Annotated in this window: 102 protein-coding genes, 3 tRNA genes and 1 pseudogene (2 of these 106 only partly in view); 78 read left to right on the top strand and 28 right to left on the bottom strand. The window is 60.4% G+C overall.

Annotated elements, in window-relative coordinates; all coding sequences use genetic code 11:
• The 9 genes from ispC to rnhB all read left to right on the top strand — a co-directional run.
• Positions 1–26, top strand: the final stretch of a protein-coding gene (gene ispC, locus DES49_RS04950; RefSeq protein ID WP_133735278.1) for a 1-deoxy-D-xylulose-5-phosphate reductoisomerase. Its footprint begins 1,180 nt before the window's first position; 26 of the gene's 1,206 nt are visible here — the last part of the coding sequence; its start codon lies off the left edge, out of view; it ends in the stop codon at positions 24–26.
• Positions 27–29: 3 nt separating this feature from the next.
• A complete protein-coding gene (gene rseP / locus DES49_RS04945; protein WP_133735277.1) occupies positions 30–1,379 on the top strand; it encodes an RIP metalloprotease RseP in 1,350 nt (449 codons plus the stop codon).
• A gap of 144 nt (positions 1,380–1,523) precedes the next feature.
• Complete coding sequence (bamA, locus tag DES49_RS04940; protein WP_133735276.1) at positions 1,524–3,842, top strand: outer membrane protein assembly factor BamA; 2,319 nt, start codon at positions 1,524–1,526, stop codon at positions 3,840–3,842.
• An 83-nt stretch (positions 3,843–3,925) separates the two neighbouring features.
• Positions 3,926–4,444, top strand: a complete 519-nt coding sequence (locus tag DES49_RS04935; protein WP_133735275.1) for an OmpH/Skp family outer membrane protein — start codon at positions 3,926–3,928, stop codon at positions 4,442–4,444.
• A 29-nt stretch (positions 4,445–4,473) separates the two neighbouring features.
• The gene (gene lpxD, locus DES49_RS04930) at positions 4,474–5,499 is read left to right on the top strand and encodes a UDP-3-O-(3-hydroxymyristoyl)glucosamine N-acyltransferase (protein WP_133735274.1); all 1,026 of its coding nucleotides are present in this window, start codon (positions 4,474–4,476) and stop codon (positions 5,497–5,499) included.
• Between the two features lie 15 nt (positions 5,500–5,514).
• Positions 5,515–5,949: a 3-hydroxyacyl-ACP dehydratase FabZ gene (fabZ, locus tag DES49_RS04925; RefSeq protein ID WP_133735273.1), complete on the top strand. Its 435-nt coding sequence runs from the start codon at positions 5,515–5,517 to the stop codon at positions 5,947–5,949.
• Entirely contained in the window at positions 5,949–6,740 is a 792-nt protein-coding gene (lpxA, locus tag DES49_RS04920; protein WP_133735272.1) for an acyl-ACP--UDP-N-acetylglucosamine O-acyltransferase, read from the top strand. The genes fabZ and lpxA overlap by 1 nt, the downstream gene beginning before the upstream one ends.
• Before the next feature lie 6 nt (positions 6,741–6,746).
• Entirely contained in the window at positions 6,747–7,970 is a 1,224-nt protein-coding gene (gene lpxB, locus DES49_RS04915; RefSeq protein ID WP_133735271.1) for a lipid-A-disaccharide synthase, read from the top strand.
• Entirely contained in the window at positions 7,963–8,559 is a 597-nt protein-coding gene (gene rnhB / locus DES49_RS04910; RefSeq protein ID WP_133735270.1) for a ribonuclease HII, read from the top strand. The genes lpxB and rnhB overlap by 8 nt, the downstream gene beginning before the upstream one ends.
• Here the strand turns inward: rnhB and DES49_RS04905 are convergent.
• On the bottom strand, positions 8,541–9,746 hold the full coding sequence (locus DES49_RS04905; protein WP_133735269.1) for a TraB/GumN family protein: 1,206 nt from the start codon (positions 9,744–9,746) through the stop codon (positions 8,541–8,543). The genes rnhB and DES49_RS04905 overlap by 19 nt on opposite strands.
• Positions 9,747–10,089: 343 nt before the next feature.
• Between DES49_RS04905 and glpD the strand changes: the two genes are divergently transcribed.
• Complete coding sequence (gene glpD, locus DES49_RS04900) at positions 10,090–11,616, top strand: glycerol-3-phosphate dehydrogenase (RefSeq protein WP_133735268.1); 1,527 nt, start codon at positions 10,090–10,092, stop codon at positions 11,614–11,616.
• 125 nt (positions 11,617–11,741) lie between these two features.
• Here the strand turns inward: glpD and DES49_RS04895 are convergent.
• From DES49_RS04895 to DES49_RS04885, 3 genes are all read right to left on the bottom strand, one after another.
• A tRNA-Met gene (locus DES49_RS04895) sits at positions 11,742–11,818 on the bottom strand.
• Positions 11,819–11,953: 135 nt separating this feature from the next.
• Positions 11,954–15,301, bottom strand: coding sequence for an Ig-like domain-containing domain (locus DES49_RS04890; RefSeq protein ID WP_133735267.1), 3,348 nt, complete (start codon positions 15,299–15,301; stop codon positions 11,954–11,956).
• A gap of 14 nt (positions 15,302–15,315) precedes the next feature.
• The gene (locus tag DES49_RS04885; RefSeq protein WP_133735266.1) at positions 15,316–16,662 is read right to left on the bottom strand and encodes an outer membrane protein transport protein; all 1,347 of its coding nucleotides are present in this window, start codon (positions 16,660–16,662) and stop codon (positions 15,316–15,318) included.
• A gap of 496 nt (positions 16,663–17,158) precedes the next feature.
• Between DES49_RS04885 and DES49_RS04880 the strand changes: the two genes are divergently transcribed.
• Complete coding sequence (locus tag DES49_RS04880; protein WP_133735265.1) at positions 17,159–18,247, top strand: GGDEF domain-containing protein; 1,089 nt, start codon at positions 17,159–17,161, stop codon at positions 18,245–18,247.
• Here DES49_RS04880 and DES49_RS04875 read toward each other — a convergent pair.
• Positions 18,195–19,199 carry an AraC family transcriptional regulator gene (locus tag DES49_RS04875; protein WP_133735264.1) on the bottom strand — a complete coding sequence of 335 codons (1,005 nt, stop codon included), beginning with the start codon at positions 19,197–19,199 and terminating at the stop codon, positions 18,195–18,197. The genes DES49_RS04880 and DES49_RS04875 overlap by 53 nt on opposite strands.
• A 115-nt stretch (positions 19,200–19,314) precedes the next feature.
• On the opposite strand from DES49_RS04875, the gene DES49_RS04870 reads away from it, so the two are divergent.
• The 6 genes from DES49_RS04870 to DES49_RS04845 all read left to right on the top strand — a co-directional run bounded on the left by DES49_RS04870 (position 19,315) and on the right by DES49_RS04845 (position 27,008).
• On the top strand, positions 19,315–20,445 hold the full coding sequence (locus DES49_RS04870) for a CaiB/BaiF CoA transferase family protein (RefSeq protein ID WP_133735263.1): 1,131 nt from the start codon (positions 19,315–19,317) through the stop codon (positions 20,443–20,445).
• Between the two features lie 105 nt (positions 20,446–20,550).
• Positions 20,551–21,885, top strand: a complete 1,335-nt coding sequence (locus tag DES49_RS04865) for a type II toxin-antitoxin system HipA family toxin (RefSeq protein WP_133735262.1) — start codon at positions 20,551–20,553, stop codon at positions 21,883–21,885.
• 13 nt (positions 21,886–21,898) lie between these two features.
• The gene (locus DES49_RS04860; RefSeq protein WP_133735261.1) at positions 21,899–22,174 is read left to right on the top strand and encodes a helix-turn-helix domain-containing protein; all 276 of its coding nucleotides are present in this window, start codon (positions 21,899–21,901) and stop codon (positions 22,172–22,174) included.
• 82 nt (positions 22,175–22,256) lie between these two features.
• Complete coding sequence (locus tag DES49_RS04855) at positions 22,257–23,882, top strand: FAD-binding oxidoreductase (RefSeq protein WP_133735260.1); 1,626 nt, start codon at positions 22,257–22,259, stop codon at positions 23,880–23,882.
• Positions 23,872–25,452, top strand: a complete 1,581-nt coding sequence (locus DES49_RS04850; protein ID WP_133735259.1) for a glycerol-3-phosphate dehydrogenase/oxidase — start codon at positions 23,872–23,874, stop codon at positions 25,450–25,452. Before DES49_RS04855 ends, DES49_RS04850 begins: the two co-directional genes overlap by 11 nt.
• On the top strand, positions 25,449–27,008 hold the full coding sequence (locus DES49_RS04845) for an FGGY-family carbohydrate kinase (RefSeq protein WP_133735258.1): 1,560 nt from the start codon (positions 25,449–25,451) through the stop codon (positions 27,006–27,008). The genes DES49_RS04850 and DES49_RS04845 overlap by 4 nt, the downstream gene beginning before the upstream one ends.
• Before the next feature lie 440 nt (positions 27,009–27,448).
• Here the strand turns inward: DES49_RS04845 and DES49_RS04840 are convergent, their stop codons facing one another.
• Positions 27,449–28,417 carry a GGDEF domain-containing response regulator gene (locus DES49_RS04840; protein ID WP_133735257.1) on the bottom strand — a complete coding sequence of 323 codons (969 nt, stop codon included), beginning with the start codon at positions 28,415–28,417 and terminating at the stop codon, positions 27,449–27,451.
• 119 nt (positions 28,418–28,536) lie between these two features.
• Positions 28,537–29,913 (bottom strand): AmpG family muropeptide MFS transporter, encoded by a 1,377-nt coding sequence (locus DES49_RS04835; RefSeq protein ID WP_133735256.1) that lies wholly within the window; start codon positions 29,911–29,913, stop codon positions 28,537–28,539.
• Between the two features lie 105 nt (positions 29,914–30,018).
• Here DES49_RS04835 and DES49_RS04830 point away from each other — a divergent pair, with 105 nt between their 5' ends.
• From DES49_RS04830 to DES49_RS04805, 6 genes are all read left to right on the top strand, one after another.
• Entirely contained in the window at positions 30,019–30,522 is a 504-nt protein-coding gene (locus DES49_RS04830) for an FxsA family protein (protein ID WP_133735255.1), read from the top strand.
• Positions 30,523–30,648: 126 nt separating this feature from the next.
• The gene (gene groES, locus DES49_RS04825; RefSeq protein ID WP_133735254.1) at positions 30,649–30,939 is read left to right on the top strand and encodes a co-chaperone GroES; all 291 of its coding nucleotides are present in this window, start codon (positions 30,649–30,651) and stop codon (positions 30,937–30,939) included.
• A gap of 52 nt (positions 30,940–30,991) precedes the next feature.
• Positions 30,992–32,641 (top strand): chaperonin GroEL, encoded by a 1,650-nt coding sequence (gene groL, locus DES49_RS04820; RefSeq protein ID WP_133735253.1) that lies wholly within the window; start codon positions 30,992–30,994, stop codon positions 32,639–32,641.
• Positions 32,642–32,783: 142 nt separating this feature from the next.
• Complete coding sequence (gene gspN / locus DES49_RS04815) at positions 32,784–33,605, top strand: type II secretion system protein N (RefSeq protein ID WP_133735252.1); 822 nt, start codon at positions 32,784–32,786, stop codon at positions 33,603–33,605.
• A gap of 15 nt (positions 33,606–33,620) precedes the next feature.
• A complete protein-coding gene (locus tag DES49_RS04810; RefSeq protein ID WP_133735251.1) occupies positions 33,621–34,427 on the top strand; it encodes a type II secretion system protein N in 807 nt (268 codons plus the stop codon).
• A 33-nt stretch (positions 34,428–34,460) separates the two neighbouring features.
• Complete coding sequence (locus DES49_RS04805; protein ID WP_133735250.1) at positions 34,461–36,395, top strand: secretin N-terminal domain-containing protein; 1,935 nt, start codon at positions 34,461–34,463, stop codon at positions 36,393–36,395.
• A gap of 4 nt (positions 36,396–36,399) precedes the next feature.
• Here DES49_RS04805 and DES49_RS04800 read toward each other — a convergent pair whose 3' ends face one another.
• From DES49_RS04800 to purE, 3 genes are all read right to left on the bottom strand, one after another.
• Positions 36,400–38,445, bottom strand: a complete 2,046-nt coding sequence (locus DES49_RS04800; protein WP_133735249.1) for a putative bifunctional diguanylate cyclase/phosphodiesterase — start codon at positions 38,443–38,445, stop codon at positions 36,400–36,402.
• 105 nt (positions 38,446–38,550) lie between these two features.
• Positions 38,551–39,657 (bottom strand): 5-(carboxyamino)imidazole ribonucleotide synthase, encoded by a 1,107-nt coding sequence (locus DES49_RS04795; RefSeq protein WP_133735248.1) that lies wholly within the window; start codon positions 39,655–39,657, stop codon positions 38,551–38,553.
• A gap of 58 nt (positions 39,658–39,715) precedes the next feature.
• On the bottom strand, positions 39,716–40,219 hold the full coding sequence (gene purE / locus DES49_RS04790) for a 5-(carboxyamino)imidazole ribonucleotide mutase (RefSeq protein WP_133735247.1): 504 nt from the start codon (positions 40,217–40,219) through the stop codon (positions 39,716–39,718).
• Between the two features lie 168 nt (positions 40,220–40,387).
• Between purE and DES49_RS04785 the strand changes: the two genes are divergently transcribed.
• The 4 genes from DES49_RS04785 (at position 40,388) to DES49_RS04770 (ending at position 41,758) form a co-directional block, all read left to right on the top strand.
• Complete coding sequence (locus tag DES49_RS04785; protein ID WP_133735246.1) at positions 40,388–41,227, top strand: hypothetical protein; 840 nt, start codon at positions 40,388–40,390, stop codon at positions 41,225–41,227.
• A 3-nt stretch (positions 41,228–41,230) separates the two neighbouring features.
• Positions 41,231–41,500 (top strand): hypothetical protein, encoded by a 270-nt coding sequence (locus tag DES49_RS04780; protein ID WP_133735245.1) that lies wholly within the window; start codon positions 41,231–41,233, stop codon positions 41,498–41,500.
• Between the two features lie 98 nt (positions 41,501–41,598).
• A tRNA-Asp gene (locus DES49_RS04775) sits at positions 41,599–41,675 on the top strand.
• 6 nt (positions 41,676–41,681) lie between these two features.
• A tRNA-Val gene (locus tag DES49_RS04770) sits at positions 41,682–41,758 on the top strand.
• 147 nt (positions 41,759–41,905) lie between these two features.
• Here DES49_RS04770 and DES49_RS04765 read toward each other — a convergent pair.
• Entirely contained in the window at positions 41,906–42,511 is a 606-nt protein-coding gene (locus DES49_RS04765; protein ID WP_133735244.1) for an outer membrane beta-barrel protein, read from the bottom strand.
• Positions 42,512–42,791: 280 nt separating this feature from the next.
• Here DES49_RS04765 and DES49_RS04760 point away from each other — a divergent pair.
• Positions 42,792–43,034: pseudogene (locus tag DES49_RS04760) on the top strand (type I restriction endonuclease subunit R); the annotation flags it as partial.
• 157 nt (positions 43,035–43,191) lie between these two features.
• On the top strand, positions 43,192–44,208 hold the full coding sequence (locus DES49_RS04755) for an Abi family protein (RefSeq protein WP_133735243.1): 1,017 nt from the start codon (positions 43,192–43,194) through the stop codon (positions 44,206–44,208).
• Positions 44,209–44,433: 225 nt separating this feature from the next.
• Here DES49_RS04755 and DES49_RS04750 read toward each other — a convergent pair whose 3' ends face one another.
• Positions 44,434–45,858: a 3-oxoacyl-ACP reductase gene (locus DES49_RS04750; protein WP_133735242.1), complete on the bottom strand. Its 1,425-nt coding sequence runs from the start codon at positions 45,856–45,858 to the stop codon at positions 44,434–44,436.
• Positions 45,859–46,123: 265 nt separating this feature from the next.
• Between DES49_RS04750 and DES49_RS04745 the strand changes: the two genes are divergently transcribed.
• A complete protein-coding gene (locus tag DES49_RS04745; RefSeq protein WP_133735241.1) occupies positions 46,124–47,455 on the top strand; it encodes an acetyl-CoA C-acetyltransferase in 1,332 nt (443 codons plus the stop codon).
• Here DES49_RS04745 and DES49_RS04740 read toward each other — a convergent pair.
• Together DES49_RS04740 and DES49_RS04735 are read right to left on the bottom strand one after the other, a co-directional pair.
• A complete protein-coding gene (locus DES49_RS04740; protein ID WP_133735240.1) occupies positions 47,439–48,911 on the bottom strand; it encodes an amidase family protein in 1,473 nt (490 codons plus the stop codon). The genes DES49_RS04745 and DES49_RS04740 overlap by 17 nt on opposite strands.
• The gene (locus tag DES49_RS04735; RefSeq protein WP_133735239.1) at positions 48,908–49,933 is read right to left on the bottom strand and encodes a hypothetical protein; all 1,026 of its coding nucleotides are present in this window, start codon (positions 49,931–49,933) and stop codon (positions 48,908–48,910) included. The genes DES49_RS04740 and DES49_RS04735 overlap by 4 nt, the downstream gene beginning before the upstream one ends.
• Before the next feature lie 112 nt (positions 49,934–50,045).
• Between DES49_RS04735 and DES49_RS04730 the strand changes: the two genes are divergently transcribed.
• The 12 genes from DES49_RS04730 (at position 50,046) to DES49_RS04675 (ending at position 63,031) form a co-directional block, all read left to right on the top strand.
• Positions 50,046–50,312: a hypothetical protein gene (locus DES49_RS04730; RefSeq protein ID WP_133735238.1), complete on the top strand. Its 267-nt coding sequence runs from the start codon at positions 50,046–50,048 to the stop codon at positions 50,310–50,312.
• Between the two features lie 151 nt (positions 50,313–50,463).
• Positions 50,464–51,855 (top strand): WS/DGAT/MGAT family O-acyltransferase, encoded by a 1,392-nt coding sequence (locus tag DES49_RS04725; RefSeq protein ID WP_133735237.1) that lies wholly within the window; start codon positions 50,464–50,466, stop codon positions 51,853–51,855.
• Positions 51,856–51,933: 78 nt separating this feature from the next.
• On the top strand, positions 51,934–52,614 hold the full coding sequence (gene trhA / locus DES49_RS04720; RefSeq protein ID WP_243864894.1) for a PAQR family membrane homeostasis protein TrhA: 681 nt from the start codon (positions 51,934–51,936) through the stop codon (positions 52,612–52,614).
• A 69-nt stretch (positions 52,615–52,683) separates the two neighbouring features.
• Positions 52,684–54,405: an autotransporter assembly complex protein TamA gene (locus DES49_RS04715; RefSeq protein WP_166646018.1), complete on the top strand. Its 1,722-nt coding sequence runs from the start codon at positions 52,684–52,686 to the stop codon at positions 54,403–54,405.
• Positions 54,402–58,160 carry a translocation/assembly module TamB domain-containing protein gene (locus tag DES49_RS04710; RefSeq protein WP_133735235.1) on the top strand — a complete coding sequence of 1,253 codons (3,759 nt, stop codon included), beginning with the start codon at positions 54,402–54,404 and terminating at the stop codon, positions 58,158–58,160. Before DES49_RS04715 ends, DES49_RS04710 begins: the two co-directional genes overlap by 4 nt.
• Before the next feature lie 4 nt (positions 58,161–58,164).
• On the top strand, positions 58,165–58,362 hold the full coding sequence (locus tag DES49_RS04705; protein WP_133735234.1) for a hypothetical protein: 198 nt from the start codon (positions 58,165–58,167) through the stop codon (positions 58,360–58,362).
• A 126-nt stretch (positions 58,363–58,488) separates the two neighbouring features.
• On the top strand, positions 58,489–58,665 hold the full coding sequence (locus tag DES49_RS04700) for a periplasmic nitrate reductase, NapE protein (RefSeq protein WP_133735233.1): 177 nt from the start codon (positions 58,489–58,491) through the stop codon (positions 58,663–58,665).
• A gap of 12 nt (positions 58,666–58,677) precedes the next feature.
• Complete coding sequence (gene napF / locus DES49_RS04695; RefSeq protein WP_133735232.1) at positions 58,678–59,157, top strand: ferredoxin-type protein NapF; 480 nt, start codon at positions 58,678–58,680, stop codon at positions 59,155–59,157.
• Complete coding sequence (locus DES49_RS04690) at positions 59,150–59,428, top strand: chaperone NapD (RefSeq protein ID WP_133735231.1); 279 nt, start codon at positions 59,150–59,152, stop codon at positions 59,426–59,428. Before napF ends, DES49_RS04690 begins: the two co-directional genes overlap by 8 nt.
• Entirely contained in the window at positions 59,425–61,929 is a 2,505-nt protein-coding gene (gene napA, locus DES49_RS04685; protein ID WP_133735230.1) for a nitrate reductase catalytic subunit NapA, read from the top strand. The genes DES49_RS04690 and napA overlap by 4 nt, the downstream gene beginning before the upstream one ends.
• Positions 61,930–61,954: 25 nt before the next feature.
• A complete protein-coding gene (locus DES49_RS04680) occupies positions 61,955–62,431 on the top strand; it encodes a nitrate reductase cytochrome c-type subunit (RefSeq protein WP_133735229.1) in 477 nt (158 codons plus the stop codon).
• Between the two features lie 12 nt (positions 62,432–62,443).
• The gene (locus DES49_RS04675; RefSeq protein WP_133735228.1) at positions 62,444–63,031 is read left to right on the top strand and encodes a NapC/NirT family cytochrome c; all 588 of its coding nucleotides are present in this window, start codon (positions 62,444–62,446) and stop codon (positions 63,029–63,031) included.
• Positions 63,032–63,091: 60 nt separating this feature from the next.
• On the opposite strand, the gene DES49_RS04670 is transcribed toward DES49_RS04675, so the two are convergent.
• The gene (locus tag DES49_RS04670; protein ID WP_166645989.1) at positions 63,092–64,378 is read right to left on the bottom strand and encodes an OmpP1/FadL family transporter; all 1,287 of its coding nucleotides are present in this window, start codon (positions 64,376–64,378) and stop codon (positions 63,092–63,094) included.
• Positions 64,379–64,592: 214 nt separating this feature from the next.
• On the opposite strand from DES49_RS04670, the gene smrA reads away from it, so the two are divergent.
• The 6 genes from smrA to DES49_RS04640 all read left to right on the top strand — a co-directional run bounded on the left by smrA (position 64,593) and on the right by DES49_RS04640 (position 71,535).
• Positions 64,593–65,174: a DNA endonuclease SmrA gene (smrA, locus tag DES49_RS04665; RefSeq protein ID WP_133735226.1), complete on the top strand. Its 582-nt coding sequence runs from the start codon at positions 64,593–64,595 to the stop codon at positions 65,172–65,174.
• Between the two features lie 30 nt (positions 65,175–65,204).
• Positions 65,205–65,666 carry a (2Fe-2S)-binding protein gene (locus tag DES49_RS04660; RefSeq protein ID WP_133735225.1) on the top strand — a complete coding sequence of 154 codons (462 nt, stop codon included), beginning with the start codon at positions 65,205–65,207 and terminating at the stop codon, positions 65,664–65,666.
• Positions 65,663–67,879, top strand: coding sequence for a xanthine dehydrogenase family protein molybdopterin-binding subunit (locus tag DES49_RS04655; protein ID WP_133735224.1), 2,217 nt, complete (start codon positions 65,663–65,665; stop codon positions 67,877–67,879). Before DES49_RS04660 ends, DES49_RS04655 begins: the two co-directional genes overlap by 4 nt.
• Entirely contained in the window at positions 67,872–68,867 is a 996-nt protein-coding gene (locus tag DES49_RS04650; protein WP_133735223.1) for an XdhC family protein, read from the top strand. Before DES49_RS04655 ends, DES49_RS04650 begins: the two co-directional genes overlap by 8 nt.
• Positions 68,868–68,897: 30 nt before the next feature.
• A complete protein-coding gene (locus DES49_RS04645) occupies positions 68,898–69,917 on the top strand; it encodes a DUF3080 family protein (protein WP_133735222.1) in 1,020 nt (339 codons plus the stop codon).
• A 112-nt stretch (positions 69,918–70,029) separates the two neighbouring features.
• Positions 70,030–71,535, top strand: coding sequence for a DUF4397 domain-containing protein (locus tag DES49_RS04640; protein ID WP_166645988.1), 1,506 nt, complete (start codon positions 70,030–70,032; stop codon positions 71,533–71,535).
• Here the strand turns inward: DES49_RS04640 and DES49_RS04635 are convergent.
• Together DES49_RS04635 and DES49_RS04630 are read right to left on the bottom strand one after the other, a co-directional pair.
• Complete coding sequence (locus tag DES49_RS04635; RefSeq protein WP_166645987.1) at positions 71,528–72,052, bottom strand: SixA phosphatase family protein; 525 nt, start codon at positions 72,050–72,052, stop codon at positions 71,528–71,530. The genes DES49_RS04640 and DES49_RS04635 overlap by 8 nt on opposite strands.
• A 90-nt stretch (positions 72,053–72,142) precedes the next feature.
• A complete protein-coding gene (locus DES49_RS04630; protein WP_133735682.1) occupies positions 72,143–72,940 on the bottom strand; it encodes an SDR family oxidoreductase in 798 nt (265 codons plus the stop codon).
• Positions 72,941–73,091: 151 nt separating this feature from the next.
• Between DES49_RS04630 and DES49_RS04625 the strand changes: the two genes are divergently transcribed.
• Positions 73,092–74,066, top strand: coding sequence for a calcium/sodium antiporter (locus DES49_RS04625; protein ID WP_208297017.1), 975 nt, complete (start codon positions 73,092–73,094; stop codon positions 74,064–74,066).
• Here DES49_RS04625 and DES49_RS04620 read toward each other — a convergent pair.
• From DES49_RS04620 to mntR, 3 genes are all read right to left on the bottom strand, one after another.
• Positions 74,055–74,585: a YgjV family protein gene (locus DES49_RS04620; protein WP_133735219.1), complete on the bottom strand. Its 531-nt coding sequence runs from the start codon at positions 74,583–74,585 to the stop codon at positions 74,055–74,057. The genes DES49_RS04625 and DES49_RS04620 overlap by 12 nt on opposite strands.
• A gap of 69 nt (positions 74,586–74,654) precedes the next feature.
• The gene (locus DES49_RS04615; RefSeq protein WP_133735218.1) at positions 74,655–75,863 is read right to left on the bottom strand and encodes a DEAD/DEAH box helicase; all 1,209 of its coding nucleotides are present in this window, start codon (positions 75,861–75,863) and stop codon (positions 74,655–74,657) included.
• Positions 75,864–76,059: 196 nt separating this feature from the next.
• Positions 76,060–76,545 (bottom strand): manganese-binding transcriptional regulator MntR, encoded by a 486-nt coding sequence (gene mntR / locus DES49_RS04610; RefSeq protein ID WP_133735217.1) that lies wholly within the window; start codon positions 76,543–76,545, stop codon positions 76,060–76,062.
• Positions 76,546–76,710: 165 nt separating this feature from the next.
• Between mntR and DES49_RS04605 the strand changes: the two genes are divergently transcribed.
• The 6 genes from DES49_RS04605 to DES49_RS04580 all read left to right on the top strand — a co-directional run bounded on the left by DES49_RS04605 (position 76,711) and on the right by DES49_RS04580 (position 82,725).
• Complete coding sequence (locus tag DES49_RS04605) at positions 76,711–77,670, top strand: metal ABC transporter solute-binding protein, Zn/Mn family (RefSeq protein ID WP_133735216.1); 960 nt, start codon at positions 76,711–76,713, stop codon at positions 77,668–77,670.
• A gap of 4 nt (positions 77,671–77,674) precedes the next feature.
• Positions 77,675–78,511, top strand: a complete 837-nt coding sequence (locus DES49_RS04600; RefSeq protein WP_133735215.1) for a metal ABC transporter ATP-binding protein — start codon at positions 77,675–77,677, stop codon at positions 78,509–78,511.
• Positions 78,511–79,644, top strand: a complete 1,134-nt coding sequence (locus tag DES49_RS04595) for a metal ABC transporter permease (protein WP_133735214.1) — start codon at positions 78,511–78,513, stop codon at positions 79,642–79,644. Before DES49_RS04600 ends, DES49_RS04595 begins: the two co-directional genes overlap by 1 nt.
• Positions 79,641–80,531: a metal ABC transporter permease gene (locus tag DES49_RS04590; RefSeq protein ID WP_133735213.1), complete on the top strand. Its 891-nt coding sequence runs from the start codon at positions 79,641–79,643 to the stop codon at positions 80,529–80,531. Before DES49_RS04595 ends, DES49_RS04590 begins: the two co-directional genes overlap by 4 nt.
• Before the next feature lie 87 nt (positions 80,532–80,618).
• Positions 80,619–81,629, top strand: a complete 1,011-nt coding sequence (locus tag DES49_RS04585) for a DUF2804 domain-containing protein (protein ID WP_133735212.1) — start codon at positions 80,619–80,621, stop codon at positions 81,627–81,629.
• Positions 81,616–82,725, top strand: coding sequence for a histone deacetylase family protein (locus tag DES49_RS04580; protein ID WP_133735211.1), 1,110 nt, complete (start codon positions 81,616–81,618; stop codon positions 82,723–82,725). Before DES49_RS04585 ends, DES49_RS04580 begins: the two co-directional genes overlap by 14 nt.
• Positions 82,726–82,744: 19 nt before the next feature.
• Here DES49_RS04580 and DES49_RS04575 read toward each other — a convergent pair whose 3' ends face one another.
• Positions 82,745–83,368, bottom strand: coding sequence for a TetR family transcriptional regulator (locus DES49_RS04575; protein WP_133735210.1), 624 nt, complete (start codon positions 83,366–83,368; stop codon positions 82,745–82,747).
• A gap of 145 nt (positions 83,369–83,513) precedes the next feature.
• Between DES49_RS04575 and DES49_RS04570 the strand changes: the two genes are divergently transcribed.
• Positions 83,514–84,620 (top strand): ferredoxin reductase, encoded by a 1,107-nt coding sequence (locus DES49_RS04570; protein ID WP_133735209.1) that lies wholly within the window; start codon positions 83,514–83,516, stop codon positions 84,618–84,620.
• 37 nt (positions 84,621–84,657) lie between these two features.
• Positions 84,658–85,830, top strand: a complete 1,173-nt coding sequence (locus tag DES49_RS04565; RefSeq protein ID WP_133735208.1) for a fatty acid desaturase family protein — start codon at positions 84,658–84,660, stop codon at positions 85,828–85,830.
• Position 85,831: 1 nt separating this feature from the next.
• Here the strand turns inward: DES49_RS04565 and DES49_RS04560 are convergent, their stop codons facing one another.
• Positions 85,832–86,425, bottom strand: coding sequence for a GNAT family N-acetyltransferase (locus DES49_RS04560; RefSeq protein ID WP_133735207.1), 594 nt, complete (start codon positions 86,423–86,425; stop codon positions 85,832–85,834).
• 59 nt (positions 86,426–86,484) lie between these two features.
• Positions 86,485–87,147, bottom strand: a complete 663-nt coding sequence (locus DES49_RS04555) for an AbiTii domain-containing protein (RefSeq protein ID WP_133735206.1) — start codon at positions 87,145–87,147, stop codon at positions 86,485–86,487.
• A gap of 329 nt (positions 87,148–87,476) precedes the next feature.
• On the opposite strand from DES49_RS04555, the gene DES49_RS04550 reads away from it, so the two are divergent.
• The 3 genes from DES49_RS04550 (at position 87,477) to DES49_RS04540 (ending at position 89,902) form a co-directional block, all read left to right on the top strand.
• Entirely contained in the window at positions 87,477–88,253 is a 777-nt protein-coding gene (locus tag DES49_RS04550) for a hypothetical protein (protein ID WP_243864892.1), read from the top strand.
• Between the two features lie 67 nt (positions 88,254–88,320).
• Positions 88,321–89,253 (top strand): aldo/keto reductase, encoded by a 933-nt coding sequence (locus DES49_RS04545; RefSeq protein ID WP_133735205.1) that lies wholly within the window; start codon positions 88,321–88,323, stop codon positions 89,251–89,253.
• Positions 89,254–89,257: 4 nt separating this feature from the next.
• Positions 89,258–89,902, top strand: coding sequence for a DUF6064 family protein (locus DES49_RS04540; RefSeq protein WP_133735204.1), 645 nt, complete (start codon positions 89,258–89,260; stop codon positions 89,900–89,902).
• A gap of 14 nt (positions 89,903–89,916) precedes the next feature.
• Here DES49_RS04540 and DES49_RS04535 read toward each other — a convergent pair whose 3' ends face one another.
• Together DES49_RS04535 and DES49_RS04530 are read right to left on the bottom strand one after the other, a co-directional pair.
• The gene (locus tag DES49_RS04535; RefSeq protein WP_133735203.1) at positions 89,917–91,578 is read right to left on the bottom strand and encodes a sensor domain-containing diguanylate cyclase; all 1,662 of its coding nucleotides are present in this window, start codon (positions 91,576–91,578) and stop codon (positions 89,917–89,919) included.
• Positions 91,579–91,669: 91 nt separating this feature from the next.
• Positions 91,670–92,665, bottom strand: a complete 996-nt coding sequence (locus DES49_RS04530) for an LLM class flavin-dependent oxidoreductase (RefSeq protein ID WP_133735202.1) — start codon at positions 92,663–92,665, stop codon at positions 91,670–91,672.
• Positions 92,666–92,832: 167 nt separating this feature from the next.
• On the opposite strand from DES49_RS04530, the gene DES49_RS04525 reads away from it, so the two are divergent.
• Positions 92,833–94,656 (top strand): monovalent cation:proton antiporter-2 (CPA2) family protein, encoded by a 1,824-nt coding sequence (locus DES49_RS04525; protein ID WP_166645986.1) that lies wholly within the window; start codon positions 92,833–92,835, stop codon positions 94,654–94,656.
• Positions 94,657–94,757: 101 nt separating this feature from the next.
• Entirely contained in the window at positions 94,758–96,416 is a 1,659-nt protein-coding gene (locus DES49_RS04520; RefSeq protein WP_133735200.1) for an FAD-binding dehydrogenase, read from the top strand.
• On the opposite strand, the gene DES49_RS04515 is transcribed toward DES49_RS04520, so the two are convergent.
• Both DES49_RS04515 and DES49_RS04510 read right to left on the bottom strand, forming a co-directional pair.
• The gene (locus tag DES49_RS04515; protein ID WP_133735199.1) at positions 96,409–96,594 is read right to left on the bottom strand and encodes a hypothetical protein; all 186 of its coding nucleotides are present in this window, start codon (positions 96,592–96,594) and stop codon (positions 96,409–96,411) included. The genes DES49_RS04520 and DES49_RS04515 overlap by 8 nt on opposite strands.
• Entirely contained in the window at positions 96,578–97,624 is a 1,047-nt protein-coding gene (locus DES49_RS04510) for an SO_0444 family Cu/Zn efflux transporter (protein WP_424955223.1), read from the bottom strand. The genes DES49_RS04515 and DES49_RS04510 overlap by 17 nt, the downstream gene beginning before the upstream one ends.
• A gap of 161 nt (positions 97,625–97,785) precedes the next feature.
• On the opposite strand from DES49_RS04510, the gene DES49_RS04505 reads away from it, so the two are divergent.
• The 12 genes from DES49_RS04505 (at position 97,786) to rpoS (ending at position 108,868) form a co-directional block, all read left to right on the top strand.
• The gene (locus tag DES49_RS04505) at positions 97,786–99,414 is read left to right on the top strand and encodes a CTP synthase (RefSeq protein ID WP_133735198.1); all 1,629 of its coding nucleotides are present in this window, start codon (positions 97,786–97,788) and stop codon (positions 99,412–99,414) included.
• Positions 99,415–99,444: 30 nt separating this feature from the next.
• Complete coding sequence (kdsA, locus tag DES49_RS04500; protein ID WP_133735197.1) at positions 99,445–100,290, top strand: 3-deoxy-8-phosphooctulonate synthase; 846 nt, start codon at positions 99,445–99,447, stop codon at positions 100,288–100,290.
• Positions 100,291–100,519: 229 nt separating this feature from the next.
• A complete protein-coding gene (gene eno, locus DES49_RS04495; protein WP_133735196.1) occupies positions 100,520–101,818 on the top strand; it encodes a phosphopyruvate hydratase in 1,299 nt (432 codons plus the stop codon).
• Positions 101,819–101,851: 33 nt separating this feature from the next.
• A complete protein-coding gene (ftsB, locus tag DES49_RS04490; protein WP_133735195.1) occupies positions 101,852–102,124 on the top strand; it encodes a cell division protein FtsB in 273 nt (90 codons plus the stop codon).
• Between the two features lie 23 nt (positions 102,125–102,147).
• Entirely contained in the window at positions 102,148–102,879 is a 732-nt protein-coding gene (ispD, locus tag DES49_RS04485) for a 2-C-methyl-D-erythritol 4-phosphate cytidylyltransferase (RefSeq protein WP_133735194.1), read from the top strand.
• A complete protein-coding gene (gene ispF, locus DES49_RS04480; RefSeq protein WP_133735678.1) occupies positions 102,879–103,373 on the top strand; it encodes a 2-C-methyl-D-erythritol 2,4-cyclodiphosphate synthase in 495 nt (164 codons plus the stop codon). The genes ispD and ispF overlap by 1 nt, the downstream gene beginning before the upstream one ends.
• On the top strand, positions 103,370–104,338 hold the full coding sequence (truD, locus tag DES49_RS04475; protein WP_133735193.1) for a tRNA pseudouridine(13) synthase TruD: 969 nt from the start codon (positions 103,370–103,372) through the stop codon (positions 104,336–104,338). Before ispF ends, truD begins: the two co-directional genes overlap by 4 nt.
• Positions 104,335–105,084 (top strand): 5'/3'-nucleotidase SurE, encoded by a 750-nt coding sequence (surE, locus tag DES49_RS04470; RefSeq protein WP_133735192.1) that lies wholly within the window; start codon positions 104,335–104,337, stop codon positions 105,082–105,084. The genes truD and surE overlap by 4 nt, the downstream gene beginning before the upstream one ends.
• Positions 105,085–105,741 (top strand): protein-L-isoaspartate(D-aspartate) O-methyltransferase, encoded by a 657-nt coding sequence (locus DES49_RS04465; RefSeq protein WP_133735191.1) that lies wholly within the window; start codon positions 105,085–105,087, stop codon positions 105,739–105,741.
• Positions 105,738–106,664 (top strand): DUF368 domain-containing protein, encoded by a 927-nt coding sequence (locus DES49_RS04460; RefSeq protein WP_133735190.1) that lies wholly within the window; start codon positions 105,738–105,740, stop codon positions 106,662–106,664. Before DES49_RS04465 ends, DES49_RS04460 begins: the two co-directional genes overlap by 4 nt.
• 294 nt (positions 106,665–106,958) lie before the next feature.
• Positions 106,959–107,795 carry a peptidoglycan DD-metalloendopeptidase family protein gene (locus tag DES49_RS04455; protein ID WP_133735189.1) on the top strand — a complete coding sequence of 279 codons (837 nt, stop codon included), beginning with the start codon at positions 106,959–106,961 and terminating at the stop codon, positions 107,793–107,795.
• A gap of 74 nt (positions 107,796–107,869) precedes the next feature.
• Complete coding sequence (gene rpoS / locus DES49_RS04450; protein ID WP_133735188.1) at positions 107,870–108,868, top strand: RNA polymerase sigma factor RpoS; 999 nt, start codon at positions 107,870–107,872, stop codon at positions 108,866–108,868.
• Positions 108,869–108,917: 49 nt separating this feature from the next.
• Here the strand turns inward: rpoS and DES49_RS04445 are convergent, their stop codons facing one another.
• The gene (locus tag DES49_RS04445; protein ID WP_133735187.1) at positions 108,918–109,304 is read right to left on the bottom strand and encodes a DUF302 domain-containing protein; all 387 of its coding nucleotides are present in this window, start codon (positions 109,302–109,304) and stop codon (positions 108,918–108,920) included.
• Between the two features lie 188 nt (positions 109,305–109,492).
• Here DES49_RS04445 and DES49_RS04440 point away from each other — a divergent pair, with 188 nt between their 5' ends.
• From DES49_RS04440 to DES49_RS04425, 4 genes are all read left to right on the top strand, one after another.
• Entirely contained in the window at positions 109,493–109,852 is a 360-nt protein-coding gene (locus DES49_RS04440; protein ID WP_208297015.1) for a hypothetical protein, read from the top strand.
• Between the two features lie 67 nt (positions 109,853–109,919).
• Entirely contained in the window at positions 109,920–111,197 is a 1,278-nt protein-coding gene (locus tag DES49_RS04435) for a TolC family protein (protein WP_166645985.1), read from the top strand.
• The gene (locus tag DES49_RS04430) at positions 111,194–112,474 is read left to right on the top strand and encodes an efflux RND transporter periplasmic adaptor subunit (protein ID WP_133735184.1); all 1,281 of its coding nucleotides are present in this window, start codon (positions 111,194–111,196) and stop codon (positions 112,472–112,474) included. The genes DES49_RS04435 and DES49_RS04430 overlap by 4 nt, the downstream gene beginning before the upstream one ends.
• 28 nt (positions 112,475–112,502) lie before the next feature.
• A protein-coding gene (locus DES49_RS04425) for an efflux RND transporter permease subunit (protein WP_243864890.1) crosses the window boundary here: on the top strand, positions 112,503–115,343 show its 5' portion. It continues 327 nt past the right edge of the window; 2,841 of the gene's 3,168 nt are visible here — the first part of the coding sequence; its start codon is at positions 112,503–112,505; its stop codon lies off the right edge, out of view.

The raw sequence follows: 115,343 nt of genomic DNA, 5'->3' as shown, positions 1-115,343 counted from the left end.
TGCAACGCGAATGGGAGAAGAATTAGACCATGGCTGTGATTCAGACCGTTCTCGCCCTGATCGTTACCCTCGGGATCCTTGTTACCGTCCATGAGTTCGGCCATTTCTGGGTGGCCCGCCGGGCCGGCATCCGGGTTTTGCGTTTTTCGGTCGGCTTTGGAAAGCCGCTGCTGCTCTGGAAAGACCGCTACGGAACCGAATTCGCTGTTGCGGCCATTCCTCTCGGCGGCTATGTCCGCATGCTTGATGAGCGGGAAGGGGATGTTCCGGAGGAAGAGCGTCATCTGGCGTTCAATCGCCAGACCCCGGCACGACGCATCGCGGTGGCGTCTGCGGGCCCTATCGCCAACTTCATTTTTGCGATATTCGCCTACTGGCTGTTGAGTGTAATCGGCTTCACGACCATTGCCCCGGTTGTCGGCAGTGTTGAGCCCGAGTCGCCGGCTGCCCGCATGGAGCTTGCCGAGGGTATGGAGGTGGTTGCCGTTGATGGGCGTGAGACGCCGTCCTGGCGTCATGTGGGCATGGCACTGCTGCAGCGCGCCGGTGAACAGGGCCAGGTTACCATGTCACTGCAGGATCAGGGCAGGGAGGTTACGCGCTCGGCGATGCTCAACGGCTGGCTTTCCGGTGCCCGTGATCCGGACCCCGTCCGAGAATTCGGCATTGAGCCCTGGCGGCCGGACATCCCGTCCGTCCTGGGTCAGATCAGGCCTGATAGCCCGGCCGAGGACGCGGGACTGCGCAGCGGCGATGAAATCATTGAAGCGGGTGGTAAACCGGTGGCGGACTGGTTTGAGCTGGTTGATATCATCCGCGCTTCCCCCGGCAGCGAACTGACCCTGCGTATTCGTCGGGAGGGTGAAGAGCGCACACTGGCCGTGACGCCGGAGGAGACTCAGCTGGAGGATGGCGAAACGGTTGGCCGGATCGGAGCCGGTGTTCAGTCCGTCTCCTGGCCGGAGGAAATGCAGCGAGCTACCCGTTTCGGCCCCGTAGAAGCGGTGCCTGAAGCGTTCGGCCAGTTCTGGAATGATACCCGAACCACCCTGGTGGCGGTCGGCAAGATGGCCAGCGGGCTGCTCTCGGTCCGCAATATCAGCGGCCCCATCACCATCGCCCGGGTGGCGGAAACCACGGTCAGCTCCGGTTTCGAGTCCTTTATGCGCTTTCTCGCCTACCTCAGCATCAGTCTCGGCATCATAAACCTGCTTCCCATACCGATTCTGGATGGCGGGCATATCCTTTTTTATGCCTGGGAATGGATTCAGGGAAAGCCTTTGCCCGAGGCCGTTCAGGCGATATGGCTGCGTGTTGGACTCGTGTTGATCGGTACGTTGATGGTCCTGGCACTTTACAATGACGTGCTGCGGTTGTGAGAATTAGCCGGCTTTGCCGGCATTGGCACCATGGTCAGGCATAAAATCCGTGATAGCGCAGAATGTATTCTGGCACAGCCGGTTCGTTACCCTTGTTATGCGCTATTACCAAGTCACTATTGCAATCAGGCGACTATTAATTACATGAAAGGCTTCTTGCGGAATGTGTTGCCGGCGATGGTGCTGGCGTTATGGGTGCCGACAGCAGCGCCGGAATCCTTCACCGTCTCCGATATTGAGGTCGAGGGCCTGCAGCGGGTTTCCGCCGGTAACGTCTTCGGGGCACTTCCAGTCGAGATCGGGGACCGGGTCAATAACAACCTTCTATCCGAATCCATCCGCACGCTGTTCCGTACAGGTCTTTTCTCGGATGTATCGCTCGCACGGGATGGTGACATCCTGATCGTGGAGGTAGAGGAGCGTCCATCCATCAGTGATATAGAAGTCGAAGGCAACGAGAATATTGAAACGGAACAGCTCATGGAGGGCATGCGCCAGGCCGGCGTCGAGGAAGGACAGATCTTCCAGCGGGCTACCCTTGAACGTCTCGAGCTTGAAATTCTCCGTTCCTATGTTGCCCAGGGGCGTTACAACGCGGATGTCCAGGCAGAGGTTGAGGAACTCCCCCGAAATCGTGTGGCCATCAACTTCAATATCAACGAAGGTGACGTGGCCGCTATCCAGCACATCAATATCATCGGCAATGAGGAATACAGCGACAGTGACCTCATCAGCCGGATGGCGCTTCGCGAGACCGGCTGGTGGAGCTCCATCACCAACAAGGACAAATACGCGCGGGAGAAGCTCTCTGGGGACCTGGAAACCCTGCGCTCCCACTACCTGAACAATGGTTTCGTGGACTTCACGGTGGAATCGAGCAATGTCTCACTTGCACCGGATAAACAGAAGGTGTTTGTGACCCTGGCGATTGATGAGGGGCCCCAGTACAGTGTTCGCGAGGTCAAGCTGGAAGGTAACCTCATTGTTCCGAAGGAAGAACTTGAGAAGCTGATTGTGCTTGAGCAGGGAGAAACCTTCTCCCAGCAGCGGATGACAATGACCAGTAACCTGATTACCCGGCGGCTGGGGCGGGAGGGCTACAGCTTCGCCAATGTTGAAGGCGTTCCCCAGGTTCACGAGGATGGGACCACGACCGTGGTGTTTGAGGTGCAGCCGGGCAAACGAACCTATGTGCGCCGCATCCATTTCCGGGGCAATACCGCGACCCATGACGAGGTGCTGCGCCAGGAGATGCGGCAGATGGAAGGCGGCGTTGCCTCCAGCGACCGCATCGAGTCGTCCCGCACGCAGCTTGAACGGACTGGCTTTTTCCAGCAGGTCAACGTGGATACCTCACCTGTTGCCGGCACCGACGACCAGGTGGACGTAACCTACACGGTGGAAGAACAGCCCACCGGGAGTCTTTCGGCGAACATCGGTTTCTCCCAGGTTTCAGGCTTGATCTTCGGCGCCGACATTTCCGAGAAGAACTTCTTCGGGACAGGGCGTCGCGCCTCTTTCGGGGTCAATTCCAGTCAATCCGTGAACAGCGCCAATATTTCCTATACCAATCCGTTCTACACGGTGGATGGGGTCAGCCGGGGCTTCAGCCTTCAGGCCCGGGAAACGGATTTTGAAGAGGAGGACATTTCCTCCTTCGTCCTGGATACCATCACGGCACGTATGACCTTTGGCTATCCGATCAGCAATAACACCCGGCTGAACTTCGGGCCGGGGTACAGCTACAATCGGGTCAAAGCAGGTCGCTTCCCGGCTGTTGAGATCTCCAATTTCATCGATGAGGAGGGAGACTCTCAGAGTGCTTTCCTGCTGAGTGGTTCCATCGTTCGCAATACCCACAACCGGGGCCGGATGCCGACGTCGGGCTCACGCAACAGCCTCAGTATTGAGTCTGCCGTTCCGGGCAGTGCTCTGACTTATTTCAAGATCCGGCACAAAACGGATTCCTTCTTTCCCATAGACAGCCGGCACCGCTGGGTTGGACGGCTGAGAACGGAAGTCGGGTATAGCGACGGGTATGGTGATGTAAACGCCACCCCTTTCTATGAGCATTTCTTTGCAGGTGGTTATGGCTCGGTGCGCGGTTATGAGGCCAACTCGCTTGGTAATGAATCCACGCCAGCAGATGACGCGATGTTCCAGAGGGAGCGTCCCTTCGGTGGTAACGTACTGGTTGAAACCAGTGCCCAGCTCATCTTTCCCGTGCCCTTCGCCGCGGACAGTCGCAGCATGCGGACGGCGGTATTCGTGGATGGCGGAAACGTGTTTGATACCACACGCGGCTTTGACCCCGCCGCGGATGAGATCCGCTATGCGGCCGGGATCAGTTTTGAGTGGATCACGGCAATCGGTCCGCTTGGGTTCAGTCTTGCCGAGCCCCTCAACAGCCAGGCCGAGGACGATACCCGACGATTCCAGTTCTCCCTCGGCCAGCAATTCTGAGCGGGTGGTCTGGAAGATTTAATGATTGGGCGGCAGAATGGGGGCCCACTACAATTGACCACAATCAATCAAGGAGCGTGGTGATGCATGGAATAAAACAGGTAACAGCGGTAATGATGCTGTTGTTGGCGGCGATGCCGGTACTGGCGGAAAACAGGATTGGCGTGGTCAATCTGCGTGAAGCCGTGTTCTCGTCCGATGCAGGCAGCGAGTTTGGCGATGTGATTCAGGGTGAGCTCAAGAAGGAGCAGGAGTCGATCAGGGCCCTGGAGGAGGAGGCGAAAGAGCTGCAGGAGCGGCTGAAAACCGATGGATCCATGATGAATGAATCGGAGCGCGGCGACCTCGAAAGCGAATTTGAGCAGAAGGCGCGTGAATACCAGCAGCGCCGCGCCAGGTTCGAACAGGCGGTGAGCCAGCGCCAGCAACAGTTCCTCCAGCAGTCGCGTCCGGCCGTGGACGCGGCCATGGAGAAGCTGCTGGATCAGCATGACCTCGATCTGATTATCCCCGGCGAAGCAGTGATCTATGTTAAGCCGGATCTGGACCTGACTGACGAGATGATCGAGTTGCTGGATGCACAGGCCGAATCCGGGTCCTGATGATGGGCGATTGAGTAGCTGGAGTGTGGATGAGCGGTTTGCGGAAAACACTGGCTGAAGTGGCACAGCTTCTGGGTGCGGAGCTTCGCGGTGAGGAATCAGCCGAGGTTACCGGCCTGGGAACGGTGCATAATGCCCGGCCGGGCCAGGTGACCTTCCTTGCCAATGAGAAATATACCCGCCACCTGCCGGAAACAAAGGCCACGGCTGTGCTGATCCGGCCTGAATTGGCCGATCAGTGCCCGGTCAACGCGCTTCTGTTGGACGATCCCTACCTTGGCTTTGCCCGCCTCAGCCACCTGTTTGACCCACAGCCATCGCCGGAAGCCGGTATCCATCCGTCAGCCAGCGTGTCGCCCTCTGCTCATGTGGCCAGTACCGCCTTTATTGGGGCTGGCGTCGTTGTCGAGTCCGAGGCGCGAATCGAGGACGGCGCCCGTATTGGGCCCGGTTCCGTGATTGGCGTGCGCAGCCATGTCGGTGAGGGGACAGTTCTGGCGGCGAATGTCACCCTTTACCACGACGTTGTCCTGGGCCAGCGTTGCCGTATCAGCAGTGGCGCGGTGATCGGATCGGATGGATTTGGTTACGCCCATGCCAGCGACCACTGGGAACGCATTGCCCAGATTGGCGGCGTTCGTATTGGCAATGATGTCGATGTTGGCGCCAATACGAGCATTGACCGTGGTGCCCTGGATGACACCGTGATCGGTGATGGGGTGAAGATCGATAATAATGTCCAGATCGGCCATAACGTCGAGATAGGTGAACACTCAGCCATGGCTGCGCTTGTCGGCATTGCCGGCAGTACCCACATTGGCCGGCACTGTATTTTTGGTGGCGCCTCAGCCATAGCGGGCCACCTTAAGATTGCCGATCACGTTCACTTAACCGGCATGACCATGGTCACGAAGAATCTGAATGAACCTGGTGTCTATTCCTCCGGAACCGGTGTGGAATCAAACCGCGACTGGCGTCGCAGTGTGGCCCGTTTCCGTCAGCTTGACGACATGGCCCGGCGGCTGCGCCAACTTGAAAAGAAACTCAACGACTGAATCCGAGGCTTCGGCATGAATATTGAAGAAATCATGGAATTCCTGCCTCACCGTTATCCCTTTCTGCTTGTGGATCGGGTAACCGATGTGGAGAAGGGTGAGTATATTGTTGGTCTCAAGAACGTCTCGATCAATGAACATTACTTTGAGGGGCATTTCCCACAGAAACGCATTATGCCGGGTGTGATGATCATTGAATCCATGGCCCAGCTGTCGGGGGTACTCGGCTTTGTAACCGTGGGCCGCAGCCCGGCTGACGGGTTCACCCATTATTTTGCCGGTTGCAATAAGGCCCGCTTCAAGCGCCAGGTCGTGCCTGGCGATCAGCTCGTCATCCGGTCTACACTGCTCGCAGACAAGCACAACATCTGGAAATTCGACTGTAAGGCCTGGGTTGGCGATGACCTGGCCTGCGCGGCCGAAATCATCACGGCCGAAGGAGCAATCTGATGACAGCGGGTTCGGACCAGGCGATCCATCCCCAGGCAATTGTCGATCCCTCGGCGAAGCTGGGTCAGGGAGTGACGGTTGGTCCATGGACCTGGATCGGTCCGGATGTGGAAATCGGTGATAACACCGAAATCCTGTCCCATGTGGTCATCAAGGGCCCCACGACGATTGGCGCGAACAACCGGATATTCCAGTTCTCCAGTGTTGGTGAAGCCTGTCAGGACATGAAATACCAGGGCGAGCCCACGACCCTGGTCATTGGCGATAACAACATCATCCGCGAGAGTTGCACCATCCACCGGGGCACTGTCCAGGATCGCGGGGAAACCCGCATCGGTGATAACAACCTGCTTATGGCCTATGTCCATGTTGCTCACGACTGCGTGATCGGCAACCAGGCGATCCTGGCTAACTGCGCCACCCTGGCCGGCCACGTGGATGTGGACGATTATGTGATTCTGGGGGGTGGAACCATGGTGCATCAGTTCTGCCATCTGGGGGCGTACTCCATGAGCGCTGGCGGGAGCATTGTCCTCAAGGATATCCCGGCCTACGTGATGGCCAGTGGTCAGTCGGCCCAGGCCCACGGTCTCAACGTGGAAGGTCTCAAGCGTCGTGGCTTTGCCCGGGATGTCATTCATGACCTGCGTCGCGCCTACCGGATTCTTTACCGCGAGGGCAACACACTGGAACAGGCCATCGGACAGCTGGAAAGTGAGTTTGTCGGCCATGATGAAGTCGCCCTGCTGGTGAAGACCCTCAGGCGTGCCGAACGGGGCATCGTGCGCTAACGCCCCATGCAACCCGTACTCTCCCATGCTGCCTCGCCCCCACCTGGTCCCGTCATCGTCATGGTTGCCGGGGAAGTCTCCGGAGACCTCCTCGGTGCGGACCTGATTCAGAGCCTCAGGAAACGTTATCCACGCGCTCATTTTGTAGGCATTGGTGGCGAGCGCATGCGGGCGGCTGGATTCCAGTCCATCGTGCCCATGGAACGTCTCTCGGTGATGGGGCTGGTCGAGATTGTCGGTCGCCTCCGTGAACTTTTTCAGATTCGTGCCCGGATCCGGGACTACTGCCTCCAGAATCGTCCGGCCGTGATGATTGGTATTGATTCCCCGGACTTCACTCTCGGCCTTGAACGGCAGGTGAGGGAAGCGGGCATCCCCACGGTTCACTATGTCAGTCCTTCCGTCTGGGCCTGGCGGCGGGGGCGGATCAAGGGTATAGCAAAGTCCGTTGACCTGATGCTGACGCTGCTTCCATTCGAGGCCCGGTTCTATGAGGAGCATGGCGTACCGGTACGCTTTGTGGGCCACCCCATGGCCGACCAGATTCCCCATGAGCCGGATCGGGCGGGCGCCCGGCAGGCCCTGGATCTCCCTGAGGAAGGGCCTGTGGTGGCCATGCTGCCCGGAAGCCGGCGAAGTGAGGTTGCCCATCTGGGGCCGGTTTTTCTGGATGCGGCGCTCTGGCTCAAGCGTGAGAGCCAACTGTCACCCATCTATGTGATTCCCTGTATTAACCGTGCACGTCGGGAACAGATCGAGGGCTTTCTGGCGGAGAAGGCTGATTATGACGAGCTTGATGTCCGGCTTGTGGATGGTCGCTCCCGTGAGGTGATGACGGCCGCGGATGCGGTCCTGATGTTTTCGGGAACGGCAACCCTGGAAGCGGCCCTGCTGAAATGCCCCATGGTGGTTGCCAATCAGATCAACCCGGTGACCTTCTGGATTGTCTCCCGCATGGTTTACATCGAACACGTGGCCCTGCCCAATCTGCTGGCGCCCGAGCCCATACTGCCGGAATTCCTGCAGGAGGACGCCAACCCGGAGGCGCTCGGTCAGGCCCTGCTCCAGCGCCTGACCTCGACGGACACCATTGAGCGTGAGCGCCTGGAGTTCGAGAAAATCCATCATCAACTCCAGCGCAACGCCAGCGAGCGCGCTGCCGAGGCCATAGCAGCACTGATCGAAGGGCAGCCCCTGCCCACGGATACGGAGGAGCAGGACCATGGATGAACCGGTTATTCCCTATCAGGGTACCCTGCTGGCCGGTGTGGACGAGGTGGGAAGAGGGCCCCTGGCCGGGCCGGTGGTAACCGCCGCCGTTATCCTGGATCCCAACAACCCCGTGGAGGGCCTGCGCGACTCCAAGAAGCTCAGTGAGCGCAAGCGCGAGGGGCTTTACGAGCAGATCCGGGAGCGGGCCCTGGCCTGGTGTCTGGGGCGCTGTGAGGTGGCGGAGATCGATCGGCTCAATATCCATGGCGCCACCATGCTTGCGATGGAGCGGGCAGTGTCGGGCCTGATGCCGGCGCCCGAGTTCGTGGTGGTGGACGGGCACCGGTGCCCCGAATGGCAGTGGCCGTCACTGGCCGTAGTCAAGGGAGATGACCGGATGGACGCCATTGCGGCCGCCAGCATCCTCGCCAAGGTTACGCGGGATCGGGAAATGGTGGCCATGGACAGGGACTATCCAGGCTATGGCCTTGCGGGCCATAAGGGCTATCCCACCAAGGCCCATATTGAGGCGCTGAAAGCCCAGGGCGCGAGCCCCATGCACCGGCGTTCGTTTGCGCCGGTTCGGGATTACCCGCCGACCAGCTGATCGAAGATCCGGAACCCGGCAATGTAGGTGCCGGCCGCCGAGCCCACAGATGCCAGAATAAAGATCATGAGGGTGCGCGATACCCGGTTGTGCCACCAGCCTTTTACGTTTGCGACGTCGTGTTTGAGGTTTGAGAAATCCTCGACCTTGGGGCGGCGAACCAGCAGCTCCACGCCGGCAGCAACAAAACCGGCCCCGATTGTCGGGTTGAGCGAGGTGAGTGGCGCGGCAAGAAAGGTTGCGATAATCGTCAGGGGGTGGGCCAGGGCAATCGCCGAGCCCAATGCGGAAAGCACGCCATTGATCAGGAACCATTCGGTGACCAGTTGAATGCCCAGTTCCGTATCCCGGCTGAAGCCGATGGCAAACCCGGCGATTACCAATGCCGCCACAATCCAGGGAAGGTACTGGAAAAAGCGGCTCCCCGGTGGAATGGTATCAAGCGCTTCGCGCTCTGCCGCCGGGTTTGTGGCGTTTTCGCCTTCCAGATGGGCGCGCAGGCCTTTCAGGTGCCCGGCACCGATAACCACCAGCACGTTTCGGTAGCCCTTGTCGGCCATGTCCTCCATGAGCCTCAGGGCCATGTAGCGGTCGCGCTCGGTGATGAGCGGCTCATAGAGTTTTTCGGACTGTTCCGCGAACTCGGCGAAGGTGGATTCGAGGACGTCGCCTTCCTTCAGCTGTTCAATGCTCTCGGGGCTGACTGTCTCGCGTGTGATCAGGCTCGCAAAGAGGCCGCTGCCCAGCTGCATTCGCTGCCACCAGGAGACATTGCGCCAGACCCGTTTCAGGGTAGTGCCGATATCCCGATCCACCATGCTCACCGGCAGGCCCGCCACCTCAGCTTCGTGCAGGGCGGCGCGCATCTCCGCGCCCGGTTCGATGCCGGACTGTTCGGCAACGCGCTGCTGGAAGGCGCTCATGGCCAGGTTGGCGGCCACCATACCGGCCCGGCCCTCGCGGATCACCTGGAAAAGATCCATGGAGGCCATGCGGTCCGGGTTGGAGAGGTTCTCGTAACGGGAGTCGCAGAGTTCCAGGGCGACGGCATCGTACTCACCGGAACGGATCAGTTCCGAGACCTCATCGGCAGAAGCCTTGGACACATGGGCCGTTCCTACGAGGGTAAAGGTGGTGCCGTGATGCTCAACAACTGCCCGGGGGCCGGTCTGTTCGGTGCCTGCCATGGATGAGACTCTTGCGCGCAAAAGCGGGATTGTCGCCCAGTCAGTGAGTCGAGACAAGGTAACTTCCTGGTGAGCCGCATAAGTTTCTGAAAATGGGGATGTCAAAGGTAGACTGTTGCTGAATAGCCGCCTGTCGCCCCGCGCGTCCTGTGACATCCTGGTGTCGGCGAGCCTCACATTCATAGCAATATTTCGTCGGGAACTGTCGAGTGCATTCGAAATACGCCTTTACGAACATAAGGGGCTTTCACATACTGACGCCGAATCAATCCCGGGACCGGAAAGCGGAAAGTGAGCACGAGAGAAGCCGTGTTCTTTTGAATTGCGCCAGGAGAAGACAAGGATGATTACGGACCGTGAAACCTTTGACGTCGTTGTCGTTGGTGGAGGCGTCAACGGCGCCGGTATCGCCATGGATGCGGCGGGCAGGGGACTGCGGGTTCTGTTGTGTGAAATGAATGACCTGGCATCCGCAACGTCTTCCAGCAGCAGCAAGCTGATTCATGGTGGGCTTCGCTATCTGGAGCACTATGAATTCCGGCTCGTCAGGGAAGCCCTGGGAGAGCGCGAGTCACTGCTGCGCAACGCGCCGCACATCATGTGGCCTTTGCGCTTTCATCTACCGCACCGCTCGCATCTGCGCCCGGCATGGTTGATCCGCTCTGGCTTGTTTCTTTATGACCATCTGGCCAAGCGGGAAATGTTGCCGGGTTCGCGCTCAATAACATTTGGAAGCTCGGACCCACTGAAGCCGGATATCGTTAAGGGGTTTGAATACTCTGATGGCTGGGCTGACGACGCGCGACTGGTGGTGCTCGCCGCGAAAAAAGCCCAACAGTGCGGGGCAACGATTATGACCCGCACCAAGTGTGTACAGGCAGAGCGGGGCGAGCGTGAGTGGCAGGTCAGGCTGCGTGATAGGTGCAGCAATGATGAATGGGTGGTTTCAAGCAAAGTGGTCATCAATGCCGCAGGACCCTGGGTGAGCAGCCTGTTCGGGGATTCCCTGGGGATGAAGGCGCCGAAAACGATCCGGATGGTGAAGGGCAGTCACATCGTTGTGCCCCGACTCAACAAGGATCAGGAAGCCTATATTCTTCAGAATGAAGATGAACGTATCGTGTTCGTCATCCCTTACGAGGATGAATTTTCGCTGATCGGTACGACGGATGTTGAATACGAGGGCGATCCCAACAATGCCAGGATTTCACCGGAAGAAATCGAGTACCTGCTCGATATCGTCAATGATCATTTCAAGCGCCAGCTGAAGCCCGAAGAAGTCATCTGGTCCTACTCCGGCGTCCGTCCATTGATGGATGACGAAGGAGGTGATGCTAAGAAAGCCTCCCGGGATTACAGCTTTGAGGTCAGCCAGGATCAGGCTCCTTTGATCTCCGTGTTTGGCGGCAAGCTTACGACTTACAGAAAGCTTGCCGAGGCGGCAACCAATAAGCTGTGTCAGTTTTTCCCGAAAGCGGGAGAGGCATGGACAAAGAACGCCGCATTGCCGGGGGGTGATTTCAGTGGCCATGAAGCGCTCGAAAAGCAACTCAGGGAGGATTTCCCCTGGCTGGACAATGGGTTGGTCAAGCGCTTTGTGCGAACCTACGGCACGCTTTCCTACGGTATCCTGACAGGCTGCGAGTGCATGGAGGACCTGGGGCACTGTTTTGGCGGCAACCTGTATGCAGCCGAAGTGGACTACCTGGTTGAGCAGGAGTGGGCGATGACTGCGGAGGACGTCCTCTGGCGTCGCACCAAGCAGGGCCTGTATGTCTCCGAGCAGAATGTTGTCAGCCTGGAGCGGTACCTGGGAAACCGCGACTGTGTAGAGGTGAGGGGCGAGGCATCCCCGCGGCGCAGCGCCTGAATCGATCCCGTGCGTTCTCGCTCCAGCGCGTCACGGTTTTGTCACAACTGTGTCACAGAGCTTTGAAGAAGCCCTGAACGCAAAAAAGGCAGACCAGTAACGAACTGATCTGCCTTTTTGAAATCTGGTAGCGGGGGCAGGATTCGAACCTACGACCTTCGGGTTATGAGCCCGACGAGCTACCTGACTGCTCCACCCCGCATCAATGTATCGCTGCTGTAGGGCTTCGTGCCCTGCCTGCGATGTGGTGCGAATAATAAGGATTGGTGAGGGTTTCGTCAAGCGGTTTTGTGCGGGAGTTCAATGAAAAGGCCAGCTCGGAGGCTGGCCTGATCGGTTACTGCTCGGATGTTGTCTGTCTCAGCTCTCCAGGTAAATCCTTCACTGGATTGGAAATGAAGTTGAGATAAGCACCATCTTTTGGAATCTCAAGTGGAAGCTCTAAGGTAACCAGTCCACCTGCGTTAGCAGTTACCAATAGCTCATCATTCTCTCCAACTAGATTTGTATTCCACTGCTCGACTTGCATTCGCCCATCGTCGAAGAAAGTGATATCTCCTTTAAGCTCCAGAGTAAATGGGCGCCCGTAAAGGTCATGACTCCCACTTAAGGGGATCAGCATGTCCGGAGCATCAAGCAACAGTTCAACCCGAGTCCTGAACACCGGCTGACCATCATCTCCTGTCGTTATGACTCCGGGAATCAGCGAGCTTCTTTCACAGTCACTACTACAGGTCGGGTCATCCTTCGCATACCGCATTCTGAGAACCTGGGTATTGGTTACAGACTCCTGTTCACCTATACCTAAACTTGTAGCGTCCACAAAAACACTAATCGAGGATGTCGCAAGCGCGGTTGGATAAAGGTGGACTCGAATTCCTTCTACTTCGTCACCACTATTCGGATCAGCAGGAGTAGGATCATAAGTCCCTGGCCCTTTGACCTCAGTATTCAGGGCGTAAGTCTGATGAATAAATTTATCGCGGGGGCAGGTTTCTCGTGTAGGGCACCCAACACGCGCAGGACTTCCGCCTTTTGTTTCATTCCCTCTGATACGGAGTTTTGTTGAATTCGCTGCAGGTTCCCATCCGCCCTCATCACTTCCTTGATGAGATGCTTCAAAAGGCTCTAGGCAGTCGTTGTTGTCGTTATCAAATTCACGATTCCCATCGCTGTTTTCCGAGGGGTTACAATCTATCAGGAAGTTCGAGTTTGTATCACGTATCGGCAGATTGCGCAGGGGCGTAAAGACCGTCTCTTTGGGCTCGGCCCCCTCGAAATAGATCACCAGAGGGTCCTCACCGTTAGCGCCATCGCCATCATCGAGTCCCTCAAGGAGATCTGTTTTCAAAGCGAGATCGTTGGCACCGCACACCGCCTTTGGGGGATTTTCCGTACAGGTGTCCGGGTTAGGGTCCGCATTGGACGCCATGGTGTAGCGATAGAAGCTTCCCTCCTCCCAGGATTCGTCAGGATAGAAGCGAATACGCTGGTTGTTCTTCTCCAGACGACCGGATACGAGCTCGCCCTCACCGACTTCCGTCACCGGTTTGCCATCAGCATTGGCTTCTACTTTTTCCACAATGAACGTTTCACCGAGCCGAATTGACTCCAGATTCATCGATTGCGAAAAAACAACTGTGATAGGCCGATCCGCTGGCATGGTGCTCACCGGCAACATATCCCTCACAATCTCAGTATTCGTGTCGTAAGCTTCATCGCTATCATCGAAGCATTGCCCAAGAACGCCTTCAGTCAGGTTCATATTCGAGTGGTCAGTTTCACAGGGAAACCCCGGATAGGTTGTCAGGGCCAGAGGCGGACGTTCCGGAATCAGATCAGAGTTTGACTCGGGTGTTGAGGGCAGGGAGAACATAAGCGGTTCTATCCCGGTTCCATTGCCGGCCAGGTCTGTCAATTGATTATTGATGTTGAGCTTGTAATCAACATTGTGCTTCAAACCATCTTCCGGGTTAATGGTGACTGTCGTGCCATCGACCTTGGTATTGAGAGCTTCAATTGCTGAGCCATCCGCAAACAGCGTGATCCCTTCCTCAACCGAATCCCCATCAATAGGCTCGTTGAAGTTCAGGGTCACCGGATCGCCAGGCCGCTGCATATCCTGCCTTGTATCGGGTACAGCATCTTCCGGGCCAGGAGTCCAGCTGATCAACTCCGGAGGCTCGTTGTCTTCCGGGCGCAGCTCTGCAGCATCCGTAGGTGCGTCCTCAGAGAGGTCCGCTTCAAGATTGAAGGCGATGGTGGAATCCGTGTATTCCTGCCCCAGTAGTTCCGGCTCCACCACACCAATCGCATCAATGGTGAGCACGCCATCACGAACCAGGGCAATACCACGCAGCTCCACGCCCATCAGATCCTGGGAAAGGGCGGCGTTGGGTTGTTCGCTTTCGGTGTTCATGGCGATGTCCATGAACAGGGTGACGTGCCGTGGGGCGGAATCATTGTCCGTATAGGGGTTGGGGCTGAGATAGCCGGTTGCATCCGAGATCATTGTGACCTTGATGTCACCGGTCGTTTCCTGCTCGCCAAACTCACCGTCAGGTAGAGCTTTGAGGATGGGCACCTTGCCGCCAACCTTCACGTCAATGCTGGTACTGCGCAGTACGCTGTTACGCGGAATGCGCAGCGGCAGCGGTTCGTCCGAACCAAACGAGGGCGCGTAGCCAAGCTCTGCAAACAGGGAGCCGGTCTGCTGGGAGGTGTCAGTCACGCCCTGCAGCACTGAGTTCAGGGTTACCCCGTTGATGATCTGGCCGTTCAGGACGGATCTGGTGGCCTGCTCCTGGCTTTCGCCGCTTGCCAGCCCGGAATCCACATTAACCTGTTCCGCAACCACGGTCGGAGCGGTGTCGCGGGGCGTGTACTTGAACTCCTGGCTTAGCGTCTGATCACCATTGGTCTTACTTGGCAGGTTATCAAGGCTCAGCGTGTAGGTTTCGCCCGCCTCAAGCACGTCCTCTTTGCTGCCGCATCCGGCAAGTGTCTCCGTGACACAGGGATCAACCGTAATGCTGTTGCCCCGGATGATTACCTTCGCATCAACCGGCTCACCGCTGCTGTCCGTCAGCTCAACGCTGCCACCCTGGTCTTGCCACTGCGGGTGCACAGGGTGGGTGGTTTTCAGCCGGAAGGTGGAGAAGTTCATTGTGCCAAAGTCACCGGGCTGGTTCTTCTGGCTGTCCGGCAGTGGCACGGTGGAAGCGACTTCAAAGGAATCACTCGCCTCCACCTGGTTGTTCGGTCCGTCAAACAGCGTCCGGGTTGCGAACTGGATGCCCGGCTCACCTTCCGCGTTGGGGGTATCAAAGGAGACGCCATCCGCGCCGGAAAGCGGGTCGGCAAAGGTTACGGTGTACTCAGCTTTGGCTTCCAGCCCGTCGTCCGGGCTCAATACCAGGCTGCGGTCGCCATCCACTTTTTTCAGCGAATAGCCCACTTCCTGGCCATCCTTCATGAGCTGGATCTTGCTGTCGGCCTCCTCATCCGTAATGGCATGGGAGAACCGCATCACCACGTCGGCTTCGGGGCTCACACCACTCTGGCCATCGGTGGGGTAGGAGTAGCTCAGATAGCCGCTGCTCGTGCTTTCAACGGACTGCTCTTCGCCGTTGCAGCCCGCAAGAATCAGCAATGGAAGCAGAGCCAGGGAATATTGTTGTTTCATGGCATGATCTCCGCTTAGAACTTCAGTGTGATGGAGCCACTGACGACGTGGATATCGCCATCTGCAGTGACTGGCTGTGTGTTGCCGTTACCATCTTCGATTGTGAAGTCACGCTCCTGCAGTTGCTGATACTGGTAACCGATATCAAACCTGACGGGGTACCGGAAGAAACGCGTCCGCTTATAGGTGCCACTGAGGCCCAGCCCGGCAATGATCCGGTCATTGTCGATGTAGTTGAGCTTCGGGGTGCGCGTGCTCTCAAGCGGTGATTCCTCGTAGGCGAGGCCGCCCAGCAGGCTGAAGTGGCCAAAAAGATCCATCTCACCACCAATCCGGGGAACCACGGTATCCTGGAATTCCGCTGTCAGTGGTGTGCTGCCGGAGGCGTCCTGCTGGTCCTTGATGGTGTCGGACTCAAGCTCGTCTTCGAGGCCGGACCAGTTGCGTTGCTCCACGGTGAAACCGGCGCGCCAGCCGTCCCCCTTATACTGGGTTCCGAAGGCATAGATCTCCGGTTGATAGGAATCAATCGTGGATACCCCAAGGCTCAGACCCGGGTCAGGAATCGTCTGCTTCACGATGATGTTCGACTGCACGGAGGTGGAGGATGCGGAGCTGTTCCGGAAGCTGAGCGCGCTCTCAAAGCCACTGAGGAAGCAGCCGTTGTCCGGGCAGAAGGTATCTTCCCAGTTGAGGGTCAGCCCAACGATGGAGCGGATGTTGGGTTCCGCTTCCACGGTGAGTTCTTCTTGCTCAGTCTCTCCGCCGAGCGTGGAGGTGGCGTTCAGGGAGGCTGCGGCATCCAGGGTGATGCGTGATGCAGCGCCTGCGCTTATGCCGCGCCAGATCCGGGTACCCGCTCCCAGGGAAAGGAACAGCGGCTCACGCCCGTAGCGCATGTACTGCCCGGTCTCTGAAGACTCGGAGCCAAAAGCAAGCATTTCCTTGCCGTATTTTTCAACACCGGCGACGAAGCCAAGATGAATCGGATGGCCGGACTGGAGCAGAGAGCCAACATTGGTCTTCATGCCAATCAGGACGCTCTGGCTGGGGTCATCGGACATCACGTCGCTGTCAGCGTCAGCTCGCTCGGCTCTCAGTTCCTGTTCCGCGTGCAGAATCGCCTGGGTCAGCTCCCCCCGCTCGTCCTTCACCAGGGCAGCCGGGTTGTAATAGGTTGCTGAGACCTGGGAGTTGAACATGGAAAGAGCCTGGGCGGTTGCCAGGTCTTCCGGAAAGAGGCCGTAACTGGTGCCAAGGTTGCCCATGCTTGCGGATGCCGCCGCTGGTAGCCCGAGACTGGCTGCAAGGATGGTTTTGGCGAGAGCGCTGCCACAACGGGTATTTGAACTGCTGGACATTCTGGCTCCTTGAAAGGATTTGTTAGTGAGCCGAGTGAAAGAGGTCTGCGTATGGAGAAACCAGAGCGCTGGTGTGTGACGTCTCTCACTCATTACAGATTGTTACAGTTTCAATTGTACAAAGCCTTTCGATAATTAATTTGGCCCTGCTGACAGCATCCCGATGTCAGTAATGGCAAAAGAGGTGACTGATTTTGTTAAAAATCGCCAAACCACTCTGAATCTTTTCCGGTATTCAGCTACTTATTTTTTGACATATATCAAAGATTGAGTCTGTTACCGGCGGGTTGGGTTTTGTATACAGTGCTTTACATGTGACGCGTGTCACATTTTGGGGTGGTGGAGCGGCATAGCAGCCTTGGTGCTGAACTGGATTGCCGGGTCTGTGATCCTGTTGGATGGTGGGAGCGCTGACGGTTCTGTGGAGACATGGTATTGTCTCTACCAAACGATCTGTGACCGGATGGGTCAATAATAAAAAAGGATCAGACGGACCATGCCGGAAGCCTTTCAGCAGTACCCGGACCACATCTCATTGGACGCGCTCCTCGAACATGCCCGTCACAACGAACGGATTGCCCGCACCCTGTTTGAGATTGAAACCGAGATCATGCGACTCCGCGACTGCGCCACTTTTGTGGACTGCCTCGTGGATCGCGTGCGGGAGCGCTTCCATCTGGAAGAAGTATGGCTGGTTCTGACGGATATTGAAGCCAATGACAATCTGCTCGAGCTGCTGAGCGAGAACGGGGCGCTCAGCTTGATTCTGCGTGGCGAGACCAGGGATTACCTGCACCTGACGCAGGGAAGTCACAAGCCTGTGCTGGTTAAGGACGCGCAGCCTTACCGGCGGCTGATTCCGTCCGCCTGGCGTGAAACCATCAAGTCCATGGCGATACTGCCGCTGGTCATGGATGACCGCCTGGTGGGTGGTCTGATCCTGGGGACCAGCAAGGCGGGGCGCTATCAACCGGATATGGATGCGTTCTTCCTGGAGCAGTTGGCGGTCAAGGCCTCCATAGGCCTGGATTCTGTCCATGCCCGTGAGCAGCTCAAGCGCCTTGCCACCCGGGACGCGCTGACGGGGCTTCGCAACCGCCGTGAGATGGAAACCGTCCTCCGGAAGGAACTCAGCCGCTCCCGGCGATACCACATGCCTCTGTCGCTGCTGTTCATCGACTGTGATGGATTCAAGCAGGTGAATGACCATTACGGTCACGAATGCGGCGATGCCTATCTCTGTTTGCTTGCTGACTCCCTCCAGCACCTGCTCCGCGCTGATGACAGCGTTTTCCGGTTTGCGGGGGATGAGTTCGTCGTGGTGCTGCCCAATCAGACGGTCGCGGATGCCACCTACATCGGCGAACGCCTTCAGGAGCATATCGAGGTTCAACACCTTGAGTGGGGAAACGCCAGTATCCCGGTTGCGTTCAGCCTGGGCGCGGCGGGCAATGAGCAGCCGGGCATGAACGATTCCCGCAGCCTGTTGCGCCACGCTGAGCAGAACCTTTATGAGCAGAAGCGACGCCGCGCTAACGCAGACCTTCCCGATAGGCACCAGGCGTCAGCCCCGTCCACTTCTTGAAGGCCCTGTGGAAGGTGGACGTCTCCGTAAAACCCGCCCGGTGGGCGATCTCGTTGATCGAGAGGTTGTCGCGCATCAGGTGAAAGATGGCAATATCCCGGCGCAGGTTGTCCTTGATCTCCTGGAAGGACGTATTCTCCGCCTTGAGGCGTCGCCTCAGCGTCTGGGGGCTGGTGTTCAGCTGATCCGCAATCCACTCGAAATCCGGCAGGGGTTGGGTGAAGTCGCGCCCGATCAGCGCCCGGATGCGGGCTGTGTAGCTGTTGCGGTCGTCCGGGCGGGCCAACAGGTCCGCCGGTGAGGTTTTCAGGAATTCCCGCATTTCCAGCTCATCGCGGATCACCGGGCGATCCAGGAAGCGCGCCGGGAAGGCCAGTCCCGTGGCCGGTTGCTTGAAGGCCAGCGGGCAATGGAAGAGGCCCCGATATTCCTGGACGTGGGGTGGTTCCGGATAGCGGAAAAAGACTCGGCTCAGGGGAATCCCCTGTCCGATAAGCCAGGAACTCAGCCGGTGCCAGATCACCAGTAATGATTCCTGCAGGAAATGGTGGCTGTCCCGGAGCGGTCCTTCGTGAGTGAGCTCGATGATGGCCTCATCGCCCTCGACCCTCAGTGGCAGGGTCACGCCAGTCTCGAACAGTGCGTAGAAGTGGCTGGCGCGGCGCAGCACGCAGTCCAGATTGTCACAGTGGATCACCAGTTGGCAGAGGGTGGCAAAGGTGCCAGGGCGACTGCGCCCCGGGGCAAACCCCATGAATTCGTCCTGCATCCGGTCCCAGATCACCTGCATCAGCTGGGTATACTGGATGTCCGTCACCCGGGCCTGCTCATCATGGATCAGCGTCGGATCAATGCCCGCGTCAAGCAGCATCGCGTCCGTATCGAAGCCATCCCGGGCTGCACCGGCAAGCGCCGCCGTAACGAAGTGAGCTGAGACCGTGAGTCTAGTCATGAAGTTCCGTCTGTCCGCTGAGCGAATCCGCCAATGGATCTGAGCACTGGTGCCGGTGGACACCCCCAATCACTGGGGTATGGTAGTGGCAACCAGCCAAAAGGGGAAAGTGTTGATGCCCGGACCACTGACATCACTGAAAGTGCTTGATTTTTCCACCCTGCTCCCGGGGCCCTACGCCACCATGATGCTGGCGGATATGGGCGCGGAGGTGCTGCGGGTGGAATCCCCGGACCGCATGGACCTGACCCGGCTGACCCCGCCCCATGACGAGGGCGTGGCCACGGCTCATGCCTACCTGAACCGGGGCAAGCAGAGTATCACGCTCAACCTCAAGGAACCCGAGGCGGTCGAGACCATCAGGTCCCTGGTGGCCGATTACGACGTGGTGGTGGAACAGTTCCGACCCGGCGTGATGGCGCGCTTCGGGCTCGGCTATGAAAGCCTCAGCGCCATCAATCCCGGCCTGGTCTACTGCAGCATCACCGGTTACGGTCAGACCGGGCCCTATAAGGACCGGGCCGGCCACGACATCAACTACCTGGCGCTCTCTGGAGTTGCCAGCTACAGCGGTCGCGCGGATACGGGACCGCCGCCGCTGGGCATCCAGGTGGCGGACGTGGCCGGCGGTTCCCATCATGCCGTAATGGGCATCCTCGCGGCGGTGACCCACCAGCGCCAGACCGGCGAGGGCCAGCACGTGGACATCAGCATGACCGACGCCGCCTTCGCCATGAACGCCATGGCCGGCGCCGCCTGCCTGGCCGCTGGCGAAGAGCCCGCCCCGGAAACCGGCATGCTCAACGGCGGCGCCTTCTACGATTACTACCAGACCGCCGACGGCCGCTGGCTTTCGGTGGGCAGTCTGGAACCGCCGTTCGCCAAGCAGCTGTTCACTGTGATCGGCCGGCCCGAACTCGCCGCCAAGGGGCTGAACCCCAAACCCGAGGACCAGCGCCAGCTTAAGAAGGCTCTAAGGGAGGCGATTGGGGAGAGAACACTCGCGGAATGGCAGGCCATCTTTGATGAACAGGATGCCTGCGTTGAACCCGTCCTGACCCTGCGTGAGGCTACCCAGCATCCCCAGATCCAGGGTCGCCACATGGTCATTGAGGTGGATCGTGGCGATGGCCGCACCCAGAAGCAGATTGGCCATCCGTTGAAGTTCAGTGCCACACCCTGTGAGAGCGCCTTTATCGGCAAGTCGCCGGGGGCGGATAACGAGCGCTACCTGAATCGTGGGTAGCGATGCGTTCGGAGTTTGTTCAGCTTTCTTGTAATCAATATATTGAAAATCTGCTTCTCGTGTCAGATACTTGTAACCAATATATTGAAAATTTGAGCTGACACGATGGAGAAAGAACTCACTCTACAGGCCTTCTGGGGAGGTGTATGGCACGATGCCGGTGTGCTCTCCTTCCCGGAGCCAGGCCAGGGGCTGCTCAGTAAGGAAGTCGGTTTTGCTTACAATGCTGGCTATGTGCTTGCGGCCTACGACCACCGCGAATCAGGTGATGGTGAAGCCCTTTCGTTCTCCGATGAGCGTGCGTTCTCCATGGATCTTCCTGCAACTATATCCGGCGATTATCGCGGCCATACGGTAACCTGCGCGCTTCGAGACATCATTCCACAGGGTGCAGGCCGCCGTGTTCTATTGCGTGCCCTCGGTTACGACATGACGGCGGAACAATCAGCGGATATCGAACTTCTTGAAAACGGCTGTATTGCGCCTGTCGGAAATCTTCGAATCCGGGAGGCGTTCGAACGCTTTTCCTATCGGCTTGAGCAGACGCCAATCCGTGGGTATACGACCCAGGAAATCAGCAACCGCGCAGATCCTCTGATTGAGCAGGCACGAGAGCTGAATATCGCGATCGGTGGCACCACGGGCGTGGGCGGTGATGCCCCGAAGGTGATGGTCTCGGAAGCTGACGATGGGCTCTACTACATCGAGGGTACCTGCGATGAGCGGCGAGTCGTTCGGCACTGGATTATCAAGTTTGCACGCGGTCGCCGGACCAGAATCGATCAGGATGTGTTGCGCGCTGAGGCCGCAGTCTACAGAGCGCTGGAGCCAACCCCCGTACGATCGATAGATGACACCTACCTGATTGAAGGCAACAACGGCCCTGCGTTGTGGCTCCCGAGATTCGATCGGCGTGTGAACGCGTCGGACGGTGTCGAACGTCTAGGAATGCAGTCGATTTACTGCCTTATGGGCATGCATGGTGACGGGGCGGCTCTATCCCATAACGAGGTGGTCCAAATGCTGATGCGTCGCTTTCATGACGACGATATTCTGGTGGACTACCTCGTTAACGACATCATCAACGAGACCATTGCCAATCGCGACAACCACGGCCGGAATACTGCAATCCTCACGGACGCCGGCCACCGCCAGCTGGCGCCGGCGTTTGATCTTGCGCCGATGGTCATGGACCCGGAAGGTATCAGCCGAAGCAGCGCCTGGCGGGGAGAATGGCAGCATGGCCAGCGTGGCGAATACGCAAAAATACTCGAGGAGGCTGCTCTCGCGCCGTCGGTTGCTTGCCGACGACTCAAGGGCATTCTGGAAAGGGTGGAAGATCTCCGTGCTCGCCTCGAGACCCAGGGCGCGCCCGAAGCAATGCTGGATCATCAGGCGATGCGCTTCAACCTGATCCAGCAGATCATCGCTGAGTTGTGAGGACCTGAAAGTCATGCCGACACTCAGACCCATCAAGCCGACAGAACGTTCAGCCCAGCGCGAACACCTTGAGCAGGCGCTGGCGAATGGTGACGTCACCATTGGGCAGGCGATCAAAACCATCCGCCGCGACTGGATGGGGATACCTCAGAAACGGATGGCCGAGATTGCCGGCATCTCGGTTGGTACCCTGTCGAGCATTGAGCGCGACAGCGGTAACGTAACCGTGGCCAACATCAACCGGGTGCTGCGGGTCTTTGGGGGGTATCTCAATATTCGGTTGAAATGATGTGACCGAAACTGGACAAAAACACTCTTAGTGGTGTATCGAGGGCATCTTAATAAGAAACGCCTGACATGGAGTACACCGCATGCGACGCTGGAATGGCTGGGGCGATGACAGTTTCCACCTGGAACTACCCGACAACGGCATCGATTTCCTGAGGGAACGCCTCGGTACGGCCGAACCCCTGCCTGAAGCCACACTGGAAGCGGTCTGCAAACAGGTCCCGAAATCCCGAATCCCGGCCCACGACCATGTGTACACAGATTCCGAGACCCGCATTCGCCATGCCCGGGGCCAGAGCCTGCCGGACTGGCTGGCCATGCGCAGTGGCGAATTCGGGGTATTCCCGGATGCGGTAGCCCTGCCGGAAACCAGCGAGCAGGTGGCCGAACTGCTGCAGTGGGCTCGGAAGCAGGACCTGGTGGTGATTCCCTACGGGGGCGGCACCAGCGTCGCGGGTCACATCAACCCGGCGGACAGTGGCAAACCGGTGTTGACCCTTTCGCTGGCACGGATGAACCGCATGGTGGACCTGGACCCGGAAAGCCAGATCGCCACCTTCGGCGCGGGCACGCCGGGGCCGCTCGTGGAGTCCCAGCTGCTGGCCCAGGGCTACACGCTGGGCCACTTCCCCCAGTCCTTTGAGTTGTCCACCATCGGGGGCTGGGTGGCCAGCCGCTCCAGTGGCCAGCAGTCGCTGCGGTATGGCCGCATCGAGCAGTTGTTTGCCGGTGGCCGCATTCAAACCTTTGATGGCACCTGGGACATCCCGACCTTTCCCGCCTCCGCGGCGGGTCCGGACCCACGTGAGATCGTGCTGGGCTCGGAAGGCCGGTTCGGGATCATTACCGAGGTGAAGGTACGGGTAATGCCCGTGCCGGACCGGGAATCCTTCCACGTCCTCTTTTTCCCGAACTGGGAGCAGGCCCGCTCCTGCGCCCGTCGCCTGGTGCAGAATCGCACCTTTCTGTCCATGCTGCGGTTGAGCAACGTGGTTGAAACGGAAACCCAGCTGGCCCTTGCCGGGCACCCGCGCATGATTGGTGGCCTGGAAAAATTCCTGAAATGGCGCGGGGCCGGGGAGGGCAAGTGCATGATGACCGTGGGGCTGACGGGAACGCCCCTGCAGTGCCGCACTGGACTCGGAGAGCTCAAACAGATCGCCCGTGACTACGACGGAGTCTATGCCGGCACTTACCTAGGCAGGAAGTGGGAAGCCAAGCGCTTCACCATGCCCTATCTGCGGGAGGCACTCTGGCAGGGTGGCTATGTGGTGGATACCCTGGAAACCGCCACGGACTGGGACAACGTGGACACGCTCATGGCGCGTATCGAGCAGACACTGCGACAGGGGCTGGAGGCCGACGGGGAGCCGGTGCATGTCTTCACCCACCTGTCCCACGTCTACAGCCAGGGCTGCAGCATCTACACCACGTACGTCTTCCGCTGCGCGGATTCCTACAGCGAGACCCAGGCCCGCTGGGCGCGCCTCAAGCACGCCGCCTCGGAGGTGATTGTCCGGAACCGGGGTACCATCAGCCACCAGCACGGCGTCGGCCGGGATCATGCGCCCTATCTGCCCATCGAGAAGGGCCCGGTCACCATGATGGTGCTGCGTTCGCTCAGCCGGACCCTGGACCCGGATCAGCGCCTGGCACCCGGGGTGCTTCTGGACGACCAAACGGCCTCGGAGGTCAGCAATGACTCATGAAGATTCCGAGCGGGAGCGGCTGCTGGCGGAGAACCAGGTCTGGGACCTGGTGATCATCGGCGGCGGCATTACCGGGGCCGGCGTCCTCAGGGAGGCGGCTCGCGAAGGCTACAATGCTCTGTTGGTGGAGCAGCAGGATTTTGCCTGGGGCACCTCCAGTCGTTCCTCCAAGATGGTCCACGGCGGGCTACGCTACCTGGCCAGTGGCGACTTCCGCCTCACCCGTGATGCGGTGAGCGAGCGGGAGCGGATGATGCGCGAGGCCCCCGGCCTGGTGGACAACCTCTACTACATCATGCCCCACTACCGGCGCCAGTTCCCCGGACCCCGGCTCTTCGGCCTGCTGCTTCGCATCTACGATTTCATGGCCCGGCGTCGGACGCGGCGTTATTTTCCGGGCGAATCCGTCCTGCGCTGGCTGCCGGGGCTGAGGCGGGAAAAGCTGGTCGGTGGCACCCGCTTCTCCGATGCGGTCACCGATGATGCCCGGCTGGTACTGCGCATCCTGCAGGAAGCCAGGGCGGCGGGCGGCCGGACCCTGAATTACACCCAGGCGGAAAGCGTCACCCCCGGTCATGGCGGCCACGCCACAGTCACGCTTCGGGATACCGGCGGTGACGGCGGGGAGACCCGTGTCCATGCCTGTCGTGTGGTGCATGCCACCGGCGCCTGGACCGACCGGCTACGCAGCCAGCTGGGCGGCGACCAGCGGATCCGCCCATTGCGGGGCAGCCATCTGGTGTTCCCGTTCTGGCGACTGCCGGTGGCGGTCAGCCTCTCGCTGATTCATCCGAGGGATAAACGCCCCGTCTTCATCTACCCCTGGGAAGGGGTAACCGTGGTTGGCACCACAGACCTGGATCACGACGGTGACCTGCAGAAGGAAGCCGTGCTCAACCAACAGGAAATGGACTACCTGCTGGAGGCGGTGCACTACGCCTTCCCGAGCTCGGGCGCGAGTGAGGAGGACCTGATCAGCACCTGGTCCGGCGTGCGGCCAGTGGTTTCGGATGCCAGCGCGGGTAAGAGCAAGGACCCATCCAAGGAAAAACGCGAACATGTGATCTGGGACGATCAGGGCGTGATCAGCGTGGCGGGCGGCAAGCTCACCACCTTCCGCCTCATCGCCCGGGAGGTGCTGGACCGGGTCCGGGGCGATATGCCGAAGCGCGAAAACCAGGAGGGTGATGCCAGAAATGTCTTCGCTCCGGCACCGGACATTGGCCGCCCGGCCGGCATTACCGCCCGCCAATGGCACCGCCTCTGTGGCCATTATGGGTCTCGTGTGGAGGAAGTGCTGGGCGAGGGTCAACTGACTCCCATCGGACATACGGATACCCTGATGGCGGAACTGGTCTGGTCCTGCCGTCATGAGCAGGTGCACCATCTGGATGACCTGCTGCTGCGCCGCACCCGTCTGGGACTGCTGCTCCCCGAAGGCGGCCGGGCCTGGCTGGAGTCCATCCGCACGCACTGCCAGCCGGTACTGGGCTGGAGCAACGAAGAGTGGCAGGCCGAAGTCGAGCGCTACCAGCGCATCTGGCACCAGTACTATTGGTTGCCGCGATGAGTGACGCCCCCCTGATCCTCGCCATTGATAACGGCACCCAGAGTACCCGGGCGCTGCTGTTCAACACCCGGGGCGATTTGGTTGCCAAGGGGCGGGAGGAAATCGAACCCTACGTGTCCCCGGAACCGGGCTGGGCGGAACAGGACCCGGACTATTACTGGCAGAGCATCGGCCACGCCTGCCGGGCCCTGTGGGCCAACACAGACGCGCGCCCCGAACAGGTGAAGGGCGTCACCGTCACTGCCCAACGCGGCACTGTCGTGAATCTGGACGCCAACGGCGATGTGCTGCGCCCGGCGATTATCTGGCTGGACCAACGCCGCTCGCCGGGCCCCGTGACTGTGGGCCCTTTCTGGCAGCTGACATTCCGCCTACTGGGCCTGACCGAAACCATCCGCCGCCTGGGCGAACAGACCCAGGCCAACTGGGTTGCCGCCCACCAGCCGGACATCTGGGCCCGCACGCGGCACTACCTGCTGCTCTCCGGCTACCTGAACTGGCGCCTGACCGGCCGTTTCGTGGACTCCATTGGCAGCCAGGTCGGCTATCTCCCTTTCGATTACAAACGTCACGACTGGTGCAGAGAAGGGGACCTGAAGTGGCAGCTCATGGCCGTCAAACGCGACATGCTCCCGGAACTCGTCCAACCCGGTGCCACCATGGGCCACCTGACCCCCGAAGCCGCCGCCCACCTGGGGCTCGCCGAAGAGATCCCCGTTCTCGCCTCCGCCTCCGACAAGGCCTGCGAAATCCTCGGCTCCGGCGGCCTCTCCCCGGATATCGGCTGCATGAGCTATGGCACCACCGCCACCATCAACACCACCAACGCCCGCTACGTCGAACCGACCCGCTTCCTGCCCCCATACCCCTCGGCACTGCCAGGCCATTACTCCAGCGAAGTGATGATCTACCGGGGCTTCTGGATGGTCAGCTGGTTCAAGCGCCAGTTCGGCCAGCGGGAACAGGCCATTGCCGAGGAAAGGGGAATCACCCCCGAACAGCTCTTCGACGAACTCATCAGCGACGTCCCCCCGGGCTCCATGGGCCTCATGCTCCAACCCTACTGGTCCCCCGGCGTCCGACAGCCCGGCCCGGAAGCCAAGGGCGCCATCATCGGCTTCGGCGACGTCCACACCCGTGCCCACATCTACAGGGCCATCCTCGAAGGCCTCGCCTACGCCCTGCGCGAAGGCATGGAACGCCTCCAGAAACGCAACGGCCAACGCATCACCCGCCTGCGCGTCGCCGGCGGCGGCTCCCAGAGCGACTTAGCCATGCAACTCACCGCCGACATCTTCGGCCTCCCCGCCGAACGCCCCCACACCTACGAAACCTCCGGCCTGGGCGCGGCCATCAACGCAGCGGTAGGCCTCGGCCTGCACCCGGATTACGAAACGGCAGTGGGGGCGATGACGCGGGTGGGGGACCGCTTTGAACCGGAGCCGGAACGGCAGCATCTCTACGAGCGCCTGTATTCGGAGGTGTACCAGCGGATGTACAAACGGCTTTCACCGCTCTACCACCGAATCCGTGATATTACGGGTTATCCGGAATAGACAGACAGGGAAAGACTAGGGAAGAGGTGGCAGGGCTGGGGGTGGCTTTTCGGGAAGCTCCGGAGCCATGGATGGCGGAGGGCAGCGTACATGGATGTATTCATAGCGATTCCCGAAAAGCCACCCCCAGCCCTGCCACCTCTTCCCGGTCCCGAATACACCCAAAAACCCATAAAAAAAGGCGAGCAATAAGCCCGCCTTAAAAGTCGTAAGGGAAGAATGAAAAGCCTGAAAATTCATAATCCCAATGGAAGAGAGTGACCCGGATTGCGGCGAAAGTACTACTACCTCTTTCGCCCCGGGGGATACTGCTCAAATCCACAATTACAAGGTACCGCCACGCCGCCCCCAAGTCTGTTGGCGACCAGTGAGCACCCGTAACAGGAGTATAGCGCAGCGTTACGGAATGTGAACGGGGTCACAGATTTTTCGGGTGCGCCTTAACCAGCGGATGCCGTATTCAGGCGGGAACGGGTCAGGGTACGGGTCTCATAGGCCGATTTCAGGCCATCAACAACCGCTTCCTCCATCGCCTCCACCGTCGGCAACGGCTCCCGCTCCGTCGCAATGCAGAGCGTCGTGGCCGCTTCCAGAGAAACGAAACCCCTGCTGGTCTTGAACGCCTTGTGATTGATGCCCTCGTGCAGCCGCCGGAAAGCCGCTGGCCGGCAACTCTGCTCATCCAGAAAATGCGCGATGATGGCAAACTGATCGTCGCCGACCCGGCAGAGCGCATCCAGGGGCCGAATCAGCCCCGTCAGCCGGCGGGCAATCCCTGACAGCAGCTCGGAAACAACCGCATCGGGATTTTCTGAACGATGGCGTTCCCAGTTGTGGATGCCCATCAGAAGGAAACCAGCTGCGCCGCCACGGGACTCGGTGTAATCAAGCGCCTGCTGCAGCCGCTTTCGCGCATAGTGGTGATTCCCTAGGCCCGTCTCGGGGTCCACGAAACTGTGCGCCGCCAGCTGGCGATTCTCCTCCATGAGAAGTTCGTTCGCATCGAGCAGTGTATTGTGACGGTTCGCCAGCCGATCAGCGGCAAAGACGCGGGGCAGGAGCTGCTTGGTCATGTCCGACTTGTAGATGAAGTCATCCACGCTCCGGTCAAAGGCGCTGGCCAGCGCTTCCACACTCTCCTTGGCGGTCAGCAGGATCACATAGGTGTAGTGGTTGTTCTGCTCGTCCTGCTGACGTACTGAGTCCGTCAGCTCGAGCCCGTCCATCTCCGGCATCAGCCAGTCGGCAATCAGCACGCTGACCGGGCGCTCCTCCAGGCTCTTCAGCGCTTCCGGCGCGGCATTGACCACCCGCACATCGCGATAACCGGCCTGCTTGAGCGTACGACTGACAACAGCACTGCTGAAGCGGGCATCATCAACAACAAGAATGGGAAGCTCTGGATTCATTGGGGGTCCGTCTGTTGTGAACACATTGAGGCCCGGCACGGGCAACCAGTCCGCTAACAGTATAGACATTTCAGGTCAGCTCGCCTGCGGCAATTTGCAAAAGTTTTCAGAGGGTTGAATTAATTGTGAGCTGTATCACTCGAACCTGTCGGCTTGGGCGTGTCCGGATGGGCAAAGCGAAGCAGCATCACGGCCAGGATGATGGCGGGAAGGCCGAGCATGGCGGTAATCAGGAAAAAACCCACCCAGCCCGTGCGTTCGGCCACAACACCGGTAAAACCGCCGGCAAACTGGCCGGGAAGCGTCATCAGCGAACTGAAGAGCGCATACTGTGTTGCCGTGTAGGCAGTGTTGGTCAGGCTTGAAAGGTAGGCGATGAACACCGAGATGGAGAGCCCCCCCGTTACGTTATCCGCAATGATGGCGGCAACCAGACCATAGGTCTCCGGACCCAGGTTGGCCAGCCAGGCAAAGGTCAGATTGGTGGCCGGGGCCATGAAGGCTGTGAAAATCAGCATGGCGGCAATGCCGAATCGGGCGACCAGGAGACCGCCGAGAGCAGCACCGAAAAGCGTCATGGCAAGGCCGAAAGCTGCCGCAATATTGGCGATCTCCTCCTTGCTGAAACCGAGATCGAGGTAGAAGGGGTTCGCCATGACGCCCATGAAGATATCGCTGATCCGGAAGGTGGAGACGAAGAACAGGATGATGATGGCGGCCTTGCCATAGCGCTGGAAGAAGTCGGTGAAGGGGCAGACCACCGCACCAATGAACCATGCCGTGAGGCGGCGTTGAAAGCCCGTATGAGCGGTGTCCGCAAGATAGCTGATAACACGCGCTTCGGACTCCGGGGCTACCCGGTCGGGGTTGGGTACCGGTTCACGGCTGATGAGCGTGGTGATCATGCCGACTACCATAAAGGCGCCCATCAGCGAGTAGGAAAGGGCCCAGCTGCCCACGGCGGCAATATGCAGCGCACCGGCCCCCGCGACCAGGATCGCGACCCGGTAGCCGGTTACATAGGTGGCCGCCATGGCCGCCTGGTAGGTCGAGGGCGCCGCTTCAACGCGATAGGCATCAATGGCGACATCCTGGGTTGCTGAGCCAAAGGCTGCGATAACCGCCCAGACCGCCACGAGCCATAACTGTTCCCTGGGATCCGTCAGGCCCATGCCCAGCAGGCTGACGGCAACGGCAACCTGGGCCGCCAGCATCCAGGCGCGCCGCCGTCCGAAAATGGCCGACAGGACCGGCAGTGGCAGCCTGTCCACAAAGGGCGCCCACAGGACCTTGATCGAGTGCGCCATGCCGACCCAGCTCAGGAAGCCAATGGCCGCAAGCTCAACGTTCAGGTCCCGCAGCCAGGCCGTGAACGTGCCCCCCACCAGCAGGAGGGGCAGGCCTGCGGAGAAGCCCAGGAACAGCATGCCCAGGACCCTGGGGTTCAGATAGACTCGCCAGCCCGGGTAAGCCGTTGATTCGGAAAATTCATTCATGATGCGCTGTTCTCCGGGGATTGAATTGTTGCCGCTTCATCCCGATATCCATCTGGTAGACTGACCAGATACATCCGACCCAACGCGCCCGACTCCGGAGATTTCATGCCTGTTTTCCTGATTGCCTTCATTATCATCCCCATTCTCGAGATGGTCGTCCTTATTGAGGTCGGAGGCATTATCGGTTCGCTCCCCACGGTTGGTCTGGTCCTGCTGACGGCCGTTATTGGCGCGGCCATGCTGCGCCAGCAGGGGGCGGCAACACTGCTGCGCGCCAACCAGCGCATGGCCAGTGGTGAATTGCCGGCCCAGGAAATGGCGGAGGGCATCCTGCTCGCCGTGGGTGGGGCGCTGTTGCTCACCCCGGGGTTTATTACCGACGCCGTGGGTTTCGCCTGCCTGATCCCCTTCACTCGCAAGTGGCTCACGCACTATGTGGTGAATCGTATGGTGGTCACGGGGCAAATGTCCATGGGCGGCGGAGGGTCCTATACCCAGGGCCCCCGTCGTGACCGTTACGGAAACATCATCATCGAAGGTGAATATGAGCGCGCTGGTGAGCCCCGCCATGACGACCCACAGGACCCGGACCGCCTGAATCGACCGTAAATTTTTTTGCGTCGGGGTATTGAAAACCACTCTGCCGTCCCCACTTTAAGGAACCACAAGGCCAACGTGCTTTGACGTCCCTTAACTCATTGCTTAACCGACAACTGAAACTGGAGATAAGCAGCAATGAAAATCCGTCCGTTACACGATCGCGTTGTCGTGCGTCGCAAGGAAGAAGAAGAGAAGACCGCTGGTGGCATCGTGCTGCCCGGAAATGCTCAGGAAAAGCCCTCCCAGGGTGAAGTGCTCGCGGTAGGCGAGGGCAAGACTCTGGACAACGGCGAAGTACGCAAGCCGGCCGTGAAGGTTGGCGACCAGGTCGTGTTTGGGCAGTTTGCCGGCAATACCGTCAAGGTTGACGGCGAGGAACTGCTGATCATGAGCGAGAACGACATTTACGGTGTGCTGGAAAAGTAAGTTTCCGGGCACCTGACAGGTTTCAACGGTCAACGAACAGGAACAGATAACTATGGCGAAAGAGATCAAGTTCTCCGATTACGCCCGCAAGCAGATGGTAAACGGTGTTAATACCCTGGCTGACGCGGTCAAGGTCACACTCGGCCCCAAAGGCCGTAACGTGGTGATCGACAAGTCCTTCGGTGCGCCCAACGTCACCAAGGACGGCGTGACGGTTGCCAAGGAAATCGACATTGAGGACAAGTTCGAGAACATGGGCGCGCAGATGGTCAAGGAAGTTGCTTCCCAGACCAACGATAACGCCGGCGATGGCACCACCACCGCGACCGTCCTGGCCCAGGCCATCGTGCGCGAAGGTGTGAAGGCGGTAACCGCCGGCATGAACCCCATGGACCTCAAGCGCGGTATCGATAAGGCCTGCGAGGCGGCCGTGGCGGAAATCCGCAAGCTGTCCACGCCCTGCAACGACTCCAAGACCATTGCACAGATCGGCACCATCTCGGCCAACAGCGACGAGACCGTTGGCCAATTGATCGCCGATGCAATGGAGAAGGTCGGGCAGGAAGGTGTTATCACCGTTGAGGAAGGTCGCGGCCTTGAGGATGAGCTCGAAGTGGTCGAAGGCATGCAGTTCGACCGTGGCTACCTCTCGCCCTACTTCATCAACAATAACGAGAGCATGAGCGTTGAGCTGGATGACCCCTACATCCTGCTGGTCGACAAGAAGATCTCGAACGTACGTGACCTGCTGCCGACACTGGAAGCCGTTTCCAAGTCGGGCAAGCCGCTTCTGATCATCGCTGAAGACGTTGAGAGTGAAGCGCTGGCGACCCTGGTAGTCAACAACATGCGCGGCATCGTCAAGGTCGCGGCTGTTAAGGCGCCCGGCTTCGGTGACCGTCGCAAGGAGATGATGCAGGACATCGCGGTACTGACCGGCGGTACTGTGATCTCCGAGGAAGTCGGCCTGACCCTCGAGAACGTCTCCCTGGATGATCTGGGCAGCGCCAAGCGCGTCAACATCACCAAGGAAGACAGCACCATCATCAACGGCAACGGCCAGCAGCAGGATATTGAAGCCCGCACCGGCCAGATCAAGAAGCAGATCGAGGAAAGCACCTCCGACTACGACAGGGAAAAGCTCCAGGAGCGCCTTGCCAAGCTTGCTGGTGGTGTTGCCGTGATCAAGGTGGGCGCTGGCTCCGAAGTGGAAATGAAGGAGAAGAAGGCCCGCGTTGAAGACGCGCTGCACTCCACCCGCGCTGCTGTTGAAGAAGGCATCGTGGCTGGTGGTGGCGTGACCCTGGTCCGCGCGCTGCAGGCGATTGAAAGCCTCAAGGGCGACAACGAAGAGCGTCAGATGGGCATCAACCTGCTGCGTCGCGCCATGGAAGCGCCGCTGAAGCAGATCGCCTACAACTCCGGTGACGAGCCTGCTGTTGTCGTTGCCAAGGTGCTCGAGTCCAAGGGCAACCATGGCTACAACGCGGCAACTGGCGAGTACGTGGACATGCTGGACGCCGGCATTATCGACCCGGCCAAGGTTACCCGTTCCGCACTGCAGGCAGCCGCTTCCGTTGCCGGTCTGATGATCACCACCGAGTGCATGATCGCCGACAAGCCGGAAGAGAATGACGGCGGCGGTGCCGGCGGTGGTATGCCGGACATGGGCGGCATGGGTGGTATGGGCGGCATGATGTAATGCCCAACCACGACGCCGCTTAGCCGGTTCGTTCTCAAACCCCCGAAGTGGTTCACGCTTCGGGGGTTTTCTTTTTCTGGCCCCCTGCCATATCTTGCAGTTATCCTGAGCCCCCTGTGTCATCAATGGACCACCCTGTACCATGAGCAGTACCGCCCAGGCATCGACATCCGCCCCGTCAGAAGACGCTGGGCGCTTTCGGGTTGGTCCCTTGAGGGGATTCCTGCTGGTTCTGCTGTTGGTGCTGACCTGGGTTGTGGCGCTGGCGGTCTACCTCCCCGCCGGCTGGGTCTGGTCTCAGGTCTCACGTGGTATCAATCTCCCCGAGCAGGTTGAAGTGGCCTCTGTAGGCGGCACGCTGTGGTCGGGCACGGCCATCGTTCGGGCCCTGGGCAAGCCGGTCAGTGTCAGCTGGCACCTGGAGCCGGCTTCCGCCATCTATGGGTTTGTTCCCCTTGAATGGGAGGCGAATACCGCCAATTCGCGGGCGGAAGGCAGTCTGACCGCCGTATTTGAGGGCCGGTTGAGATTCCTTGTGCGCGAGGCCGAGATTGATCTTGCGGAAATTACGGCCATGGGCGGTCCGCTGGAACGGGTCCGGGTGCCCGGCATCATGGAGCTGGAGAGCGTCTTTGTGGTCTGGGGCCCCGACGAGGGCCTGGTGGATGCCCGCGGCAGGGGGCAATGGCCGGGAGGCCCGGTCAGCTGGCCCATGGGCGGACGGATGCAGCAATCCAACCTGCCACCGCTGGAAGGTGTGGTGAAGCAGCGGGACCAGGGGGTCGTCCTGTCGATTACGGACCGGGATCAGGGGATCACAGGGGTTGAGGCCGCGCTGGATAACGATGGCTATGCCAGCCTGGAGCTGCGCAAGCACTGGATTGACCTTCTGGGACTCGACTTTGCAGCCAATGCGGAACCGGATGAGGTGGTGTTCAATGTTCGTCGGCGCATTCTGCAATGATTGGAGACTGAGCCCATGAGCGCGCGTTTGCCCAATCTCCTGGCTCACCTCCTGCTCCTCGTGCTGGTGATCCAGGCTGGCTGGTTTGGAGGGCAGTGGACCTGGCGGGTGATCTGGCCCCAGTCCATAGCCGCCGGGATGGCGCGGACCGCCCCGGAGCCGGGCTCCGGTGTGGCCAGGATTCGCCCCGATGAACTGACATTTTTCGGTCAGGTCGAAGGGCGTGAGGGCGATATTCCGGACGTGGTTCGTGAAACCGCACCGGAAACAGGTCTCACTTTGAAGTTACACGGCGTGTTTCTGGGGACCCAGGCGCAGGCGTCCAGTGCTATCCTCTCAGAGGATGGCGCGTCGGCCGAGCTGTACCAGGTGGGGGATGAATTGCCCGGCAACGCTGAACTCATTGCTGTCGAGCCCCGGCGCATTCTGCTCAAACGCAACGGCGAGGTTGAGTCACTGGGCTTCGAGGATGAGGGCATGGCGCTTGGCAGGGTTGCTAGCTCGGGGCAAAGATCCGAAGATAGCGAGGCGTTTCTGGAGCAGGCTTCGGACGCGCTTGAGAACAACCCGGAGGAGGCGATTGCTTCCGCCGGCTTCCGGCCTCGCGAGGACGGACCCGGTTATGTGTATGATGGCACCAATGAACGGCTGTCTGACATGAATCTGCAGCCTGGTGATGTGATCATTTCCATTAATGGTCGCGAACTCGGCAATGTGGAAGAGGATCGCGAGCGCCTGGAGCAGTGGATGTCGTCCGGGACGCTGCAGCTGGAAATCGAGCGTGGCGGAACACGCTTTTCATTCACGGTACCGGTTCCCTGAGGGAATCCCTTAAACAACAGGCGTATTATTCGAATGACCCGTATTCGACGAGTTTTCCTGGTGCTGATGCTGAGTCTCCTGCTGCCAATGCCGTTGGCCGCGCAGGAAGAGGTTAGTGAAGGTGAGACGGCGGACACCTGGACAGTCAACCTCAAAGAAGCCGACATCCGGGCGCTGGTGGATCAGGTTTCAGATATTACCGGCTACAGTTTTGTGGTCGATCCCCGGGTCAAGGGGAAGGTCACCGTGGTTTCGGAAACCCCCATGAAGAGCGAGGAAGTCTACGACCTCTTCCTGTCCGTGCTCCACGTTCATGGCTTTACGGCGGTACCGGGTGATGACGTCATCAAGGTGATCCAGCAGAGTGACGCCAAGCAGTCGGCTGAGAACATCAGTCGCTTTACGGACGTCCCCTCAGAGCAGCTGATGACCCGGGTGATCCGGGTGGAGAACATAAGCGCCATGCAGCTGGTGCCCATCCTGCGTCCCATGATTGCCAGTTACGGGCATCTGGCGGGCGTATCGTCCTCCAATGCGCTGATCATCAGTGACCACCAGGCGAACATCGAGCGCATGCGGAAGCTGATCGATGATCTGGACGAGCCCACGGATTACGAGATGGAGGTTATCCAGCTTGAGGAAGCCTGGGTGGGGGATATGGTCGAGATGCTGGAGGAACTGGGCCCGGATCAGCTTGCCCAGAGTGCCGGCGAGAGTGACAAGCGCAGCGCGAGCGTGGTCGCGGATGAGCGCAGTAACCGGTTGATCGTGCGGGGCACCGATCTGTTCCGGGAGAAAGTGCGCAGCCTGGTCGAAAAGCTGGATACGCCCAGCACCAGTCGTGGTACCACCAAGGTGCTGCGTCTGAATCACGCCGATGCCACCAAGCTCAGTGAGCTTCTGAGTAACCTGATGGGCGAGGTAACCGGTGAGGACACCGACGGCAAGACCGGTGTTTCCGTGTTTGCCGACGAGGGGCTCAATGCGCTGGTGGTGCGTGCTGAACCCTCGCGGATGAACGAGATTGAATTCATTGTTGAGCAGCTCGATGTGCGTCGTGCCCAGGTGCTGATTGAGGCGGCGATTGTGGAAATCAGTGACCAGGCCGGCCAGGACCTGGGGGTCCAGTGGGCCGCGGGTGATGAATCCGGCGGGTCCACCCCCGTTGCAGGCACCAATTTTGACAACGTGGGGGTGAGCCTGGGGCAGATCCTGGGCTCAATCCAGGCAGAGGAGGCGGTTTCACCCGGCTCCGGAGCCACCCTGGCCGCCGGCCAGGAGGATCGGTCGGGCATCTCCTGGGGGGTCCTGATCCAGGCTCTGGCCACCTCCAGCAAGGCGAATCTGCTCTCCACTCCGTCGATCATTACCCTGGATAATGAAGAGTCCGAGATCGTGGTGGGTCAGAACGTACCCTTCCGCACCGGTCAGACCACCAATACCAGCGATGGGTTGAGCAACCCCTTCACCACAATCGAGCGCCGCGACATTGGCCTGACCCTGAACGTCAAGCCCAGCATCAGCGCGGATGACGTGGTCAAGCTGGTGGTTGAGCAGACCACGGAGGACATCGGTCAGTCGTTGGAGAGTGCTGCCGATCTGATCACCGAGAAGCGGGAAATCAAGACGTCTGTCCTGGCGGATGATACGGAGACCATTGTTCTTGGTGGCCTCATGAACGAGGATTACCGTACGACAGAGAGCAAGGTGCCGCTGCTGGGCGACATTCCATTCCTCGGCGCCTTGTTCCGCAGTGAAACACGCACGCGGGAAAAGCGTAATCTGGTGGTCTTTCTGCGCCCGACCATTCTGCGCGAAGAAGGCGAGGGCTCGGGTGTAGCCAAGGAGCACTTCAACCGTCTCTGGAACGTAAACCTGGGCATTACGGAGAATGAAGAGGCGGAGGATGCGGAGCGCCCCGATGTTGATTCCGTGTTTGAGAGCAATCCTCTTCCGCGCATGGAATAAGGCGTTACTGGGGCGGACCAAACTGCTCGATAAAGGCGAGGAAGTCTTCGGGGGCCACCGGCTTACTGAAGTAGAACCCCTGGGCCATGATGCAGCCGCGATGCACCAAGTAGATACTCTGTTCCCTGGTCTCCACCCCTTCCGCGATGACATCGAGGTTGAGGCTCTTACCCAGATCGATGATGGTGTTGGCGATCTGGGTGTCTTCCTCGTTGGCCAGCAGGTCCCGGACGAACTGCTTGTCGATCTTGAGGTGGTGCACCGGCAACCGCTTCAGGTACGTCAGAGACGAGTACCCCGTGCCGAAGTCGTCCACGGCGATGCGCACACCCTCGTCTCTCAGGCGTGACAGCTTGCCAATGGCGTCGTCCAGGTACTGCATGAAGCTTGTTTCGGTAACCTCAAGCTCGAGACGCGACGGGGGCAGATCGTGCTGGCGCAGAACCCCCAGAATGACATCAACAATATTCTCCTGACGCAGTTGCACGGGGGAAAGGTTCACGGACATCCGCAGCTCCAGGCCCTGATCCATCCACTCCTTGGCCTGGCGGCAGGCTTCGTCCAGTACCCAGTACCCGATATCGATGATGGAGTGGTTGAGTTCGGCCAGCGGAATGAATTCATCCGGCGGGATAAAGCCCCGCTCCGGATGATTCCAGCGTATTAACGCCTCCGCGCCCAGTACCCGGTGGTTTTCCATGTCGATCTGGGGCTGGTAGAGCAGGTGGAACTGGCGCTGGGCGAGCGCGATATCGAGGTCGCGCTCCAGGTGTTTGCGGTCCCGGATGGCCTGGTCAACGCTGGCCACATAGAACTGGAACTGGTTGCGGCCTTCGGACTTGGCCAGGGTCATGGACTGTTCCGACTTCTGCAGCAGGCGATCGGACTGGAGGGCGTCGTCCGGATAGACGGCGACCCCTATGGTCGCCGTAACATTCAGCTCAGCACCGCCAACGCTCAGCGGTCGGCTGATCTCATGCAGCAGCCAGTCGGCCATGGCGGCGGCCTGGTAGGTTTCCGTGATGTTGCCCTGAATCACCGCGAACTGGTCCGCGCCCAGGCGGCCGCCGTTGACCAGGTTGTCCTGGTCGTTGCTCATGATGCGCTCGGCGATGATCTGCAGGAGGCGATCCCCGGACGAGAAACCGTACTGTTCATTCAGGCTCTTGAAGTCATCCAGGCCGATACAGAATATGGCAAGCATGTTGCGCTGGCGACGGGCCGTTTCCAGGGCGCTGTTGAGCAGTGTCAGGAACATTTCCCGGTTGGGCAGGCCGGTCAGGGTATCGTAGCGGGAAAGCCGTGTGATGCGGTCCTGGGCCGCCTGATGCTTCTGTTGGGTCTCCGAGATCGAGGACAGCAGTTCATTGGTGGCCTGCACCCAGGTATCCAGCTCGTCCCGGTCATGGCCCTTGGGGGTGCGGATAAGACGCTTGCCGGGATCGGCCGGATCCACTTCCGAAAGGTCATCCACGATCCGGAACAGTGGTCGCGTTACCAGGATGTGATAAACAACGTACAGCACCAGTCCCAGAAGCAGGGCGCGGGTAATACCCGATACCAGTATGATCGAGGCGCGCTCCAGCCACAGGCCGGCCGCATGGGCGGTGTCCACCCGGATACTGAGCGTGCCGTACTGGACTTCCTCCGGCTGGGAACGGATCAGGGCGACATCATAGGTGCGTTCTGCGCCGAAGATGGCATCCGTCAGTCCCCGGTAGGGCTTGTCACTGAGGTCACGGTCGCTCTTGGCAAGCGGTATGCCGTCGGGATGGGTGATGGTGGCACCGCGAATGGACTGCTGTTCAAACAGTCCGTCGATGACCTGTTGGGCCAGGTCCTCATCGATGCTGTAGACCGACTGGGTTGCCGCTTCGCGTACCAGGGCCAGGGTTTGCCGGGCACGCGTGTCCATTTCGTTGGAGACAGTGCGGAAGTCAATCAGGGTCTGGATGGTGCCGATGGCAATGCCCACCGTTAAAGCCGTGAGGAGCAGCCAGAGGAGGATTCTGTAACCAAGACGGCGTTCTGGTCTGAAAAGTTTTCTCATCCAATTAATCCGGAACCTGATTCGAGGTCGGGACAGCCAAGCGCCGGCCACCACCCAAGCGTAGCAGGCTTCGGGAAAAAGCTAAAAAATCAATGCCCGGGGACTTCAGGGCCGCCACTCAAAATCCGGGCAGCCGGGGAGCAGGCTGGCGGTGTTCATGGCGCGCCAGCGCAGCTCTTCAGGGGAATCGGCCCGGATGTTGATATGACCGATCTTGCGGCCCGGCTTGGGAGACTTGCCATAAAGATGAAGATGCGTGTAGGGCAGTTCCAGAAGTTTCTCGACGGGCCCGGTTTCGCCGATCACGTTGATCATGCAGGTTGGAGCAAAGGCCGAGGTGTCGCCCAGGGGCAGCCCGGAAACCGCCCGGATGTGGTTCTCGAACTGGCTGGTGGTGGCACCGTTCTGGGTCCAGTGGCCGGAGTTGTGAACCCGTGGCGCCATTTCGTTGGCCATGAGGCCATCACCGGTATCGAACAGCTCCAGCGCCAGAACGCCCACGTAACCAAGTTCATTCATCAGGGCCCGGATCATACGCTGGGCTTCCTCTTCCAGTCCGGGAGCAAGCTTCTGGGCGGGCGCGATCGAGAACCTCAGGATGCCTTCATGATGGATGTTTTCCGCCAGGGGGTAGAAGGCAATCTCGTCATCACTGCCACGCACGGCGACGATGGACACTTCCCGCTTGAAGTCCACGAACTGCTCCGCCACCACCTCGCTGTGTCCAATAGCGTCCCAGGCGCCTGCTGCGTCTTCGGGGGACTCAATGACGGCCTGTCCCTTGCCGTCGTATCCCTCCGTGACGGACTTGGCCACAACCGGCCCATCAAGACGCTCAACCGCCTCCCGCAATTCCTCGGCGGAGGTGGCGATATGGTATGCGGCCGTGGGAATGCCGAGTTCACTGAACAGTGCCTTCTCGTGACGACGGTTCTGGCAGACCTCGAGGGCGCGCGGTACGGGATGTACAGGTTTCTGGCGCGCGATCTGGTTGACCAGCTCCAGTGGAAGGTGCTCGAACTCATAGGTGATGGTGTCCACCTGGCGCAGAAAGATGTCCAGGACAAGTCCGTCGGGATCGTTGTAGATGGTTCCGACACCGGCGGATGCCTTGCCGTTGGGGTCATAAAGACTGAAATCATGGCCCAGCCGGAATCCATCAAGTGCCAGCATACGACCGAGCTGGCCGGCTCCCAGAATACCTATTTTCATAACGGCACCTGTTCTGAGGTGTGAATCTGCCATGCACTACTGTAGCGGAAAGCGGCGTTCATTCATGACCGGCGGAGGGATCGGGGTTGTCCAGTACGTCCTGGGTCTGCTTCTGGCGGAAGGCCTCAAGATTTCCCTGGATACCGCTGTCCTCCAGTCCCAGGATCTGGGCGGCCATGATGCCCGCATTACGCGCCCCTGCCTTGCCGATGGCCAGCGTGCCCACCGGAACACCGCCGGGCATCTGTACAATGGACAGAAGCGAGTCCAGTCCGTTGAGCGTGCGCGATTGCACGGGAACGCCCAGTACCGGCAGCAGGGTATGGGCGGCAATCATGCCGGGGAGGTGGGCTGCACCGCCGGCACCGGCGATAATGACCTTCAGCCCTCGGTCCGCCGCTTCACTGGCGTACTGCGTCAGCAACGCCGGCGTCCGGTGGGCCGAGACCACGCGTGTCTCATAGGGCACGCCCAGCTCGTCCAGCATTGTGGCGGCGCTTTCCATGGTGGGCCAGTCCGACCGCGACCCCATGATCAACCCAACACGTGCCTGTTCCGTCATGCGCTTCTCTGCATCACTCTGTTCTACCCGGGAAGCGCGCCATTCTATGCCGCTAGTCAACGCAGTGCAAATCGTGACCAGAGCATTTGCTTTCCGGCAGGGACATGCGGGGTTATGATGCCAATCCATGGATAATTCACGACCCGGTAAGCAATGAGGTAAGGCTGAATGGAACCGCTAAGACCCGACGAGGATGAACTGACCGAACACGAAGCGATCACTGGCACGCGGGATCGGCCCAATACCGCAGAAAAGAAGGAGACTGCGGGCGGTGTGCGTCAGACCACCCTGTGGCTGTTTCTGGTGCTGGCTCTGGTCATGGCGGGGACCGCGGGATGGACCTTCTGGCAGCAGCAACAGAAGCTCATCGAGCTGGAAAGGGAGCTTGCGGAAGCCGGCACAACGGCCCGGGAGAACAGGCTGCGTCTGGGGTCCGTGAATCGCGAGCGCTCAGAGACCGGCGAAGCCATTTCTGAGCAGCTTTCAACACTCGATAGTGAGATGCGCAAGCTCTGGGTTATTGCACACCAGCGCAACCAGCCGGCCATTGAAGGCCTCCAGGAGGAAGTGAAGTCCATCAAGGGCAGCGTATCCGGCCTGGAAGAGACAGTCACCGGCATGACGGAGACCTCGGATAACCTCGCATCCCGGATTGAGTCATTGCGGTCGGACCTGGACGCGCTCCCGGACATTGATGAGCGCTTTGCCGAGGCTGAATCGGCCAGAGATGCCCTGGCGGATAACCTGGAAACACAGATGAACAAGCTTGAGCAGGACCGTGGACTTGCCCTTGAGGAGATCACGGCGCGCATTGATGGATTGCGCGGTGATGTCGATTCGCTGGCCGATGCCGGTGACCTGAAAGGCGAGATTGAGTCCATCCGCGAGCAGGTGAGTGAGCTGCAATCGGTTGTGGACTCGATTGACAGTGCCCGTTCGCAGCTCACCCAGCGTTTCGTACAGCTGAAGAATCGTGTTGACAGCCTGTCCGCAAACGGGGAACAGTGAGGTATGAGTGATGACAAGGCGGTAAACCGCACCCAGAGATCCTGGCGCCGGCTCTCTGAGCGGTTGCTGGCGCGCAATCGCCACCGGCTGGATGAGGCGGGGGGCGTCCTGGCCCGTCAACTTGATTTCTGGAACCGGAAGCTGGCGGAGCGCGCGATACCCCGGGCACGCCGCGAGCGGGTAGAAGCCATGGCCCGCAAACGGGGGCCTTCCGGGGCGCGCCTCAGTGTGGTCCCGGCGAAGTCGCGGACGGATGACGAAGGTTTGTCGTGAATTGTCCGGATTTTTTTGAAGGAAAGGGTTTGACACCCGCCACGAAATGCTTAAAATGCGCATCTCGTTCGACAGGGAAAGCCCTGAAGAGCGATTTCGGAGCGGTAGTTCAGATGGTTAGAATGCCGGCCTGTCACGCCGGAGGTCGCGGGTTCGAGTCCCGTCCGCTCCGCCATCTTTTGGGTGGTTAGCTCAGTTAGGGAGAGCATCGGCCTTACAAGCCGAGGGTCGCTGGTTCGATCCCAGCACCACCCACCATTCCCCTCTGCTTTTCCAGAAAGTTCTTCAGCTCCCTGAAGATTCCAAACCATCTGGTTTCGCCAGTCCTTGGGTCCTTTTGGATCTGTTTGGCCCTGATCTTAAGCTGATATACACAAAAGCATTCGCGGCCACTATCACTATGGGTTAGAACTGGAGTCGAAACCCGCCTGTGAAAGAGGTTTGATCCTCCTGTGCGGCGGCCGCAAGTGACAGTCGCGCCTCTTCAGGGCTCAGCCACCAGCCGATTACGAAGCGGGTTACTGGATCAGCATCATCGAGAGTCGTTTGAGCCAGGCTCGCCCCTGCTTCAACGCGGCTGGTCACCCATGCCCGGGCACCAATCGCGGCAACTCCGCCGCTATCGGACTCGTCTGCGCAGGTGCTGTTGATACATACTTCGGCTTCGGAGCGGACCAAACCTACCTGAGGATAAAGATCGATGCTGTTGTTGAGTGCGATCGGAAACCCGCCGGCAATAAAGGCTTCAGTGGCGTTGATTTCGGAATTGTCGCCATCGTTGAACCCACGCGTGAACCCTGCCTCCAGAGTAACTCCTTCTTCTGACTGGTAAGAGCCAACGGCGCCAAAGGTTCCCAGGCCATCGTACTTGTCATTCGCGATGACAATGGAGTCATCAAACTCCACTGTTCCAAGGTTGCCTTGCAGGAATGTATACGAAAAATTACTGGCTGACGCCGTGACGCTGAAGAGGCCAATTGAAGCAGCAAGTATGGGTTTGAGTACATCCATGGATCTCAGTCCTTTTTCAGTGAGTATTCGATATGAGGATTAAAGTAGCTGATATGCCGCTTTTGGCAAATGGCCCTAATAGTTCTTTGTTAGGACAAATAAGTCCGAGCTTGGCGGATCATCACGGGGAGGCCGGATTCTGCTGAGTAAAGGCCAGTCTCTGCGAAGGATCATCGCTTCCGTGCTATTCCCGTATGATCTATCCTGCACAACGGGTTTGGTTGAGGCTTATGTGCCCAGCCGTGTATCAGGGAAACAAGTAGCCTCCGGTGCTGTCTCAATGGATAAAAAGACGTTCAGCGAACGCGACATCTGCACCAAGTACATCACGCCCGCCATTGAGCAGGCCGGATGGAACATTAAAAGCCAGGTGCGCGAGGAGGTGTCGCTGACCGACGGCCGCGTCATCGTCCGTGGGCGCATGCACACACGCATCAGGCCCCTCCGTGCGGACTACGTGCTCAACTACCAGAAGAACCAGCCCATCGCCGTGGTGGAGGCCAAGGACAACAAGCACAGCCTTAGAGAGCAGCACGAAATCGTCCAAAAAGTCGATGAACTCATGGCCCTTTGTGACCGACTCAAAGAACATCTGAGTGAGGCGGATGAAATCCGCCTCCAGCTGGCCGAAGCGAGTATTTTTGCAGCACTTAAATAGCCGAAATCAGGGATGATTTGACGTGTACGACAAGCCATGGCTCAGTTATCAGGACCAGCTCGAGAAGCTTAAACACAGGGGGCTCAAGGTAACCGACGAAGAGAAAGCCCTCGAATACCTTGAGCGCATCGGTTACTACCGGCTCAGTGGATACTGGTACCCGTTTAGGGTGCGCACGGAACTCTGCTGCCCTATTGGAGAGCAAAGCGGCAAAAGGAAGAAGACAAAGCCCACCCGAATCGTGCTGGATCAGTTCAAATCTGGCTCATCTTTTGAGGCTGCAGTCCATCTCTACGTATTCGACAAAAAACTCCGGCTACTGACCCTCGATGCACTTGAGCGTATCGAAGTCGCGCTTCGCGCGGATATTGCCCACACCTTGGGCGAGCAGGATCCATTCGCCTACTTGAAGCCGGATCTACTTTTTGAGGGCTTCGCCAAGGGGGCCGATAATAAAACCGGTCTCCCGCGCCATGTGGAATGGATGAAGGCGCAAGCCAACCAAGTAACCCGCTCCAGGGAAGATTTCATCAAACACAACAAAAGCAAGTACGGACACCCTTTGCCCATATGGATAGCATGCGAAGTCTGGGACTTCAGGACTCTCTCGGAGTTGTACAGTGGAATGCGACCGAAAGACCAGGACGTCATCGCGAGAAAATACGGCATTCAGAGTGGCAGAGTACTCGCCTCTTGGTTCCGCAGCCTGAACTATCTCCGTAACGTCTGTGCGCACCATAGCCGCCTATGGAACCGGAACATCGTTGATCAGCCGCAAAAGCCGCCGCGGGGCACTGCTCCAGAGCTGCAAACCGCCTGGGAACCGGGCAATGAACACATCGTTGCACGCCCATTTCTACTGCTTTGCATATCCCAGAAGCTCCTGGATACAGTCAATCCGGCTTCCAGTTGGTGGCAACGTCTGTCCGAACTCTTGAGCGAGTTTCCGATGCAGGAAGATTTGGGAATTGGGTGGAGCGCTTTCGGTGTTGCTGATGAATGGAAGGACTGGGATTGCTTTTCAGGGCTTAGGCAATAAAAAACCCCGAAGCAACTTCACCGCAAAGCGGATCCACTGAACGGGGCCGTGTTGCCATTAATAGTAGTGCTATTAGCGTTCGCTATCAACAAGATGTTTAGATCATTTCGTTACAAAGCAGATAGCAACGGTAATCCGACCATTTTTGGTGGTTTTTGGGGAGGGCGTCCCTGCGGAGACGGGGATGCCCCCCCCTACTCCGCAGGAAGCGTGCAAGCAGTGCCTTTATTTACCCACCAGACTCTGTCCACACACGCGCACCACGTTGCCGTTCACGCCCCGTGACAGCGGGTTGCAGTACCAGGCAATGGTCTCGGCAACGTCCACCGGCAGGCCGCCCTGGGAGAGGCTGTTCATGCGGCGTCCGGCCTCGCGGATGGTGACCGGCATGGCGGCGGTCATCTGGGTTTCGATGAACCCGGGCGCCACCGCGTTGATGGTAATGCCGTTCTTAAGCTGCCGTGCCATGCTTTCCACATAGCCGATGACACCTGCCTTGGAGGCCGCGTAGTTGGTCTGGCCGAAGTTGCCGGCGAAGCCGGCGATTGAGGAGACGCAGACAATGCGGCCGTTCTCGCGCATCAGGTCCCTTTCGCTCAGCTCCTCGTCAATCCGCTCTTCCGCTGTCAGGTTGATGGCAATGGTCATGTCCCAGAAGTGCTCCGGCATGCGGCCCAGTGTCTTGTCGCGGGTTACGCCGGCGTTGTGAACGACAATATCAATCCCGCCGAACTCATCCTCCAGGTGGTCCGCAATCATGCGCGGGGCGTTGTCCTCGGTGATGTCCGCCGCCAGTGGCGAGCCGCCAATGTCTTCCGCCACCCGGTTCAGGTCCTCCATGGTGGCTGGAATATCCAGGCAGACCACGCGGGCGCCGTCCCTTGCCAGGGTCCGTGCGATGGCCTCACCGATGCCGCGCGAAGCGCCGGTGACCAGGGCGACCTTGCCCGTCAGCGGGGCATTGGTGTTGGTGGCCGTCTTGCCCTTGGAGCCACCCTTACCGATCCGGATGGGTTGACCGGAGACATAGGCGGACTTGGGTGAGAGGAAGAAGCGGACTGATGACTCAAGCTGGTTCTCGGCGTTGGGGGCCACCCACAGCAGCTGGGCCGTGGCGCCTTTCTTGCCGATTTCCTTGCCTACGGAACGCACAAATCCCTCCAGGGCCTTGTGCGCAGCCGCACGGGCCGGCGACTTGCAGGAGGCCGGGTCGGTGCCAATAACCAGCACGCGGCCACATTTGGCCAACTGGCGGATGCTGTTATGGAAGAAGTCGTACAGGCAGCGCAGCTCGGTCGTATCCTTAACGCCGGTTGCGTCGAGGATCAGGGCCTTGAAACGGTGCTGCGACAGGGTTTCCTCGTCCATGGCAACGGCCTTGCCGGCACCGGATTCGGTGGCGGAGGCGGACTCATTCAGTGACTCGGGGCCCTCGGCGATGTGCAGGCTGCCCGCGCTTGAGCGCAGGATGTCGGTCAACGTGGCCAGGGCCCGTGGCCGGGGGCCGGCGCCGAGCAGGACCTTGCCTTCCAGGAAGGGCTGGTCCTGGCGCTTCCAGCGCTCCAGTTCAATGGGGGCGGGGAGGCCCAGGGAACTGACGGCCTGTTTGCCAAGTGAGGTGTTGACCAGCTTCAGGTAAAGGTCGGACATAGATGGCTCCTCTGTGAGCAGTAAAAATGAATTTTTCCGATTCAAAACAGGGATGTGTTACATTCGCTGGAAACTCGTGTCAGCAGTCTGGGTATTGTGGCTTTCACGGTATTAATGCGGCTGTATTGAGCGCTTCCGTCCCTGTTTTTGCAATGAACGCCGCGTCACAGTAAAACGTCAGCTCGGCCAATGAGCCTCTGCGTGCGCTCCGGACATTATGCATTGAATGTAAAAGTATCTCTAAAGTAATCAGGATGAAAAAGTCATGGCAGAAGCAAAAAGCACCAGCAAGAGCAAGGGCCGTTCCACGGCAAAATCCACTGCAGGCACTGTCCGACCGGTTGCGATTCTCGGTGGTAACCGGATCCCCTTTGCCCGTTCCAACACCGCCTACAGCAAGCTCAGCAACCAGGACATGCTGACCGCGGCCATCCGTGGGCTTGTCGATCGCTACAAGCTGGACGGCGAGCGCCTGGGAGAGGTAGCCGCCGGCGCGGTCATCAAGCACTCCCGGGACTTCAATCTGACCCGCGAGACCGTGCTGGGTTGCGGCCTGGCCGCGGAAACCCCGGCCTATGATGTCCAGCAGGCGTGTGGCACGGGCCTTGAGGCGGCCATCCTGGTGGCCAACAAGATTGCGCTTGGGCAGGTGGATTCCGGTATTGCCGGTGGTACTGACACCACCTCGGACGCCCCCATCGGGCTCAGTGAAGGGCTGCGTGAGCTATTGCTGGACCTCAACCGCGCCAAAACCAATGGCGAACGCCTGAAAATTGCGGCCCGCTTCCGTCCGAAGCATCTGATACCCCTGACTCCGGAAAACAGCGAGCCCCGGACCGGTATGTCCATGGGCGAGCATCAGCAGATTACCGCCCATGAGTGGAAGATTGGTCGCGAAGAGCAGGACAAGCTGGCGCTTGAGAGCCACCAGAAACTTGCGGCCGCCTATGACGAGGGCTTCTTCAAGGATCTGATGACGCCGCTGGCGGGCCTGGAGAAGGACAACATCCTGCGGCCGGATTCCAAGCTTGAGAAGCTGTCGACCCTCAAGCCGGTCTTTGACAAGCAGAAGGGCACGATGACCGCAGCGAACAGCACGGCACTGACCGACGGCGCCTCCTCGGTGCTGCTGGCCAGCGAGGACTGGGCCAAGGCGCGCAAGCTGCCGGTTCGCGCCTACCTGACCTACACCGAAGTGGGTGCCGTGGATTTCGTGGATAAGAAGGAAGGGCTGCTGATGGCCCCGGCCTATGCCGTGCCGCGACTGCTGGAGAAGGCCGGCCTGACCCTTCAGGATTTCGACTTCTACGAGATCCACGAAGCCTTTGCCTCGCAGGTGCTCTGTACCCTCAAGGCCTGGGAGGATCCGACCTTCTGCAAGGAGAAGCTTGGACTCTCCAAGCCGCTTGGGAGCATTGACCGCAAGAAGCTCAACGTTAAGGGAAGCAGCCTTGCTGCGGGTCACCCCTTTGCCGCCACGGGCGCCCGCATCCTGGCCACGGCCGCCAAGATCCTGGAGGAGAAGGGCAGTGGCCGCGCGCTGATTTCCATCTGTGCCGCGGGTGGCCAGGGCGTTACGGCTATTGTGGAGCGGTAAAGCCGCTCAGGCCCTGCTCTTCCAGAAGCTGGGCGAAGCGGATGGTGGTCAGGTCCTGTCCCGGTGCGCCGATGATCTGGATCCCGAATGGCATGCCATCCGCGTCGCGTCCCACGGGCGCTGATGTGGCCGGCAGGCCAAGCAGCGTGGCAAGGGCAATCCAGTTCATCTGATCGGTATAGGGCCGCTTCTCACCATTGACGTCAATGGTGCGCCGGAACATGGGCTGGCTTTGGTCATGGAGAATGGCTGTCGTCGGCGTAACCGGTGTCAGCAGGACGTCCGCCTCGGAGAACAGCTCGTCGACCAGGGCCGCGCGCATTTTCTCCCGGCGCTCATGGTTCTGGATGTAATTCAGGAAAGACTGGTTGACCCCAACGGCGTACTGGTCAAGGCCGACGGGGATTCGCATCCAGCGCCCGAAAACCCGCATGAACCGCTCCATCCATTTAAGGTTCCTCCGTTGCTTCGGCTTGAAACCCGTGCCCAGCAGACTGCCCAGCAGGTTGTGGTAGAGCGGCAGCAGCCGGGTATGTTCGAGTTGGGAAGCTGCGGCGGGGCTTACATGGGCGCCGAGCTCTGACAGTGTTTCCGCAATCGCTTCATAGCGCTGGGTCAGGGTCGCTTCCACTGGCGTAACCGGATCATCGAAGCGGGTGACCACGCGCGTGCCTTTCAGGGTCTCCGATGCAGGCTTGGGCAGCGCCAGTCGCCAATGCGGCCCTTCATGGGGGCGTGGAGCGGCGATGATCTCCAGCAGGAACTCGAGGTCATCGGCACAGCGCGCCATGGGGCCGCCTTCGGCCATATCCGGCTGGCTCAGTGTGCCGGGAGGGCCGGGGATATGCCCGCGCAGGGACAGGATGCCCCGGCTTGGCTTGTGCCCGAAAACGCCGCAGAAGTGAGCGGGCGTGCGGATGGAACCGCCTAAATCCGATCCCACCTCCAGGGGCGTCATGCCCGCGGCCAGAGCAGCAGCTGCACCGCCGGAAGACCCGCCTGGTGTGCGGCTTGGGTCGTAGGGGTTATTGGTTACGCCGTGCAGCCGGTTGTAGGTCTGCAGGTCCGAGGCGAAGACGGGCACGTTGGTCTTGCCCATGATGATGGCGCCGGCATCGCGCAGGCGCTGGACCACATCCGCATCCCGCTCCGGAACATGCTCCCTGAGCCCGGAGGAACCCGCCGTGCAGGGCATTCCAGACACTTCCCAGACGTCCTTGATGGTCATGGGCATGCCGTGAAGCAGACCGCGGATATGCCCCTGGCGGCGTTCCTCATCGAGGGTCCGGGCCTGTTCCATGGCCTGCTCTTCCTCCAGGTGGATGACGGCGTTGAGGGCGGGGTTGCGGTTGCGGATCCGGGCGAGCAGTTCCCCGGTCAGAGCCTCGCTGGTCAATATGCCGTCCCGCAGGGCCCTGGCAATGTTCCGCGCACTCTGGTTATTCCAGTCATTCATGTCTGCTTCATCCTGTCTTTTTCATCCAGTGCCTGGCGCCAGCGCTTGACGTGGACCTGTTGCTTGACGAGTTCCAGGGTCTCGATAACGCCTTCGATCATGGCTTCATTGGTGGCCATTTCGGACTCCTCCCGCTCGTAAAGGAAGGCGCCGACCAGGTCCTCCACGAAATCGTGGTTGTCCGGTGAGCTCAGATCCTCAAGGATTTCCTCGATCACCTCTGCCGTGATGTCACCCACCGCCCGGTCCAGTGTGCCGGAGGCCCAGCTGCCGAACACAGGGAGGTCCCGGATGCGCTTGAGGTCCTGGTTCTGTTTCATGGCCCCGATGACCCGGGCGTTGAGGTAATCACGCAATTCCTGCCGGCGCGGAATGTAGCCGTGTTGGGCATAAGTGGCGATCTTTTCCGACAGCCAGTCCACGATGCGGTCGCTGCGGGGGACCAGGATTTCCTGCTGGATACGGTGCAGCAGTGGCGAGCCCCGCTGGACCTCCTCCTGGGTGCCGCTCAGGACCTTGACGACCACACGGTCCGACAGTTCTTCCATAAAGGCTTCGTAGTAGAAGATCAGGAACTGGAACAGGCGGGTATTGGCGAGGTCAATGACGCGGTATTTCTGCAGCCGGTAGATAATACTGAAGACCCTGAGAACACGCAGGATACGGGCCCCCGAGGCGGGTACGCAGCCCAGCAGGTCATACCAGTGGATGAAGGGATAGAAGTACCAGCGCCGATAGGTGTGGACATAGACGGCATGAACCCAGCGCACCACGAATTCCGAGAGGAAGATGCTGACAAATACCAGGTCATAGAACAGAAAGTTCTGGTGAATGGGGCTGTAGGCGTCGGCAAAGGACGGGACCTGTTGTGTCAGGAAGTCACTGACAAGGGCCGTGGCGTACAGGGAATCGAACGTCAGCCAGAGAAGATTGATAACCAGAAGCAACAGCATGAGTGCATCCAGCGCAAACCAGATGGTCTGGTGGCTGGTGCGCAGATTCTTGATGTTGAAAGACAGCAAGGTGACTCCCGGGTCGTCCTGGTGGTCAGGTGTGTGAAGGCCCTTGTATACCAGAGGACGTGCTGTGATGCATTAAATGCTACCCTGAACGGACAGGCAAAGGAGGAACGTCATGGATACCGAAAAAGCTCTTACCGATCCCGCCGCCGTATTCAGCACCCCCAGGGAGGTTGTGGCCGAGCAGGCGCTGAATACGGACCAGAAGATCCAGATTCTGCGGCGCTGGGAATACGATGCCCGGGAGCTGTCCGTGGCTGAGGAAGAGAACATGTCCGGAGGGGATGGTGAGCTCCTCGACCAGGTCCTGCGCTGCCTTCACGAGCTGGGCTTTTCACAGGATCAGGGCGAGGGATCACCCACCAAACAGGGCGGCGTCTGAATCCGGGAAAGTGAACCGGATTCCAGAATTGTAAGACTGGCTGCCTTATCGGGCCCGTTGCGTCACTTCGGTCTTTGGTGCCAGGTGGATTCAGGTACAATGGCCGGTTTATTCCGCCATTATTTTCACCGTGCGCAATGGAGAGGATCCGATGAAGCGAATGAGTGTGCTGGACTCGTCCTGGCTGAAAGTTGAGTCTGAGGATACCCCTATGCATGTGGGCAATCTCCAGATCTTCACTTTGCCTGACGATGCGCCGGAAACATTCCTGCGTGATATGGTCGAGCGCATGAAGGGGACGGGTGATATCCAGGCCCCCTGGAAGTACAAGCTGTTCAGTGGCAGCAAGCTGGGCCGAAGCCTGGCGCCGGCCTGGGTCGAGGACAAGGACCTGGATCTGGATTACCATGTGCGGCATTCGGCACTGCCGCGTCCGGGCAGTGAGCGGGAGCTGGGCATTCTGGTATCCCGCCTGCACTCCCATCCCCTGGATTTCTCCCGGCCCCTGTGGGAATGCCATATCATTGAAGGGCTTGAGGGTAATCGCTTCGCGCTCTACACCAAGATGCATCATTCGCTTATCGACGGCATCAGTGGTGTCCGGCTGATGCAGAAGATCCTGACCACGGATCCCACCAAGACCAATATGCGGCCACCCTGGACCGTGGAGCCCAGTCAGCGGCGATCCCAGTCAGGGCAGGGCGTAACCTCGGTCCAGGGGGCCTTTGAGCAGGCCCTGGAAGCCCTCAAGATCCAGGCCGGCTCGACGCCGCAGCTCGTGACCGCCCTTGCGCGTATCGCCAGTGCCGGGGTGCGCAAGGACAGTAAGCTGACGGCGCCCTTCGTGGGTCCGCAATCCATCCTCAACAACCGCATCACCGGACAGCGGCGTTTCGCCACTCAGCACTATCAGATTGACCGGCTCAAGGCGATCTGCGCGGTTACCGACGCGTCGCTGAATGATGTGGTACTGCAGATATGCGGCACAGCAATGCGCCGCTTCCTGCTCGAGCAGGACAAGTTGCCGGAAGAACCCCTGACGGCGGGTATTCCGGTCAACGTGCGTCCAGCGGACGACGAGGGGACTGGCACCGCGATCAGCTTCATGATTGCGAGTCTCGCCACGGATGAACCGGACCCGGTGGCGCGACTGGAGCAGATCAAGGACTCGACCCGGGTGGCCAAGGAGCATCTGCAGAGCCTGCCCCGCCAGGTTCTCAACCAGTACACCATGATGCTGATGTCGCCCTATATCCTGCAGCTTATCTCGGGGCTGGGTGGGCGCATGAGGCCCGTCTTCAACGTGACCATCTCCAATGTTCCCGGCCCGCCCGAGCCGCTGTACTATGAAGGTGCCCGCATGGAAGCCATGTATCCGGTTTCCCTGGTGACCCATGGTGGTGCCCTGAATATTACCTGCCTGAGCTATGCCGGCGCGTTGAATTTCGGGTATACGGGCTGCCGGGATACATTGCCCAGCATGCAGCGTCTGGCGGTCTACACAGGGGAGGCTCTGGAAGAGCTGGAGCAGCGCCTGTTGTAATGAAAACCAGTTTGCAGTGTACATTTGTGCACGGTATTGTCCTGTTATGGCAATTTTTCAAAACCATACTGGACAGATATGGACATGAAGCATACGGACAGCTACAAGCCGGCACATCTCGACTACCACCCCGTTGAGGAGCTCTGGAACGCACTGACGCACGGGGTTGGGGCGGTGCTGGCACTGGCGGGCGCCGTGGTGCTGGTGGTGATCGCGGCAATCTACGGTGACGTCTGGTCGGTGACGGGGGCGGCTGTCTACGGAACAACCATGGTCGTGCTGTTTCTTGCATCGACGCTCTACCACAGTGCCCGCAAGCCCTCGTTGCGGTATGCATTCAAGGTGTTTGATCACTGCGCCATCTTCCTGCTGATCGCGGGTACCTACACGCCCTTTCTGTTGGTGAATATGCGTGGAACCCTGGGGTGGACCCTGTTCGCCATCATCTGGGGGCTGGCGGTGGCCGGTATTACCTTCCAGCTCGTGTTGGGGGATCGGTACAAGGGGGTGCAGGTGGCCACTTATCTTGGAATGGGGTGGCTTGTGGTTGTCGCGGCGACGGAGCTCCCTACCATGCTGGCCGTCACCGAACTCAGTCTCCTGGTGGCCGGCGGCATCGCCTACACACTGGGTGTTATCTTCTACCTTGGGCACCGCATTCCTTTCAATCACGCGATCTGGCACCTGTTCGTGCTCGCCGGCGGCGCGCTGCACTATTTTGCGGTCTATAACGGCATGGTCACTGCCTGGAATAGTTGAACCAGGTTGCTGATCTGTTAGCAGTCCCGCCATGGCGCAGCTTTTCTGCGGTGGTATGATGCCGTGATGATGAGCCTATCCCTCCCCCGCCTCACTACAGGCCTGTTTCTGGCCCTTTTTCTGCCTTTTTCGTGGGCGGCTGAACTGCAGCTCAACCTGGACCCCGCCAACGACGCACTGGAAAGCAATATACGGGCTTTTATCGGCGATCCGGGAGACCGGGACGCGGCCTCACTGCGCCGGTTTTCCAGCCACGCCCGCGAGCGGGCAAGACAGGCGATGCGGGCGCTTGGGTACTACCAGGGGCGTGTGACCTCCCGGGTTCTGGAGCAGGACCCGCCTGTCCTGAAGCTGGAGGTGGTGCCGGGGGAGCCGGTTCGTTTTCGCCGGGTCATCATTGAGGTCGAGGGTGAGGCTGCAGGATTGGCAGCGTTCGAGCTCCCGGATGAGCTGCGACCGGAAGAAGGCGAAGTCCTGGACCACGGCCGCTATGAACGGATCAAGCGTTTCTTTCGTAATCAGGCACAGACCCATGGTTTTTTCGATGGGGCATTCGTGACCCGGGAGTTGCGGGTGGACCCGGAGGCAGGCTACGCGGATATCAATCTTGTGTATGACAGTGGCGAGCGCTACACGCTCGGGGACGTTCGCTTTCCCGAGGAGATCTATTTTGAGAACACGCTTCTGGAGCGGTTCGTGCGCTTTGAACCCGGGGAGCCCTACCACTCGGATCGGATTATTGAATTGAATCGGGATCTGCGTGGTTCCGGGTATTTCAGCAACGTGCGTGTTGAGGCCGACGCGGAAAATGCCGTGAAGGGGCGGATTCCGGTGCAGGTGGCACTCGATGAACGCAGCCGTCATTCCATTGGTACAGGACTGGGGTTCAGCACCGATGTGGGGCCACGCTTCCGTACCACCTGGGACCAGCATTATGTGAACCCGGAAGGGCACCTGCGCGGTGCCGAACTGGAACTCTCCGAACCGCGCCAGAACGCGGGACTGTATTATGAGCTGCCACTGGACCCGCCGATGACGGACAGCCTACGTTTCACGGGGTCCTATCAGCGGGAGGATATCGAGGATACGGAATCGAAACGGATCAGTACCGGGGCGCAGTGGCATAAAGAACTCGATTCCGGCTGGCAGCAGGTCCTGTCACTGCGGCGCGAGGATGACCGCTTCAAGGTTGGGGACGAACGCGGCCGCACCCTGCTGATCCTGCCCGGCGCGAGCTACAGCTACCTGAAACGGGACTCGCCGGTGGACCCCAGTCGTGGTTACCGTCTCCAGGTTGAGGCGGCAGGAGGGCAGCGTGACATGCTGTCTGATATTGATGTGCTCCATGCCACGGCAGAGGCAAAAGGGTTGGTCACCCTGGGAACCGGCGGTCACCGGTTTCTGTCCCGGATTAAAGTGGGGGCGGTAGGCACCAATAATTTTGACCGGGTTCCGCCTTTTCTGCGCTTTTTCGCCGGTGGTGACCAGAGTGTCCGCGGTTATGGCTTCCGCACGCTCAGCCCGGTTGATGAGGACGGGGACAGTATCGGTGGTCGTTTTCTGATAGCCGGGAGTGCGGAGTACCAGTACCCACTGTCCCAGAGTTGGCGGCTGGCCGCTTTTGTGGACGAGGGCAATGCTTTTGACGATATGGGGGACCCTCTGAAAACCGGTGTCGGCGTGGGCATCCGTTGGGTCTCGCCAGTGGGACCGATCAGGCTGGATATTGCCAGGGCCCTGGATTCCCCGGAAAACTTCCGTCTGCACTTCTCCATGGGGCCGGAACTTTGAGGGTACTTGGGCATGTCGTCCGTATCACCCTGCTGGTCCCGTTGGTGGCCCTTGCGCTGGCGCTTCTGGTTGTCGGCTGGCTCCTGCTGACCGAGACCGGTGGGCGCTGGGCGCTCGACCATGTTCCGGGGCTCCGGGTTGAGGGCTTCGAGGGTGCGTTGGCCAGTGACTGGCGTGCCCGGTCCCTTGTATACAGTAACGGCCAGGGCATGAGGCTGGCGGTGGAGCAGCCTGAGCTGTCATGGCGTCCCAGCTGTCTGTTCAGCGTTTCCCTGTGCGTGGACAACCTGAGTGCGGACGGGGTAGCGATTGCTCTTCCCGATACCGGGGACGCGGAATCGCCCGATACGGATGCGGCCATCACCCTGCCGGAAATCAGTACCCCCTTCTCGGTTGAGGTGGCCAGGCTGGACGTCGGGACCATCACCCTGAATGACAGCCTGATCCTGGACCACATCGGGTTCTCCGGCGTTTTTTCGGGATCCCGGTTGACCATTGGTGCCCTGGATGTGGAGCGCGAAGCGCTGAGTGCTGGCCTGGATGGCACTGTGCGTTTCGAGGGTGACTGGCCCGTCGATGCGGGCCTTGAACTTGAGTATGTCCTTTCCGGGGAGGATTATCCCGGAACCCTGGCGTTGACCAGCGGGCTTACGGGAACGGTTGCGGAGCTCGCGGTGAGCGCCGACCTTACCGCCCCCTGGCAGGCGCATCTGGCCGGCGTCGTCGAGCCACTGAAGCCCGGGGTCCCCGCCGATGCCTCCCTGACATCAGCCCGCTTCCAGGCCACGCCGGACCTGCAGCAGAGCCTGATCCTGAACCAGGTCATGATCCACGCACAGGGCAACCTGGATCAGGGCTGGCAGGTCGCGGGCAATGCGCATCTGAACACGGCTCCTGAACTGCCGTTGTCGGTGAGGGGGCACGTGGATACCCAGGGAGCCGTGGTCGAGCACATCAATATCCAGGATGAACAGGATCGTTACCTGCGCGCGCATGACGGTGCCGTAAGCTGGACTGATGGGCTTGAGGTGTCCGGTGTTCTCGACTGGTCCCGTTTCCCCTGGTTGCGGCTGTTTCCGGATCTCGAAGCACCGCCGGTAGCCCTGGAGCGGGCGGGCCTCGACTTTTCATTGCGTGGTGATCGCTACACGGGCGTGTTGGATGCCCAGCTGTTCACACCCGGTGGGCCGGTCGGCTTGAAGACGGACCTTGAGGGCAACTTCCAGAAGATCCGTCTTGATGCGCTCTCTGTTGCCAGCGCGGATGGCCGGGCTTTCGGCAAGGCAGATATTGCCTGGGTTGATGGCATTTCCTGGAATACACGGCTGGAACTTGCCGGCATTTCCCCGGCTCGCTGGGTCGCCCCCATGCATGGTGAGCTTTCCGGGCTGTTACGCAGCCAGGGGCGTTCGGGCGATGAAGGGCTCCAGGCGGATGGTGATCTCAGCCTGGCAGGAAGTCTGCGGGGTCAGGCTCTGTGGATGAAGACAGCGGCGGAACTGGACGGGAATCAATGGCGGGTGCGGGAACTGGAGGCCATGTTCGGCGATAACCGACTCACTGGCAGTGCCACGCAGACGGACTCCCTGGCGGCCAGGATGGAGCTGGATCTTCCGGTTCTGTCTCAGCTCTGGACGGGTCTCAGCGGCGACGTGAACGCAAGCCTGGATGCCACGGATCTCGTCCGCGAACCGCAGGGGAGCCTGTCCGTCGAGGGGAGTGATATCGGTTATGAACCGACGGAACTGACGCTGGAGTCCATCAATGCCTCGGCAACACTGCGCGAAGCGCTTTCCGGGCAGGCGCGAATCCTCTGGCAGGGGCTGGACGTTGCGGGTCAGCGCATCGACTCGGGAGAGGTGCATGCCGAAGGCAATCAGCAGAACCATGAGGTTTCCGTTTCCGTGAGTCACCCGGATGCAAAACTGCGGCTCAGTGCTGCCGGGGGATGGCAGGACGGACAATGGCAGGGGCAGCTGGATGGTGGCGGGGTTCAGGCGGTGGAGCAGCACTGGTTGATGACCACGCCGGCGTCTTTGTTGGTCGACGCCACTGGCTCAGTAGCACTGGGCAGCCACTGCTGGGGCTGGAACGATGCGCAGCTCTGTGCCGGGGATCAACGGCTCTATCCGGAACAGCACCTGGAGCTGGCACTCAACAACTTCCCGACAGAGGTGCTGAGGGGCGTCCTGCCGCTGGATATGCGCTGGCGGGAGCGCCTGAACGGTGCCGCCAGGATCTCGATGACGGATGCTGGTCCGCAAGGGTCGGTATGGCTGGACGCCGGCGCCGGTAAGGTATCGCTGCGCCAGATTCTTGATCCCGATGATCTGGATGCCGCAGAGGTGGATCCGGAAACACAGGAGCGGTGGGTGCCCCTGGTCTACGATGCCTTCCGCGTCGAGGCGCGTCTCACGCCCGAAGAAGCGGAGGTCAATGCGCGTCTCTCCGGGCCTGAACTGGGTCAGTTCCGGGCAGACCTGAACGTTGACCCCAATAAGCCGGGGAACCCCCTGAATGGGGAAATCGCTGCTGAAAACTTTGACCTGGCCTTCGTCAGACCCTTCCTGGATCTGGAAACGGTGGAGGGTCGGCTGCGGGGAAATGCCAGCCTTTCCGGCGTCCTGACCTCGCCCCAGGTGCAGGGCAGCATCCAGCTTGAAGAGGGCCGGCTTCTCGATCAGAGGCTGCCTCTGCGGTTTGATGCGCTGTCGCTGGATGCCGTCATTGACGGCACGCAGGCGGATATTACCGGTGAGTGGCGCAGTGGCGAGGAGGGTACCGGAACCCTGGATGGGCAGGCCTCGTGGGATGAAGGACCCAGGGCGGATCTGAGCCTCACGGGCGATAAACTGCCGGTTAGCGTGGAGCCATTCGCCCGGGTCACGGTCTTTCCCGATATGAGGGTGCGTTACGGTCCGCAGGGGCTCAACGTTACCGGGCGCGTGGACGTTCCACGCGGTTCGGTTACCATCGAATCCCTGCCCGAGTCCGCGACCGGTGTCTCCGAGGATGAGGTCATTGTTGGCGAGGAAAAGGAGTCCCGTGGCCTGCGCCTGGGTATGGATCTGGTGGTCGTCATTGGCGAGGAACGCGTGAGCTTTAACGGCTTTGGGGTGACCGGGGACCTCACCGGGCGTCTCAGGCTCACCGATGACATGACCGCGAACGGCGAGTTGAACCTTGATAACGGCCGCTACGAGCTTTATGGACAGGACCTCACGATCCGGCGCGCCCAATTGCTGTTTTCCGGGCCCCTGGACAGGCCCTATCTGGATATCGAGGCGATTCGTACGGTCGATGAGGTTGTCGCAGGGATTCGCCTGACAGGGCCGGCGGATGAACCGCGCGCGGAGATTTTCTCGGAACCGACCATGAGCGAACAAGAGGCCCTATCCTACCTGGTGCTCGGTCGCCCCCTTCAGGGCGAAGGGGACAGCTATGCCATGGAGCGGGCGGCGATCGGACTGGGATTGGCCCAGGCCGCACCCGTGACGCGCGAGATTGGCGAGAAGGTCGGCATCGAGGATCTTCAGCTGGAGACCGAGGGGCGTGGCGATGAAACCAGTGTTGTCGCCTCCGGTTATCTCACGGAGCGTCTCAGTGTTCGTTACGGGGTGGGGTTGTTTGAGCCGGTCAACCGCGTCGCGCTGCGCTACGATCTGTCACGGCGTTTATATCTGGAAGCTGCCAGTGGTCTCGCGAGCTCACTGGATATATTCTATCAGAGGGACTTCGGCAAACCGGGAGAGTAATCCGATGATGGTTCACGGCGAGCAGGTTCGTTTGACACCCCGGGAGCGCAAGGTGATCCGGAAGCTGACCGGTATCGATCCCCATTTCATCCGTGACCGCGAGGGGCTGGAGCGCTTCTACAACCAGTACCTTCAGAGCTATCCTACCGACACCCCCGAAATCCGTCTCGTCAAGGCGCTGCTGCGGCGCAGCATCCAGTAGGCTTGCCGGCGACTTCTTCTGTTATTGCTTTCTGTATTAACTTTTAAAACATTGATGTTTCGCAAGGGCGTCATTCGTGTGCTTTATTAGAGTAATAGAAAGCGGGAATAATAAAAGAGGCTTCCGATGTCCGACCCAGGGGAAGTGCCGGAACAAGACCGCAGAAAGCATGAAATCCAGCTTTTCATCTTCCTGATCGTACTCTTATTTCCTCTGCTGACCTTCATGATCGTCGGCGGGTATGGCTTTGGCGTCTGGATGTTCCAGGCGCTGGTCGGCCCGCCCGGTCCTCCCGGCGGCTGAGGGAGTGGAACAATGACCGACAACCTGAGTCGTCGCGGATTTTTCCGACAGGCCAGCGGGCGCGGTGATGTCCGGCGTCCGCCCTGGACCGGGGACGATTTCACCGACCAGTGCACCCGCTGCAATGCCTGTATCGATGCCTGTCCGGAAGCGATCCTGATCAGGGGTGACGGTGGCTTCCCGGAGATCCGCTTCGACGTCAATGGCTGCACGCTTTGCGGTGACTGCGTTGCCGTCTGCGAGGAAGCGGTCTTCGATACGGCCAGACCGGCTTTCCCCTGGCATGCCTCCATCCAATCCCACTGTCTTGCCCTTGCGGGCATCCATTGCCAGAGCTGTCAGGACGCCTGCGACTACAACGCCATCCAATTTCCGCCACGACTGGGGTCGGCACCCCGGCCCGAGCTGGATACGGACGCTTGCGTCGGGTGCGGGGCCTGTCTCCCGGCCTGTCCCAATAATGCCATTGCGCTGGAGGTTGCCAATGGATGATCCCATCCACATCGCCAGCCTGCTTGTTCAGGTCCAACCGGATCGGCTGGTGTCGGTCCGGGACTGGCTCGCGGCGCAGTCCGGCGCCGAGATACGCGGTGAAGACGCGGCTGGCAAACTGGTAGTGGTCCTGGAGAGCAGTGGTGAAAGAGCGATTCTGGACCTGATTGAAGCGACGGAAGTCCGCGAAGGAACCCTGTCGGCCAATCTGGTTTATCACGAGATCATCAACGCGGAAGACGCGGAACAACATGAGGAGGTCCAGCCATGACGATGACGCGTCGGGAGTTCGCCAAGGCCAATGCGGCCGCGGCGGCAGCGGCCACGGCGGGAATGGCTATTCCCGCCGGAGCCAGCAATCTGATCACCAACCAGGAGCTGACCTCCCTGAAGTGGAATAAGGCACCCTGCCGGTTCTGTGGTGTGGGGTGCAGTGTCATGGTGGGGACCCGCGACGGGCAGATTGTGGCAACCCACGGGGACAATCAGTCCGAGGTCAACCGCGGCCTGAACTGTGTTAAAGGCTATTTCCTCTCCAAGATCCTCTATGGTCGGGACCGACTCCAGCAGCCGCTGCTTCGCAAGAAGGACGGCGAATATCACAAGGAGGGTGAATTCGAGGAGGTTTCCTGGGACGAAGCACTGGACATCATGGCAGAGAAATTCAAATCCGCGATCCGGGAACATGGCCCCGAGAGTGTGGGGATGTTTGGCTCCGGGCAGTGGACCATCTGGGAAGGCTACGCGGCCAGCAAGCTCATGAAGGCCGGCTTCCGCACCAACAATATCGACCCCAACGCCCGCCACTGCATGGCCTCCGCGGTGGGCGGCTTCATGCGCACCTTTGGGGCGGACGAGCCCATGGGCGTGTACGACGACATCGAGCATGCCGATGCCTTCGTCATCTGGGGCTCGAACATGGCGGAGATGCACCCGATCCTCTGGACACGGGTAACCGACCGGCGCCTCTCCTTCCCGGATACCGAGGTGGCAGTGCTGTCCACTTTCGAGCATCGCAGCTTTGACCTGGCCGATACCGGCATGGTCATGCATCCCCATGCCGACGTCGTCATCCTGAATTACATTGCCAACCACATCATCCAGTCCGGCAATGTGAATCAGGACTTTGTTGAGAATCACACCAACTTTGTCCGTAACGTGACGGATATTGGCTATGGCCTGCGGCCGGAGGATGAGCGCCAGAAGAACGCCGAGAACGCGGACAATCCCAACAGCTGGTCCTCCATGACCTTTGAGGAATTCCGGGACCACGTCAGCGAGTTCACCCTGGAGCGGGCCTCCCGGGAGTCCGGCGTGCGGGAGTCGCAGCTGAAGAAGCTGGCGGAGATCTACGCGGATCCGGATAAGAAAGTGATGACCTTCTGGACCATGGGCGTGAACCAGCACACTCGTGGTGTCTGGGTAAACAACCTGATCTACAACCTGCACCTGCTGACCGGAAAGATCGCGCAGCCGGGCAATAGCCCCTTCTCGCTGACAGGGCAGCCGTCAGCCTGTGGCACGGCCCGTGAAGTGGGCACCTTCGCCCATCGGCTGCCGGCGGACATGGTGGTCGCGAATGAGGACCATCGCCGGAAGGCCGAGAAGATCTGGAAACTTCCCGAGGGCACCATTCCGGGCAAGGTCGGCTTCCATGCGGTGGAGCAGAGCCGCCAGCTCCGCGACGGCAATCTCAAGGTCTACTGGACCCAGGTGACCAACAACGTCCAGGCGGGGCCGAACTCGACCGAGGAGACCTATCCGGGGTGGCGGAATCCGGAATCCTTCATCATTGTCTCCGACATGTATCCGACCGTCTCCGCCCAGGCCGCGGATCTGATTCTTCCGACCGCATCCTGGACGGAAAAGGAGGGTGCTTTCGGCAACTCCGAACGACGCACCCAGTTCTGGTATGAGCTGGTCAAGGCACCTGGCGAGTCACGCTCCGATGTGTGGCAAACGGTTGCCCTGTCCAAACGGATCCGCATTGACGAGGTCTGGTCGGAGGAGCAGCTTGCCAAGGCACCGGAGCTGCGTGACAAGACGTTATTTGACGTGCTCTTTGCCAATGGCCAGGTGGATCAGTATCCATTGGATGATATGAATGCCGAGTACCCGAACCATGAGTCCGAGGACTTCGGGTTCTACCTCCAGAAAGGACTGTTCGAGGAGTACCGCCGATTCGGTGAGGGCAAAGGCAAGGACCTGGCGGACTTCGAGACCTACCATGAAACGCGTGGTCTGCGCTGGCCCGTCATTGATGGCGAGGAAACGCTCTGGCGCTACCGCGAGGGTGCTGATCCCTATGTGGAGGAAGGTACGGGCTTCCAGTTCTACGGCAAGCCTGACAACCGGGCCCTGATCTTTGCAGTGCCCGATGAGCCGCCGGCGGAAAGCCCGGACGACGAATATCCGTTCTGGCTGTGCACCGGCCGTGTCCTGGAGCACTGGCACACCGGTTCCATGACGCGTCGTGTTCCGGAACTGCATCAGGCAGTACCGGACGCGCTGGTCTACATGAATATCGAGGACGCGGAGTCCCAGGGACTGCGGCGGGGCAGTGAGATAAAACTCAGCACCCGACGCGGGGCCATCCGCGCGCGGGTTGAAACCCGCGGCAGGGTGAAGCCGCCCAGGGGGCTGATCTTCGTGCCCTTCTTTGACGCCAGCAAACTGATCAACAAGCTTACGCTTGATGCCACGGACCCGATTTCCAAGCAGACCGACTTCAAGAAGTGTGCGGCGCGCGTGGAAATGGTGAGCCTGGGTTAATGCGTCGGGAACAGGGGGAAAGATCATGAAAAGCTTCATTGCCAGTATCGTTATCCTGGTGACCGCTGTTCTCGGGATGGCGGTTGCATCGGAAATCTCCGATCCACCCAGACCGGAGGGGGTCCGTGGTGCGGCATTCAGCGAAACCCCGGAGGCGCCGCCCATTGCGGGTGTCACGGAAAGGCGCGGGCGCATGGAACGCAACTATCCGGAACAGCCGCCGGTGATCCCGCACAAGGTTGAGGGCTACCAGCTCGACAAGCGGTTCAATCGCTGCCTTGACTGCCACAGTCGAAACGCCTCGCCCGAGTCCGGCGCACCGATGGTGAGCGTCACCCATTTCATGGATCGCGATAAGCAGGTTCTCGCCGCCGTGTCCCCGGATCGGTATTTCTGCACCCAGTGCCATGTCCCGCAGACCGATGCCGAGCCCCTGGTTGAAAACCAGTTCCGCACTGTGGATGAGGTTCTCCGGGATCTTGCGGACCAGAGAAAGCAGTAAGGAGAGCGCATCATGAAAGACTGGTTCCGCTACTACTGGCGGCTTCTCTGGCGCCCAAGCGTGCACATCAGCCTGGGTATTCTGGTGTTGGGAGGATTCATTGCCGGGATTATCTTCTGGGGTGGCTTCAACACCGCCATGGAATACACCAACACCGAGAAATTCTGCGTGTCGTGCCACGAGATGCGGGATAATGTGTTTGAGGAACTGAAGCAGACGGTGCATTACAACAACCGCTCGGGTGTTCGGGCGACCTGCTCCGATTGCCACGTTCCACACGACTGGACCCATAAGATCGGCCGGAAAATGGAAGCGTCCAAGGAGGTCTGGGGCTGGGTGTTCGGCACCATCAATACGCCGGAGAAGTTCGAGGCCAAACGGCGTGAGCTGGCGGAACGGGAATGGCAGCGGCTGGAAGCCAACGATTCGCTGGAATGCCGCAACTGCCATGAGTTCGACTCCATGGATTTCACGCGGCAGAGCCCGAGAGCCGTGGAAGCGCACTCAACGGCGCTGGCCGGCGAGGAGGCCACCTGCATCGATTGTCATAAGGGCATCGCCCACGAACTGCCGGATATGTCCGGCGTCCATAACCGATAGCCACCAACAGAAACGCCCGCACGGAGGCGGGCGTTTGAGGGCTACTGGAGCGGCTGTGGTTCAGTAGCGGTAGGTGGCCTGAACACTCAGGATATCGGCGGAGCTTTCGAACTCGCCGTTGAGTGTCGACTGACCAACTGGTCCCGCGCCAGGCGCATTGATGACCTGAGTGTTGTTGATTTTCGTGTCTTTAATGAACAGGTGCGAGTAGCTGGCATCCAGTTCGAGACCGTTAGCGAACTCATACCCAGCACCAAGACTGACCCAGTTGCGGTGGTTGTCCGGAACACGGGGCGTACGGGTTTCCGCATTTTGTACGGCCGATTCCTCGAAAGTATAACCCCCGCGAAGCGTCAGCTGTTCAGTTTGCTCCCAGGCAGCACCGATCGAGCCGCGCCAGCTGTTTTTAAAGTCCAGTGCAAGGGAATCACCGACCCCAGGTGTTGCTGTTTCAATGGTGATGGTATCTACACGGCTCCAGCGCGTGTAGGCCGCATCGGCCAGAAGCGTCAGCCGGTTTTCATCCCCAAAGCCTTGGCTGAAACTGAGCGTTGCACTTTCGGGAAGTTCGACCGAGGCACTGGCATCAACGCTGGTGCCGCCTAGAGTCAAGTCACCGTCCAGAGAATGGGAAATCTCGGAGCGATAGGCAAGGCCAATCCGGGTTGCTTCGAGAGGCTGAAACAGCAGGCCGGCGTTATACCCGACGCTCCATGAATCGCCCTCTACTTCGGTTTCATCAGTAATTAGTGCGCCGGTGTTTGGGTCTTGACCCACAACCCTTTGCTGAATAAGCGTAGCGTCAAATTTCTGAATATTGATACCAAAGCCGATACTGACCGAGTCATTAATTTCATGGGCAATATTGGGGTTGATATTAATTCCCCGGATATCCGACTCAATTCCGTTAAAACGGCCGATCCAGTCAGAATCGTACTTGGTGTTGGAGCCGTAGGGCGCGTTGATGGAAATGCCCACTGCCCAGTCGTCCCGGAAGGGCGCCATATAATAGAAGCTGGGAGCTAAGCCTCCCTCATCTGACATGCTTTCATCCCCCGGAAGAGGGGTGCCACCAATAGTTACCGATGAATTTTCGTCCGTGAAATCAAACTCCGGCATGATCTGCGCAAAGCTGCCGCTCACGGCTGCCTTGTCATTCAGAACCATCCCCGCCGGGTTGTAGAAAACGGTTGCCGGATCTTCCGCCATAACGGCCGTGCCGGCATGGGAAGTACCGCCGGATTTGGCGCTGTGACTGTTAAGGCCGAAACCGGCGCCCTGAACCGATACAGGAATAACGGCAGCGGCGATCGCGACGCTGATGAGTTTCTTGTGGGTCGTTGCCATGACGTTGTTCTCCATTGGAATTGTACTGTGCGGACAGCGTGGCCCAATAATACATGGCAATTGCCTGAATAAAAGGCAATGTTACACAGTGTAACCTTAGGTAATTGTACGCACGGGGCACCTCTCCGCGGGTCGAGGTGGGGAGGGAGTTCCACTGCTGAAGAGCCGGTGATAGAGTGAGTGCGATCCCGGTTCAGCGGTCAGGGCTTCTGTTATGACTACCAAAGAAGAGCGCAAACAGTTCCTTGAGGAAATGGAAGGTGTGAAACCCATCCGTAAACCCGACCGTGCGGATGTGGATGCGTCACAGCGGATCACACCTGGCCAGCTCGAACGTCGCCGTGCCGCCGTGCTTGAGGCTACGCCGGATCGTAACCCGCTGACGGTCACGGAGGTTGGGTGGCTTGGCCCGTCCGACGAGCTGAGCTTCAAGCGCGATGGCATCCAGCATGGCGTCTTCAAGAAACTGCGCCTGGGCCAGTACCCGATTGAGGCGCGACTGGACCTCCATCGGATGACGGTCGAGGAGGCACGCCAGGAGGTGTTCAACTTCCTGCGGGAGTGCATGCGGCGTGGCGTTCGTTCAGGACTGATCATGCATGGCAAGGGCGAACGCAATCCGGACCGTATTGCCACCATCAAGAGTCATCTGGCGGTTTGGCTGCCCCAGCTTCCGGATGTTATGGCCTTCCACTCCGCACAGAAACACCATGGCGGGACTGGCGCCGTCTACTTCATGCTCCGCAAGAGTCCGGAAGAGCGGGAGCGCAACCGCGAGCGCTTCAGCGGCCACTGATAACCAAAAACAACAGACAGAGAGACAACCATGAGCAGAAGCCTCAGGGTCAATGGTACTGACCACGAGATCCATTCCGATGGAGAGACCCCACTGCTGTGGGTATTGCGCGACGAACTTGGGCTTAAAGGCAGCAAGTTCGGCTGTGGTATCGGCCAGTGTGGCGCCTGTACTGTGCATATTGATGGCAGGGCCATGCGCAGTTGCATCACCCCGGTGCAGGAGGTGTCAGCGCCAGTGACGACCATTGAGGGTCTGGCTACGGAAGCCGGGCTTCACCCCGTCCAGGAAGCCTGGATTGACCACAACGTCCCCCAGTGCGGTTATTGCCAGTCAGGGCAGGTCATGAGCGCCGTGGCGTTGCTGGAGGAAGAACCGAATCCGGACGACGAGCGTATCCGCCGTTTCATGTCCGGTAACCTGTGCCGCTGTGGCACCTATCCTCGCATCCATGCCGCCATCCGTGCTGTTGCTGACGGAGGTGATGCATGAACGTTTCACGCCGTGACCTGTTCCGCCTGGGTGCCGCCGGTTCCGGGGCCCTGGTTCTGAGTATGACGCTTCCGGGCTGTGCCAGCCGCCAGGGCAGGGAGCCTTCCCATGAGGGAGGATGGGCGCCCAATGCCTGGCTGGAGCTGGACCCGGAGGGTAACGTGATCTTTACGCTGGCCCGCGTAGAGATGGGCCAGGGCACCTACACGGGGATCACAACCCTGGTCGCCGAGGAACTTGATATACCCCCGGAACGGATCGAGGTCCGGTTTGCGCCGGTGGGGTCTGATTACACCAATCCCCAGTATCAACTCCAGGTGACGGGCGGCAGCACCAGCCTGCGCACCAGCTGGCAGCCAATCCGTGCCGGAGCGGCGAGGGTGCGCCACGTTCTCGTTAAGGCGGCCGCGGCAGTCTGGCAGGTTAAGAGTGAACAGATCACCACCCGTGACGGCGCCGCCCATCATCCGGATGGCAATCAGAGGCTGCCATACGGGGATCTGGTTTCCCTTGCCTCACGCCAGTCACTGCCGGATGAGGTTGAGCTCAAGCACGAGGATGACTTCCGCTATATTGGCAGGCATAACCGGCGTCTTGACGCCCGCGCCAAGGTGACCGGCGAGGCGGTATTTGGTATTGACGTGGAGCGTGAGGGGCTGGTTTATGCCGTCGTGAGCCGTCCGCCAATGCAGGGAGCCTGGTTTGAATCAGTGGAGGACGCAGAGGCCCGGAAAATGCCGGGAGTGATTGACGTTTTTACGATCGATCGCGGCGTGGCCGTGGTGGCGGAAACCTACTGGCAGGCGCGCAAGGCCCAGGAGAAACTGGACATCCGCTGGGATGAAACGGATGCCGTAACCAAGGACCATCAGGCGGTTTTCACCCAGTATCGTCGCGCGGCTGACGACAGCAGCGGGGATACCGAACGCAGTGAAGGGGATGCCATGGGACGCCTTGAAGCCACCGATGACCGGTTCGAGGCGGAATACGAGGCGCCTTTCCTGGCGCATGCCACCATGGAGCCCCAGAACGCGACTGCCGAGGTGACCGATATCGGCATGCAGGTCTGGGCGCCGACCCAGGGACCGGATATGGCGCGGATCGCCGCCGCCCGGGTCAGCCGTTTTTCGCCCGACGAGATTACCGTGCATACGACCTTTCTGGGCGGCGGGTTCGGGCGCCGGCTCACCCAGGAGTACGTTGAGGAAGTCGCTGCCATCGCTGACCGCGTGGAGCGCCCGGTCAAGCTGATCTGGTCCCGGGAGGAGGACATCCGGCATGACATGTACCGCCCGGCCATGCTCCACCGGTTCCGGGCCGCGCTTGACGGCTCGCGCATCCAGGCCTGGGATCACCAGATTACCGGTCCGCTGATTTTTGACTGGTTTGCCCGCAATGCGGCGGCTGCCCAGTATCCCTGGGCGCCCAAGTTCCTGTACAACACCCTGGCCTCCATGGGGCGCATGACCGAGGACACCTTCCTCACGCCCAAGGACCATTCCGCCATTGAGGGCGCGGTGGAGTACCCCTATGACGTACCGGATATCATGGTCCGACATACCCACGCGGATGCCGGGATTCCGGTAAGTTACTGGCGCTCCGTGGGCCATTCCCACAATGGCTTTGCGGTTGAGACCTTCATGGACGAGCTTGCCCATCAAGCGGGTGAGGATCCGGTAGCCTTCCGGCTCAAACACCTTGCGGACATGCCGCGGCACCGGCGTGTGCTGGAACTGGCGGCCGAAAAGGCGGACTGGTCCGGTCCGCTTCCCGAAGGGCGCGCCCGTGGCGTGGCGCTGCACCGCAGCTTTGGCACCTATGTGGCCCAGGTTGTCGAGGCCAGTATCGAGAACCAGCGCATCCGGGTGCATCGAGTGGTCTGTGCCACCGACTGTGGGCAGATGGTCAACCCGGATGTTGTGCGCATGCAGATGGAAGGCGGGATCATTTTCGGCCTTACCGCAGCGCTCTATGGCTGGATCGACTGGGAGGACGGTCGGCTCCAGCAGAGCAACTTCCACGACTATACCCTGATGCGCCAGGACGAAACCCCTGAGATTGATGTGATCCTGGTGGACAGCGACGAGGGGCCCCAGGGCGTTGGCGAGCCCGGTACGCCTCCGGCAATTCCGGCCCTTGGGAATGCGCTTTTCGCGTTGACCGGTGATCGCCAGCGACGCACGCCCTTCAGTGCGGGAACCGCCAATGCCTGAGCCCGGCGATGCTGACCTGAGTACTCGCGTGATCCGGGACCTTGCCCGCTGGCTGGGCAATGGCCAGCGGGCCTGGCTGTGCACGGTGGTGCGCACCTGGGGATCTTCCCCGAGGCCTCCCGGCTCGCTTCTTGCCGTGAATGAAGAGGGCGAGTGGAGCGGCTCCGTATCCGGGGGCTGCCTTGAGGAGCAGTTGATCCGCCAGGTCTCGACGGAATCGAATCCAGGCACAACCCCCGAGGTGGTGGATTACGGTGTCACGGAATCGGATCAGCAGCAGTGGCGGCTGCCCTGTGGTGGCCGGATGCGTCTGGTGGTGGAACCTCTGGACCCGGGTCGCCACGCGGCGCCCGTTTCGATGCTGCTTGAAGCGATTGACGAACGCCGACCGGTCACACGTCGGGTCAACCTGACGAGCGGCGAATGGAGTTTTGTAGCGTCTTCGGTTCCGGAGACCGTTGAGGAAACCGACGGGACACTGCTCCACACCCTGGGCCCGCAGGCCCGGATGCTACTTATCGGCGCCGGTGAAGTGGCCCGCTATGTGGCCCGGATTGCCTTGATGAACGGGTTCTCGGTCACGCTTTGCGAACCCCGCGAACTGTTTCTCCAGGGGTGGGATGAGCCCGGCGTCGAGGTTCGGGAAAGTCTCCCGGACGATCTGGTGCGCACGGAATTCAGTGATGCCTACTGCGCCATACTGGCCCTTGGGCACGACCCGCGTATCGATGATATGGGCCTGCTTGCCGCACTGGAATCCGAAGCCTTCTACATCGGAGCCATGGGGTCACAGCGAACAGCAGCGCAGCGACGCGAACGCCTGCACCAGCTGGGCGTGACGGACTCCGCCATGGAGCGGTTGCATGCCCCCATCGGATTCCAGATCGGGAGCAAGTCACCACCCGAGATTGCGGTGGCGGCCATAGCCGAGGTGCTGGCTGAACGCCATCGGCTGCTGCGACGTATGATCTGTAGCCATCCTGAATAAGGCCATTGTCCACGCTACGGGGTTGCTGCCTTGATCCGGTCCTGTCTCACTCTTGTGCTCAGCCTTCTGCTCCTGATGGGGTGTCCTCTAACCGGCAGTCGCGAGGACGCGGCGGCATCCTACGTTGAGACGCTTGGGCAGAGCCTTGAGATTGATCCTGACTTCTCGCGGATCCCGACCGTAACGGCGCTGCCCAGCAAGCGGGCGCGTCGGCTGGAGATGCCCGAGATTGATATGGGGCTGATGGACTTCCTGTCTCTCTACGGGTGTGAACTCCAGCTCGTTGTCGGTGAGCGCACCAGTACTCTGGGGCGGGTCGCGCATCCCGGGACCCGGCTGGACTACCACATCAAGTTCATAAGCGCGGCCGAGGATTGCCTGCCGAAGATCGACAGCGAGACGCGTGCCCAATCCCTGCGCGCCGCCGCCCAGGCCAAGCGTGATTCCATACCCGAGGCCCTCTGGAATGGCATCTGGGGCGCGAGTGAAATGGAAGGCTTCTTCAGCCGTAGCGGGGGAACCCTGCCCGCAGATCCCGACCCCGAGGTATTTCGGGACGCCTCCGCCCGGATTGGGATCGTGTTGGCCATGATTGATGCCCTCGAACCTGGCCGGGTTCCCGAGGAGCTTGGCCAACTCAACAGTGTCTATAAGCACTGGCAGGCCCGCCCTTTGGCCGGACAGGTCCTGCGCAGCGCGGAAGCGCTCCGGGCCCGGCTGGACGATGCGACCGATCTGCTGCGCAGGCGCCTTGGTCAGGCCTCTCCGTGCGCCGCGGGTGCTGATGCCTATCGGCGCCTCTTTGAAAAGCAATACCTCGGTTCCATGGTGCCGCGACTGAGTCTGGTCCGCCATGATGGCCGACGGCTTTTTGATCGCCTCCACCACTTGCTGCATGCCCCCGGAGCGCCCGTGCCCGATGCCATGTCGCCCTTTATCGAGCGGAACCTGCAGACCGGCCCGGGAAGCATCTGGTATGCGCTGGATCAATCCATAAGCGGCCATATCAAAGCGTGGAACCAGCTGTTGGCTCAATGTCGACAGAGCTGATCATCGCCGCTTTGAGCAAGGAATTGCGCGGGATGTGAGCCGGTCGCTTTTGCCGGCCCGGGGATCCTGTTAAAACCCCATCACAACCCTCAAGTGAAAAAGGATGGAAGTCATGGGAGCGCGTTTCACGCTCACGCTTGTCGTGGTGATGGCGGCTGGCCTCGGTGGCTGTTTCGAGTCTCAGCGGGATGAGACCTTTGAAGACACCGTCGTTCTCGATGATGTGGACGTCCGGGTCCTGAATGCCATGGCCGATGCGCCAGAGCTGACGCTGGACGTGGATGATGAAGCCCGGGCAGAGGCGCTGGGCTATGCTGAGACCGGCGATTTCACCCTGCCCGCCAACCACTACCGCTTCCGGGTGAGGGGCGATACCGGGCATGAGACCCTCGCGACCCTGCTTGACGGTGCCCAGGATAACCTTGAGGAAGACAAACGCTATGATCTGATCCTCACTGGCCACCTCAACAATGACTCCCAGCAGGTGGTGCTCTTCGGCGAAGATGACGAGACCTTTGAAGGCGAAACCCAGGAGGAACGGGACGCCGAGAACGAAGAAAATGACCCGGAAACGGACGACAGCCCCCTGGAGCAGGTCCGGCTGCGCGCGGCCCACCTCATTCAGGGCGCCGACCCCGTGGACCTGTATCTGGATGACGAGCCCGGCCAGGCCCTGGACGGAGACAGGGAGCCCGATGCCACCCTGGGTTTCGCAAGTCGGTCCGAGCCGCTGCTGGTAGAGAAGGGGGTCTATCGCCTTCGGCTGACCGAGGCGGGGAACCAACAGAATGTGATCTATGACAGCGGTTCCCGCCTGGACTTCGAAATGGACCAGGATCTGCTGCTTGCTGCCGTGCCTAACACGGGCATTGATAACGCCGATCACCCGGTGAGCCTGGTCGTTCTGGATGAATTGGAAACCAGGGTGTTTCCCCACAACGATCAGCAGGGCGGTATCCAGTTTGTTCATGCAGCTGAGGGACTCGAGGATCCGGTTGATGTGCTTGTTGATGAGACCGTCCTTGCCGATGAGGTGGTGTTCCCGGATGTAGAACCCGGATCGGGCCCTCTTGGTTATGAGTTGAGCAGCGCCAACGACTATGAGGTTGAGGTCATAGACTCTGCGACTGCAGAGGATGACGATCCCCCACCGCCAGTCGCCAACAAGAACGTCCGAGTTAATCGTGGCCGTGGTCTGAGTGCGGTTCTGGTTGAGAGCGAAGAGGATCCGGCGAGTGAGGAGATTATCGTTCTGAATAACGATGATCGCCCCGTTGTGACCAATGCGCGTGTTCGGGTGGTGCATGCGGCCGGCGGAATCAGGGACAAGAATGTCGACATCTACGTGCTGCCGCCAGACCAGTCTCTCAGCGAGGACGGAACCGTGCAGGAACCCTGGGTTTCGGGTCTGGGGTATCTGGGGCGATCAGGATACCGCCCTGTTCCCGAGAATACCGATTACAAGCTGGTGGTAACCGCCAGCGGAGACTCCGAAGACCGCCTGTTGGAAGAAAGTCCAATATCGCTGGAGAATGGAGGAAACTATCGCCTGATCATTTCGGGAGATGATGGCACCAGCGACCCTGTTCACCTGATCCGCCTGGGAGGCGTCAGGTAGTCTCCCAGGGATGCTTGGGCCGGTCGACTTCCAGAACCCGGGCCTTGCCCGGTTCAATATCCTTCCAGTGCCCCACATCGAATGCCATGCGCACGACGGCGCAGGTGGGCAGGTCATGGGTCTGGAACCCGGCGAGTCGATTGACCAGCTCGGTAATGTCCGGGTTGTGACCCACGAGCCAGACTTCCCCGGCGCTGTCTGGAAAACGCCGTATACGCTCCAGCAACTGCGTGTCGTCGGCCATGTAGAGGCCGGATTCGGCCTCCAGGTCCGCTTCCGGGTAACCCACAGCCTGCGCGAGGATCAGTGCGGTCTCCCGTGCCCTGCGGGCTGAGCTGCAATAGAACCGGTCCGGTCGCTGGCCTCGCGCCGCGAGCCGTGCCCCCATGTCAGGAGCATCACGCTGGCCGCGTTCGTTAATGGGCCGATCGAAGTCGCGCATATTCGGATCGTCCCAGCTGGACTTGGCGTGACGGATCAGCACAAGGATACGTGTTTGCGGTTGTGTCTGGGGCATTGGGCTCTCATGCTCCGTGAGTTGTCTGGTCCAGCATGCATTCTGCATGGGAATCCGTGGGTGCGTGAAGTCTGGCGGCAGCCCACTCGACTACTTCCGGTTTTTGGTCATGCGGAAGGTCAGCTCCGGGGAAAGCCGCTTGAGCCACAGGGCCATCATTTCCTTGCCCTCGCCAACCGGGATTTCCCGCTTCCCCTTGCCGAGACCGGCCAGAATCACCTCGGCCGCCTTGTCCGGTGCCATACCGCCGGCATTGTCGGCGTCCGCCTCGCCAAAGGGTGTGCCGTCCCCGGTCAGGGAATTCTCCGCCACGGGCGTACTGACGAAACCGGGGACAATGGTTGATACCTCAATGCCCTCGTCCTCGACTTCGGCGCGGAGGGCGTCAAAGAATCCCATAACGGCGTGCTTGGCCGCGCAGTACCCTGTGCGGAGCCGGACACCGACCTTGCCGGCAACACTGGATGTGACAGCGATATGGCCACTGCCGTGTTCAAGCATGTGGGGCAGCACCGTCTTGGTCAGCGCGATCTGCCCCATCACGTCCACATCCATCAGTTTCTGGTAGACCGAAAGGTCGGTGTCCTTGCAGAGTGAGCGCTGGGAGATGCCCGCGTTATTGATCAGCAGGTCAATCCGCCCGAAGCGTTCCAGCACCTGGTCCGTTGCCGGGGCCAGGGTGTCGGTCTGCGTAACGTCCAGGGGCAGAACCATTGCATGATCCGCAGCGTTGCTCTGTCTGTTGCACTCGTCGGCGACCCGCTTGAGTTCTTCTTCCCGGCGTGCGGATAGCACGAGGCGGGCACCCTCGCGCGCGAATGCCACCGCGAGTGCTTCTCCGATACCGGAGGACGCGCCGGTGATCCAGATAACCTGATTCTGGAACATCATCATTGGCTCCTGATCTTGTATTTCCGTCCATCTTCGCCGCGTTGAAGGTGGATTGTCGAATTTCTCCCGGAACCTGGCTTTCCGGTTAAACTGCGTCATGGGTCTGTGAAGAGACCAGTACAGATGCGATGTCTTTATAGGGGGATGAATGATCACGGATGGCGTTCTACTGGTCGCGGGTATTGTACTGCTGGCCCTCGGGGGTGAGTTCCTGATCCGGGGCGCGCTCGGTGCCGCACGACGGGTTGGTATATCCCCATTGCTGAGCGGGCTTGTGATTGTGGGGTTCGGGACCTCGGCACCGGAGCTGGTGGTTTCCGTGGATGCCGCCCTGGCGGGTAAGCCGGATATTGCGGTCGGTAATGTTGTCGGCAGCAACATCGGCAACATTCTGCTGATTCTTGGTGTTACCGCGGTCATCCTGCCGTTGGGATACCAGACTATGGCGCTGCGTCGGGACGCGGTGGCCATGGTTGCCGCCTCCCTTGCCGCTGTGCTGCTTGCCTGGGGCAGTGGCTTGGGGTGGTTTGACGGTCTTGTCATGGTTTTAGGGCTGGGCGGGTATCTTTGCTGGGCCTATCTCACGGAACGCAGTGGGTCGACGCTCTCCGGTGAGGTTCACAGGGCGGAGGCAGGGGAAGTCTCGCTTCTGCCCTCGACAGCCTGGATGCTGACCCTGGCGCTGGTGGCGGGGCTGGCGTTGCTGATTGGCGGATCCCGCCTGTTGCTTCATGGAGCCACGGGCCTCGCGACGTCGCTGGGTGTACCGGAGGCGGTGGTCGGCCTCACCATCGTGGCGGTGGGAACCTCTCTGCCGGAGCTTTCGGTATCGGTGATCGCAGCCCTGCGTCGGCACGCGGATGTGGCCGTCGGCAATATCCTGGGCAGTAATATTTTCAATGTCCTGGGCATACTCGGCCTCTCGGCACTGCTGCAGCCATTGCCGTTCGCCGAGCGCGTCCTTGAGTTTGACCAGTGGGTCATGCTGGGAACGGCCGTGCTGCTGTGCGTTTTTCTGGTTACCGGCAAGCGGCTGGACCGTATTGAGGGGGGACTCCTTCTGGCAGGCTATGTCGGTTACCTGGTGCTGAGTTTCACGCTCTTTGCCGGGTCAGGAGGGTAAAAGGCCCCGGCGCTTGGCGCGCACCAATCGCCCGATGGTGATCAGGTTGGTTACGAAGATAATGGCTTCCGTCAGGGTTCCGCCAATGGAGCCGATCAGGATGTTGTTGAGTGTCCAGGCGAGGGCGGCTCCGGCCAGCACAATGCGCATGGGAATACCACGCAGGATGAACATGCCAACGGTTCCGAGGACAGCGGCGGTCATGGGAAAGATATCAATGGGTCCCTGCCAGGTGAAGGCGGCGGCGAGGGCGCTGAGAAGCAGCATTATGGTCATGGCGGTCCAGCTGCCGTAAAAGCGTCGTGCCAGGGCAATGCGGACAATAATGAGAAGGGTTAGCGCGGCTGCGGTCCAGCTCGAGAACAGCAGGAAGTGGATGGCGAAGGCAATATTGGCGCCGATGAGAAGAACCAGCAGGCGGTCGTCCCGCTTGCTGGAAAAACCGGCAATACACAGGGCCAGCCCCACGAGGCTGATGATCTGGCCGGCTAAAAGCTGGGGGGTCAGGTTATCGAGCATGAACCCGATGATACATGCCCGTTAACCGGAAGGTCTGTAGGGGGTTGCCACAGGCAACCCCCGCACACCCTATCGCTGGAAGGAGCGACGTCCACCCTGGCGGTTGCCGTTTCCGTTGCCCGGACGCGGTCCCTGGCGGGGCCGTTGCTGGGGTTCAAAACCCTGCACGGTGCTGGACGGAATCTCTTTCTTCACAACCTTGCGGATACTGGCGAACTGGCCCTTTTCGTGACCGCTGACCAGCGATATCGCTGATCCCTGCTCGCCACCACGGCCGGTACGGCCAATCCGGTGAACGTAGTCGTCCGGGTTGTCCGGCATGTCGTAGTTGACGACGTAATCCAGCCGATCGATGTCGATGCCGCGAGCGGCTACGTCGGTAGCGATCAGGGCGCGTACGCTGTTCTGCTTGAACTGCTTCAGGGCCTTGGTCCGTGCGCCCTGGCTCTTGTCGCCATGAATGGCGGTGGAGCGGATGCCGTCCTGTTCCAGCTGCTTGGCAAGCTGGTCAGCGCCGCGCTTGGTGCGGGTGAATACCAGCACCTGGCCCCAGTTCTCGGTGCCGATCAGGTGCGTCAGCAGCTCGCGCTTGCGGTTGGAGTCGACCATATAGGCGCTCTGGTCGATCTGCTCGCCGGCGGAGTTGCGTGCTGCGGTTTCGATCAGCTCGGGGCTGTTCATGAAGTTGCGTGCCAGCTTCTGGATCGGCGCCGAGAAAGTGGCGGAGAACAGCAGCGTCTGGCGGGACTTGGGCAGTGTTTTCACGATTTTCTCAATCGCCGGGAAAAAGCCCATGTCCAGCATGCGGTCGGCTTCGTCCAGGATCAGTGTTTCCACACCGGAAAGATCAACAGTGCCACGCTCCATGTGGTCCATCAGACGGCCGGGTGTTGCCACAAGGATGTCGACGCCGCTGTTCATCTGGCGGATCTGCGGGCCGATACCTGCGCCGCCGCAGACGGAAAGCGAGCGCAGCTTGAGATGACGGCCATAGGTGCGGACGCTGTCCTCTACCTGGGCGGCCAGTTCCCGTGTGGGAGCCAGTACCAGTGCCTTGATATGGCGGCGGCCGCCGTCGGCCTGGGCCGCAATCTTCTGCAGCATGGGCAGGGTGAAAGCGGCGGTCTTGCCCGTTCCGGTCTGGGCACTGGCCATCAGGTCCTTACCCTGGAGGGCAGCCGGAATGGCTTTCTCCTGGATGGACGTGGCCTTGGTGTAACCCTGATCCTTGATCGAGCGAAGCAGTTCGGCCGAAAGGCCGAGAGAGTCAAAAGACATTCAGTGTTTCCTGTTTATAACGCCAGAGCGGTTAGCGCCTGAACTGTATGCAGGCGGATTTTTAGCTGATCGGGAATGGCCCTGGCTCGTGCAGTCCGCGATGAGCATGCGGAGACCAACCGGCGAAACAGAGGCCGGGAAACGGCCGAAGGAGGCGGAGGGAACAACGCAGGGCGGAGTCTAACACAGCGATTGGTCAGCGGCTATCGGAATTATTCTCTGAAAAGCGCTGCATGATGTCGAGGGTCTCCTCGCTTACGTGGTGTTCCATGCCTTCGGCATCAATCCGGGCCGTGGCATCGTCCACACCCAGCGAGCGCAGGAAGCGCAGAACCACCGCGTGGCGCTCCCGCGAGCGGTTGGCCATTTCCCGCCCCCGGTCGGTCAGGAAGATGGAGCGATAGGGTTCGTTGTTGACGAAGCCGAGCTCGTTCAGACGCCGGATCATGCGCGCCACCGTGGCCTGGCGGACGCCCATGCGGGCCGCAATATCGGTGGCCCGGGCCTCGCCGCCGTGGTCGAGCAGGTCACCGATCAGTTCCACATAGTCCTCGATCAGTTCCGTTTCATGAGCATCCCGTACCGCCTTGTACTGACGGGCGTGCTGCTCGGTCGGTGGCAGGGCGTCTTCCGCGTCGGTGGGGCGGGCGCTGCTTCTGGCCTGGTCGGTTCTATCGTTCATGGTCGGACTATATCGAAGTTGGTCGGAGGCAACAACCAGGACCCTATAAAAGTTAGCACTTGCTAAAAAGGTTTGTCCTGCTGTTAGAATAGCATTCAAGACAAGAGCGGTTTCATGTGGGAAGGTTGCTCTGAACGGACAGGCACATTTATGAAGGAATGCACGATGAAAGCCCGTTACCTGTTGCTGTTGTCGCTTCTGACCTTGACGGCCTGTGGTGCCGACACGGCGGATGAGCGGCCCAAGGTGGTTACCACCATTGCCATGATCTCGGATGTCGCGCGCAATGTGGCCGGAGACTGTGTGCAAGTGACGCCGTTGATGGGGCCCGGGGTTGATCCCCATCTCTATGAAGCAAGAGCCAGCGATATCAAGCGGCTCAGGGATGCGGACGCGATCCTGTATGCCGGCTTTTCGCTGGAAGGCCAGATGGCCAATGTCCTGGAGAAGCTGGGCAGCCGGAAACCGTCGTTGGCCGTGGGACCGGCTTCGTTCGACGAATCGGATCTGATCTCCCATGAGGATTACGCGATTGATCCACACCTTTGGATGGACGTCGGGCGTTGGTTGCAGATCGTGCCGTCGGTAACCGAGCAGCTGGTGGACATTGCCCCGGAGTGTGAACAGGCAATGCGCCAACGCGCTGAACAATACCGCGAGGAACTGGCGGCGCTGGACGGCTGGATTCAGGAGAGCATCGCGAGCATTCCGGAACGACAGCGGATCCTGATCACCGCCCATGATGCTTTCGGGTACTATGGTCTGGCCTATGATATTGATGTGAAGGGGATTCAGGGCATCAGCACCGATAGCGAGGCGGCCATTGCCGACATCCGGGACATGGTGACGACCGTGGTTGAGCGCAACGTGCCCGCCGTGTTCATCGAGAGCACCATTAATCCGAGGACCATTGAGTCCGTGATTGATGGCGCGGGAGAACGTGGTCACAGCGTTCGCATTGGCGGCGAACTCTTTTCCGACGCCATGGGCGAGGAAGGGACTGCCGGGGGAACCTACATTGGCATGCTGCGCTCGAATACCGTTGAGATCGTCGAGGGCCTGGGCGGTGAAACCGCCTCCTGGCCCGCCACTCTGGATGGCTGGAAGCAACGCTGGGAGCCATAGGAATATGTCAATCCGAAAACTGCTGGGGAAAAACGACACGGCGCAGTGTCATCGGCTGCACGAACCGGATCAGGCCCTGCATATTGAGGATCTGACGGTGGCCTATGAGGGCAAGCCGGTTCTCTGGGATATTGACATCAACATCCCTCCCGGCGTCATGGCCGCCATCATCGGTCCCAATGGTGCCGGTAAGAGTACCCTGATCAAGGCGGTGCTGGGCCTGGTTCGTCCGACGGCTGGCCATATCTGTATCCACGGCCATCCACCGGCCGAATCATTGCGCCGGATAGCCTACGTACCACAGCGTTCCGCCGTGGACTGGGATTTCCCCACCACGGTGCTCGATGTGGTGATGATGGGGCGCTACGCCCACCTTGGCTGGTTCCGCTGGCCGGGGCGGCGTGAACGCAGGCATGCCATGGAGGCACTCGAGTCCGTGGGCATGGCGGAGCTTTCCCATCGCCAGATCAGTCAACTCTCGGGCGGTCAGCAACAGCGGGTATTTCTGGCACGGGCGATGGTTCAGGACGCCGATGTCTATTTCCTGGATGAGCCCATGGCGGGGGTGGACGCCACCACCGAGAAAACCGTGGTGCGTTTGCTGCAGGAGCTGCGCGACGCGGGTAAGACCGTGATCGTGGTCCACCACGACCTTCAGACCGTGCGTGATTATTTTGACTGGCTCGTGATCCTGAATGTGCGGGTGGTTGCGCAGGGGCGTGTTCCGGAGGTCTACACCGGCGAGAATCTTCGCCGTGCCTACGGCGGGCGCATCGCGCTTATTGACTCCGGAACCGGGGAGGATTCGAGCGGTGCGGTGGCCAGGGAGGCAAGCCGCTGATGCTGGAGCTGCTGGGAAATTTCACGGTCCAGACTGTTGTCATCGGCGCCGTATTTCTTGGCATCGCCAGTGGGCTGCTGGGCTGCTTCGCGGTCCTTCGCCAGCAGAGCCTGATGGGGGACACGCTGGCGCACGCGGCCCTTCCGGGCGTCTGCATCGGCTTTCTGATTGCCGGTTCCCGCCATCTTGGCTGGATCATGGCCGGGGCCCTGGGGACGGCAGTGGTCGCAGCGCTGTTTGTGCAGATGGTCACCCGTCACAGCCGGATCAAGACGGATGCCGGTCTGGGAATTGCGCTCTCCGTTTCATTCGCCCTCGGGGTGGTGCTGCTGACCTATATACAGGGCCAGTCAAACGCCTCCCAGGGAGGCCTGGACAGCTTTCTGTTCGGGCAGGCTGCCGCCACCCAGCGGGAGGATCTGTGGTTCATGGGCGGCGTAACCCTGGTCGCCCTGGTCCTGGTCATGCTGTGCTGGAAGCAGTTCAAGCTGGTTACCTTTGATCCCCTTTTTGCCGGTTCCATCGGGCTTCCCGTTGTTGTTCTGGAGTCGGTACTGACCAGCATGATCGCGCTCGCCGTGGTGGTAGGCCTGCAGATGGTGGGTGTGGTTCTGATGACGGCGATGGTGATCGCTCCCGCGGTGGCCGCGCGACAGTGGGTCAAGCAACTGCACCACATGGTGATCCTGGCCGTGGTGTTTGGCATTATCTCCGGCGTGATCGGCGTGCTCATCAGTGCATCCGTGCGCCACCTTGCTACCGGGCCGGTTGTGGTGCTCGTGATTTCCGCCATTGTGGCAGTGTCGATACTGCTGTCTCCGGGGCGGGGTGTTCTCTGGTCCTGGATCCACCGTCAGCGTGAGCGCCGCACCATTGGCCAGCGCCAGATGCTGACCACCATGTACAAGCTCGCGGCCCATCACGACGATCCCTATTATCCGGTCGAGCGCAGCATGCTGGACAGTTTCTATGGCGTCCGTACCGACGCGATCCTCAAGCGTCTTCACAATCAGGGCCATGTGGCCCCGGCAAGCCACATGCCCACCGAGGGCATCCACTGGACCCTGACGGATACGGGGTACAGCGAGGCCGTGCGGATCCTTCAGTCAATCGGAGCGGAACCCTCGCCATGATTGCGTCCTTCTTCCTGCAACCGGTGGCCATGATACTTCTGACCGGAGCGCTGGTGGCCGCCGCCGGCGCCCTGGTAGGTACCTTTCTGGTGCTGCAGCGCAACAGCATGCTGTCGGATGCCATCAGTCACTCCATTGTTTTCGGGATCGTGGTGGTCTGGTTACTGACCCATGCCCAGAGCGGCCCTGTCCAGATCCTGGGGGCAGCCCTGACGGGCGTCCTGACGGTTTTCCTGACGGAGCTGGTCGCCGGGACACGACGCGTGAAACGGGATGCGGCCATCGGGCTGGTCTTTCCCGCGCTCTTTGCGGCCGGGGTTCTGCTTCTGAACCTCTATGCCCGCGACGTGCACATTGATACGCATACCGTGCTGCTGGGTGAAATCGGCTTCGTCTGGCTTGATACCATGATGCTCGGGAGCCTGGAACTGCCCCAGGCGGTGGTCTGGATGAGTGTGGTAACGCTGGCCAACCTGATCTATGTGCTGATGTTCTATAAGGAACTCAAGCTGGCTACCTTTGACCCCCAGCTTGCCGCGGCGCTCGGGTTTGCACCTACGGCACTGTTCTACGTCCTTCTCGCGCTCACCAGCACCACGGCCGTGGCTGCCTTCGATGCCGTCGGGGCGGTGCTTTTCATCGCCTTTGTGATTGTGCCTCCGGCAACTGCCTACCTGTTGACGGATCGGCTGTCACTGATGCTGGTCTACAGCGTGCTGATCGGCGTTGCCTCAAGCCTTTCGGGTTACCCGGTTGCCGTGATGTTTGACGTATCGGTTGGGGGGACCATGGCGGCGATGACCGGCGTTTTCTTCCTGCTGGCATTTCTTCTGGGTCCCCGTCACGGTCTGCTGGGGCGTGAATGGCAGCGGCGCAGGGGGGAGTAGTAACCCCGGTTTTCATTTCTGATCAACAGAGTATAGTTAAAGCACAACACTTGACCACGGACCCGAAGGGGCCTCACGGAGGCAGGCTTGGCTGAGCGGTTGATTGATGACAGCGGGAAACCGCGCTTTGGGTTTCACGAGGCGCCCGTGGATGTTGTCAATTTCATGGATTACGACCTCAGGACACCCATGGATCGCCGCCGTTCAAGGCTGTCACGGCGCATGGGCTTCAACCAGTTCCAGTTTGTCGGCCTGATGGGGCCTGACTGGTGCGGGGGAGTGGCGATCGTCGACCTCAAGTGGCTCGCCCTTGCCTTTGTCTACATCTACGACATTCCCGAGCAACGCCTGCTTGAACGAAGCTTCCGGATGCCCCTGTCCATTGGCGTGCAGCTCGATAATCGGCCTGATAACGGCGCCGCCTGTTTCCGGCGGGGTTCCCACCAATTCCTGATTGAGCCGGGCTCCAGTGAGCGCGTGGTGACACTGGCGAGTGGCTCCGACCTGTCGGGTGAATTCCGTGTTGGCGGGCCGGGTTCCGGCAACCCACTGCGGGTCTGCTCGCCCGCCGGTTACCAGGGCTGGACCTATACCCAGAAGTGGGCGGGGCTCACGCTTGAAGGTCAACTCCAGTGGGGCGACAGGGTGTACAGGGCCACCGCCGATCATCATGCCTCGGTGGATTGGAGCTGCGGCTTTATGCGTCGGGAAACGGCATGGAACTGGGCCTGTCTCTCCGCCGTGGCAACCTCTGGTGAGGTGGTAGGGCTCAACCTGGCGACGGGTATCAATGAGAGCGGTGTCCTGGAGAACGCGCTCTGGGTCGACGGATGTCTTGAGTACCTGGGGCAGGCCCAGTTCCGTTTCGAACGCTATGATCACGATTCCCCCTGGTATGTGACCACACGGGACGGTCGGGTGGAGCTGTCTTTTTTTCCTCTGGGCCATCGCTCGGAAAGGGTCAATGCCGGACTGATCGCATCCAATTTCCGTCAGTTTTTCGGCCATTGTTACGGGATGCTTGTGACCGCTGACGGCCGGACCCTGACCATAGAAGGCAGCCTGGCCTTTATGGAGGACCACTATGCCCGCTGGTAAGGACGTTGTTGCATTCTATGACGAGCGCATGCTGGCTCATGAGCCGGACGTGGAGGTGCCTTTCCTCAAGGGGCGTCTGGACAAGCGTATTCGCGAGATACTTGCGGGTCTGAATATTCAATGGAAGTATCCGGAGCACCCGGGACGGCTGAAAGCCATACTGGACCTGCTGGAGCGCGACCCCATTGATGGGCTTCGGATGGAAGCCGGGCGGGCTGCCACTCGAGAGGAACTGGCCCGGGTCCATACCACCTCTTATCTGGATACGATTGAGGAGCTGCGAGGGCAGAATGCCTGGTTGGACGTTGATACGACAGCGGTCTCCGAAGGCAGTGTCCTGGCCGCCGAGGTTGCCGCTGGAACCGCCATTGCCGCGGTTGAGGCGGTGGTTGAAGGGCGTGCATCAAGCAGCTTTGCACTGGTGCGGCCGCCGGGGCACCATGCGGAACCGGTTCGGGCCCACGGGTTCTGCCTCTTCAATAACGTGGCGGTTGCCGCTGCTCACGCCCGGGCTGAGCTGGGCTGCGAGCGTGTCCTGATCCTGGACTGGGATGCCCATCACGGCAATGGCACCCAGGATATTTTCTGGGCAGACCCCAACGTGCTCTTCTTCGACATCCACAGGTCGGCTCCCTTCTACCCCGGCTCCGGGAAGCTGGAGGAGATCGGTGAGGGCTGGGGTGAGGGGGTCAACGTCAATGTTCCTGTCCCCGGCAGCACGGGGGATGTGGCCTATCTGAAAGCGTTGCGCGACATCTTCGTGCCCGCTGCCGAGTACTTCAAACCAGAGCTGATCCTGGTCTCCGCAGGCTTTGATGCTCATCGGTTCGATCTGGCGCTTAACGTAACCTATGAGGGATTTGCGGCTATGACGCGCATCCTGCAGGACCTGGCGGGCCGGCTCTGTGAGGGGCGGCTGGCCTTTGTGCTTGAGGGCGGGTACAACACCGAATCCCTCTCCCACGGGGTTCATGCGGTTTTGCGAACGCTGGCGGGCGAGGAGCCGCCTGAGCCGGGGGCAGCAGGAGTCCGGGAGGTGGAGGCAGCGGCCCGCTTCCATCGTGATGCTTTTTCAGCGCCGGATACCGACTATTAGAGGTTCAGGCGGGGCCATGTTAATGGCTGACCCAATGATCCGCTCCCACGAATATCAGCCGCAGGAACTGTGTGGTCTGTTGGCGGATACGGTTCAGCTGTTCATCGTCCTGCGGTGACACCGCGAGAATGTCAGTGAGGCTGAAGGCCACGGTTCGAACCACCAGATCGCAGGTCATGTAGAGGTCCGCGTCGCTGAGGTGCTCATCAAGGCGCAGGCGCCGAAGGTCGCTGGCCAGTTCGCTGGCGAAGAACTGCATTTCGCTGCGGATCCCTTCCTGTATCGCCTGGCTTTCGCCGGCGAGCCCCTGTGCCATGAAGGTAAAGAAGTTGCGATTGGCCTGGACGTGAGTGATGAAGATGGCCACGGACTCATCCATCAGTTTTTCCGCCTGAACCACGTTCGAGCGCGCCTCGCGCATCATCTGGCGCAACACCACAGCCAGCTCATCCACGAGCTGGAGGCCGAGATCGTCCATGTTGGTAAAGTGCCGGTAAAAGGAGGTTGGCACCACCTCCGCCTGGCGGGTGACCTCCCGAATCCCCAGGCTGGCAAAATGACGCCCGTTGCCAACCAGGGTCAGGGCGGCTTCCATCAGTTTCTCCCGGGTCTCTCCAGGCCTGCGTCTTTTCTGTGTCGTCATTCCCGTTTACCACAACATCTGGGTTCTGATGCGTCAGTGTACAGCGCGTTGTCCGCATTAGAAACGCAGGTGTTGACAGCCTGTCTACTCGGTGTGTACATTTGTTCACAAGATGTGAACACTTGTGCACATAGAGGAAAAAGCCATGCTTGCCAGCGTTTCCAGTCGCCAGTCCCTGAAGTGGATTGGCAGACAGATCTCCAACCGGGAAAACCCGGCGACCTATTTTGATCCGGTGCTGGAAACCCTGAATCCGCTCTGGGTTCAGCGCTACATCCCCGCACGAGTGGTTTCCATCACCAGCGAAACCCATGACAGTAAAACGCTGGTTCTGAAGCCTGCGCGGCGCTGGGGCGGTTTCCAGGCCGGTCAGCACCTGAACCTCGAAGTGGAAAAGAACGGCCGCTGGTACAGCCGGCCCTTCAGCGTCTCCTGTGCGCCGTCGCGCTGGGAGCGGGATGGCACCATCACGGTGACCATCAAGGAGGTACCGGACGGCGAGATTACCCCCTTCTTGCTTCACGAGTTCAAACCGGGGGACATCCTGGGCATCAGTAAGGCCTATGGGGGCGAACCCCTGCCGGAGCCGACGCAATCCGCCCTTTTTATCGCTGGCGGAAGCGGCATCACCCCGGTGCTGAGCCAGCTCGAGGCGCTGGCCGACCTGGGGCACAGCAATCCGCTCACCCTGCTGTATTTCGTGCGCACCAACGCGGATGTCATCGGGGCAGGAAGGTTGGAGGCACTCAGTAATCGTCTGCCCAATCTGACGGTCAGGGTTGTGGCTTCCCAGGCCGATCCGGAGAACCCGGAATTTCTGAACGAGTCCCATCTGTCGGCCGTTCCGGACCTGCAGTCCCGTCACTGCTTCGTCTGTGGCCCGCCCGGTCTCATGGACCAGGCCCAGGGTCTGCTCGAGGAAGCCGGTGTACCCGAAGAACAGGTTTACAGCACGCTCTTTGCCGTCGGTCCCGGCGTCGTGGTGACCGAGGGCGGTGGAGGCACGGTCCGGTTCGAGCGCAGTGGCCTGGAAGTGGAAAGCGAAGGCAACCGCCGTCTTCTGGAAGAGGCCGAAGCCGCCGGCCTCAATCCCCGTTATGGATGTCGCATGGGGATCTGTCACCAGTGCAGTTGCCGCAAGCACAGCGGTGTCGTGATCAACCAGCATACCGGGCAGGTATCCGGACATGGCGACGAACTGGTCCAGCTCTGCATTTCGGTCCCCCAGGGGCCGGTCAGCCTGGACCTGTAAACGAATTTCTCAATTACCTACTGCAAGGAGAATCACCATGCAGAAGCTCGACGAAGACCAGCTTGAAAATCTCGCGGCGGATCTGGACGCGATCCGCAATGAACAGATGGCCGATCTGGGCCAGCGTGACGCCGACCACATCCGGGGCATCATCCGCCTGCACCGGACCCTCGAATTCGGTGGCCGGGCCATGATGCCCCTGGGCATCATCCCGCCGTTCCTGCTGGCCGGTATGACCTCCCTGGGGCTCGCCAAGATCCTGGAGAACATGGAGATCGGCCACAATGTGATGCACGGCCAGTACGACTGGATGAACGACCCGGAGCTCAACTCCCAGACCTATGAGTGGGACACCATCTGTACCGCTGATTCGTGGAAGCGGACCCACAACTATGAGCACCACACCTATACCAACATCATCGGCAAGGACCGGGATTACGGCTATGCGGTGCTGCGCCTGGAAGACGAAACGCCCTGGCAGCCCAAGCATCTTCTGCAGATGATCAACTTCATCAACCTGAGCGTTTTCTTCCAGTGGGGTGTTGGCGTGCACGAGCTGGAGTTCGAGAACCTGCGCAGTGGCGATGTAACGCTCCGGGAGAAGGCGGAGTTCCTTCGGGATTTTGCCCGCAAGGGCGGCCGTCAGGTATTCAAGGACTATGTGTTCTTTCCGGTACTGACGCTGCCCGTAGCACCGGTCGTGATCGCAGGCAACGTCGGCGCCAACCTGATCCGCAACCTCTGGGCCTCCAGCGTGATCTTCTGCGGCCACTTCACCGAGGACGCGGAAAGCTTCACCGAGGAAGAGTGCGAGAACGAGAGCCGTGGCCACTGGTACCTGCGCCAGCTCACCGGTTCCAGCAACTTCACCGGTCCGGGCTGGGTCTACACCCTGAGCGGGCACCTGAGTCACCAGATCGAGCACCACGTGTTCCCGGATATCCCGGCGTACCGTTATCCCGAGATCTCTCCGCAGGTCCAGGCCGTCTGCGAGAAGTACGGCCTGCACTACAACTCGGCGAGTCTGCCGCGCCAGTACGCGACCGTCGTCAAGCGCGTGGCGGCGTTCTCGCTGCCGGACCGGATGCGCGAGCGGCTGTTCCCGGAATTCAACGAGGACGGTGGCCAGGTGGTAAACCAGGACAATACCCGCTCCCTGGTCAGCCGCCTGCGCAACCGCGTGAGCAACAGGCTCTCTGCGGCGGCCTGATCTAGCGCAGTTCGCCCATCCAGAAATTCATCGGCTTGGCCGTCTCCTCGGCCTGGTCGATGTCCTTCCAGGGGTAATGGGTCCGCAGCTCCGGCACGGGCTTGTAACCCCGCTTTTTCCAGAAGTCATCCAGTGGCTGGTAGCCTTCCGGTCGCAGCGGATGATCCGACGGTCTCTCAACCGCACAGAAGCAGCAGAAACGGAAGTCGCCGAGTTCACGGGCATGGGCTTCACGTTCCCCGAAAAAGCGCACGCCGATTCCCTGTCCCCGGTACTCCGGTAACAGCACGGATTCCCCGAAGTAGAAGATGCTCGCGGGATCATAACCCTGGTCCACGAATGGCTGGATGAAGGCCTCTTCCTCGTCCTCCAGTGGCAGCCCTGTAGCGGCACCCACCACCTGTTCCCCATCCCGTGCCAGTACGAGGACGCTGCGTGGTGATTGGACGTAGGTGTCCAGGTACTGCTCCTCGTAGGCCATGTCACCGTCATAGAGGTAGGGCCATTCACGGAAGACCCGGATCCTGAGATCGGCGACCTGCCGGACCCAGGGGCGGATTGCGTCACCGCTGACACGTTCGAGCCGTACTGCCATTCGCTGTTGCCTCCCGGAGGCTGATGAATCAGTGCTATCCGGGAATGGATCCTACCTGATCAGGCGTTGCCGAAGAAACGCTCCAGCACACCGGCCTGGCGTATGCCTGGGACCGGCAGGCCCGCGTACTCCTCCATGGCTCGTTTCCAGTAGTGCTCGGGATCATCCATGGCGGCCGCCTGCTCCCGTTCTGAAGTATTGAAAGAGTTGCGCTCGCCGCCTAAGCCCGCCTCAATGAGGTCGAGGGCCCAGAGGTAGACCGTCGCGCGGATCAGGCGCAGCAGGTCGGAGTAGGTCTCGCGGTTGATGGCAATCGACAGGTCAGTGGACAGGTTGATCCTTGTCTGCAGTTCACGCATTTCGTCGGCGGAGAGGGCATGCTGGATGAAGCTGTCCTTGCGGTAGCGGAGACAGGTCTTCTCCAGGCTGCGGAGACCGTCCCTCAGGTCCATGTGCGCTTCCTTCCGGTTCTGTTCCTCGCTGACCGGAGCCGGTATCCAGCCGTACTGGGGCGATCGCGTCATCAGGTGACCGGGGAGGTCCAGCCGGTAGTCGGGCAGCTCCGCGTCCTCGCTGTAACCGGCGAATTCGTTCTGCAGCCAGTTGCCCATCTTACGGTTGCGGAGCATCAGCGCGAGGGTGATTGATGCGGGCAGGACCTCCTCCAGCGGGTCCTGGGCATCCCTGACGCGCTGTTCCAGTGAATCAACAGGTGCTCCCATGACATGTCTCCTTATTGTCTGGCGATCGAGCCCGGCCAGGGGGTGGCGGACCCTTTCGTTCTTGTTGTTGGTTTGCGTTCTGCGTTTAGCAAGATGTAATGAACATCATAAAACCACGCTAGGTAAGGCCGGGAGGGGAATCAACTGGACAGATGTTGATTATCTGTAACACATTGTCAGTAGGGCCATCGGGGCGTTCCATTCGGGGCCTGCTGTTGTGGAAAGAAAATACTAAATTAGTGTTGTCTAAATACCTTTGGGCTCTTAATGTTGACGGGGATAGGGTCTGTTTCCGGAAAAAGGCCGACACATCATTGGGAGGACGGGTTATGCGATTCAGGTCAATCATCATGGGTCTGGCGACGGCGCTGCTGATGGCAGTGGCGGGCTCAGCAACGGCGGAAGACACCGACATCACCATCCGGGTATTGAGCAAGGATGCCAAGTTCATCGGAACGAGTATGGGGGGCATGCGGGTTACGCTCCGTGACGCACACACCGGTGAACTGCTCAGTGAAGGCGTCACCGCCGGGGGCACCGGTGATACCAGCAAAATCATGCACAAGGACGGTGGTCGCAGGATCCTCATGGCGGATGACTCGGCGGCCTCCTTTGAAACCACCCTTGACCTGGAAGAGCCGCGCCTGGTCGAGGCGGAAGTCTACGGGCCACTCGGTCAGCCCCAGGCCGCTCACAGGGCCAGCGCCACCCAATGGGTAATCCCGGGCGGTGACCTGTCCGTGGGTGATGGCTGGGTGATTGAGTTGCCGGGCTTTGTTGTCAATATTCTTGAGCCGGCTGCTGCCCAAGGTTGGTCGAGCGCTGAAATGGACAGCGTCAAGGTAACCGCGAACGTGATGATGATGTGTGGCTGCCCCATTACGCCCGATGGGCTCTGGGATGCCAACCGTTATGAGGTTGGCATGACCGTGACGCGTGACGGTGAAACGGTGGCCGAACAGTCCATGAACTATGCCGGCAAGGCGAGTCACTTCGAGGGTGAGGTTCCCGTGGATGAGGCGGGTGTCTATGAGGTGACAGTTCATGCCTATGACCCACACAATGGCAACACTGGCGTCGACAGGACAACGCTGAAAGTCCAGTAAACCGGAATCGGGCCTTGTCGCGTACTCCGGTAGAAAGTGCTGGATTCAACCGGATCCGGGGAATGCGATGAGACCCGTTACACGGAGACAACTGCTGGAAATCATGGGCGCGGGGGCAGCCCTTGCTGCCTTCCCGGCACTGGGCGCTGTCGATTCCAGGCCTTCTGAACCTATCCGTAAGCCGATCCCCGGCACCGATGAGGCGCTGACGGTGATTGGCATGGGCACCTGGCAGACCTTTAACGTTGGCAGCGATCCCCAGTTGCGCGCTGACCGCACACGGGTCCTGGAGAGCTTCTTCGCCAATGGTGGTGAAGTAGTGGACTCCTCGCCCATGTACGGTTCCTCGCAGGAAGTGCTTGGCCATGCTTTGGATGAGCTGGGTAATGATGGCGGACTGTTCGCAGCGGACAAGGTCTGGACCCGGGATGGGGAGGCAACCCGGGAGCAGTTCAGGCAGACCGCCTCAAGATGGAACCTGGATACCATTGACCTGATGCAGGTGCATAACCTGCTTTCCTGGGAGCCCCATCTGGAAACCCTGAAGACCATGAAGGCCGAAGGGAAGGTGCGATATATCGGCATTACCACTTCCCATGGCCGGCGTCACCGGGAAATCGAGCATATCCTGGAAAGCCAGGATATTGATTTTGTTCAGCTCACCTACAGCCTCGCCAACCGGGACGTGGAGCAACGCCTCTTGCCGCTTGCCCGTGATAAGGGCATTGCGGTCATTGCCAACCGCCCCTTTGAGGGCGGATACCTGATCAACCGCCTCCAGGGACGTAATGTCCCGCTGCCGGATTGGGCGGGTGAAATTGGCTGCCATAACTGGCCCCAGCTCCTGCTCAAATTCATTGTCTCCCACCCGGCGGTTACCTGCGCCATCCCCGCGACGACACAGGTTGAGCATATGCGCGAGAACATGGGGGCGGCTCGTGGGGCGTTACCGGACGCGGCCATGCGCCGTCGTATGATCGACGCACTCGACTCGGTCTAGGCCCATGCTCGGCGAACTGGATACCTACACTGTCAGCCAGTTTATCCCCATGACGCCGGAAGTGTATTTCCGGCTTTTTGAGCGGTTGAACGAAGCGGTCTGGCCCTGGCAGGTGCCGGTGTTCGCGGCGGCAGTCATTGCACCGTTCCTTCTATGGCGGGGGCGTGGCCTCAGTGCCGCCGTTTTGATGGCCCTCTGCTGGTTCTGGGTGGCCGCCGTTTTCCAGTTTTACTTCCATGCTGAGCTCAACTGGGCCGGTCCGTACTTCGGCTGGGCCTTCGTCCTGCAGGGCTTACTGGTGCTGATTGCCGGCGCCCGCGGCAGGTTGCCTGGCACCTCCGGGGTGCGGGCCATGATCGGCGCCGGTTTGATGGGGTTTGCACTCGTTCTCTACCCCCTGCTGGGGCCGCTGACCGGTCGCTCCTGGGCCGGGCTTGAACTCGCGGGCACTGCGCCGGACCCGACGGCCATGCTTACCCTGGGGCTGCTGCTGGTACCAGTGCGGGTTCCATGGCTGTTAGTGCCGATCCCTGTGATCTGGTGTCTGTACAGCGGCGCAACCTGGTGGGCGCTGGGATGGGCGCCAGGGCTCGTCAATATCGTGGCTGTGCTGATTTTTCTTTTGAGTCTTCCTTTCAGGAATCGGTGACGTCTGTCATGGCATCATTCGGTTCCGGGATTTCCCGCTTCCAGTGCCTTTTCGAGTTCCTCCGGGTCCATCACGTAGACCTGGTTTCTGCCCGCGCGTTTGGCTTCGTAGCAGGCCTTGTCGGCGGAATGAAGAATGGCGGAGGCATTCATCTGGAGGCTGCTGAGCTCGACCAGTCCAATGCTGGCGCTCAGTTGAAAGGTGTCGTTGTTCCAGTGGAACTCAAAGGCGGCCACGTTGCGGCGAATCTGCTCCGCGATCCGTTGGGCTGCGTTCAGGGGGCAATAGTTCAGGATCAGTGCGAATTCATCGCCGCCGAGACGGGCGAGCACGTCGCCTTCGCGTAACTGCATGCGCAGGATCTGGCAGAGTTGGATAAGGCACTGGTCGCCCGCCGCGTGGCCGCAGGAATCGTTCACTTCCTTGAAGTAATCAAGATCCACGAAGCACAGGACGTGTCTTGAGTGCTCTGTCTGGCACGCGTCCAGAACCATGTTCAGCCGTCGCTTGAAGTCCCGCCGGTTGATGAGGCCCGTGAGTGCGTCATGAGTGGCTTCATAGGTCAGTTCGGCGACGCGCGTCTGTTCCTCGGAAACATCCTCTACGACCAGGATCAGATCGGCAGGACGCTTGCCATGGCTATTCATGGTGCTGAATGTGTAGCGCAGGCACAGCTGCCGACTGTCCGGACCATTCCAGGCGCTGTCCATGGTGACTTCCCTGCGCCCGCCTTCCAGCTCGTCACGGATTTGGGGCAGTGATACGGGGTATTCCATGAGTGTCGACAGCGGCGCGCCAATGAGGTCATCTCCGGTAAGACTGAATGTGTCACAGAGACGTGTATTGGCCGATTGGATCAGCCCATTCTGGCCGATACGGGCCATCCCGACACCGGCGTGTTCAAGTGTATTGCGTAGTTGGCGCTCCGAGCGTTCGAGGCGGCGCGCTGCCCACCAGACCAGGCACATGGTCAGGATGCCAGCCAGCGCCAATGTGGCTACCACGCTGATGAACACCATCCGGTTGAGCCAGCGGTCCGCAGCACCAAGGCTTTCCAGAAAATCGGTCTCCAGTTCATGCAGGCGGGCATTCAGGGTATTGAGTTCCGACTGGAATTCGTCGATCTGCTCTGGCGTAATCGCTCCGTGCTCAAGCAGGTTGGTTATTTCCTGAAGCCGCAGAATATAGGGGTCCGTTTCCTGCCAGATGGTAACCGCGTTGCGCATGTGGCTGACATGCGAGAAGTTCTGGAACAGCCAGATGAGGCGTGGGACGTCGTTCGGGTGATTGCCGCCCTGCAGAAAACCACGCCTCGCTTTGGATGGATCAGGGGGAGAGGCCTGCAGGGCCTGGCGTGCGTTGAGGTCGCCGATGGGAACGGCAATTCCCTCCTTGGCCCGTTCCAGATCCTCGGGCCTTCCGGTTTCCATGTAGCGATCCAGGTAGAACACCACATCCTGGCGCCCCTTGGACCACAGGCTTTCGCCAGTGACATAGGCCCTGAGGCCTGTCTTTACCTCAAGTACGGCGTAGGTGGTCAGCATCGTGAGCAACAGCAGGATCAGGATGCTGCTGATGCCGGCGATCACCACATAGGGGGCTGAGGACCCCTGGCCCTTAGCGCGGCGGAGCAAGCGTGTCCGTTGCTGGATTCGGGCAAACAGTGAGGCACCCATGGGCGGATACTCCCGGAAATAGGCTAGTCCTTGCTGAAAGTCACGATAGCAGCTTTGTCCTCAGTGTTGAGTCACAGTTTGTGACGGGGTTTCATTGTTTCAGGTGATGCTCGAGCGCCCTTGACGCAATCTCGAAAGACCGTTTTCGTGGTTCATGATCGTGGATCTGGCCGGTCACAATGATCTCGTCCGCGGCGGTCCTCTCCAGGAAACCATTGATCCAGGAATCAACCTGCCGGGGGGTGCCCACGGCCGACTCCTTGAGAGCGTGTCGTGCCATGCGCCGTTCCGCGGCATTGCCAAGGCTGTCCGGGTCATCAACGGGCGGCTGAAGGGGGCCGGGGGTGCCACGCGTCAGGGCAATGAACTGCTGTTCCATGGAGGTCATCAGCCGGCGTGCCTCGGTTTCGTCATCGCTGGCAAAGACATTGATGGCCGCCGCCGCATAGGGGGTCTCCAGGAAGCGCGAGGGCTGGAACTGGGTGCGATAGACTTGAAGCGCCTCATCCAGCATATCCGGTGCGAAATGGGAGGCAAAGGCGTAGGGCAGCCCCATGGCCGCGGCCAGCTGCGCACCGAAAAGGCTGGAACCAAGAATCCAGACCGGAACCCGTGTCCCTGCGCCCGGCACAGCCTGGATCCGTTGCCCTGGTTGGACCGGCTCCAGGTAATGGATCAGTTCCTCAACGTCCTGGGGAAAGCGGTTGGCGGCGGTATGATCGCGGCGCAGGGCCCTCAGCGTCTCCTGATCGGTACCCGGCGCCCGTCCCAGGCCCAGATCAACACGGCCGGGATAGAGGGCCTCAAGGGTGCCGAATTCCTCGGCAACCACCAGAGGCGCGTGGTTGGGCAGCATCATTCCGGCCGCGCCCACGCGGATGTGCTCCGTGCCGGCGGCGATGAAACCCAGCGCCACTGGTGTTGCGGCGCTGGCGATGCCCGTCATGTTGTGATGTTCCGCCATCCAGAACCGCCTGTATCCAAGCGTCTCGGCATGTCGGGCCAGGTCCAGGGCGTTGAGGAGGGCGTCGCGCGCGGTGCTCCCCTGGTTGATGGGGGCCAGGTCAAGCAGGGAGTAGGCCTGCATAGTAGCTCCGTCTTCTGTGTGTCCGCCAAGGGTATCCCGGCGGTTACATTTCCGGCAATAACTGTGGAAACTGTCCTCTTCGCAAGGGGACTCTGCGTCTGTAGTATGCCCCTGTTTCCAGCGTGGCCCCTTATGAGGCCCGAATTACAGGGTAAGGAGTGCGTGAATTGGATTTCCTGCTCGAAGTAACGCTGTTCCTGCTGGCCGCGGTGATTGCAGTCCCGGTTTTCCAGTGGCTCGGTTTTGGGGCGGTGTTGGGCTATCTGGTCGCTGGTGTTGTCATGGGGCCGTCGCTCTTTGGCGTCATTGATGACGTTGAGAGCATGCTGCAGTTTTCGAAGATCGGCGTGGTACTGCTGCTCTTTCTGGTGGGCCTGGAGCTGGCCCCACAACGCCTCTGGGTGATGCGCCACAACATATTCGGCCTGGGCATGGCAGGGGTTCTCGTCTGCGCGTTGCCGATCGGCCTGGTCGCATTCTGGAGCTTTGGGCTTGACTGGCAGGCGTCGCTGATAGTCGGGCTGGGTCTTTCCTTTTCCTCAACGGCCTTTGCCATGCAGGTGCTGGCCGAGCACAACGAGATGTCCTCTCCCCATGGGCGCAGCGCCTTTGCCATGCTGCTGTTCAAGTACATTGCGCTGCTTCCCCTGCTGGCGGCCATTCCGCTGATGAGCGAGGGCAGCAGTGCCTCCATGTCGCCCGGCGACGTGGCACTGGCCATTGTCCGCACCCTGGCCGTGCTGGTCGCGGTTATTGTCGGTGGCCATTACCTGCTTCGCCCCGTATTCCGGACGGTCGCCAGGGTGGGCGCGCGGGAAACCTTCACGGCAACCGCGTTGCTGATTGTTCTGGGCGTGTCCCAGATCCTCAAGATGGCCGGTATGCCCATGGAGCTTGGCGCCTTCCTCGCTGGTGTCCTGCTCGCCGACTCCGAGTACCGGCACGAGATCCACGTCTCCATTGAGCCCTTCAAGGGGCTGCTCATGGGGCTTTTCTTCATGTCCGTTGGCATGTCCGCGGATCTGCATATGTTGGCGGATATGCCTGGCCTGATCTTTGGGATTACCGGGGCGGTGCTGGTACTCAAGATGGTACTGATCTATGCCACGGGGCGGGCAGGCGGTATGGACGGGCGTTCGTCGAGGGCACTGGCGGCGCTTATGCCCCAGGGGGGCGAATTGGCGTTCATCCTGTTCTCGATGGCAGCCGTTTATGGCGTGATGGGGGAAATGACAACGGATGTCCTGATTGCGGTAGTAATCCTGACCATGGCGGCCACGCCCTTTACCGTACTGTTCAATCGCAGGGTGGTGGATCCCTTGCTTGCAAGCGACGTCATTGATAATCGCCCCTACGACGCCGTGGACCAGGACGAGGAAAAACCCAAGGTCCTGATCTGTGGTTTCGGTGGATTCGGGCAGATGGTCGGCCGGCTGTTGCACAGTGCCAATATTCCCTTCTCGGCCCTGGACTCCAACCCGCTGCAGGTCGACTTTATCCGGCGTTACGGTCACCGCATCTATTATGGGGATCCGGCCCGGGTGGATCTGCTCAAGTCCGCGGGTGCCGCGGATGCCGAGGCCATTATCGTGGCCGTTGAGAATGCGGAATACTCCATGCGGATCGTGGATCATATCCGGCGCAACTTTCCCTGGGTGCCGGTTTATGCCCGGGCCCGTAACCGCCAGCATGTATGGCGCCTTATGGACCTGGGGTGCCGGGTCATAACCCGGGAGACGCTGGCGGGCAGTCTTAATATGGGCGAGCAGCTCCTGCAGATTTTCGGCTGGGACGAGGAGGAAGCCAGGGAGTCCGTGGAGCATTTCCGTCAGCATGACGAAGAGCAGCTGCGCAAGTACTACGCGATCCACCAGGAAGAGGGCAGCCGTAATCCCAGCGACCAGGAGATCATCGACGAGCTGGAGGGGCTGTTCGAATCCGACGAGGCGGAATCCATCGATCCGGAAGGCCTTCACCAACCCGATACCTGACCGCGACCGGGCCGCTCGCCCAAGGCTTAACAAAGTCCGCGCTTTCGCCTACTGTTACCCCCTTATCAACAACAATAATGCAGTGACAGAACGGAGACGGTATGGCGGAACAGGCGGACGTCATCATTGTAGGGGCCGGTATTGCCGGCCTGGTGGCAGCAACGGAACTGGCCGATGCCGGGCGCCGGGTCCTGGTCGTGGAGCAGGAGTCGGAACAGAACCTTGGCGGCCAGGCATTCTGGTCGCTCGGCGGGCTACTCTTCGTGGACTCGCCGGAACAGCGCCGCATGGGCATCAAGGATTCGCCGGAACTGGCCTGGCAGGACTGGCTGGGAACCGCGGGCTTTGATCGGGAGGAGGACTACTGGCCCCGGCGTGTTGCCGAGGCCTATGTGGACTTCGCCGCTGGAGAGAAGCGCGCCTGGCTGCGCGAGATGGGCCACCGGGTTTTCCCCGTGCTCGGCTGGGCAGAACGCGGCGGCTATGACGCCTGCGGGCATGGCAACTCGGTGCCACGCTTTCACATTACCTGGGGCACGGGCCCGGGGATCGTGGAGCCCTTTGAGCGGCGGGCCCGGGAGGCCGAGCGCGAGGGGCTGATCCGCTTCCTTTTCCGCCATCGCGTTGACGAGATTCTTGCCACCGACGGGCATATTGATGGGGTCCGGGGCATGGTCCTGGCGGATGACCACTCTGAGCGTGGGGTGGAGAGCAATCGGAACGAGCAGTCTGAATTCGAGTATCGCGCCCAGGCAGTGATCGTGGCCTCCGGAGGTATCGGGGGGAACCACGATCTGGTGCGCAAAAACTGGCCAGAGCGCCTTGGGAAGCCCCCGAAGCACATGGTCTCCGGGGTGCCGGCCCATGTGGATGGGCGCATGCTGGGCATCACTGAACAGGCCGGTGGGCGCATCATCAACCGTGACCGCATGTGGCATTACGTCGAGGGCATCCAGAACTGGGATCCGATCTGGCCGATGCACGGCATCCGTATTCTCCCCGGTCCTTCCTCGCTCTGGTTCGATGCTGAAGGACGCCGGTTCCCCGCGCCCCTGTACCCCGGTTCCGATACCCTGGGGCAACTCGCGCATATCCAGGCCAGTGGCTACGAGTACAGCTGGTTCATTCTGGACCAGAGCATCATCAAGCGGGAGTTCGCGTTGTCGGGCTCGGAGCAGAACCCGGATATTACCGGCAAGAGCTGGATGCAGACCCTGAAGCGCCCCTTCGGGAAGAAGGGCACCGGGCCCGTCGAGGCCTTCAAGGAGCATGGCGCGGACTTCGTGGTCCGGGACAACATCGAGGACCTGGTCAGGGGCATGAACGAGCTCAGTGGTGACCATTTGCTCGACCCCGCCGATATACGGCGCCAGATCGAGGCCCGGGACCGGGAGCTAGACAACGACTTCACCAAGGACTTTCAGGTGATGGCTATGCACAACGCCCGGCGTTTTACGGGCGATAGGATTGTGCGCACGGCCAAACCCCACCGGATACTGGACCCGGCTCATGGCCCGCTCATCGCCGTCAGGCTCAATATACTGACGCGCAAGACGCTGGGTGGGCTCGAGACCGATCTTGAGGCCCGCGTGCTGAACGAGCAGGGTGAGGCTGTGCCGGGCCTGTACGCTGTGGGTGAGGCGGCAGGCTTTGGCGGCGGGGGCATGCACGGCTACCGGGCGCTGGAAGGAACCTTCCTGGGCGGCTGCCTGTTCTCAGGACGTAATGCCGGGCGTGCCGCAGCGAAGGCGGTTATTTAGCGGGCTCTGGTTCCGCTTTGCAAAGTGGGCAGCCATCGTCCGTCTCGATGGCGCCGCCGCTTTCCACGTAACGGATGCGGTGTCGGGCGGAACCACGGTTGCGGCTGACCTGGTAGCGTCTTGCTTCCCCGGATTGCCCCTGGTGCGGGTCTTTTGGGTGTTCAGTCGCAGCAGTCATCGGGCTCCTCCTTCATCAAGTAGCGCCTCAGCTTTGGAATACCAAGAATAACGAGAATGGCGAGCGCTAACCATTCAACAGCAGCGGGCACCCATTCCTGAACAGCGCTCACGGATGTGAGGATGTCCAGATCCAGTACCCCAATGAGCCAGTCCGTCGCCAGACCAACGCCCACAGTACTCAATATGATGCCGGTCAGATAGAATCCAAGGGCGGGGAGGCCCATTTCACGCCGGAAAACCGCAAGGGTGGCAAGGCTGGTGACAGGGCCGGCCAGCATCAGGACCAGTGCCGTTCCGGGGCTGAGCCCTTCCAGCATCAATGCGGCTGCGACAGGCGTCGTGGCTGCTGCGCAAAGATAGAGTGGTATACCGATTACCGCCATCAGCAACATGGGCCCAATGCCGCTGCCGAGCACGGCCAGCCCCTCGGGCGGGGTCAGCGTCATCAGGATTCCGGCCACGGCCAGGCCGATAACAATCCAGAGGCTGATGTCGTCCAGCATATCCGAGAAGGCGTAGCGCAGCCCGTAACGCAGCCCGGGTGCGGCACCGGTATCCTGGGTGGTGTCGCAGCTGTCGTCGCTGCAGCCGCCGCATTCTGCTGATGCCGCTGTCACCGCCCGGGGCGATGACGGGCTCATGGCGGTGAGAAGGCCGGTAGTGACCGCGGCAATAACGGCTCCGACTGCTCGTGCCACCATCATGAATGGCCCCATGAGCGCCAGTGTTATCGACAGTGAATCGAGACCAGCGCCCGGCGTTCCGACCAGAAAGGAGGTTGTCGGTCCCCGTCCGGCACCGCCGCGATAGAGCGTAAGGGCCGTGGGAATCGCCCCGCAGGAACACATGGGCAGGGGCAGGCCCAGCACCGCTCCCCGGAGGATCGGCATGAAACCGGTGCCGCTGAGCCATTGCTGGATCAGGCGTTCCGGGACCAGGCCTTTGACCAGACCCGCCACAATCAGCCCAAAAAGCAGCCAGGGCGCGGCCAGCAGCGTCAGTTCCAGGATGGCTTCAGGGATCATCATCATAGTGTCAGTGTACCGCAGGATGGGGTGATATGGTGTTGCGGATTGGGAGACCGGATTCCGTAAATTGAGCCTGGCATCCCTTTCTGGTAGTCTGTCATCCCATCTTGAGACGTCGTCTCCCTCCTCATAACAGGCAACCTGGCAAATACGGGATTCGCATGACGCGCTATATTTTTGTCACCGGCGGGGTTGTGTCCTCGCTCGGGAAGGGTATTGCATCCGCTTCGCTGGCGGCGATTCTGGAAGCCCGCGGGCTGACGGTAACCATCCTCAAGCTGGACCCCTACATCAACGTTGATCCGGGTACCATGAGTCCCTTCCAGCACGGTGAAGTTTTTGTCACCGATGATGGCGCGGAGACGGACCTGGACCTCGGCCACTACGAGCGCTTCATCCGAACGACCATGAGCCGCCGCAACAACTTCACCAGCGGGCGTGTCTATGAGGAGGTCATCCGCAAGGAGCGCCGTGGCGACTACCTTGGTGGTACCGTCCAGGTCATTCCCCATATTACCGATGAAATCAAGCGCCGCATCGTGGAAGGCGCGGGCAATGTGGACGTGGCCCTTGTCGAGATTGGTGGCACCGTGGGCGACATCGAATCCCAGCCCTTCCTTGAGGCGACCCGTCAGCTTCGTGTGGAAGTGGGGCCGCAGCGCGCACTCTTCATGCACCTGACCCTCGTCCCCTATATTGCGACGGCCGGCGAAATCAAGACCAAGCCGACCCAGCACTCCGTGAAGGAGATGCGCTCCATCGGTCTGCAGCCGGACATCCTGCTGTGCCGCTCTGAGCACGAGGTGGACGCCCCCTCGCGCCGCAAGATCGCCCTCTTCACCAACGTGGAGGAGCGCGCCGTCATTCCGCTCTGCGACGCCCCCAGTATCTACGCCGTTCCCCGGGTTCTGCACGAAATGGGCCTGGACCAGCTGATTGTTGACCGGTTCAACCTGGAGGCCGGGCCCGCGGACCTGTCCGAGTGGGACAGGGTCTTCGATGCGGAGCAGAACCCGGAGCAGGAAATCACCATCGCCATGGTCGGCAAGTACATGGAACTGCTGGATGCCTACAAGTCGCTCATAGAAGCCCTGAACAACGCCGGCCTGCAGACCCGGACCAAGGTCAACATGACCTATGTGGATTCCGAGGATATCGAGCGTGATGGTACCGACGCGCTTGAAGGCGTGGACGGCATCGTCGTTCCCGGGGGCTTTGGCGAGCGTGGCGTGGAAGGCAAGATCAGCGCCGTGCGCTACGCCCGGGAAAAAATGATCCCCTATCTCGGGATCTGCCTGGGCATGCAGGTTGCCGTCATTGAGTATGCCCGCAATATTGCCGGCCTCTCCGGCGCCCACAGCACCGAATTCCGCAAGGACTCGCCGTACCCCGTGGTGGGCCTGATCACCGAATGGGTCAACGAATCCGGTGAGGTCGAGGAACGGGCGGAAGACTCGGACCTGGGCGGCACCATGCGCCTGGGCGCCCAGGACTGCCGCCTGGTGGCGGACAGCACTGCCTATCATTGTTACGGCAGGGAACTGATCCGGGAGCGCCATCGTCACCGTTACGAGGTCAATAACAACCTGCTGCCGCGACTGAAAGACGCGGGGCTGCGCGTTGCCGGCGTCTCCGGGGACGGCGGACTGGTGGAAATCGTGGAAGTGCCGGATCACCCCTGGTTCGTGGCCTGCCAGTTCCACCCGGAATTCACGTCAACACCCCGTGACGGGCACCCCCTTTTCGAGGGATTCGTGGGCGCGGCTCTCAAGCATCACCGTGAGCCCTGACACATCAACCAAGGTACAGGGAGTTGCGACATGCCCAGAGCCAGCATCGACATTGCCGACCTGACCATCGCCAATGACCGCCCCTTCACGCTTTTCGGGGGCATGAACGTACTCGAATCCCGGGACCTCGCCCTGGAAGTGGCGCACGCCTACCACGACGCCACCCAGCGTCTCGGCATCCCCTACGTCTTCAAGGCCTCCTTCGACAAGGCCAACCGCTCATCCATGCACTCCTTCCGGGGCCCCGGCCTCGAGAAGGGCCTCGCGATCCTGGAAGAAATCCGCACCCGCTACCAGATCCCGGTCCTCACGGACGTCCACGAACCCCACCAGGCGGCGCCCGCGGCGGAAGTCTGCGACGTCATCCAGCTCCCCGCCTTCCTCAGCCGCCAGACCGACCTGGTCGTAGCCATGGCCCGGACCGGCGCCGCCATCAACGTCAAAAAAGCCCAGTTCCTGGCGCCGCACGAAATGAGCCACATCATCAGCAAGTGCGAAGAAGCCGGCAACGACCGCGTCATCCTCTGCGAACGCGGCACCAGCTTCGGCTACAACAACCTGGTCGTCGACACGCTCGGCTTCGGCGAAATGAAAAAACTCGGCGCCCCCGTCTTCTTCGACGTCACCCACGCCCTCCAGATGCCCGGGGGCAGGGCAGACTCCGCCGGCGGCCGCCGCGAACAGGTCACCGAACTGGCCCGAGCCGGCCTCTCCCAGGGCCTCGCCGGCCTCTTCCTGGAAGCCCATCCAGACCCGGACCAGGCCAAATGCGACGGCCCCTGCGCCCTGCGCCTCAACCAGCTGGAACCCTTCCTGGAACAGCTGAAACAACTGGATGACCTGATAAAAAGCTTTAAACCGTTGGATACCGCCTGAGAAAAGTTACGGTCCTCGCTTTTTTGGGCGGATTGCAGAAATGATTGGGGAGTGGTCGGGGACCGCTTTCCGGGAAGCTCCGGAGCCATGGATGGCGGAGGGCAGCCTACAGGGACGTACTTGTGGCGATTCCCGGAAAGCGGTCCCCGACCACTCCTGCACTGAGTCACCATCTACTTGAAACTGAAATGAATCGACCGTTGATTCACTGATAAAAGAGGTTGAACGGATGACAGCAATAGCAGACGTGAAAGCCCGCGAAGTCCTCGATTCCCGCGGCAACCCCACAGTAGAAGCCGACGTAATCCTCAAGACCGGCGAAATCGGCAGCGCCTGCGCCCCCTCCGGCGCCTCCACCGGCTCCCGAGAAGCCCTCGAACTGCGCGACAAAGACCCCAACCGCTACCTCGGCAAAGGCGTCCAGACCGCCGTCGGCGCCGTCAACGGCCCCATCCGCGACGCCCTCAAGGGCCTTAACGCCACCGACCAGCGCGCCCTCGACAACGTCATGCTCGAACTCGACGGCACCGACAACAAACAGAAGCTCGGCGCCAACGCCATCCTCGCCGTCTCCCTGGCAGCGGCCAAGGCCGCGGCCACCGCGCGCAACAAGCCGCTGTTCGAACACATCGCCGAACTCAACGGCGCCCCGGGCCGCTTCTCCATGCCCGTGCCCATGATGAACATCCTCAACGGTGGTGAACACGCCGACAACAACGTGGATATCCAGGAATTCATGATCCAGCCCGTCTCCGCGCCCAGCTTCCGAGAAGCATTGCGTTGCGGCGCCGAGGTGTTCCACAGTCTCAAGAAGGTCCTCAAGAACAAGGGCCTGAACACCGCCGTAGGCGACGAAGGCGGCTTCGCCCCCAACCTGCCCTCCAACGAAGCAGCGCTTGAGGTCATCCGCGAGGCTGTGGAAGGCGCCGGCTACAAGCTCGGCACCGACGTCACCCTGGCACTGGACTGTGCCTCATCCGAGTTCTTCAGCGATGGCGTCTACGATCTCAAGGGCGAGGGCAAACAGTACAACGCGGCCGAGTTCAGCGATTACCTGGCGGGCCTGTGCGACCGTTTCCCGATCCTCTCGATCGAGGACGGCATGGACGAGGGCGACTGGGATGGTTGGAAAACCCTGACCGAGCGGCTGGGCGATCGTGTCCAGCTGGTGGGCGATGATCTCTTCGTCACCAACACGCGCATCCTCAAGGAAGGTATCGAGAAGGGCGTCGCAAACTCCATACTGGTGAAGTTCAACCAGATCGGAAGTCTCACCGAAACACTTGACGCAATTCGCATGGCACAGGATGCTGGCTATACTGCGGTTATATCCCACCGTTCCGGCGAGACCGAGGATACGACCATTGCCGATCTGGCGGTGGCAACCAATGCCGGGCAGATCAAGACCGGCTCCCTCTGTCGTTCGGACCGGGTGGCTAAATACAATCAGCTGTTGCGCATTGAAGAACAGCTGGGCGAGCGTGCGCTTTACCGCGGGCGTTCCGAAATCAAAGGGCAGGGCGACTGATACGCCCTGGGCCCACTGGGAGAGTGGTCACTCATGAAGTGGTTATGGGGCATTATGGCTGTGCTGATCCTGCTGCTGCAGGTCCGGCTCTGGACGGGCGAGAACAGCCTCATCCAGGCCTGGGACCTGCATGAGCAGATCGAGCAGCAGAAGGAGATCAACGCTGGGCTGGAAGCCCGTAATGCCGAGCTCTTTGCCGAAGTGAACAACCTCGGTGATGGGTCAAGGGCCATCGAGGAGCGTGCCCGGGTCAATCTCGGCATGGTCCGTGAGGATGAGACCTTCTTCCTGGTGGTCGATCCCTGAGTCCCTCCAGGGAAGGGCCTGACATGTCGGCACTAGATCGCAGATTTTCAGCGGACCTCACCGTCATCGTTCCCGCCGCGGGTGTTGGCGCCCGCGCCGGGGGCGACCGTCCGAAGCAGTATCAGTTACTGGGCAATGATTACCTTCTGGATGTCACCCTTGATCGGCTGTCTTTGGCGCTTCCGTCCGCCTCTGTCTATGTCGCCCTGCATCCCGGGGATCAGTGGTGGCAATCCTCCCGCAGCGCCTTGAACCCGCAGATTCAGGCCTGTACAGGAGGCAGCACCCGGGCGGAATCAGTGCGAGCGGGCCTGTCGGCCATGAGTGCGCGCGGTGATGACCCGGTGCTGGTTCACGATGTTGCCAGGCCCTGTGTCACCGCCATTGATATCCACCGCCTGATTGGGGAGGTGGCCGACGTCCAGGCGGGCGGGCTTCTGGCAGCGCCGATCACGGATACGGTCAAGGAAGTTGACGACGCCGGACGGGTTGTCGCAACCCGGGACAGACAATACCTGTGGCGGGCCCTGACGCCTCAGTTATTCCCCTATGGCGTACTCTGTCGCGCCCTGGACCAGGCCCGGGACAGGGCGATTGATGTTACCGACGAGGCCTCGGCCGTGGAGGCCCTGGGGCTTAGCCCGCGCGTGATCCGCGGGCGGGCGGATAACATCAAGGTAACCCATGAGGGCGACCTGGCGTTTGCCGCCTGGATACTGCAACAGCACGATCAACAACTGGAGAGCGGTGCATGATTCGAGTTGGGCAGGGGTTTGATGTCCATGCGTTTGAAAAGGGCGATCACGTGGTCATCGGGGGTGTTCGTATTCCCCACGACCATGGACTCCGCGCCCATTCCGACGGTGATGTGCTGCTGCACACCATCGCCGATGCCCTGCTGGGAGCGGTGGCGCTGGGTGATATCGGCCACTGGTTTCCGGATACGGATCAGCACTGGCGGGATGCGGACAGCCGGTCCCTGCTGCGGGAGGTGTATCGACAGGTCCGGATGCGCGGCTATCGCCTGGTCAACCTGGATGCGACCGTGATTGCACAGGCACCGAAGATGGCCGAGCACGTAGAGGCCATACGCCGAAACCTCGCCGAGGACCTGAGCGTGGACCCGGAGCAGGTGAGTGTGAAGGCAACCACCAGCGAGAGACTGGGGTTCGTGGGTCGCGAGGAAGGCATTGCGGCCCAGGCGGTCTGTCTTGTCGAAAGCCTTAAAGCGGATCAATCCCCCTCGTGAGTGCATGGAAACTGGAATGGGATCGGGCTTGGGGTGGTCCGACGGGGCAGGGCCGTGTCCGGTGTGAGAACGCGGACTTCGAGGTCGCTGAAGCACTCGGCTGGGAGCCCACCGGTACCGGTGAACACCTGCTGCTGTACCTGGAGAAGGACGGGGACAATACGGACTATGTGGCGCGCCTCATTGCGGAGTTCGCCGGGTGTCGCGACCATGACGTGGGTTATTGCGGCCGCAAGGACCGCCAGGCCATTACCCGGCAGTGGTTCAGTGTTCCCTGTCCAGCCGAGCGGGAGCGGACCCTCATCGGCCGGGTGTCCCAGCGCTGGCGGGTCCGCGACCAGCATCGCCACGAGCGCAAGCTGCGCCGGGGCCAACATGAATACAATCACTTCCGTATCCGCGTGCGCTCCCTGGATGCCGACCGGGCGGCGCTGGCGGAGCGCTGGCGCCAGGTGGCAGAACTGGGGTGCCCCAATTACTTCGGGCCACAGCGGTTTGGCTGGAACGGGGGGAATCTGGACGCGGCTGCCGAGCTCAACCCGGACGCCCTGCGCAACCCGCGCAAGCGGGCGCGCTCGGGGATGCTGCTGTCCGCCGCACGCAGCTGGCTCTTCAATGAATGGCTGGAACAGCGACTCCGGGCCGGGGATTGGCAGGAGGTGACGGAAGGTGAGCCGGAATCCGAACCCTCCGGCCCGCTCTTTGGTGATGATGCCTGTGGGGCCGGCGAGCCCCTGGCCGGACGGGAGCTGGCGTTTGCCGGTGACTATCCGCATTTCATGGCGCTGTTCCGGGCCACCAGAATGCAGTCGGCACGTCGCGCGCTCGCCGTGAAACCGCTAAACTGCGCTCTGGATCACGATGGCGACTCGGTGCTCCTGGCGTTTACCCTGCCCAGGGGCGCTTTCGCAACCGCCGTGCTGAATGAACTACTGATTATTGACGACGACGTCCGGAACTCATGAAACTTCTACTTTCCAACGATGATGGTGTGCATTCTCCGGGGCTCCAGGCGCTCTATGAGACGCTCCTGGATCTGGGTGAGCTGCGGGTTTCCGCGCCCGACCGGGATCACAGCGGGGCGAGCAATGCCCTGACGCTGACCCGCCCCCTGTCCGCCACCGAGCTGCCCAACGGGTTTATGGCGATTGACGGCACCCCTACCGACTGTGTCCACCTGGGTATCGGGGACATGTTCGATATCGAATTTGATCGGGTGGTCTCCGGCATCAATACCCACTCCAACCTGGGCGACGATATCCTCTACTCGGGAACCGTGGCCGCTGCCGTTGAGGGTCGGTTGCTGAGGCATCCGCCCATTGCGGTCTCCCTGGCAAACCGGGGAAACTGGCATTTCGAGACAGCGGCGCGTGTGGTCAGGGCCCTGCTTTGCCGCCCCGATCCGCTTGCCGTGCCGCCCCGAACGGTACTGAATGTTAACGTGCCCGATGTGGAGTGGGAGGAATTGCGGGGGGTCCAGATCACCCGCCTGGGGCACCGTGGACGTGGTGAGCTGCCCCAGCGGGTCTCCTGTCCGCGCGGACGTGAGATGATGTGGATCGGCGCCGCCGGGGATGAGGATGACGCGGGCCCCGGAACCGATTTCCATGCCATACGGGAAGGTTATGTGTCGATTACGCCTGTAAAGGTGGATATGACGCACTATGATACGTTCCAGAGTCTGAGTGATTGGTTGAAAGACGGGTTGTAAATGAATACGGAACTCCAGGGTATCGGTATGACCTCCCAGCGGACACGTATGCGGCTGGTGGAGCGTCTCCGGGAAGAAGGCATCGAGCGCTTCGAGGTTCTGGATGCCATATCCAGGGTCCCTCGCCACATCTTCCTCGATGAGGCGTTGTCCCACCGCGCCTATGAGGACACAGCGCTGCCGATTGGCCATCAGCAGACGCTGTCTCAGCCCTATGTTGTGGCGCGTATGACCGAAATCCTGATGGAGGCGGGGGCACGACGGGTGCTGGAACTGGGCACAGGGTCGGGCTACCAGGCGGCAATCCTGGCAGAGCTGGTGGAGGAGGTTTACAGCATCGAGCGGATCGGGGCGCTGCATAAGCAGGCCCGCGAGCGGCTTCAGCGCCTGGGTTACCGCAATGTGCATCTGCGCCTGGGTGACGGCAGTCAGGGCTGGCCGGATGCTGCTCCGTTTGACGGGATGATTCTCACAGCAGCCCCGGGCGGTGTTCCGGAAACACTCCTCAAGCAACTGGATGAGGGTGGAACCATGGTGGCCCCCCTGGGCTATGAGACCCAGATGCTGACCTCCATAACGCGTCGCGGTGACACCTTCGAACGCCACGAGATCGAACCGGTGCGCTTCGTCCCCGTGCTCGGTGGCGTGGTGCGATGACCGACGGCACGGGAAAGCAGTCCCCGCTGGGAATCGTCGCCCGGGGTTGCGTGATGGGGGCGGCCGACATTGTGCCCGGCGTCTCCGGCGGGACCATGGCGCTTATTACGGGCATCTATGGGCGCCTTCTCCATGCCCTTGGACGGATTCCGGAAGCGGCCGTGATCCTGGTGCGCCAGCGCAGCATCCCTGAGGCGTTCCGCCGCGTGGATGGTGCTTTCCTGCTTCTGCTTCTGACCGGCATCCTGATCAGCGTAATCAGCCTGGCTCACGGCATCGGGTACCTGCTTGAGCATCATGAACGCCTGGTGCGGGGCTTTTTCTTTGGCCTGGTCGTGGGCGCCATCATTCATGTAGGCCGTCAGGTTCCGCACTGGCGAGCGCCGGCTTTTGCCGGTTTTGCAGCGGGTGCGCTTGTGGCATGGGGGATTACCCAGTTGACGCCCGCCACCCTGACCCTCACCCCGCTGATTGCGTTTGGCGCCGGTTTTATCGCGATTTCCGCAATGATCCTGCCCGGTATCTCGGGGAGTTTCATCCTTCTCCTGCTGGGGCTCTATGAGCCGGTCCTGACCGCCATCAGGGGGGCTGACCTTGCCATTCTGGCCATCTTCGCCATTGGCTGCGCCCTTGGGCTCGTGGCCATGGCGCGTGCGGTTTCGGCAACCCTGGACCGTTATCCCAGCGCCACGCTGGCTGTCCTGGCGGGCATCATGCTGGGCTCCCTTGCCAACCTCTGGCCCTGGCGCGTCATGCCTTCCGGCGCGTTGGTTCACGACAATCTCGGTCCTCTGCACTATGCTCAAGTGACCGGTGAGCCCCATCAACTGCTTGCTGTTGGTGGTGTGCTGCTGGCGGGGATTGGTCTGGTCATGCTCCTTGAGCGCTTCTCTGGATCTGACGTCACGGTTCCGGCAGAGTAGACTCCGGAAGAAAAGGGCAACTCCTCGAATCGTGTATTAAGGAAAAGATGTAACCCCGGGAGAAAGCTCACAGAATCCGTGTGATCTGTTACCGGTAGTGTTCCCCCAGGTAACACCGGCCTTAATCATGTAACCCCGAATCGCCCAAAATTTATTCAGATAAAAGAGCGGGTTACCGGAGAAAATTCATGTTCTGGTCAATTTTTAAGATTTTTTGGGTATCAAAAAAACATTATAATTCCAAAAAAGAATAGAAAAATGCCATACCGGGCCTCAAAAGTAAGCGGTAACCTTATGAGTCAGCGCCGTTTTATTAACTCTGCTCCCGGCCTTATCGGTCTGGTGGTGCTGCTTGTGCTCAGTGGCTGTAATTCCACGGAACTGCTTCTCGATGATGATTACAACCCCAGAGTGACCTGGGGGCGGCATGTGGTTTCAGAGGGGGAAACCCTCTACAGCGTTGCCATGCGATATGGCTGGAACTACCGGGATCTCGCCGCTGCCAACGGGATTCAGGAGCCTTACGAGATTCATCCCGGGGATGTCATTCACCTGAACAGAGAAGTAGAACAGGGAACCGGCGCGCGTTCATCGGCGGGTCGGTCCTCGCCGAGCTCTACCGATCAAGGTACCGAAAGCACTTCACGCAAGCCCTCTCAGAACACCTCATCGAGCACTCCGAAATCATCCTCCGTAGCATCTTCCGGCAATCGTGCAAGTAACACAGAGTTACAGGCCGGCAATACTTCCGTTAATGACATCGTTTGGCGCTGGCCCCATTCTGGCCCGGTTATTGCGAAATATTCATCTGAAAGCGCCGATATGAATAAAGGTATTGATATCGGCGGCGATGCGGGAGACCCCATCGAGGCTGCTGCCGACGGGAGTGTGGTGTACGCGGGCAGCGGTTTGCTGGGATATGGCAATCTGATCATTGTCAATCACAGCGAACACTTTCTCAGTGCCTATGCCCACAGCCGGGCCATCCTGGTTGAGGAGGGCGAGAAAGTCAGCCAGGGCGAGACAATCGCCGAGATGGGGAGCACCGGAGCGGACCGGACCATGCTCCACTTTGAAATAAGAAGAAAAGGGGATCCGGTCGATCCGGCGCAGTATCTGCCGCCTCGTTAGACAAAAGTGGCTTCCTGATAATCAAACAATAACGGAAGCCTTCAAGGGGTAGTATTACAAGCAGGGTGAAAACTATGTCGGTAGAGCGAGACGAAATAGTTCAGGAAGTGGCTCTGGATGAAGAGGCAGCGGTGACTGAAGCGCCGGAACAGGCGGCTGTTACCGAGGATGATGGCGCCGCAGCACTCGAGCGTGCCCGCAACAACTCCTCGCGGTACAGCCAGACAGGCCGCCAGCAGCAGGCGGATGCAACCCAGCTGTATCTCAACGAGATCGGTTTCTCTCCACTGCTGACGCCGGAGGAGGAAGTGCATTTCTCCCGCCTGGCACGCCAGGGGGATGAAAGTGGCCGGCGCCGGATGATCGAGAGCAACCTGCGCCTTGTGGTGAAGATTGCGCGGCGTTACGTGAACCGCGGGCTGACACTGCTGGACCTGATCGAAGAGGGGAACCTGGGCCTGATCCGCGCCGTGGAGAAGTTTGACCCGGAGCGTGGCTTCCGCTTCTCCACCTACGCGACCTGGTGGATCCGCCAGACCATCGAGCGCGCCATCATGAACCAGACGCGCACCATCCGTCTGCCGATTCACGTGGTCAAGGAGCTCAACCTCTACCTGCGTGCCTCCCGTGAGCTCAGCCAGAAGCTGGACCATGAGCCTTCCGCCGAGGAAATCGCCAACAAGGTCGACAAGCCGGTTGCGGACGTCAAGCGCATGCTCGGCCTGAACGAGCGCGTCGCCTCCGTGGACACGCCCATTGGCAACAACGGCGACAAGTCGCTGCTGGACACGGTTCCGGATGAAGGGTCCGCCGATCCGGCCTCCCTGCTCCAGGAAAACAACATCAAGGGCTGCATCGAGCAGTGGATCGACCAGCTCAGCGACAAGCAGCAGGAAGTCCTCTGCCGTCGCTTTGGCCTTCGGGGCTACAACACCAGCACGCTGGAGGAAGTGGGTTCCGAGATCGGACTGACCCGTGAGCGGGTGCGCCAGATCCAGGTCGAAGCTCTGCGCCGCCTGCGGGAGATTCTTGAGAAGGAGGGGCTCTCAGGCGATATGCTTTTCGAGGGTTGATTCCGTTTGGCGTCGCTGACAGCGACGCCAAACAGTTCTATCCTCGTTTTCAGATGGATTGAACCACATCCGAAAGCATATCCCTGACGTTCCCCGCGACCTGTTTAAGCTCATCGTTATCAATGGCGGTCATGGACGCGACAGGGTCTATTGCGCTGACCTCGATGCCCTCTGAACTTTCGCGAAGAATGACATTGCAGGGCAGCATAGCGCCGACCCGCGGTTCCAGGCCAATAGCCTCCCAGGCCATGCCTGGGTTACAGGCACCAAGAATCCGGTAATCGGACATATCCTTATCCAGTTTCTTTTTCATCGTAGCCTTGACGTCAATTTCCGTCAGTACCCCGAAACCGTGGTCGGCCAGAGCCTGACGCGTTCTACCATCCACATCCTCAAAATCCCCATCCGTGATAACCCGACTGATCGTATATGACATAGCTGCTTCTCCTTAATCCATGCTCTATTGAGTTTAGCCCGGATTTCCGGACAATCCCATGGGCTGGTATCCAAGTATTGCAGGCTACTTATTCTATGGTAGCCTCAATTCCCTGATGCAAGCGGCAATTCCGTATCGGACTCTGTTGGATTAATGAACCCATGTCTCTTCAGGCAAACGCAATGTTGGTGAGCAATCAACGATTCGGCCGCCGGCTCAGTGTCGCCCTGGCGGTTGTTTTCGTGGTGCAGCTGTTGCTCGGTGCGGGGCTTCATTTCCATCAGTTGGGAGACCATGGGCAGTCCGGTTCGGACACGGTCCATGCGGATTTTTCCCATGAGTTGCACGGGGATCAGAATGGCCTGGATGCAGACCCGATAAGCCGGGAACAGTCCGGCGACTGGTCCCTGGACCTCGTGATTACCGGCTGGCCACAGCCCATAGTGGTCACTGCGGCCCCGATCGATGTGGGCTCGCAGCTCGTACAGGCACCCCAGCCACCACCACGCTACACGCTTCCCCAGCCCCGCGACCCACCTCACGCCTGAACACTCCCAATCCGCGGTATGTGATTTTCCCGCATACCGAACGAAATACTGCGTATTGGAGAACACCATGCAGCACTTGGCTAAGTGTATCTGCAAGGGCAGGCGTTTACCCTGGGCATTGATCACCGCGCTGATGCTGGTTACAGCCGCGCGGGTGTACGCCGGAAGCTGGACATTGCAGAAGAGCATCGAGCGGGCACAGTCTGTCTCACCCGTCATTGAGCGTGAAAAGGCAGCCCTTGTCAGTGAGCAGGGCAAGTACGAGCAATCCGGTGTCTGGCCGAACCCTTCGCTGAGTGTTTCGGCGGGAGACACGCTCGGACAGGAACTGCAGACCAACGATATCCGCGTTCAGAACGTGCAGCTGATGCAGCCCATTCCCATTGGCGGGCGCACCGCCGCGGATGCCGAGGCTGCGGAGCAGGCCGTCTCGGCGGCGCGTTCCGGCGTAACCGGGGCATCGCTTTCCGTAGCCCACGAGGCGGCGCGGCTGTACCAGCGGCTGCAGCACGCACAGGCCCGGATGGCCATCGCTCAGCGCCAGACCGAGCAGGCCGATCGCTTTGACAATATTGCCCAGAAACGCTCGGAAAGTGGCGACATCGCGATGCGTGAGGCCAGCCGCCTGTCAGTATTGGCCGCCCAGGCGGATGCCACGCTTTCCGATGCCAGTCGGCATCGAGCGACGGTGCTGGAGCGTTTCCGCAACCTCCTTGATCTCAGTGGCGGTGAAGACCCCGAGTTTGAGACCACTCTCGCCATATCAGAGCCGCCTCGCCTGTCTGACCTGAAATCCCGCCTCGCCAGCCATCCGGAACTCAGGCAGGCGCGGCAGGAAACGGAATCCGCGAGGGCCAGGGCGCGTGAAGCGAATGCCTCACGCATTCCGGATCTGAACCTGACGTTCAGTCATAAGCGGTTCGCGCTACGGGGTGAGGAAGAAAACGCCTATGCCGTTGGGCTGGGCGTGGAAGTTCCTCTCTGGACGACCTACGGCGGCCGCGAGGCGGCTGCCAGGGGCAGGGCGGAACAGGCGAACCAAGCCCACAGGGAAGGACGGCGTGAACTTGAGCGCCAGATTGCAACAGCGTACGAGTCCCTCGGGCGTTTGATGACTCGCCTGGAGCGTCATGAAGAGCAGATACTCGAGCCATCACGAAAGGTTGTTGAGCAGAGCGAGCAGGGCTATCGGGCAGGTAACGTCACGCTCACGGAACTGATTGATGCCACTAATGCCGTCTGGCAGGCCGAGCGTAAACGGGCGGACCTGCTCCTTGAAGCACGCCTGGCGAAACTGGAATTGAAAGAGGCGGCCGGTCTGGCCCCCGGGGAGTCGATGCAATGAGGCGCCGGAACGTCCTGATCACATTTGTATTTATGGCAGTGCTCGCCGGTTGTGGTAATGGCCACGAGCCGCATGCCGGGGAAGACGGGCACGGGAATCATGGCCATGAAGAGCAGGCCGAGGGAGAAAAGGGCGCGTCGGGGAAATCCGGAGAGCATGATCATGAAAGCGCCTCAGAGGAAAGCCGCGAGGGCGAAAAGGGTAGCCAGGAACTTGCTCTCTCAGACGAGGTCATCCGTGAATTCGGCCTTGAGGTGCGTGAAGCCGGACCCGGCTCACTGTCGATCAGGCGGGAATTCCCCGGCGAGGTCGTGTTCGATGAAGGCCTGATCACCCACGTGACGGCCCGTGTTTCCGGACGGGCGGAGAAGCTGCTGAAACAGAGCGGCGAACAGGTCAGCGAGGGTGAGGTGCTCGCCGTGCTTTCGAGCCGTGAGCTGGCCCGGGTGCGTTCGGAATTCCTGTCGGCGAAGGCCAGTCTCGAGCTGGCGCGGGCCACCTTCCAGCGCAAGCAGCGACTGGCCAACGATCAGATCGCGTCTCAGGCGGAACTCCAGGAGAGCCGTCAGGCACTGAGCGAAGCACAGGTCAAGGTTGAGCTGGTACGCCGCGAGCTGCGCACCCTGGGCATGACCCCGAAGGGCATCAAAGCGCTGGATCTGGAGAGCAATGAAAGTCTTGCCCGTTACGAGCTGACCGCCCCGGTGGATGGCACCATCATTGAACGCCACCTCACCCGGGGTGAACGGGTGAGTGCCAATGCTGGCGGGGATTCGCCCTTCGTGATCGCCAGCCGGGATCGTGTCTGGGGGCAGCTCAGCATCTTTCCCCAGAGCATTGATGATGTGAGTCCGGGCCAGAGTGTCACCGTGAAGGCGACGGATTCCGATGCGTCGGCCACCAGTTCCGTCACCTATGTCACGCCATTGATGCAGGAATCCACCCGCTCTGCCAGGGCCCGCGTGGTGCTGGAAAACGCTTCCGGTCAGTGGTATCCGGGCCAGTTCATCACGGGGAATGTGACCGTGGAAACGGTGGATGCGGATGTGGTTGTGCCGCAGACCGCGATCCAGACCATGGATGGCGGGCCGCGGGTGTTTGTACGGACCGACCATGGTTTCAGGGCCCGGCCGGTCAAGCTCGGGCGCAAGGCTGACGGCAAGGTCGAAATCCTGAAGGGGCTCTCTGCCGGAGAGCCCTACGCTGCCGTCAACACCTTCACGCTCAAGGCGGAATTCGGCCGTGAACAGCTTAAGCATGCCGGCCATTCCCACTGAGGCCCCTGCGACCCGGGAGCATTGAAACATGATTGAACGACTGATGGATGTCTCCCTCCGCAACCGTCTGTTGATGGTATTGCTGGGGGTACTGGTACTGGCCAGCGGGATCTGGAGCTGGCAGAAACTGGCGGTGGACGCCGTGCCGGACGTTTCGCCGACGCTGGTGCAGGTCTTCACGGTGACCGACGGTCTCGCGCCCGAGGAGGTGGAGACCTATGTGAGCTACCCCGTCGAGCAGGCCATGACGGGGCTGCCGAAGGTGCGGGAGATCCGGAGCAACTCGAACTTCGGGCTTTCGGTAGTGAGTGTCTACTTTGAGGACGGCACGGACATCTACCACGCGCGACAGCTGGTTAGCGAACGCCTGCAGAAAGCGCGGGAAAGCATCCCAGAGGGCTTTGGCGAGCCCCAGATGGGCCCGATTGCCAGCGGTCAGGGCCTGATTCTCTACTACTACCTGGACGCTCCCAGGGACGAGTACAACCTTACACAGCTGCGCACCATCCAGGACTGGCTGATCAAGCCGAAGATGGAAACGGTGCGTGGCGTCACGGAAGTGCTCGGGATCGGCGGTTACAAGAAGCAGTACCAGGTGAGCGTCAATCCGGACGCGCTCCAGCGCTATGATCTGGATCTCCAGAAGGTCATTGATCGTGTGCGCTCCAGCAACCTCAACGTGGGCGCTCAGTTCCTTGAAGAGGGGGGCGAGCAGTTCGTGATCCGGTCCGAGGGGCTGGCCAAGGGCATCAGAGATCTGGAGCGGATTACCGTCAAGACGGTGGATGGAACCCCGGTGCGGCTGGCAGATATTGCCACCGTTGAGATCGGCGGCGAGGTCCGTCAGGGCCTGCAGACGCTCAATGGCGAGAAGGAAGTGGTCTCGGGGATGGTCGTCAAGCTTTATGGCGCCAACACCTCGGCCGTGATCCAGCGGGTGGAAGATCGTCTGGAATCGATCCAGCAGAGCCTGCCCGAAGGCGTGAGGATCGTGCCGTATTATGAGCAGAAGACGCTGGTCCAGAATGCGGTGAACACGGTCTCGAATGCCCTCTTCCAGGGGATCGTGCTGGTGGTGCTGGTCCTGTTCGTGTTCATGGGCGGTTTCCGGCCCAGTATAGTGGTGGCCGCAGCTATCCCATTCTCCGTGTTGTTCGCGGTTGTCGGGATGTACTGGTTCGATATCTCCGCGAACCTGATGAGCCTGGGAGGGCTGGCCATTGCGATCGGCCTGATGGTGGACGGCACCATCGTGATGGTCGAGAACATCGATCGACACCTGCATGAAGCGGAACGCTACGAGCGGCGGATCCGGGTGGTAGCCAGGGCGTGCCGCGAGGTGGCTTCGCCCATCCTGTTCGCCATTGCGATTATCATCATCGTCTTTCTGCCCCTGTTCACGCTGACCGGCGTGGCCGGCAAGACCTTCCGGCCACTGGCCTACACGGTGGCATTGGGCATGGTTGGTTCGCTGGTCTATGCGTTGTTTATTACGCCGGTACTGGCGAGTCTGATGATGCGTCGACCCAAAGAGAATGCCGATGACGGAAAGCAGCGCTGGTGGCACCGTCTCACCCCCTCCAGACCGATCGCGGATGAATCCGAGGACCATGGTTACAGGCGCGAATCACTGATCGTCCAGTGGATCCTGGTGCTTTATCGCCCGCTACTGCGTTTCTTCATTGCGCGTCGATCCCTGGCGGTGCTGTTGGCAGTGGGTCTTATCGGTATGGGCGGCATTCTTTTCCCGCAGTTGGGCTCTGAGTTTGCGCCACGCATGGATGAGGGCGACCTGATCGTGAACATGACGTTCGCACCCTCGATCTCACTGAGTGAAGCCAAGCGCAACACCATGCTCGCCGAGAAACGGATGCTCGACGTTCCGGGTGTGAAAAAGACCGTGAGCCGTGTGGGCCGTGGCGAAGTCGGCGCCCATGCCGACCCCATCAATACCGTGCATTCGCTGGTGGTTCTGGAACCGCGTTCCAAATGGGACGAACTCGGCTACGAGTCCCAGGACGGGATCGAGCAGGCCATCCGTGAAAAGCTGAAGGGCATGCCGGGGATCATGACCAACATGACCCAGCCGATCCAGCTTTCCGTGAATGAACTGGTCGGTGGCGTGAAGTCCGAGCTGGCCGTCAAGCTTTACGGGGACGATCTGGCCACGCTGAAACAGAAGGCGGACGCCATCGCAGGGGTTCTGCGAGAGGTCCCGGGCGCGGCCGACGTCAAGGCGGATCAGGTGATCGGTGCACCCCAGATGCGCATCCAACCCGACCGGGATGCGCTGGCACGTTACGGCATCACCATGGAGCGCGTGCAGAAGCGCATTCGCAATGCCGTTGGGGGCACAACGGCCGGGCAGATCTTCGAGGGGGTACGGCGTTTTGATGTGTATGTCCGGTACCAGGAAAAGGACCGGAAAGATCTGGAGGCCATGAGCAATATCCTGATCGAGGCCCCTGACGGTGCTGAGGTCCCCCTGAGCCAGTTGGCTCAGCTCGAGAAGATCAGTGGCCCACGCCAGATCAGCCGTGAAAATGCCCAGCGCTACATTACGGTGCAGGCCAACGTGGAGAGCCGGGATATCGGCAGCTTTGTGGAAGCCGGCCAGAAGGCGATCAGCGAACAGGTAGAACTGCCCACGGGCTACCTGCTTGAATGGGGCGGACAGTACGAGCTGCAGCAGAAGGCCAATGCCCGCTTTGCCATCGTCATCCCGGTAACACTGGCATTGATCTGTCTGATGCTTTATATCAGCTTCCACTCGGTACGCAGCACTCTGCTGATCCTGTCCAACATCCCGCTGGCGCTGGTGGGCGGTATTGCTGCGCTCTGGATTTCCGGCCAGAATCTCTCGGTGCCC

Origin of the sequence: Halospina denitrificans (assembly GCF_004364635.1) — a bacterium.
Taxonomy (GTDB): domain Bacteria; phylum Pseudomonadota; class Gammaproteobacteria; order Pseudomonadales; family Oleiphilaceae; genus Halospina; species Halospina denitrificans.
The sequence above is the reverse complement of the archived record's forward strand: the minus strand, read 5'-3'. Positions and strand labels throughout refer to the sequence as shown.

Coding starts and splice junctions, on each gene's coding strand:
- rseP (WP_133735277.1), top strand. CDS start 30: ATGGCTGTGATTCAGACCGTTCTCGCCCTGATCGTTACCCTCGGGATC.
- bamA (WP_133735276.1), top strand. CDS start 1,524: ATGAAAGGCTTCTTGCGGAATGTGTTGCCGGCGATGGTGCTGGCGTTA.
- DES49_RS04935 (WP_133735275.1), top strand. CDS start 3,926: ATGCATGGAATAAAACAGGTAACAGCGGTAATGATGCTGTTGTTGGCG.
- lpxD (WP_133735274.1), top strand. CDS start 4,474: ATGAGCGGTTTGCGGAAAACACTGGCTGAAGTGGCACAGCTTCTGGGT.
- fabZ (WP_133735273.1), top strand. CDS start 5,515: ATGAATATTGAAGAAATCATGGAATTCCTGCCTCACCGTTATCCCTTT.
- lpxA (WP_133735272.1), top strand. CDS start 5,949: ATGACAGCGGGTTCGGACCAGGCGATCCATCCCCAGGCAATTGTCGAT.
- lpxB (WP_133735271.1), top strand. CDS start 6,747: ATGCAACCCGTACTCTCCCATGCTGCCTCGCCCCCACCTGGTCCCGTC.
- rnhB (WP_133735270.1), top strand. CDS start 7,963: ATGGATGAACCGGTTATTCCCTATCAGGGTACCCTGCTGGCCGGTGTG.
- DES49_RS04905 (WP_133735269.1), bottom strand. CDS start 9,746: ATGGCAGGCACCGAACAGACCGGCCCCCGGGCAGTTGTTGAGCATCAC.
- glpD (WP_133735268.1), top strand. CDS start 10,090: ATGATTACGGACCGTGAAACCTTTGACGTCGTTGTCGTTGGTGGAGGC.
- DES49_RS04890 (WP_133735267.1), bottom strand. CDS start 15,301: ATGAAACAACAATATTCCCTGGCTCTGCTTCCATTGCTGATTCTTGCG.
- DES49_RS04885 (WP_133735266.1), bottom strand. CDS start 16,662: ATGTCCAGCAGTTCAAATACCCGTTGTGGCAGCGCTCTCGCCAAAACC.
- DES49_RS04880 (WP_133735265.1), top strand. CDS start 17,159: ATGCCGGAAGCCTTTCAGCAGTACCCGGACCACATCTCATTGGACGCG.
- DES49_RS04875 (WP_133735264.1), bottom strand. CDS start 19,199: ATGACTAGACTCACGGTCTCAGCTCACTTCGTTACGGCGGCGCTTGCC.
- DES49_RS04870 (WP_133735263.1), top strand. CDS start 19,315: ATGCCCGGACCACTGACATCACTGAAAGTGCTTGATTTTTCCACCCTG.
- DES49_RS04865 (WP_133735262.1), top strand. CDS start 20,551: ATGGAGAAAGAACTCACTCTACAGGCCTTCTGGGGAGGTGTATGGCAC.
- DES49_RS04860 (WP_133735261.1), top strand. CDS start 21,899: ATGCCGACACTCAGACCCATCAAGCCGACAGAACGTTCAGCCCAGCGC.
- DES49_RS04855 (WP_133735260.1), top strand. CDS start 22,257: ATGCGACGCTGGAATGGCTGGGGCGATGACAGTTTCCACCTGGAACTA.
- DES49_RS04850 (WP_133735259.1), top strand. CDS start 23,872: ATGACTCATGAAGATTCCGAGCGGGAGCGGCTGCTGGCGGAGAACCAG.
- DES49_RS04845 (WP_133735258.1), top strand. CDS start 25,449: ATGAGTGACGCCCCCCTGATCCTCGCCATTGATAACGGCACCCAGAGT.
- DES49_RS04840 (WP_133735257.1), bottom strand. CDS start 28,417: ATGAATCCAGAGCTTCCCATTCTTGTTGTTGATGATGCCCGCTTCAGC.
- DES49_RS04835 (WP_133735256.1), bottom strand. CDS start 29,913: ATGAATGAATTTTCCGAATCAACGGCTTACCCGGGCTGGCGAGTCTAT.
- DES49_RS04830 (WP_133735255.1), top strand. CDS start 30,019: ATGCCTGTTTTCCTGATTGCCTTCATTATCATCCCCATTCTCGAGATG.
- groES (WP_133735254.1), top strand. CDS start 30,649: ATGAAAATCCGTCCGTTACACGATCGCGTTGTCGTGCGTCGCAAGGAA.
- groL (WP_133735253.1), top strand. CDS start 30,992: ATGGCGAAAGAGATCAAGTTCTCCGATTACGCCCGCAAGCAGATGGTA.
- gspN (WP_133735252.1), top strand. CDS start 32,784: ATGAGCAGTACCGCCCAGGCATCGACATCCGCCCCGTCAGAAGACGCT.
- DES49_RS04810 (WP_133735251.1), top strand. CDS start 33,621: ATGAGCGCGCGTTTGCCCAATCTCCTGGCTCACCTCCTGCTCCTCGTG.
- DES49_RS04805 (WP_133735250.1), top strand. CDS start 34,461: ATGACCCGTATTCGACGAGTTTTCCTGGTGCTGATGCTGAGTCTCCTG.
- DES49_RS04800 (WP_133735249.1), bottom strand. CDS start 38,445: ATGAGAAAACTTTTCAGACCAGAACGCCGTCTTGGTTACAGAATCCTC.
- DES49_RS04795 (WP_133735248.1), bottom strand. CDS start 39,657: ATGAAAATAGGTATTCTGGGAGCCGGCCAGCTCGGTCGTATGCTGGCA.
- purE (WP_133735247.1), bottom strand. CDS start 40,219: ATGACGGAACAGGCACGTGTTGGGTTGATCATGGGGTCGCGGTCGGAC.
- DES49_RS04785 (WP_133735246.1), top strand. CDS start 40,388: ATGGAACCGCTAAGACCCGACGAGGATGAACTGACCGAACACGAAGCG.
- DES49_RS04780 (WP_133735245.1), top strand. CDS start 41,231: ATGAGTGATGACAAGGCGGTAAACCGCACCCAGAGATCCTGGCGCCGG.
- DES49_RS04765 (WP_133735244.1), bottom strand. CDS start 42,511: ATGGATGTACTCAAACCCATACTTGCTGCTTCAATTGGCCTCTTCAGC.
- DES49_RS04750 (WP_133735242.1), bottom strand. CDS start 45,858: ATGTCCGACCTTTACCTGAAGCTGGTCAACACCTCACTTGGCAAACAG.
- DES49_RS04745 (WP_133735241.1), top strand. CDS start 46,124: ATGGCAGAAGCAAAAAGCACCAGCAAGAGCAAGGGCCGTTCCACGGCA.
- DES49_RS04740 (WP_133735240.1), bottom strand. CDS start 48,911: ATGAATGACTGGAATAACCAGAGTGCGCGGAACATTGCCAGGGCCCTG.
- DES49_RS04730 (WP_133735238.1), top strand. CDS start 50,046: ATGGATACCGAAAAAGCTCTTACCGATCCCGCCGCCGTATTCAGCACC.
- DES49_RS04725 (WP_133735237.1), top strand. CDS start 50,464: ATGAAGCGAATGAGTGTGCTGGACTCGTCCTGGCTGAAAGTTGAGTCT.
- trhA (WP_243864894.1), top strand. CDS start 51,934: ATGGACATGAAGCATACGGACAGCTACAAGCCGGCACATCTCGACTAC.
- DES49_RS04715 (WP_166646018.1), top strand. CDS start 52,684: ATGAGCCTATCCCTCCCCCGCCTCACTACAGGCCTGTTTCTGGCCCTT.
- DES49_RS04705 (WP_133735234.1), top strand. CDS start 58,165: ATGATGGTTCACGGCGAGCAGGTTCGTTTGACACCCCGGGAGCGCAAG.
- DES49_RS04700 (WP_133735233.1), top strand. CDS start 58,489: ATGTCCGACCCAGGGGAAGTGCCGGAACAAGACCGCAGAAAGCATGAA.
- napF (WP_133735232.1), top strand. CDS start 58,678: ATGACCGACAACCTGAGTCGTCGCGGATTTTTCCGACAGGCCAGCGGG.
- DES49_RS04690 (WP_133735231.1), top strand. CDS start 59,150: ATGGATGATCCCATCCACATCGCCAGCCTGCTTGTTCAGGTCCAACCG.
- napA (WP_133735230.1), top strand. CDS start 59,425: ATGACGATGACGCGTCGGGAGTTCGCCAAGGCCAATGCGGCCGCGGCG.
- DES49_RS04680 (WP_133735229.1), top strand. CDS start 61,955: ATGAAAAGCTTCATTGCCAGTATCGTTATCCTGGTGACCGCTGTTCTC.
- DES49_RS04675 (WP_133735228.1), top strand. CDS start 62,444: ATGAAAGACTGGTTCCGCTACTACTGGCGGCTTCTCTGGCGCCCAAGC.
- DES49_RS04670 (WP_166645989.1), bottom strand. CDS start 64,378: ATGGCAACGACCCACAAGAAACTCATCAGCGTCGCGATCGCCGCTGCC.
- smrA (WP_133735226.1), top strand. CDS start 64,593: ATGACTACCAAAGAAGAGCGCAAACAGTTCCTTGAGGAAATGGAAGGT.
- DES49_RS04660 (WP_133735225.1), top strand. CDS start 65,205: ATGAGCAGAAGCCTCAGGGTCAATGGTACTGACCACGAGATCCATTCC.
- DES49_RS04655 (WP_133735224.1), top strand. CDS start 65,663: ATGAACGTTTCACGCCGTGACCTGTTCCGCCTGGGTGCCGCCGGTTCC.
- DES49_RS04650 (WP_133735223.1), top strand. CDS start 67,872: ATGCCTGAGCCCGGCGATGCTGACCTGAGTACTCGCGTGATCCGGGAC.
- DES49_RS04640 (WP_166645988.1), top strand. CDS start 70,030: ATGGGAGCGCGTTTCACGCTCACGCTTGTCGTGGTGATGGCGGCTGGC.
- DES49_RS04635 (WP_166645987.1), bottom strand. CDS start 72,052: ATGCCCCAGACACAACCGCAAACACGTATCCTTGTGCTGATCCGTCAC.
- DES49_RS04630 (WP_133735682.1), bottom strand. CDS start 72,940: ATGTTCCAGAATCAGGTTATCTGGATCACCGGCGCGTCCTCCGGTATC.
- DES49_RS04625 (WP_208297017.1), top strand. CDS start 73,092: ATGATCACGGATGGCGTTCTACTGGTCGCGGGTATTGTACTGCTGGCC.
- DES49_RS04620 (WP_133735219.1), bottom strand. CDS start 74,585: ATGCTCGATAACCTGACCCCCCAGCTTTTAGCCGGCCAGATCATCAGC.
- DES49_RS04615 (WP_133735218.1), bottom strand. CDS start 75,863: ATGTCTTTTGACTCTCTCGGCCTTTCGGCCGAACTGCTTCGCTCGATC.
- mntR (WP_133735217.1), bottom strand. CDS start 76,545: ATGAACGATAGAACCGACCAGGCCAGAAGCAGCGCCCGCCCCACCGAC.
- DES49_RS04605 (WP_133735216.1), top strand. CDS start 76,711: ATGAAAGCCCGTTACCTGTTGCTGTTGTCGCTTCTGACCTTGACGGCC.
- DES49_RS04600 (WP_133735215.1), top strand. CDS start 77,675: ATGTCAATCCGAAAACTGCTGGGGAAAAACGACACGGCGCAGTGTCAT.
- DES49_RS04595 (WP_133735214.1), top strand. CDS start 78,511: ATGCTGGAGCTGCTGGGAAATTTCACGGTCCAGACTGTTGTCATCGGC.
- DES49_RS04590 (WP_133735213.1), top strand. CDS start 79,641: ATGATTGCGTCCTTCTTCCTGCAACCGGTGGCCATGATACTTCTGACC.
- DES49_RS04580 (WP_133735211.1), top strand. CDS start 81,616: ATGCCCGCTGGTAAGGACGTTGTTGCATTCTATGACGAGCGCATGCTG.
- DES49_RS04575 (WP_133735210.1), bottom strand. CDS start 83,368: ATGACGACACAGAAAAGACGCAGGCCTGGAGAGACCCGGGAGAAACTG.
- DES49_RS04570 (WP_133735209.1), top strand. CDS start 83,514: ATGCTTGCCAGCGTTTCCAGTCGCCAGTCCCTGAAGTGGATTGGCAGA.
- DES49_RS04565 (WP_133735208.1), top strand. CDS start 84,658: ATGCAGAAGCTCGACGAAGACCAGCTTGAAAATCTCGCGGCGGATCTG.
- DES49_RS04560 (WP_133735207.1), bottom strand. CDS start 86,425: ATGGCAGTACGGCTCGAACGTGTCAGCGGTGACGCAATCCGCCCCTGG.
- DES49_RS04555 (WP_133735206.1), bottom strand. CDS start 87,147: ATGGGAGCACCTGTTGATTCACTGGAACAGCGCGTCAGGGATGCCCAG.
- DES49_RS04550 (WP_243864892.1), top strand. CDS start 87,477: ATGCGATTCAGGTCAATCATCATGGGTCTGGCGACGGCGCTGCTGATG.
- DES49_RS04545 (WP_133735205.1), top strand. CDS start 88,321: ATGAGACCCGTTACACGGAGACAACTGCTGGAAATCATGGGCGCGGGG.
- DES49_RS04540 (WP_133735204.1), top strand. CDS start 89,258: ATGCTCGGCGAACTGGATACCTACACTGTCAGCCAGTTTATCCCCATG.
- DES49_RS04535 (WP_133735203.1), bottom strand. CDS start 91,578: ATGGGTGCCTCACTGTTTGCCCGAATCCAGCAACGGACACGCTTGCTC.
- DES49_RS04530 (WP_133735202.1), bottom strand. CDS start 92,665: ATGCAGGCCTACTCCCTGCTTGACCTGGCCCCCATCAACCAGGGGAGC.
- DES49_RS04520 (WP_133735200.1), top strand. CDS start 94,758: ATGGCGGAACAGGCGGACGTCATCATTGTAGGGGCCGGTATTGCCGGC.
- DES49_RS04515 (WP_133735199.1), bottom strand. CDS start 96,594: ATGACTGCTGCGACTGAACACCCAAAAGACCCGCACCAGGGGCAATCC.
- DES49_RS04510 (WP_424955223.1), bottom strand. CDS start 97,624: ATGATGATCCCTGAAGCCATCCTGGAACTGACGCTGCTGGCCGCGCCC.
- DES49_RS04505 (WP_133735198.1), top strand. CDS start 97,786: ATGACGCGCTATATTTTTGTCACCGGCGGGGTTGTGTCCTCGCTCGGG.
- kdsA (WP_133735197.1), top strand. CDS start 99,445: ATGCCCAGAGCCAGCATCGACATTGCCGACCTGACCATCGCCAATGAC.
- eno (WP_133735196.1), top strand. CDS start 100,520: ATGACAGCAATAGCAGACGTGAAAGCCCGCGAAGTCCTCGATTCCCGC.
- ftsB (WP_133735195.1), top strand. CDS start 101,852: ATGAAGTGGTTATGGGGCATTATGGCTGTGCTGATCCTGCTGCTGCAG.
- ispD (WP_133735194.1), top strand. CDS start 102,148: ATGTCGGCACTAGATCGCAGATTTTCAGCGGACCTCACCGTCATCGTT.
- surE (WP_133735192.1), top strand. CDS start 104,335: ATGAAACTTCTACTTTCCAACGATGATGGTGTGCATTCTCCGGGGCTC.
- DES49_RS04465 (WP_133735191.1), top strand. CDS start 105,085: ATGAATACGGAACTCCAGGGTATCGGTATGACCTCCCAGCGGACACGT.
- DES49_RS04460 (WP_133735190.1), top strand. CDS start 105,738: ATGACCGACGGCACGGGAAAGCAGTCCCCGCTGGGAATCGTCGCCCGG.
- DES49_RS04455 (WP_133735189.1), top strand. CDS start 106,959: ATGAGTCAGCGCCGTTTTATTAACTCTGCTCCCGGCCTTATCGGTCTG.
- rpoS (WP_133735188.1), top strand. CDS start 107,870: ATGTCGGTAGAGCGAGACGAAATAGTTCAGGAAGTGGCTCTGGATGAA.
- DES49_RS04445 (WP_133735187.1), bottom strand. CDS start 109,304: ATGTCATATACGATCAGTCGGGTTATCACGGATGGGGATTTTGAGGAT.
- DES49_RS04435 (WP_166645985.1), top strand. CDS start 109,920: ATGCAGCACTTGGCTAAGTGTATCTGCAAGGGCAGGCGTTTACCCTGG.
- DES49_RS04430 (WP_133735184.1), top strand. CDS start 111,194: ATGAGGCGCCGGAACGTCCTGATCACATTTGTATTTATGGCAGTGCTC.